This window comes from Stenotrophomonas sp. YJH_SMC_27, assembly GCF_059369815.1.
In genome coordinates, this window is sequence record NZ_JCAFTA010000006.1 from 114,819 (window position 1) to 229,351 (window position 114,533).

Consider the following 114,533-nt stretch of genomic DNA (forward strand, 5'->3'; position numbering starts at 1 on the left):
CGACAGCTTCGATGTGTTCAAGGGTGAAATCGATGGACGCCTGCGCCACATGGACCGCCGCATCGACCGCCAGGGTGCGATGAGTGCGGCGATGCTCAACATGGCCACCAGTGCCGCCGGTATCCGCACCCAGAACCGGGTCGGCGTCGGCATCGGTTTCCAGGGCGGCGAGTCGGCGTTGTCGCTGGGCTACCAGCGTGCGATCAGCGATCGCGCCACGGTTACCTTCGGCGGTGCCTTCAGCAGTGACGACAGCTCGGTTGGCGTCGGTGCCGGCTTCGGCTGGTAAGCCAAACCACTGCGCCGGCGGCCACCCACGCCGGCGCCAAACCTGCAAACAGGGCCTGGGGGGAGGTCACGGCAATCCCGGCTGGGCCGGCCGGGAGTCGTCAAGGAATGATGGCCGCAGTGTTGGTTCGATCCATGACCCAGAAGAGGAATTCGACGTGATCAAGAAGCAGAACCTTCGCATCAATGTGCTTGCCGCCGCCGTGCTGTCGATGACCGCCGTCGGTGCCGTCCACGCCGCCGGGTTGCCGACCCGTGAACCGGTGCGCCAGGCCAGCACCGCCGAGCCGGGCACCCAGCGCATCATCGTCAAGTACCGTGCCGGCACCGCTGCGGCGGGCGACCGGTCGGCCAAGCTGTCCACCGTGCAGTCCGCGCTGACCCGCGCCAGCCTGTCCGGTGGCACTACCCGCGCCAGCGCGCTCGGCCCGCAGGTCGTGCGCAGGCTGGGCGTCGGTGCCGACCTGATCCGCCTGCAGGGGCGCCTGGCGCCTGCCGAACTGCAGCGCGTGCTGAAGGAACTGAAGGCCGATCCGTCTGTGCAGTACGCCGAGGCCGATGTGAAGCTGCGCCGTACCGAGCTGCGTGCCGGTGACGTGCAGCCGGCGCTGGCGCCGAATGATCCCTACTACCAGCAGTACCAGTGGCACCTGCACAACGCCACCGGCGGCATCAACGCACCGTCGGCGTGGGATGTATCGCAGGGCGAAGGCGTGGTGGTGGCGGTACTCGACACCGGCATCCTGCCGCAGCACCCGGACCTGGTCGGCAACCTGCTGGAAGGCTACGACTTCATCAGCGATGCCGAGACGTCGCGCCGTGCCACCAACGATCGCGTGCCGGGCGCGCAGGACTATGGCGACTGGGTCGAGAACGACAACGAGTGCTACACCGGCTCCGTCGCCGAGGACAGTTCCTGGCACGGTACCCATGTGGCCGGTACCGTGGCCGAGCAGACCAACAACGGCGTCGGCATGGCCGGTGTCGCGCACAAGGCCAAGGTGCTGCCGGTCCGCGTGCTCGGCAAGTGCGGTGGCTACCTTTCCGATATAGCCGACGCCATCACCTGGGCCTCCGGCGGCACGGTGGCCGGCGTACCCGCCAATGCCAACCCGGCCGAAGTCATCAACATGAGCCTCGGCGGCAGCGGCAGCTGCGACGGGACCTACCAGGAAGCGATCAATGGCGCGATCTCGCGTGGCACCACGGTGGTCGTGGCGGCCGGCAACGAGACCGACAACGCCTCCAAATACCGTCCAGCCAGTTGCGACGGCGTGGTGACCGTCGGCGCCACCCGCATTACCGGCGGCATCACCTACTACTCCAACTACGGCACCCGCGTGGACCTGTCCGGTCCGGGTGGTGGTGGCAGCGTCGACGGCAATCCCGGCGGCTACGTCTGGCAGTCCGGTTCCGATGCGGCCACCACGCCGGAGTCGGGCAGCTACAGCTACATGGGCATGGGCGGCACGTCGATGGCCTCGCCGCACGTGGCTGCCGTCGCTGCACTGGTGCAGAGCGCGCTGATCGCCAAGGGCAAGGATCCGCTGGCCCCCGCCGCGATGCGCACCCTGCTGAAGGAAACCGCGCGTCCGTTCCCGGTCAGCATCCCGACCGCCACTCCGATCGGCACCGGCATCGTCGATGCCAAGGCGGCGCTGGCAAAGGCGCTGGAAGAGCCGTGCACCGAGAACTGTGGACCGGTGGCGACGCCGCTGACCAACAAGGCCGCCGTGGGGGGGCTGAACGGCACGGCCGGCAGCAGCCGCCTGTACAGCTTCGAGGCAGCCGCTGGCAAGCAGCTCAGCGTGATCACCTACGGTGGCACCGGCAACGTGTCCGTCTACATCGCCCAGGGTCGCGAGCCGAGCGCCAGCGACAACGATGGCAAGTCGACCCGTCCCGGCACGTCCGAAACGGTACGGGTGAACAAGCCGGTGGCAGGCACCTACTACATCAAGGTAGTGGGCGAAGCGGCCTACAACGGCGTGAGCATCCTCGCCACGCAGTAAGCCTGACGTGTCGTAGTTGAACGGCCGAGGCCCGTCATCCTGTGTGACGGGCTTCGTCTTTTTGCGAAAGCTGGCCGCAGGGCGGCGGAAATCATGGCTTAACTGCTAAAGTCGGTCCGATTGACAGGAGAGTCACGTGAACGCGCTCGCTGCAACCGTTACCGACGATGCCGAAGGCCGCATCCTGGATGCGCTGCTGGCACGCGGCCGGCTCAAGGAAGGAGACCTGGCGCGCGCGCGGCCGTTGCACGCCGAGGCCGGCGGCAGCCTGCTGGGCCTGCTGGTGCGCCTGGGCCTGGTGTCTGAACGCGACCAGGCACAGACCAGCGCGGAGGTGCTGGGCCTGCCGCTGCTGGAGGGCAGGCAGGTGCCGGAGGCCCCGCCACAGGCACTGGCCGAGGGCATGCCACTGTCGCTGCGCTTCCTGAAGCAGTTCCATGTGTGCCCGCTGGAGTTGAATGAACACGGGGTGCGTCTGTGGCTGGCCGATGCCCACGATGCCTATCCGCAGCAGGCCGTGCAGTTGGCGCTGGGGGTTCCGGTGACACCGGTGCTGGGCATGCGTGCGGAGATCGATGACCTGGTCGAGCGCTGGTTCGGCCAGGGCCGCAGCGCGATGGGCGCGATCGTCGAAACCGCCGATGGCGAGGGCGGTGCGGTCGATGACATCGAGCACCTGCGCGACCTGGCCTCGGAAGCGCCGGTGATCCGCCTGGTCAACTTGGTGATCCAGCGTGCGGTGGAACTGCGCGCGTCGGACATCCATGTCGAACCGTTCGAGAGCCGCCTGAAGGTCCGCTACCGTGTCGATGGCGTGCTGGTGGAGGGCGAAAGCCCGCCGGCCAACCTCACCGCAGCGGTGATCAGCCGCATCAAGATCATGGCCCGGCTCAACATTGCCGAGCGCCGCCTGCCGCAGGACGGCCGCATCATGCTGCGCGTGCAGGGCAAGGAGCTGGACCTGCGCGTGAGCACCGTGCCGACCGCGCACGGCGAAAGCGTGGTGATGCGCCTGCTCGACCGCGAGACAGTGGTGTTTGATTTCCACCGGCTGGGGTTCACCGATGCGTTCCTGCCGCAGTTCCGCAAGGTGCTGGAACAGCCGCACGGCATCCTGCTGGTGACCGGCCCGACCGGCTCGGGCAAGACCACCACGCTGTACACCGCGCTGAGCCAGCTCAATACCGCCGACGTCAAGATCATCACGGTCGAGGACCCGGTCGAGTACCAGATCGAGGGCATCAACCAGATCCAGGCCAAGCCGCAGATCGGCCTGGACTTCGCCAACGCGCTGCGCAGCATCGTGCGCCAGGATCCGGACATCATCATGATCGGCGAAATGCGCGATCTGGAAACCGCGCGCATCGCGATCCAGTCGGCACTGACCGGCCATCTGGTGCTGTCCACCCTGCACACCAACAATGCCGCCGGTGGTATCACCCGCCTGCTCGACATGGGCGTGGAAGACTACCTGCTCACCTCCACCATCAACGGGATTCTGGCCCAGCGCCTGGTGCGCCGGCTGGAACCGACCCACGCCGAGCGCTACGAGGCTTCGCCGGAGGAAATCAAACGCTTCGAGCTGCGCCGCCTGCAGCCGGAAGGGCCGATCCATCTGTTCCGCCCCAGGCCCTCGGCGCTGGCGCCGACCGGTTACCTCGGTCGTACCACCATCATGGAATTCCTGGTGATGAACGATGCGCTGCGGCGTTCGGTGATGCGCCGCGACGGCATGGGCGAGATCGAACGCATTGCCCGCGAAGCCGGCATGCGCACGATGTACGAAGACGGCCTGTCCAAGGCCCTCAGTGGGCAGACGACCATCGAGGAAGTCCTGCGTGTCACCGAGGAAAGCTGATGCGCGCAGGACGACGGGGCTGACATGCCGACCTACCGTTACAAGGCACTGAATCCGCACGGCGAGATCTTCGACGGGCAGATGGAAGCGGCCAGCGAGGCCGAGCTGGTCGCGCGCCTGCAGGACCAGGGCCATCTGCCGATGGAGACACAGCTGGCCGATGGCGGTGCGATCGGTGGCGGTACCTGGCGCAACCTGTTCCGCCAACGGCCGCTGCAGGGCGCGGCATTGCTGCAGTTCACCCAGCAGCTGGCGACACTGCTCGGTGCGGGCCAGCCGCTGGACCGCGCGCTGTCGATCCTGCTCGGGTTGCCCGAAGACGATCGTTCGCGTCGCGCGATCGCCGACATCCGCGATGTGGTGCGCGGTGGCGCGCCGCTGTCGACCGCACTGGAACGCCAGCACGGGTTGTTCTCGCGCCTGTACGTGAACATGGTGCGTGCCGGTGAGGCCGGCGGCAGCCTGCACGAAACCCTGCAGCGCCTGGCCGACTACCTCGAACGCAGCCGGGCCCTGCAAGGCAAGGTGATCAACGCGCTGGTGTACCCGGCCATCCTGCTGGTGGTGGTGGGTGGTGCGCTGCTGTTCCTGCTTGGCTACGTGGTGCCGCAGTTCGCGCAGATGTACGAGAGCCTGGATGTGGCGCTGCCGTGGTTCACCAACGCAGTGCTGCAGCTGGGCCTGTTCGTGCGTGACTGGTGGGTGCTGCTGCTGGTGGTGCCGGCGCTGGTGGCGCTGTTCTTCGAACGCAAGGCGCGGCAGCCGGCCTTCCGGTTGGCGCTGGATGGTTGGCTGCTGCAGCGTCGCGGCATCGGCCGCCTGCTGGGTGAACTGGAGACTGCCCGGCTGGCGCGCACGCTGGGTACCCTGCTGCGCAATGGCGTACCGCTGCTGGGTGCCCTGGGCATCGCCCGCAACGTGCTGGGCAACCGCGCGCTGGCTGCCGATGTGGAAACCGCCGCCGATGAAGTGAAGAACGGTGCCGGCCTGTCGCTGGCGCTTTCGCGAGGCAGGCGTTTCCCGCGCCTGGCCCTGCAGATGATCCAGGTTGGCGAGGAGTCCGGCGCACTCGATACCATGCTGTTGAAAGCGGCTGACACCTTCGAACAGGACAGCGCCCGCCGCATCGACCGCCTGTTGGCGGCGATGGTGCCAGCGATCACCCTGGTGCTGGCCTCGGTGGTGGGTGCGGTGATCGTTGCCGTGCTGGTGCCGCTGTACGACCTGACCAATGCCATCGGTTGACGATGGATCCCTACGCAACCCCGACACTCCGCAACTGAAAGGACCGACCATGATTGCTTCCCGTCGACCGATCCGCCTTTCCTTCACCGCAGCGCGCAACCAGTCGGGCATGAGCCTGCTGGAGATCATCATCGTCATCGTGCTGATCGGCGCGGTGCTGACCCTGGTCGCCAGCCGCGTGCTGGGTGGCGCCGACCGCGGCAAGGCCAACATTGCCAAGGCACAGGTGCAGACCGTCGCATCCAAGGTCGACAACTACCAGATCGATACCGGCAAGCTGCCCGGCTCGCTCAATGATCTGGTGACTGCGCCGGCTGGCGTGGCTGGCTGGCTGGGGCCCTATGCCAAGCCGGCCGATCTGAACGATCCGTGGGGCCATGCGCTGGAATACCGCACGCCGGGCGAGGGCCAGCCGTATGAGCTGATCAGCCTGGGCAAGGACGGCAAGGCCGGTGGCAGCAGTGTCGACGCCGACATCCGCTACCAGCCGTAACCGGGCATGTCGCGTTTCCTGCCGCGCCGGTTGCAACGCCCGCGCCTGCCCGGCAGGCGCGCAGCGGGCCTGTCGCTGCTGGAAATGCTGCTGGTGATCGCGCTGATCGCCGCGATCGGCCTGATCACCGCTGCCGGCCTGTCACGCGGTTTCGCTGGCATGCAGCTGCGCAGCGCCGGCAAGGACATCGCCAACCAGCTGCGCATGGTGCGCGCGCAGGCGATCACCCGCGGCGAGCCGCAGCGCTTTGTCATCGAGCCGGCCAAGCGGCGCTGGGAAGGCGCCAACCAGCGCCACGGTGACGTGCCGGCACAGCTGCAGGTGCAGTTCGAAGGCGCCGCGCAGCTGGCCACCGCGCCGGGGCAGGGCGTGATCGAGTTCCACCCCGATGGCGGCTCCAGCGGTGGCCGCATCCGGCTGCAGCGTGACGACGCCGAGTGGCGCATCGACGTGGGCTGGCTGACCGGTGAGGTCCGCTCTGGCCCTTGGCGGGCGCAATGAAGCGGCGCGCCCGCGGCTTCACCCTGCTGGAAGTGATCATCGCCTTCGCCCTGCTGGGCCTGGCGCTGACGCTGCTGCTGGGCAGCCTGTCCGGCGGCGCAAAACAGGTGCGCGATGCCGAGCTGCGCACGCGCGCGGTGCTGCATGCGCAGTCGCTGCTGGCCGAAACCGGCGTCGCCTCGCCGCTGCAGGCAGGCAGGCAGCAGGGAGACTGGGAGCAGGGGCGCTACCACTGGGAATTGCAGGTCCAGCCGTGGGCGGAGCCGCGCGCAGGCAATGTCGCGCAGGCAACGTCACCGGGAACCCCCTGGCTGGCCGAACTGCAGCTGCAGGTGCGCTGGGGTGACAGCGAGCGCGAACAGCTGCGCTGGCGCAGCCTGCGCCTGTTGCCGCCCGACCTGGAGAATGCGCGGTGAAGCGCCGTGCCGCAGGGTTCACCCTGGTCGAAGTAATGCTGGCCACCGTGCTGCTGGCCGGCGGCCTGGCATTGGCCTTTGCCAGCGTGCGCTCGGCGATGGCGGTCAGCCAGCGCGGCGAACAGATCGCCGCCGAAAGTGAACGCATGCGGGCGGTCGAGTCTCTGCTGCGCAGGCAGCTGGCCGGCGCACTGCGCACCCCGCTGGAGGTCCCGGACCCCACCCGCGAACCGGTGTTCTTCCAGGGCGAAGAACAGCGCATGCTGTTCGCCGCCGACCTGCCCGGCTACCTCGGCCGTGGCGGCTCCTACCTGCACGCGCTGCAGGTGGACGGACGCGAGGGGCAACAGCGCCTGCTGCTGGACCTGGTGTTGCTGCAGGAAGGCGAGCGCATCGCCGAGAATCCGCCACGCCCGCCGGAGGTGTTGGTTGAGAACCTGAAGTCGGTGCAGCTGCGCTATCGCGGCATCGATGCGGGCACCGGTCAGATGAGTGACTGGATGCCGCGCTGGGACGATACCCGGCGGCTGCCGATGCTGGTGGAGATCAGGATTGTGCCCGCCAAGGGCGCGCCCTGGCCACTGCTGGTGGTGGCACCGCGCGCCGGTGGCAGTGGAGGTGCGCGATGAACCGGCAACACGGTGCGGCGCTGGTGCTGGTGCTGTGGCTGATCGCATTGATGACCGCGCTGGTCGGTGCGTTCGCGCTGAGCGCACGGGTCGAGCATCTGCAGCAGCGGGTACTGGATGACGATGCACGCGGGCAGGAACGTGCGCGCGCCGGCCTGGAGTACGCGCTGCTGCGCCTGTCCGCTGATCCGCTGCGGGCGCCCTGGCGTGCCGATGGCCGCACCTACCGCTGGCAGTTCGATGACGCCAGCATCGAGATCAAGGTGCTGGACGAGAATGGCAAGATCAACCTCAACCTGGCCGACGTGACCCTGCTGACGGCGTTCCTCAAGGCACTCGGTGAAGACGAAGGCGCTGCCCGGCAGATGGCCGGCGCCATTGTTGACTGGCGTGATGAAGACAGCCTGCTGCAGCCCGGTGGCGGTGCCGAAGCGCCGGACTACGCGGCGGCCGGGTTGCCGTATGGCCCGCGCAACAAGCGCTTTGAGACACTCGGCGAACTGCAGCGGGTGCTGGGCATGCGCGGCCCGCTGTACAAGGCCATGCTGCCCCACCTGACCCTGTACAGCCGCCAGGCGCGCCCGGATCCCCAGTTCGCCAGCGCGCCGGTGCTGACCGCACTGGGGCTGGATGCGGATACCGTGCTGGCGCAGCGCGCCCAGCAGGAGCGTGACGCAGATACCGCTGGCGGTGCGACAACGCTTGCCAGCAGCAGCGGCACCTATAGTATCGAGTCCCGTGCAACCGACAGCAGTGGACGCCGGTCGGTGTTGCAGGCAGTGGTACGCAATGGCTCGGGCGGGGTTCCCGGGCGGTCCTACACAGTGCTTCGCTGGGAGCAGGGAATGACAGCAAGATGACGGCATGGCAGGACAGTGTGCGGCAGGTGCAGGGCCGGATCGGCCCGGGCGCCGGTCGTTTCCTGCGCTGGTGGCGGCAATCGCTGCTGGCGTGGGTGCCGGCCCGTTGGCAGTGGGCGCTGGGCTGGGCACAGGCGCGCCTGCTGCTGCAGCGCCAGGGTGACCAGCTGCAGGTCTGGCGTGAGGCCGGTGAACGCCGCGAAGCGGTTGCCAGCGTGCCATGGCCGCTGTCGCCGGTGGAACTGGACCGCGTGCTGGAACCGCGGCTGCGCAGCCTGCCACGGGTGTGGCTGCTGCCGGCCAGCGAGGTACTGCGTCGTCATCTGCGCTTGCCCGCGGCTGCGGCCGACCGCCTGCGCGCCGTGGTCGGTTTCGAGATCGACCGCCAGACGCCGTTCGAATCGAGCCAGGTCAGCTTTGACGTGCGTGAGCTGGGGGGCGCAGCCGAGGGCCAGCTGCAGGTCGAACTGATCGCCTGGCCGCTGCGCCAGCTGGAAGCGTGGCGGGCCAGCGTGGGCGAGTGGGCCGATGCACTGGCCGGTGTCGATGCCATCGACAGCGAGGGTGAGCCTCTGCAGGTGAACCTGCTGCCACCGGCGCAGCGCCAGTTGCGCGCGGATCCCATGCGGCGCTGGAACGTGCTGTTGGCCGTGGCCGCGCTGGTGATGCTGGTGCTGGCCGCCGTGCAGCTGCTCGACAACCGCCGTGACGCTGCCGATGCGCTGCGTGCGCAGGTCGAGCGCAGTGCACGCAGTGCGCGTGGTGTCGCCAGCGAACGCGCGCAGCTGCAGGCGCTGATCGATGGTGCCGCATTCCTGGAAAAGCAGCGCAGCCAGCGTGCCGGAACGGTGGAAATCTGGAATGAACTGACCCGGCGCCTGCCGGAGGGCACCTATCTGGAAAAGCTGGCCATCGAGAACAACAACCTGCAGCTGATCGGCCTGAGCCGCGAGGCGTCGCAGCTGGTGCAGCTGCTGCAGGACGCACCGCAGTGGCGCAAGGTCAATCTGACCGGCGTACTGCAGGCCGATGGTGCTGCCAGCGGCCGTGACCGTTTCACCATGACTGCCGAACTGCAGCCGTTGCCGGCTGCAGCCCCGGCCCGGGAGGCGGCCGATGCCGATGCCAAGCGCACGCCGTGACCGCTGGCTGGCACTGGCGCTGCTGCTGGCAGTGCTGGGCCTGGCCTACCTGCTGCTGGTGCACCCCTGGTTCACCCGGCCACTGCGTGAAATCGACGCCGACGTGGCCGCCCTGCGCGAGCGCGAACAGCGCGTGCAGGCGCAGCTGCAGCAGCAGCCGCAGATCGAACAACGCCTGCGCGCCACCCGCGAGGCACTGCAGCAGCGGCCGGGCTTCCTGCGTGAAGCCACCGCCGAAGCTGCAGCCGCTGCGCTCGGCGCGAAGCTGCAGGATGCGGTGGCGATGGCCAGCCCGGGCAACCGCAGCTGCACCATCAGCAACCGCACGCCACTGGCCGACAACCGTCGTGACGCCGAGTTCGTGCGCGTGGCCATGCAGGTGCGCCTGCGTTGCGGTGTGGCCGAACTGGCCACGGTGCTGCACAGCCTGGAAACCGGCAGCCCGCGCCTGTTCGTCGACAACCTCAACCTGATCGCGCAGCGCTTCCAGCAGTCGCCGAATGAATCCGGGCTCGGCTTGGACGTGTCGTTCGAACTGGCCGGTTACCTGCTGCCCGGTGCCGCTGCCGATGGCGCTGCGGCGGCACCGGCAGCCGAGCCGGGCGCGGCGCCGCAACCGCCTTCGGCTGCACCGGCACCCTCACCGGCTGCGCCGGAAGAGGGGCAGGAGGTGGCCGATGAAGCTTGAGCAGATCAGCCTGCGCACCGGTTTCCTGCTGGCACTGGCCGGCTGGGCGGCAGCGGTCTGGCTGGCCACCGGCTTCGGGCTGGGCAGCCAGCTGCCAGCTGCCGGCGGCAATGCCGACGCGGTGCCCTCGTTGCCGGTGCTGCCGCCGTTGGCTGCAGAACGCATGCCCAGCGCCGACAGCTACAGCGCAATCAGCGAGCGGCCGCTGTTCGCCGAGGACCGCAGGCCCAAGCCCTACCTGCTCGGTGGCAGCGAGCCCGCCGCCAGTGCCGCGCTGCGCCTGACCGGCGTGCTGCTGACCGGCAACTTCGGGATGGCCACTTTCACCACCGAGCAGAACCGCTCGCTGCGCCTGCGCCTCAACGGTGAAGCTGTCGACGGCTGGCAGCTGGTGGCGCTGCAGCCGCGCCAGGCCACCGTGATCGGCCCCGGTGGCAACCAGGTGCTGGAACTGGCGGTATTCAACGGGCAGGGCGGTGAACCGCCGACCGTACTGCGCGGCGCCAATGGTGTGCCGCCGGCAGGTGCGATCGTTGTGCCGCCCCCGGCAGGCGCTCCGCCGGCACCGCCGCCGGTTGCGGCAACCCCATCGCCGTCGCCTGCTGGCAGTGCGCCAGCGCCCTCGGCTGCGGCATCCGCCCCTGCCACCAACAACGGCCCCAGCGAAGCGCAGATGCAGGCCATCCGCGAACGCATCCAGGCCCGTCGCCGCCAGCTGCAGCAACAACAGCAGCAACAACAGCAGCAACAACCGTCGCCGCCCCCGGGCGATGGCACCAACCGATAGAGTGAATGCATGAGCCTGCGTTTCCTTCCCTGGTCCTTTGCCCTCGCGCTGCTGGTCGGCTGCAGCACCGTGTCCGCGCCGCACGTGCAGCGTAAGGGCAATCTGTCGCCCACCTCCGAGGCTGGCCGGGCGGCCGATGTCACCGCTGACGCCGCCCGTGACGCCCAGGGCGCGCCGCAGGCGGTGATCCGCCGTGGCACCGGCACCATGATCAACCGCGAAGCAGCCCGCGCACCGGCACCGGCGCTGCATGGCGCCAGCACCGGCGAGGCTACCTTCAACTTCGAAGGCGAATCGTTGCATGCGGTGGTCAAGGCCATCCTCGGCGACATGCTGGGCCAGAACTACGTGATCGCACCGGGGGTGCAGGGCACGGTCACCCTGGCCACCCCCAAGCCGGTGTCGCCGGCACAGGCGCTGAACCTGCTGGAGATGGTGCTGGGCTGGAACAACGCACGCATGGTCTACAGCGGTGGGCGCTACAACATCGTTGCCGCCGACCAGGCGCTGGCCGGTACGGTTGCGCCGAGCACGGCGCCAGCCGCCAGCGCGCGTGGCTTCGAGGTCCGCGTGGTCCCGCTGCAGTTCATCTCCGCCACCGAGATGAAGAAGGTGCTGGAGCCTTATGCGCGGCCCAATGCGATCGTCAACGTCGACAGCGGCCGCAACGTGATCACCCTGGGCGGTACCCGCGCAGAGCTGGAAAACTACATGCGCACCGTCGAGATCTTCGACGTCGACTGGCTGTCGGGCATGTCGGTGGGCGTGTTCCCGATCCAGTCGGGCAAGGCCGAGCAGGTGGCTGCCGACCTGGAGAAAGTATTCGGCGAGGAGAGCAAGACGCCCAGTGCCGGCATGTTCCGCTTCCTGCCGCTGGAAAACGCCAACGCGGTGCTGGTGATCACCCCGCAGGTGCGTTACCTGGACCAGATCCAGCAGTGGCTGGACCGCATCGATACCGCCGGTGGCAGTGCCCGCCTGTTTTCCTACGAGCTGCGCTACATCAAGGCGCGTGACCTGGCCGAACGGCTCAGTGAAGCATTTGCCAGCAGTGGCAACCGCGGCGGTTCCAGTCCGGCCTCGCTGGCCCCGGGGGCGATGCCGTCGCAGCTGGGCAGCGACTCCGATCGTGGCATGGACAGCACCAACAACAGCAGCAGCTTCGGCTCGGTCCCGGGCAGCAGCTCCAGTGGCGGTGGCAACGGCAGCATGAACCTGCCGCAGCGCCAGTCCGGCAACGTCAGTGTCAGCCTGGAAGTGGAAGGCGACCGCGTGGGCGTGTCGGCGGTGGAGGAGACCAACACCCTGCTGGTGCGTTCGACCCCGCAGGCCTGGCGGTCGATCCGCGAGGTGATCGAGAAGCTGGATGTGATGCCCCTGCAGGTGCACATCGAAGCCCAGGTGGCCGAGGTCTCGCTCGATGGCGACCTGAAGTACGGCGTGAACTGGTTCTTCGACAACGCCGTGGCCGGGCGTGCCCTGACGGGCGCATTGGGCGGCGTGACCCTGCCGGCGGCAGCGGGTGGCTCGTGGAGCAGCTTCGCCGGTGCCGCAACGGGCGGCGAAGGTCTGGGCTGGGCATTCACCGGCCACAATGGCGCGGCGGTGGTGAGTGCGCTGGACAAGGTCACGGATGTACGCCTGCTGCAGACGCCTTCGGTGTTCGTGCGCAACAACGCCGAGGCCACGCTCAACGTCGGTGACAAGGTGCCGATCAACACCACCACGGTGAATACCGGCATCGGCACCAGCAGCTACAGCTCGGTGCAGTACATCGACACCGGCGTGATCCTGAAGGTGCGCCCGCGCGTGACCCGCGACGGCACGGTGTTCCTCGACATCGTGCAGGAAGTGAGCAGCGCCTCGAACGTGCCCGACAACTGCAATCCGACCGAGCGCAACTGCAACCCGCGCATTTCCACAAAGAAGCTGTCGACCGAAGCGGCGGTGCAGAGCGGCGACACCATCATGCTGGCCGGCCTGATCACCGATTCGGGCACCGATGGCAGCAGCGGCATTCCCGGCCTGAGCCGGATTCCGGTGGTTGGCGCGCTGTTCGGGCAGAAGAGCCGCTCCAGCCGCCGTTCCGAAGTGATCGTGCTGCTGACCCCGAGCATCGTGCGCAACAGCCTGGAAGCGCGGAATCTGACCGACGAGTACAGCCAGCGTTTCCGCGCGATGGAGCCACTGAACCAGCCGCGCGCAAAGAAGTAAGGGGTTTGCGGCCGGGCTGCGCCCGGCACCCGCCGAGGCCGGAGCAACAGCAACAGCGGGTTTACTGAGGGATGGCGGGGCACTGTGGGTTTGCGGGGACGCCGTGAATACGTCCATGTAGGCTTGTCGCCGCATCCATGCGGCTCACACCCCGCAAACCCGCAGTGCCCCGCCTTCGACAGTTTCCTGCTTGCTGTTGGTAGGTGTCGACCTTGGTCGACACGATCCACGCCATGCGTGGATGACTCTCCATCGAAATCGAATATTTCGATATCTGTGAGATCTGAGCCGAGCACGGCTCGGCTCTACAGAAGAGCAGGCAGGTCGCGGAAAACTGTCGACGGTGGGGTGGGTCCGGTTGTGGGGGCGTGAGCCGCATGGATGCGGCGACCGACCTACATGGACGTACTTGCAGCGTCCCCCGCAACCGGACCCACCCCGCCAACCCCAGGAACCCAGCTCTTGCTTCGGCTGTTGCTGTTGCCCTGGCCTGAAGCGGGTGCCGGGAGCAACCCGGCCGATACCCTCCCGGTGCTAGGCTGTGGCCACCGACAACCACGGAGGCGGGATGGGGGCGATCGTGTTGTTGCCGCTGTGCGTGGACGATGCCGCGCTCGACCGCTGCCTGGCCGCACTGGATGCGGGCACCGCGCCGGGCACCGCAGTCTGGCTGGCCGACGATGCGCAGACCGGGCCGCGTGCGCAGGCGGTGGTGGAACACTGGCTGGCACATACGCCACTACAGGCCGAGTACACCCGGCGCGCGCGGCCACTGGGCGAGGTCGCCCATCTGGACGAGATGCTGCGCGCCTGCGATGGCCTGGACGTGGCCGTGCTGGCACCGGACAGCGTGCCTGCGCCGGGTTGGCTGCAACAATTGCAGGACGCCTTCGCCCGCGATGCCGCCATCGCGACCGCAACCCCGTGGTGCAATGCCGGCGAAACCGCAGCGTGGCCACGGTTGGGCGAGATCAATCCCGAGCCCGAGGATGCGGCGCTGCTGGCACAGACCTGCGCCGCCTTGCCGGCGCTGCACCCGGAACTGCCATCGGCGGTCACCCATGCGGTTCTGGTGCGTGGCAATGCGCGCCGCCGCGCCGGTGGCCTGGATGTGGACAGCTACGCTGGCTGGAACGCGGCCCTGGTCGACCTCAGCCTGCGCATGGCCGGCCTGGGCTGGCGCAACGTACTGTGCGAGACCGCCTTTGTGAGCCGGGCGGGCGAGGCGGCCAGCCGCGATGGCGACCTTGAGGCGCTGGCTGCGCGTTGGCCTGGCTGGGTGCCGCGCCTGGCCGATTTCCTGATGCACGATCCATTGCACGGGCTGCGCGCCGACCTGCAGCAGCGCATGCGGCAGGCGATAATGCCGAAGGAACAGGGCGACCTGTTCGTTCCTTCCGCGCCGGAGTCACTCGCTTGAATGTTGCCATCGCCGCCATCGTCGTGACCTACCAGAGTGCCAGCACCATCGATGCCTGCCTCTCGCGCCTTCGCCAGGCGCAGGACGTGGCCGAGATCCGGGTGATCGACAATGGCTCGATGGATGGCACGCTGGACATCGTGCAGCGCCATGCCAGCCACGATCCGCGCGTGCGTTTCGTCGGCAACCCGGACAATCCCGGCTTCGCCGCTGCCAACAACCAGGGCGTGGCCGATTCGCGCAGCCCCTGGTTGGCCTTCATCAACCCGGACCTGATGGTCGAGCCGGAGACGTTGGCCGCACTGCGCAGCCGGGCGGAAGCACTGGGCGATTGCCTGCTCGGTGTCGAGCAGGTGGACGAGCAGGGCCATGCCGACGAAGCCGTGCGCCGCCGCGACCCGGATTTCCTGATGATGCTGCGCTCGCCGGGAAAGGGCTCGAAGCTGGCGCTGCCGCGTGACCCGCAGCAGGTGCTGCAGCGGGTGCCGGCACTGTCTGGCGCACTGCTGATGATGCCGCGTGCATTGTTCGACCGGATCGGAGGCTGGGACGCCGGGTATCGTCTGCACGCCGAAGACCTGGACCTGTGCCGGCGTGCACGCGAAGCCGGGGCCGTGGTGGCGATTGCAAACGACCTGCAGGTCACCCATGTACGTGGCGTCTCGAGCCGATCGCGGCCGTTCTTCGTTGAATGGCACAAGCACAGGGGCCTGTGGCGCTACTTTCAGAAGTTCGAGGCCAGGCAGCGTTCGCTGCCGGTGCGCGTGGCGGTGTGGGCCGCGATCTGGGGGCACGCCCTGATGCTGGTACCGCGCCTGTTGCGCAGGTCGTTGTAGGGCCGAACCTGCATCCACGCATGGCGCGGATCTACCCACGCGGAGAGCCGAGCGTGCCCGCGGCCACCCCGGTTCACCCGTCCGGGCGCATAATCCGCCTCATGCCTATCATCCAGTCCCTGCTCGACACCGACCTGTACAAGTTCACCATGATGCAGGCGGTGCTCCACCAGCACCCCGGTGCCCAGGTGCAGTACCGGTTCAAGTGCCGCACGCCCGGCATCGACCTGGCCCATTACATCGACCAGATCGACGAAGAGATCGACCACCTGTGCAGCCTGCGTTTCAGCGACGCGGAACTGGACTACATGCGCGGCCTGCGCTTCGTGAAGCCCGACTTTGCCGATTTCCTCGGCCTGTTCCATCTGGACCGCAAGTACATCCAGCTGCGCGCGTCGACGGCCGTGCCCGGCGAAATCGAACTGGACATCACTGGCCCGTGGCTGCATACCATCCTCTTCGAAGTCCCGCTGCTGGCGATCATCAACGAAGTCTGGTTCCGCAACACCACCACCGCCGACTTTGCCGAGGGCGAGCGTCGGCTGCAGGCCAAGGCCGCGCTGCTGCGTGATACTCCCGGTTTCGAACAGTGCCGCATTGCCGACTACGGCAGCCGCCGCCGTTATTCGCGTGACTGGCATGCGCGCCTGCTGCCGCTGCTGCGCGATGCGCTCGGCCCGCAACTGGTCGGCACCAGCAACGTGCACTTCGCCCGCCTGTACGGCATGACCCCGCACGGCACCATGGCCCATGAGTACCTGCAGGCATTCCAGGCACTTGGCCCGCGCCTGCGTGATTCGCAGGTGGCGGCACTGGAATCGTGGGCACGCGAGTACCGCGGCGACCTCGGCATCGCGCTGTCCGACGTGGTCGGCCTGGATGCGTTCCTGCGCGATTTCGACATGTATTTCTGCAAGCTGTTCGACGGTGTCCGCCACGACTCGGGCGATCCGTTCGACTGGGGCGACCGCATGCTGGCGCATTTCCAGCAGCGCCGGGTGGATCCGCGCACCAAGGTGCTGGTGTTCAGCGATGGGCTCGACATCGCCAAGGTGATGCGCCTGTACGACTACTTCCGTGGTCGCTGCCAGGTCGCCTTCGGCGTCGGCACCCACCTGACCAATGATCTGGGGCCAACGCCGCTCAACATCGTCATCAAGATGGTCCGCTGCAATGGCCAGCCGGTGGCCAAGCTCAGCGATTCGCCAGGCAAGAGCATGTGCGACGACCCGGGCTACCTGGCCTACCTGCGCCAGGTGTTCGAGCTGCCGCCGGCGTAAGCGTGCCGGCTTACAGGTAGTCGACCACCACCAGGTAGGCGCCCTGCAGCGGCTGCTGCGTCGACGCCTGCACCCTGTAACGCTCGGAGAAGGCGATATCGCCGGCGCGCAGCGCGCTGGCCGACACCGACAGCTTCTGGCCCTGGCGCTTGCCGTTGCGCAGCGTCGCGGCCGGGCCGTCGGCCAGCGCCGTCACTTCCACCGTCGAGCCCTTGGCCGACGGCGGGCAGGCGGCCAGGCTCAGCTCGCCCTGGGACAGATTCGTCGTGCAGCCCGGCTCGGCGATGCGGCCACTGAAACGGATGCTGCCGCTGCTGGCCTGGGCCAGCGCACTGACGGACATCAGGGCCACGCACAGCAGAATGGAATTCCTCATGACACGTTCTCTGGTTCGGTGTGTCCTAGTTAGCGACACCTTCGATCAGCCTTTAATAGGACGATTTCGAATCTGCTAGGGACATCACCAAGAAAGAGTGATGCGCATCAAAGAAGCCGATTTCCGCCGGGAAAAGGTTTGTTTCCGTGCATGCCGAACGCGCCACCCGAAGCGTCATCCAGGGTCGCTTCTGACCTGATCCGGCGACCGTCGGGTTCCCGAACCCCCGTGGGTCCTGATTTCGGCTATCACGTCACATTTCCAGCGTCAATGAATTGGCGTTCAGAAAAATAATGAGACTTTCATCACACTTGTACCTATACTTGCGTCACGGATTCAGGGAAAGCTACGTCCGAGTCCGGCCACAGGTGAGACGCAAGGATGGGTCTTGTTAGCCCGGCAGTGCTCCTTGCTTCCTCCTCTACTTCTCATCTCTTCAGTAGGGTTAGGTAAAAGCGAATGCACAAGATCAATATCATCGCCGCTCTGATGCTGGCCGCCGCTCCGCTGGCCGCCAACGCCGCCGACGGCACCATCACCTTCAATGGCAAGGTGACCGACAAGACCTGCACCATCTCGACCCCGGGCGGCAAGGACTTCGCCGTGACGCTGCCGACCGTGTCCAAGAACACCCTGGCCACCGCCGGCGCCGTTGCGGGCCGCACCCCGTTCGCCATCAACCTGACCAAGTGCAGCGCCGGCAACGTCGCCACCTACTTCGAGCCGGGTTCGACCGTCGACTTCAACAGTGGCCGCCTGGTCAACCAGGCCTCGGCCAACGCTGCCACCAACGTGCAGCTGCAGCTGCTGGGCTCGAACAACCAGTTCCTGCCGATCAAGGCGGCTGGTGCTGGCCTGGCCCAGACCAACTCGCAGTGGGTCACCGTCGGCACCGACGGCTCGGCCGACCTGAACTACTACGCTGAGTACTACGCCACTGCCGCCGCCACCCCGGGCGACGTCACCAGCAGCGTCAAGTACACGATCATCTACAACTGATCGCAGTCATGCCCCCACTGGCCGGCGTTCGCGCCGGCCGGTGTTCCGCGGCCGCTGGCCACACCCCTCGAGCGTAGTACTTCCGATGAAAGCATTCTTTCCCCGGGCGCTGCTGCTGGCAGCGTTCACGCTGCCCTTCTGCCAGAACGCACTGGCCGGCGTGGTGGTCAATGGCACGCGAGTGATCTATCCGGCGCAGGCGCGCGAAGTCACCGTGCAGGTCGACAACGTGGGCGATTCGCCGGCGCTGGTGCAGGCCTGGATCGACAGCGGCGACGCCAACCAGACCGCCGATACCAGCGATGCCCCGTTCGTGCTTACACCGCCGATCGCGCGTGTCGAGCCGGGCCGCAGCCAGGCGCTGCGACTGATCTTCTCCGGCGCGCAGCTGCCGACCGACCGTGAGTCGGTGTTCTGGCTCAACGTGCTGGATGTGCCGCCGTCCCCGGACAACGCCGAAAGCGGCGAACAGAATTACCTGCAGGTCGCGTTCCGTTCGCGCCTGAAGCTTTTCTACCGGCCGCAGGGCCTGAAGGGCGTCGCCAACGACGCGCCGGCAGCGCTGCGCTGGACCCGCAATGGCGACCGCCTGCGGGTGGAAAACCCGAGCCCCTTCCACGTCACTCTGGCCGAAGTACATGCTGTAACCGGCAGCAGTGAAAAGGCCGTCGAGGACAAGGGCGCGATGGTCGCGCCGAAGCAGAGCCTGGAGTTCGCCGCACCGGCGGGCACCGACGAGGTCCGCTTCATCACCATCAACGACTACGGCGGCCGGGTGGAACACACCATCCGCCTCGGCAGCACCGGGGGCTGAACGCGCCGCGCCGGCCCCTGGCCTGCGCATCCCGCCACCGCCGCTGTGCGGCGAATTGAAGGAATGTCAGTGTGATCGGAAACAGATTGACATTGTCGATCCATCAGGCGCTTTGCCTGTTGGTTGCTGGTGTGGCCTGCCCAGGATGGGCGCTGGCTGCCCCGGCCAATCTCGGCGAACAGGCGCTGATGGCGCAGAGTGGTGCGGCCAATGCGCGTGCACCGGAATCGGCCCAGTTCAACTCCAGCTTCCTGTCTGGCCAGGCCAAGCAGGTCGACCTGGCGGCCTTCAGCAACGGCAATCCGATGGTGGCCGGCAACTATCGTGTCGACGTCTACGTCAACGGTGCCTGGCAGGGCCGTCGCGATCTGCAGTTCAAGGCCGATGCGCAGGGCCGTGTCGACGCCTGCCTGCCGCTGCCGATGCTGGAAGAAATGGGCGTGGACAGCGAGGCCGTGCTGCTGCAGCAGGATCCGTCCGTGCCCACCGACAAGACCAGCTGCGTGCCGGTCCAGCAGCGCATGGCCAATGCCTATGGTGTCTATGACAGCGGCAACCTGCGCTACGACCTCAGCATCCCGCAGGTGTTCCTGCGCCGTGAGGCGCGCGGCTACGTCAACCCGGCGCTGTGGGACCGTGGCATCAATGCCGGCTTCGTCGGCTACAGCTTCAACGCCATCGACAGCAACAGCCGTGTGGAAGGTGGCCAGCGCAACCGCAGCGCCTACCTCGGCCTCAACGCCGGCCTGAACCTGGGCGGCTGGCAGTTCCGCCATGATTCCAACCTGACCTGGTCCGAGGGTGACGGCCGCCATTGGCAGAGCATCGCCACCTACGCACAACGCGGCATCCCGCAGGTGCGCGGCATGCTCACCATCGGCGAGGCCTACACCACCGGCGAACTGTTCGATTCGATCGGCTACCGTGGTGCCAGCCTGGCCAGCGACGACCGCATGCTGCCGGACTCGCTGCGCGGTTACGCGCCGGTGGTGCGCGGCATCGCCGAGACCAATGCGCGCATCGAAGTGCGCCAGAACCAGCAGCTGATCTACTCCTCCACCGTCTCGCCGGGCAGCTTCGTCATCGACGACCTGTACCCGACCGGCTACGGCGGTGACCTGGAAGTGAGCGTGATCGAGGCCGATGGCCGCCGCCGCGAATTCAAGGTGCCGTTCGGCTCGGTGCCGCAGATGCTGCGCGAAGGCGTGTCGCGCTACTCGCTGACCGCCGGCCAGGTGCGCAACAAGCTGCTGGCCGACGAACCCTGGCTGGTGCAGGGGACCTACCAGCGTGGCATCGGCAACCAGCTGACCCTGTACGGGGGCACTGCGCTGAGCGACGGCTACCTGTCGCTGCTGTATGGCGTCGGCCTGTCCACGCCGGTCGGTGCGTTCGCTGCCGACGTCACCCATGCGCGTACCTCGTTCGACCACTACGGCAGCCACACCGGCGCCAGCGTGCGGCTGAGCTACAGCAACATGATCGGCGAGACCGGCACCAATCTGACCCTGGCCGCCTACCGCTATTCGACCGAAGGCTTCTACAGCCTGCAGGATGCGCTGTATGGCCGTGATTCGGACACGCGCGGCATCGATCCGACCACCCGTGGCCGTCAGCGCAGCCAGTTCCAGATAACGCTGAACCAGCCGCTGGGACGTCGCGGCGGCGCGCTGTACGTGACCGGCTCGGTGCGCGACTTCTATGATCGTTCGGGCACCTCCAAGCAGTACCAGGTGGGCTACAACAACGCCTGGCGCTCGGTGAACTACGGCTTCTCGGCGCTGCGCACCGAAGAGGGCGTGCTCGGCCGTTCCGACACCCAGTACCTGCTGTCGATGAGCGTGCCGCTGGGCCGTGGCACTCACCCGGTATCGTTCAGCGCCGACCTGGGCATGCGCGATCGCGGTGGCTACGACAACAGCCGCGTCGGCATCACCGGGTCGGCCGGCGTCGACAACAACTTCAGCTACGGCGTGGCGCTGTCCGATTTCCGCGAGGGTGGCACCACGGCGGTCGGCAACGCTGAGTACCGCAGCCGCTACTCCGCGTTGAACGCGACCTACAGCCACTCGCGTGATTTCCGCCAGGCCTCGGTCGGTGCCAACGGCAGCGTGGTCGTGCATCCGGGCGGCTTCACCTTCACTCCGCAGCGGGGCGACACCATGGTGCTGGTGGAAGCGCCGGGTGCGCGCGATGCGATCGTCAGCAACGCCCCGGGCCTGCGCGTCGATGGCCGCGGCTACGCGGTGGTCCCGTACGTGTCGCCGTACCGCCTCAACACCGTCACCCTCGACCCGCAGGGCATGGCCCATGACGTCGAGCTGGAAAGCACCAGCCAGTCGATCGCGCCGTTCGCCGGTGCCATCAGCTACCTGCGCTTCGATACCCGCAAAGGCAATGCGCTGCTGATCCAGGTACGCAATGCCGATGGCCGCAGCATGCCGTTCGGTGCGCAGGTCAAGGATGAGCAGGGCCAGCCGGTGGGCATGGTCAGCCAGGGCGGCCGCCTGTACGTGCGCAGTGAAAAGAGCCAGGGCCGCCTGCTGGTGGAGTGGGGCGCCGGTGCAGACCAGCGCTGCACCATCGATTACCAGGTTCCGGCGGGCGCCGATGCGTCCAAGACCGGCTTCATCCCGCTGGAGGCAGCATGCCGATGATTTCTTCCCGCAGCCGCACGCTGCTTGCCGCCATGGCCGTGATGGGGGGTATCGCCGTGGCCAGCCCGGCGTTGGCGACCTGCTATATCACCCAGCAGGGCTTTGTCGCGCAGGACGTGCAGATGGACATGGGGCAGATCGTGATCCTGCCCAGCCTGCCCGTCGGTGGTGTGATCAAGGAGTTGATCGTGCCGATCAACCAGCGCGACAGCATCGGTTACTGCGATCGTTGGGGCGGTAGTGCCAACGGGCGTTTCGTCAACGCCGCACAGCAAAACGCAGTCCCGGGTTTCAGCAACGTCTATGCGACCGATGTAGCGGGAGTGGGTATCCGTGTCTATCGTGATTCGGGCACCATCCAGACCTACTACCCGCACACGCTGCAATTGGGGGGCAACCGGACGTTGACCCTCAATGGTGGCCGCTTCCGCGTGGAGCTGATCAAGACCGCCGCGCAGACGGGCTCGGGCATCATCGCGCCCAACGGCCGCTTCACCACCTACTATCTCGACGGCGACGGTCCTGGCCGTCCGGAGCTGACCTCGACGTTCAAGGGCTCGGGTACCACCGTGGTCAGCCCCACCTGCGAAGTGCAGGCCGGCAGCCGCAACATCGCCGTCGATTTCGGCAGCGTGCCCAACACCACCTTCACCGGTGTCGGCTCCAAGGCCGCTGATCGCGATTTCGAGATCCGCCTGAACTGCCAGGGCAGCAACGTGGCCGCCTACCAGAGCAAGATCGGCATCCGCCTCGACGCCGACCAGGACAGCTCGAACATGCCGGGCGTGCTCAAGCTCAGCGCGGCCAGCAACAGCGCCACGCGCATCGGCATCCAGATGGTCCAGCGCGACGGCAGCACCGAGCGAGAAGTGCGCTTCGGCCAGACCATCAACGTCGGCACTACGGCGCCGGGTACCAGCGTCATGGCGCTGCCGTTGCGCGCGCGCTATGTGCAGACCCAGGCAGGTACCGTCGGTGCGGGCACCGCCAACGGTCGGGCGACGTTCACCATCCAGTACGAGTAGCGCAGGTCTCCCATTGCTGAGTTTGGAGCCTCCCCCCCCCCCCGCTCCGCGGGGGGGGCGTTGACTGCGTCTTGATCCCGCAGACGTGAAGATCAGGGCTATCATTGCCGTACAGACACATGAATGTGATGTGCGTCATGGAAATGATCCCCTCTCCACTGCAGCGCCCCCGCTGCCGGGCCGTCGGCCTGGGTGAGGGGCAATGAAAGGATCCGGCGTGCCAGCAACACACCTTGCCATTGCCGGACTGCCCACCGAACTGGTGGAGATGCGCAGCGGGGGCCTGTATTGGGTCGTTGCCGCGGGCAGCGCGCCGACGGATCTGCTCGGTGCCGGTGTGCTGGCCACGGCCGACGCACTGGATGAGGCCGTGCTGGTCACGCTGGGGCGGGGGCCCGAATCGATGCTGACGCTGCTGCCGGCCGATCAGGGGCCGGCCCGCCTGCGGCTGTTCCAGCGGTCGCATCACGGCATGCAGCAGGCGCTGCGCGGGCTGACCGCCGATCTGCCGCGCACCGCCTCGGTGCGCACCCGGCTCAGCGTGGTGCAGTTCCCGGTGGCGGCGCTGGACGGCTGGGATGATGCCCGGCTGGCGCGCTGGTGCCAGCAGCTGCAGGACTGGGCCGGGCAGGCGCAGCAGGTGCTGCTGTTGCTGTGCCATGGCGAAGTGGCGACCCTGGCCCCGCGCCTGTTGTCATTGAACCGGAGCTGCGCCGGTGTGGCCCAGTTGCATCCGCATCGTGGTGCCCTGCAGCTGCTGCTGCACTACTGGTCCAACAGCCATGGCGTGGTGGCCCAGCGATCGTTCGGCGTCGAGCAGGAAAGCCGCGGGCTGCGCCATCTGGCCGAGGACGATGCCGCCGGGACTGGGGTCGATGCCACCAGTGGCAGTGATCGCGATGTCTTCCTGGCCCAGACCGAAGTACTGGACGGTGCGCCGCCACTGTCGGCAGCCTGGCACCTGTATGACGGCTGGGCTGGATTGTTGCCGGCCGCGCTGCAGGCGCGCGAGGCCACCGTAGTGCTGGCCATCGACGAGAACGCCAAGGTGGATGCACTGGCCCGACTGCTGCACCGCCTGCGCCGGGAACGTGGCAATGCACTGAAACTGGTGGTGCGCGAGCTGCAGCCCTGCCTGCGCTACGCTGATGAGCGGCTGCTGATGCAGTGCGGCTGCAGCCTGGTAGTGCCGTCAGCCACGCCGTTGCCGCGCCTGCTGACCCTGCTGGAAACCGTGCAGCGTCAGCGTTGGCAGGGCCAGCTGGCTGACGATCCGGAGCCGCTGATCCGTGCGCATCGGCCGCCACCGGTAAGCGGCCTGGTCAACGCCGCACGCTTCCGCCAGATCGCTGGCGAACGCATCGACCAGGACGGCAGCGCGGTGGAAAGCGCCGTGCTGGCGTTGCAGCCGGTGGCCGGCCTGCGCGCCGAGCAGACGTTGCAGCAGCTGCGCATCCGCCGCCAGGGCGATCTGGCCTGTGTCTACCGCGGGCAGGTGCGCCTGTTCCTGTTCGGGTGCCGGCGTGATGCGGTCGAACAGGCCCTGGGCAATCTGTTCCGCCTGCCCTGGCGGGAGCTGTTCGATGGCTACCAGCGTCTGGCCGAATACGACATTGCAGCGATGAACGCCGGCAGCAGCGATCCGGAGGCCGAGGTCCTGCCCGAAGCCCCCGCCGTCCTGCCGCCGGTGGCCCCGGCGCTGGAGGCGCCTGTTTTCACTGTCCCGAAGCCGCTGCGACTGGGAGATCGCGCATGACCACCGACCAGCAACTCTGGACCCTGATCGTCGCCTGTGCGCTCGTGATGATTCCCTTCGGTGCCATGCTCGGTACGCTGTGGCGTGCGCTGGGCCGCCATTCCGGCGCCTGTTGGTGCAACCTGGCGTGCTGGACTTCTCGGCGGATTACTGGCTCGAGCTGGCCCAGCGCTTCATCAACTGGCAGATGGTGGCGGTACTGGCGATGCTGGTGCTGGCCTACGTACTGCTCAAGCCGTGGCTGCGCATCACCACTCTGAGCGTGCTGGGCATGCTTGGCCTGGCTGTGATGGCGATACCGATGCCGGCGGGTTGGAACTGGGGGCAGGGTACCGCCACCGCGGCCACCACCAGCGTCGCAGGCACTTCAGGTGGCGGCCTGCCGCCGGCCAACAACGAGACGCTCAACGCATGGCTGGCAGGCTTCTACCAGCAGCAGGCCAGCCTCAAGACCAGCTTCCCGGCACCGGGCAGCGGCGCGCCGTTCGACGTCATCATCCTCAACATCTGCTCGCTGGCATGGAGCGATCTGGATGAAGTGGGGCTGCGCCAGAACAATCTGCTCGACCACATGGACGTGGTGTTCGACGACTTCAACTCGGCAACCGCCTACAGCGGCCCGGCGGCGATCCGCCTGCTGCGCGCCAGCTGTGGCCAGACCTCGCATACCGGGCTGTTCGATCCGGTGCCGGCCGAGTGCCAGCTGTTCTCGAACCTGCAGCGTCTGGGCTTCCAGAGCGAGCTGGCGATGAACCACGACGGTCACTTCGACGACTTCATCGGTGAACTGCACCAGTACGGCGGGCTGCAGGCACAGCCGATGGATATCAGCGCGTTTCCTAAAGCGCTGGTGGCGTTCGACAAGTCGCCGCTGCGCCGCGATGGCGATGTGCTGATGGCGTGGTGGAAACAGCGGCTGGCCGGGTCCAGCCAGCAGGTGGCGCTGTTCTACAACACGATTTCGCTGCACGATGGCAACCGCATCGTCGGCGCCGATGGCCGTTCGAACGCCGCCGACTACAAGGCACGTGCGGAAATGGTGTTGGGCGACATGGCCGGTTTCGTCGATGCGGTGGAGAAGAGTGGCCGCCGCGCAATGATCGTGGTGGTACCCGAGCATGGCGCGGCCCTGCATGGCGACCGCATGCAGATTCCGGGCATGCGCGAGATTCCCAGCCCGTCGATCACCCACGTGCCGGTGGGCGTGAAGCTGATCGGCATGGGCGCGCCGGCGGCCGGCGGCCCGCGTCATGTCCCCGAACCGAGCAGCTACCTGGCCGTGTCCGAGCTGGTTTCGCGCGTGTACGCGCTCAACGCCCAGTCGCCGCCGAGCGAGCGCAACTGGGACAGCCTGCTGAAGGGGCTGCCGCAGACACCGTCGGTGTCGGAAAACGAAGGCGCCAAGGTCATCGAGTACGCCGGCAAGCCCTGGCTGCAGCTGCAGGGCAGCCAGGCCTGGAGCCCCTACCCCGAGGAGGCACGCTGATGCCTGCCGACATCCTTGCCGTACCGGTCACGCTGTCCGTGGAAGAGGACGATATCGACCTGCTGCGCCGCAGCCTGGGCATGCCGGGGCTGCCCTACGTGGACTTCTCTGCCCAGCATGAGCGTGCCCAGGCGCTGGCGCGCTGGCCGTTGCTGGCCGAACTGGAGCCGCGCCGATGAGCACCGTGCTGTCGCTGCAGGGCATCCATGGCGGAACCGGTGTCACCACGGTGCTGGCCGCACTCGGCCAGGGCTTGCACGCGCAGGGCCAGCGCGTCCTGCTGGTCGAATGCAGTCCGGACCAGATGCTCGGCCTGCACCTGGGGCTGCCTGCCGACGTGGACAACGGTTGGGGGCGCGCGCAGCTGGACGGCACGGACTGGCGTGATGCCGCCTACGCCGTTGCAGCAGGACTTGCGGTGCTGCCCTATGGTCGCGTCGATAGCGAGGCCGCAATGCGCATCGAACAGCAGCTGCAAGAGGCACCGGGCACCTGGGCCGAACGCATTCCGCTGCTGGAGACCCAGTTCGACTGGATCCTGTTCGACCTGCCGCAGCGCCTGCCGGCGCATGCAGCGGCCATCAACCAGCACGTGCGCTGCACGCTGCCGCTGCGCCTGGCCTGTGTCGATCCGGTCAGCCACGTGTTCCTGCAGCGGCAGCCGGAGGACACACGCCTCTTGCTGGCCAACCGCTATGACCCGGTCATCCCGGTGCAGCGTGATCTGATGCAGCTGTGGCTTCACGCGCACGGCCCGCGGCTGGTGCCGCAGCCGCTGCACGAGGATGCGCGGGTGCCCTCCGCGCTGGCCAGCAAGCAGCCACTGGGGCGCTATGCGACCGATTCGCTGGCCGCTGCCGATGTCGATGGCCTGGTGCTGTGGTGCCTGGCCGAGGCCGCACGGCGCCAGCCCGTTGCGGGGACACGCTGATGGGCGCCCGCGTCTACTACCTGGACTGGGGGCGCCTGCGCGAACGCGTGCATGCGCCTTGGCCAACCCGCTCGCTGCTGTGGCTGCTGCAGTGCGTGGGCTGGGCGTTCCTGCGCCTGGAAGGGCCGGCATGGCAGGCACAGGCCCCGCGCCTGCGCAACGCCTTCCCGCAGATCCAGGGTGACCGCCGCTGGCGCCCGGGCGATCCACTGCGGTTGTTGATCCAGGCCATGTGGCTGTCGGTGGTGCGGTTGGTACCGCAGCCCTCGCTGAGGCGGCAACGGTTGGCCCGGGCCCGTCGCGAACGCATTGCCGAACTGCGCGGTGCGGCCGGTCGCGGCCGCCTGCGCTACCTGCGCGCCATGCGCGATGCACCCAGTGAATTCTGGAACAGCCGCGTGGCGGCGTGGTTCGGCCGGAAGATGGGCAGCCTGTCGCCGCGTTCGCGGCACCTGCTGACCCTGCTGGTCGGGTTGGCCACGCTGGGGCTGGCGGCGCTGTGCATCACCCAGCCGTTCACCTATCTGGCGCAGTTCGTGTTCGTGGTGCTGCTGTGGGCCATCGCGCTGCTGGTGCGGCGCATGCAGGGGCGCTATGCGACGCTGGTACTGGTCGTGCTGTCGATCACCGTGTCCTGCCGGTACCTGTGGTGGCGCTATACGGCCACGTTGAACTGGAACAGCACCTTCGACCTGGTCTGTGGCGTGGTGCTGCTGGCGGCGGAAACCTACTCGTGGCTCGTACTGATGCTCGGTTACGTGCAGGTGGCCTGGCCGCTGCGGCGCCGCCCGGCGCCGTTGCCGGCCGATATCCGCCAGTGGCCGACGGTGGATGTGCTGATCCCCACCTACAACGAAGACCTGGCGCTGGTGCGGCACACCGTGTACGCGGCGATGGGCCTGGACTGGCCGGCCGACAAGCTGCGCCTCCACATCCTTGATGATGGCAAGCGCGAAGAATTCCGCGCATTCGCCGAGCGCACCGGGGTCAACTACATCACCCGTGCCGACAACCGCCATGCCAAGGCCGGCAACCTCAACCATGCGTTGACCCTGATCGATGGCGAGCTGGTGGCCATCTTCGACAGCGACCACCTGCCGGTGCGGTCGTTCCTGCAGATCACCTGCGGCTGGTTCCTGCGCGATCCCAAACTGGCGCTGGTGCAGACCCCGCACCACTTCTTCTCGGCCGATCCATTCGAACGCAACCTGCAGGTGTTCCGCAGCGATCCCAACGAAGGCGAGCTGTTCTACGGCCTGGTGCAGGACGGCAACGACCTGTGGAACGCGGCGTTCTTCTGCGGCTCCTGCGCGGTGCTGCGGCGCGAAGCCATCGATGCCATCGGCGGGTTTGCCACCGAGACCGTCACCGAGGATGCGCACACCGCGCTGCGGCTGCACCGCAAGGGCTGGAACTCGGCCTACCTGCGCATTCCGCAGGCGGCCGGCCTGGCCACCGACAGCCTCGGCGCGCACGTCAACCAGCGCATCCGCTGGGCGCGTGGCATGGTGCAGATCTTTCGCATCGACAACCCGTTGCTGGGCAAGGGCCTGAGCCTGTTCCAGCGCTTCTGCTATGCCAACGCGATGCTGCATTTCCTGGCTGGCATTCCGCGCCTGGTGTTCCTCACTGCGCCGCTGGCGTTCCTGCTGCTGCATGTGTACATCATCTACGCACCAGCGCTGGCCATCCTGTTGTTCGTGGTACCGCACATGGCCCACGCCAGCCTGACCAACGCACGCATCCAGGGCAAGTACCGGCGTCCGTTCTGGGGTGAGGTGTACGAGACGGTGCTGGCCTGGTACATCGCACGGCCCACCACCGTGGCGCTGTTCAGTCCGGGCCGCGGCAAGTTCAACGTCACCGACAAGGGCGGTACCCAGGCCGGCGATCGTTTCGACTGGCGCGTGGCGCAGCCCTACCTGGTGCTGGCGCTGCTGAACGTGCTGGGCCTGTGCTTTGCCGTGTGGCGCTTCGTGCACGGCCCACTTGACGAGCGTGGCACGGTGATCGTGAGTTCGCTGTGGGTGCTGTACAACCTGCTGATCATCGGCGGTGCGCTGGCGGTGGCGGCCGAAGTGCAGCAGGTGCGACGCACGCATCGCGTCACCACCCGTCTGCCGATGGCGCTGCAGGTGCCCGATGGCCGCCGCCTGCGCGGCGTGCTGCAGGATTACTCCAACGATGGCGTGGGCGTCGAACTCGGCGAAGACGCACAGCTGGCCGAAGGCCAGCGCGTGCAGGTGCTGCTGGGGCGGGGTCGCCGCGAGTTCGCATTCCCGGCGCGCGTGCAACGCACGGTCGGCCAGCGACTGGGCCTGCTGCTGCTGTTCGAGGACGAGCGCCAGCGCGTCGAGTTCGCCCAATGCACCTTCGCCCGCGCCGATGCCTGGCTTGACTGGCACGCCGGTTACCAGCCCAAGAGCCTGCCGCGCAGCCTGTGGAGCGTGCTGGTCCTGGGCTGGCGCGGCTACCGGCGGATGGGTGATTTCGCACCGTTCGACCTCGACCGCCCCGCACATTGGAACCGTCGCCTGCTGCGATGGCTGGCCAGTTTTGCTCCGCAACGTCCGCTTCCTTCCCACCCGGCTGACCCAGCCGCTGATCCAGGGCTTCGTCCATGACCCGTCCGTCCTCTCTGCGTTGGCTGCTGCTGCCCCTGCTGGCCCTGCCCGTGGCGTCAGGCAACAGCGCGCCTGCCCCGGCGCCGGTTGTCCCTCCCACTACCGCGCCTGCCGCTCCGCCGGCGCCGGGGGTGCCGGCCGCGCCAGCCACCACGCCTGCCACCGGTACCGAGCCCGCGCTGGCGCAGACCTGGGCGGGCAGCGCCTGGCCCTGGCAGCGGCAGAACACCTTCGCGCAGCTGGGGCGCCGCCAGGACACGCTGCTGTCGGGCGTGCGCAATGCCACCACCTTCGAGTTCCAGGTCCGCCGTGACCGCCTGGTCCGCGATGCCGAGCTGGATCTGAGCTTCACGCCTTCACCGTCGCTGCTGCCGACCCTGTCGCACCTGCGGGTCTATCTCAACGACGCGATGATGGGCGTGGTGCCGATCAGCAACGAGCAGCTGGGCCGCCCGGTGCAGGCCAAGCTACCGCTGGACGCGCGCCTGATTGCTGATTTCAACCAGGTCCGCCTGGAGTTCGTCGGCCACTACACCGACATCTGCGAAGAGCCGACGCACAGCTCGCTGTGGGTCAATCTCTCGAGCAACAGCACGCTGCGCCTGGGCGGCCAGCCGCTGGCGATGCAGGACGACCTGGCCAACTTCCCGCTGCCGTTCTTCGATCCGCGTGATACAGCACGGCTGGAACTGCCAGTGGTGTTCGCCGCTGCGCCGAGCCTGGCACAGCAGCGGGCGGCGGCGGTGATGTCCTCGTACTTCGGCAGCCTGTCCGGCTGGTGGCGCCAGGCACGTTTCCCGGTCAGCTTCGGCACGTTGCCGGACAAGGGCCACGCGGTGGTGCTGGCGGTCAACGGCAGGTTCCCGCCGGTGATCGCCAACCATGCTCCGGTGAAGGGCCCGATGATCGAACTGATGTCGCTGCCGGAGGATCCGCAGCGAAAGCTGCTGCTGGTGCTGGGCCGCAACGATGACGACCTGCAGAAGGCCGTGGCTGCGATGGCGGCCGGCAACGTGCTGTTCCGCGGCCGCCAGGTCAGTGTCGATGAGGTCAAGCCACTGGCCCCGCGCAAGCCGTACGACGCACCGAACTGGGTGCGCACCGACCGCGCCGTCCGCTTGGCTGAACTGCTCGACTATCCGCAACAACTGCACGCCAACGGCGTGTCGCCGCAGCCGATCACGGTCAACCTCAACCTGCCGCCGGATCTGTTCATCTGGCGCAACCAGGGTATTCCGCTGAACCTGCGCTACCGCTACACGCCGCCGTTTGGCAGCGATGAGTCGCGGCTGGGCGTGGCGATCAACGACCAGTTCATCTCCAGCTTCCCGCTGGTGCGCCGCAACGGCAAGCAGGGCCTGGAGGAAATCCGCCTGCCGGTGCTGGCTGGCGATGCCGGTGCCGATGACGGTCGCCTGCTGATTCCGGCGCTCAAACTGGGCGACCGCAACCAGCTGCGTTTCGATTTCAACTTTGCCAGCGTGATGGGCAGTGCGCAGCGCGATCATTGCCAGACCGTGCTGCCGCCCAACCTGCAGGCAGCGATCGAAGACGACTCGACCATCGACTTCTCCGGATTCCATCACTACATGGGCCTGCCGGACCTGTCCGCGTTCGCGCTCAGTGGATTCCCCTTCACCCGCATGGCCGATCTGTCGGAGACTGTCGTGCTGGTGCCGCCCCAAGCCAACGAGGCACAGGTCAGCCTGCTGCTGAACCTGATCGGTGGGCTGGGCGTGCAGAGCGGCTATCCGGCCTATGGGCTGCGCCTGTCCGATGACTGGAAGCAGGCCAGCGCGCTGGATGCGGACCTGCTGATGCTGGGCGCCCTGCCGGCCGAACTGCGCGGTAGCCAGCAGCTGTCGCTGCTGATCGACGACCAGCGCACGCGCCTGCTCAATGGCCAGTCGCCATCGCCGCAGCAGGCGATGGAACAGGCCCGCCGTGGCAGCCGCGATGGCGATCCAGCGGTGACCGAAGTGGCAGTGAGCGCGCAGGCACCATTTGCCGCGATCATCGGCATGCAGTCACCGACGCATGCGCAGCGCAGCATCGTTTCGCTGGCCGCCAGCAATGCCGCCGACTACGGCCTGCTCCACGATGCACTCAGCGATACCGGCAAGCGCGAAGCCATCGCCGGCTCGGTGGCGATCCTGCGTACCTCGGGCATTCACAGCCAGTTCGTCGGTGATCACTACTACGTTGGCGCGCTGCCGTGGTGGCTGCTGCTGTGGTACCACCTGGCCGACCACCCGGCGCTGCTGGCGGTGCTGGCCACGCTGGTGGTGCTGATGGTCGCCTTCCTGCTGTGGCGCGCGCTGCGCTGGGTCGCGGCCAAGCGCCTGGACCCGGGGCACTGATGGCACGTACGCGGCATCCGCTGGTCACCGCGTCCGGCCTCGTCCTGTTGGGACTGGCCGGTGCCGGGCCCTGCGCGGCGCAGGCCTTGCCCGATACGCCGGGCGGAACCGTCGCCGAGCAGCGCCAGTGGCTGTTGCAGCAGGTGCGCATCGGTGAGGCCACCGGTCGCCAGAGTCTGATCGAAGACGCCCTGGCGCGGCTGCGCATGCTGGCACCGGATGATCGCGGCACCTTGGTGGCGATCCTGGAAGTGCAGCTCTCGCAACAGAAGCTGCAGGATGCCGAGGCGACCCTGAAGCGCCTGCGCGAGATCGGTACAGGTACCCGTGAACTGGCCGCCGGCGAACGCCTCTGGAGGGCCTACCGCGGTGATCTGCAGCAGGATCTGCAGCAGGCGCGCCTGTTCGCTGCCGGTGGTCGCAGCGCCGAAGCGCTGGCGATCTACCGCCGCCTGTTCAACGATGATCCACCCGGCCTGCAGCTGGGCCTGGAGTACTGGCGCCTGCGCGGCGGCCAGCCGGATGGGCGTGCACAGGCGATCCGTGCGCTGGGCGAACTGGACCGCAGTTATCCGGGCAATGTGCCATTGTTGCAGGCGCTGTCGCAGATGCTGTTCGCTGCCGGCCGCGATGCAGAGGCGCTCGCCGCGCTGCAGCGCATGGGGCGTAATCCGGAGGCCCGCGGCATGGCGGCGGACGCCGAATGGGCCTACCTGAAGGATCAGCCGGCCGACGACCGCAGCGTGCGCCGGCTGCAGGACTTCATCACCCGCAACCCAGCGTTTGCCGACATCGCGTTGGTGCGCGAGCGCTACACCGACCAGCACAAGCGGGTCAGCGACCCGGCGTGGCGCGCCGGCCTGCGCGGCCAGCAGCTGCTCGACGCAGGCCGCAATGCAGAGGCCGAGCGCGCTTTCCTGCAGGCGTTGCGCGGCTATCCGCGCGAGCCCGACCTGTTGGGGGGGCTGGGCATGGCGCTGATGCGCCAGGGCCGCCGCGAGCAGGCCATCAGCTATTTCCAGCGTGCGGTGCAGGCCACCCCGGCCGGCGACAGCAACGACAAGTGGCGCGACCTGATCGCCAGCACCCGCTACTGGCTGCAGCTGGACCAGGCCGATGCGGCGCTGGCGGCCGGCCGGCTGGACGAGGCCGAGCGCCTCTATGCGCAGGCGCATCGCCAGCAGCCCCGCGACGTCAATGCTGCACTGGGCCTGGTCGACGTGGCCGTGGCCCGCGGTGACGACGCCGCAGCCGAACGCCAGCTGCAGGTTGCGCGGCGGATGGCGCCCAACGATGCCAACGTGATCCGCAAGCTGGTGCAGCTGTACGGCCGCACCGACCCGCAGCGGCTGGAAGCCTTCATCAACGCACTGCCCGCTGCGCAACGCAGGTTGTATGCCGAAGACCTGCGCCAGCTCCAGATCAGCCACCTGCGTGAGCGTCGCGAGCAGGCGCTGGCTGCCGGTGATGCGACCACCGCGATCATGCTGGGACAGAAGCTGCGCGGCGAACTGCCGGGCGATGCATGGCTGGCCTACGCGCTGGCCAACGAGCTGCGCGCCGCTGGCCGGCAGGACGAGGCCGACGCGGCGGTGGCCGACATGGCCACGCATAACGACAGCGCCGAAGCGCGCTACGCGCAGGCGCTCTACCTGTCGGCATCCGATCGGCTGCCGCAAGCGCTGGCGGTACTCGACGCGCTGCCGCAGGCGAAGTGGAACGATGACATCCGCGCGCTGTCGGCGCGCCTGCAGCGGCAGCAGCTGGTCGATCATCTGTGGGATCTGCGTGCGCAGGGCAGGGAGGCCGAAGCCATCGCGCTGCTGCAGCAGCAACCGCCCAGCACCGACAATGATCTGCTGATGGCCGAGTGGGCGCGCCTGCGCGGCGATCACGTGCAGGCGCTGCACTACTACCAGCGCGTGCTTGCCGCACAGCCGGACAATGTGGATGCGCAGCTGGGCCAGGTCCAGGCCTGGATTGGCACCGGCGATCTGGCCAGCGCACGCCGCCAGATGCACGACGCACCGCCGGCAGTGGACGATGACGAGATCGGCCAGCAGCGTCAGCTCGCCACCATCTGGACCGACCTGCGCGAGGACACGAAGGCCCTGGCGATCCTGCGCGCGTTGCTTGCGCGCAAGGCCGGGCCCGACGCACAGTCCTGGCGTGATGCGGCACGGCTGGTGCGCCGCGATGATCCTCAGCAGGCGCTGGACATGTACGCGCAGGCGATGGCCGACAACGGCCTGTTGGCTCCCGGCCAGGTCACGCCGCGCGACAACCGCGCGTTGACCCTGGCCAGCCGCGAGACAGCCGGCGATGACTGGTTGCGGCGCAGCCTGCGCAGCGATGTGGAAACCCTGTACCAGCAGGAGAATCCCACCCTGACGGTGATGCAGGACACCGGTCGCCGCAGCGATGGCACGCCGGGCATTTCGCGGCTGTCGCGCGATACCCGCATCGCGCATCTGGACGCGCCATTCGCCGGTGGCCTGGGCTGGGCGCGCATCGAGCAGGTCAGCTTCGATGCGGGCCGCTTCCAGACCGATGAGAGCGGCGCCTACGACGAGGATTTCGGCAGCTGTGACCTGGATCTGCTGCAGGCCGACGACAGCCGCCTGCGCGCACCGGGCTGCACCCGCTTCGTGCACCAGCGGCGCACCTCCGGTGCCGGCTTCGCCGTCGGCTGGCGCACCCTGGATGACCGCTGGAACGTCGATATCGGCCACACCCCGTCCAACTACGTGGTCGGCAACTGGCTTGGCGGTGTCACCCTCAATGGCGACCTCGGGCGCTTCGGCTGGGGCGCCACGCTGTCGCGGCGGCCGATGACCAATTCGCTGCTGTCGCAGGCCGGTGCGGTTGATCCGCGCAGCGGCATCAGCTGGGGCGGCGTCACCGCCAACGGCGTGACCTTCAGCCTCGGCTACGACCAGGGCGGCCGCGATGGCGTGTGGTCGAACTGGAGCTGGCATCGGCTGACCGGGCACAACGTGGTCGACAACACCCGCGCACGCGCGATGGTGGGCTGGTACCACAAGCTGATCCAGCGCCCCGACATGCGGCTGGATGTGGGTACCACCGCGATGTACTGGCGCTACCAGAAGGACCTGGGCGGCTACTCGCTGGGCCAGGGCGGCTACTACAGCCCGCAGCGCTATGCATCGCTGAGCCTGCCGGTCAGCTTTGCCTGGCGCAACGACGTGTGGTCGGTGCGCCTGGATGGCTCGGTCAGTGTGTCCAGTGCGCGTACCTCGTCGATCAGCCGTTTCCCCGACCAGGCCTTGATCGAGCGCGTGATTGCACAGCTTGAGCCGCAGTACGGCCCGCTGCGGCTGGACGAGGCCGGCCTGTACACCGGTGACAGCAGCAGCACGGGCACCGGGTACCGCCTGTACGGCGCGGTGGAGCGCCGCCTCGGCGACCACTTCGTGCTGGGCGCTGCCGGCACCCTCCAGCGCAGCCGCGATTTCTCGCCGAATTCGTTCCAGCTCTACCTGCGCTACACCTTCAAGCCCTGGCAGGGAAACCTGCCGCTGCCCGTATCACCACTGGTGCCGTATGGCGAATTCCGCTGACCTGCGGCGACGGCGCCTGCTGCAGGCGGTCGCCACGCTGCCGCTGCTCGGCGTGTGCCGTGTGCAGGCCGCGCCCGACGCGCGCTGGCCGGCGTGGCAGGTACTGCTCGACAGCAGCCTGAGCCGCGACGGGCGCATGATCGATCGCAGCCAGGACGATCAGCGCAGCACCTCCGAAGGCCAGTCCTATGCCTTGTTCTTCGCCCTGGTCGACAACGACCAGGCGCTGTTCGACCGCATCCTGGGCTGGACCCAGGACAACCTTGCCGGTGGCGACATGGGCAAGCGCCTGCCGGCCTGGCTGTGGGGACGCGATGACGCCGGCGCCTGGCGGGTGCTGGACGACAACCCGGCCTCGGACTCCGATCTCTGGCTGGCCTACGCGCTGCTGGAAGGCGCGCGGCTGTGGCGCCGTCCGGCGCTGAATGCCATCGCGGAGGGCATGCTGGTGCAGGTGCGGGCGCGCGAGATCGTGGATCTGCCCGGGCTCGGCCCAATGCTGTTGCCAGGCCCACAGGGGTTCATTGAAGGGGACGCCACGCGGGTCAACCCCAGCTATCTGCCACTGCCGCTGCTGCGCCGCTTTGCGGCGGAGGATCGCAGCGGGCCGTGGCAGGCGCTGGCGCGCAACAGCGTGCAGTTGCTGCAGCAGAGCAGCCCGCACGGGTTCGCACCGGACTGGGCGGCGTGGAAAGGCGATCGCTTCGTCGTCGATCCGGTGCGCGGTGCGGTCGGCGGCTACGACGCCATCCGCTGCTACACCTGGGCAGGCATGACCGCATCGCGCGATCCGTTGTTCCGCGCGCAGCTGGCGGCGCTGTCCGGACCGCTGCAGCGCCTGCGCAGTGGTGCACCGATGTGGGAAAAGATCGACACCCGCAGTGGCCAGGGGCAGGGCGAAGGCAACTACGGATTCCGCGCGGCCCTGCTGCCCTATCTGATCGCGCAGGGCGAAGCGGAGCGCGCGCAGTCGCTGCGGGCCAGCCTGCCCAGCGCCGAGCAGCAACGCGCCGATGCACCGGCCTATTACTCGCAGATGCTGGCCCTGTTCGGCGTGGGTTGGGCCGAAGGACGCTGGCGCTTCGCCACCGACGGCCGCCTACAGCCGCGCTGGTAGCTGCAGCGCTGCGGGGTCAGGTACCCACGCAGCGCAGTGGGCTCCGACCGACCCTCAGCCAGGCATCATTCCAGCGCGTAGCGCAGGGTGAACAGCACCGCCACCAGCCACACCGCCGGATGCACTTCGCGCCAGCGGCCGGTGCCCGCCTTCAGCGCGGCATAGGCGATGAAGCCGAAGGCCAGGCCGTTGGCAATGGAGTAGGTGAACGGCATTGCCAGCGCACACAGCGCGGCCGGCACCGATTCGGTCAGGTCGCTCCAGTCCACCTCCACCAGTTCGCGCAGCATCAGGCCGGCCACGAACAGCAGCGCCGGTGCGGTGGCATAGCTGGGCACCATCGACGCCAGCGGCGAGAACAGCAGCGCGGCCAGGAACAGTGCCGACACCACCAATGCGGTCAGGCCGGTGCGGCCGCCCACCTGCACGCCCGAGGCGCTTTCGGCAAAGGCCGTGGTGCTGCTGGTGCCGAGCACCGAACCGGCCACGATGGCGGTGCTGTCGGCCAGCAGCGCGCGGCCGAAACGCTTCTGCGCGCCGGGCAGCTTCAGCAGGCCGGCGCGACCGACCACGCCGTACAACGTGCCGGTGGCATCGAACACTTCCACCAGCACGAACACCAGCACCACCTGCAGCAATACGGCGATCGGCGCACCACCGTCGTGGTGCAGCAGGCCCGGCAGGTCCAGCTGCAGGAAGGTCGGCGCCAGGCTCGGCGGCAGCGAAACCAGGCCCTGGTACTGCACATCGCCCAATGCCCAGCCGGCGCCGGTCACCGCCAGGATGCCGATCAGGATCGCACCACGCACGCGGCGCGCTTCCAGCACCGCGATCAGCAGGAAGCCGGCCAGTGCCAGCAGCGGCGGCGCCGTGTTCAACGGTCCCAGTGCCACCAGCGTATCTTCATTGCCGACAATCACGCCGGATTTCTGCAGCGCGATGATCGCCAGGAACAGGCCGATGCCGGCCACGATGGCCGAGCGCAGCGACGAAGGAATGCCCGATACCAGCCATGCCCGAACGCCGGTCAGTGACAGCACCAGGAACACCAGGCCGGAGATGAACACCGCCGCCAGCGCCTGCTGCCACGGCAGGCCGGCAGCACCAACCACGGTGAAGGCGAAGAACGCGTTCAGGCCCATGCCCGGTGCCATGCCGACCGGGAAGTTGGCGGCCAGCGCCATCACCGCCGAACCCAGTGCAGCAGCCAGGCAGGTGGCCACGAACACCGCGCCGGCGTCCATGCCGGTGGTGCCGAGGATCTCGGGGTTCACGAAGACGATGTAGGACATCGTCAGGAAGGTGGTGACACCGGCCAGCAGCTCGGTGCGCACGGTGGTGCCGTGCTGCTGCAGCTGGAACAGGCGCTCGAACAGGGACATGGGGAATCTCGACCCGTTGGTGGTGGGTACCGACCGTTGGTCGGTACGCCTTGAAGCGTCACCACCAACGGTGGTGACCTACCGAAAGGAGAAAGGCCGCGCGAGCGCGGCCTTTCCGGTTGCCTTACTTCAGCGCCTTGAAGCGCAGGCGCTTCGGCGCAGCGTCGTCGCCCATGCGGCGCTTCTTGTCTTCCTCGTACTCGCGGTAGTTGCCCTGGAAGAACTCCACGTGCGAGTCGCCTTCGAAAGCGATGATGTGCGTGGCGATGCGGTCCAGGAACCAGCGGTCGTGCGAAATCACGAAGGTGTTGCCCGGGAACTCCAGCAGCGCATCTTCCAGCGCACGCAGCGTTTCGATGTCCAGGTCGTTGGACGGTTCGTCCAGCAGCAGCACATTGCCACCCTGCAGCAGGGTCTTGGCCATGTGCAGGCGGCCACGCTCACCACCAGACAGCGAACCGACCATCTTCTGCTGGTCCTGGCCCTTGAAGTTGAAGCGGCCGATGTAGGCGCGCGACTGGATCTCGATGCCGTTGATGTTGAGGATGTCCAGGCCGCCGGCGATTTCCTGGAAGACGTTGTGGTTGCCTTCCAGCTTGTCGCGGCTCTGGTCCACGTAGGACAGCTGCACGGTCGGGCCGATCACGATCTCGCCCGAATCCGGCTTTTCCTGGCCGGTGATCATCTTGAACAGGGTCGACTTGCCGGCGCCGTTCGGGCCGATGATGCCGACGATCGCGCCCGGCGGAATCAGCATCGAGAGGTTGTCGATCAGCAGGCGGTCGCCGAACTTCTTGGAGACGTTCTTGAACTCCATCACCATGTTGCCCAGGCGCTCGCCCGGCGGAATGAAGATTTCGTTGGTCTCGTTGCGCTTCTGGTAATCCTGCGACTGCAGCTCTTCCAGGCGGGCCAGACGGGCCTTGCCCTTGGAACGGCCGCCCTTGGCGTTCTGGCGCGACCACTCCAGTTCCTTCTGGATCGCCTTCTGGCGGGCCTTTTCCTGGTTTTCTTCCTGCTTCAGGCGCTCATCCTTCTGCACCAGCCATTCGGTGTAGTTGCCCTTCCACGGAATGCCGCGGCCGCGGTCCAGTTCCAGGATCCACTCGGCGGCGTTGTCCAGGAAGTAGCGATCGTGGGTAACGGCCACCACGGTGCCGGTGTAGCGCGCCAGGAACTGTTCCAGCCATTCCACCGACTCGGCGTCGAGGTGGTTGGTCGGTTCGTCCAGCAGCAGCATGTCCGGCTTCTGCAGCAGCAGGCGGCACAGCGCCACGCGGCGCTTTTCACCACCGGACAGGTTGGCGATCTTGGCATCCCACGGCGGCAGGCGGAGCGCATCGGCGGCCACGTCCAGCTGGTTTTCCAGGGTATGCGCATCACCGGCGGCCAGGATCGCCTCCAGGCGCTCCTGCTCCTTGGCCAGCGCGTCGAAGTCGGCACCTTCCTCGGCGTAGGCGGCATACACCGCTTCCAGCGCAGCCTGCGCCTGCAGCACTTCGCCCACGCCTTCCTCGACCGACTCGCGCACGGTCTTGTTCGGGTCCAGTTCCGGTTCCTGCGCCAGGTAGCCGACCTTGATGCCCGGCTGCGGGCGGGCCTCGCCCTCGAAATCGGTGTCCACGCCGGCCATGATCTTCAGCACGGTGGACTTGCCGGCGCCGTTCAGGCCCAGCAGGCCGATCTTGGCACCCGGGAAGAAGGACAGCGAGATGTCCTTGATGATCTGCCGCTTGGGCGGGACCACCTTGGACACGCGGTTCATGGTGTAGATGTATTGCGACGACATGAGGTCTCCGTAGGCGCGGCCCTGCACCCGACCCGTCACGGGAACATCCCGTTGCGGCAGCGGGCACAGACTGGAATGGAATACCGCCAATTATAGCCGGAACCGGTTCCGGGCCGCGCCCGGCGCAGGGGCGCCGGCTGGCCGTGGCCTGAATACTGCGTCACAGTCCTGCAGCGGGAAGCGTTTCCAGCCGGAAACGGTTCAGATCGGTTGCGCAATATGGGCTCACCACCACCCAAACAGAGGTCTGACATGCGCATCAATCGAGTAATGGCCAGCGCCGTGGCCTCTGTGCTGGCGCTCGGTGCCGTGGCTCCCGCCTTCGCCGACAACGACCACCGCCGCGGCCACGACCGCCGCGAGTGGCGCGAGGACCGCCGCGAGTGGCGACAGGACCGCCGTGACTGGGAACGCGACCGCCGCGAGGCCCGGCGCGACTGGGAACGCGACCGCCGCGACTGGCACCGCGACCATGACCGCTACTACCGCCCGGCACCGCCGCCGCGCGTGGTCTATCGACCGGCCTATGGCCCGGGCTACGGCTGGAAGGTCGGCCACCGCTACCGCGACTACTACCGTGGCCCGATCTACGTGGTGAACGACTACCCGCGCTACCACCTGCGCCGCCCGCCGCATGGGCACCACTGGATCCGCGACGACCGCGGCAACATGCTGCTGGTGGCGGTGGCAACCGGCATCATCGCCGACTACATCATCAACAGCCGCTGAGCCGGCGGCCACGTCCACGCATGGCGTGGATCCACTGGCATGCACGGGGCCGGATTCCTTCGGAAGTGCCGGCCCCGTCCTTTTCGGCCCCGGCGGGCCGGTGCGGGGCTACAATCAGGGGCTGAGCCGTACCCCTTTCCCTGCCTGCTGGAGTACCCGATGTTCCCGCGTGACGTCCGCATCGAATCCTACGATCCCGAACTGGCCAAGGCCATCGCCGCTGAAACCCAGCGCCAGGAAGACCACGTCGAGCTGATCGCCAGCGAGAACTACACCAGCCCGGCGGTGATGGAAGCCCAGGGCAGCCAGCTGACCAACAAGTACGCCGAAGGCTACCCGGGCAAGCGCTACTACGGCGGCTGCGAATACGTGGACATTGCCGAGCAGCTGGCGATCGACCGCCTCAAGCAGCTGTTTGGTGCCGACTACGCCAACGTGCAGCCGCACAGCGGCTCGCAGGCCAACCAGGCCGTGTACTTCGCCCTGCTGCAGCCGGGTGACACCATCCTCGGCATGAGCCTGGCCCACGGCGGCCACCTCACCCACGGTGCCAAGGTGAATGCCTCGGGCAAGCTGTTCAACGCCGTGCAGTACGGCGTGAACGACCAGGGCCTGATCGATTACGACGAAGTCGAGCGCCTGGCCCTGGAGCACAAGCCGAAGATGGTCGTTGCCGGCTTCTCGGCCTATTCGCAGGTGATCGACTGGGCGCGCTTCCGCGCCATCGCCGACAAGGTCGGTGCCTACCTGTTCGTCGACATGGCCCACGTGGCCGGCCTGGTCGCCGCTGGCGTCTACCCGAGCCCGCTGGAACACGCCCACGTGGTGACCTCCACCACCCACAAGACCCTGCGCGGCCCGCGTGGCGGCATCATCATCGCCAAGGGCGCCGACGAAGACCTGGTCAAGAAGCTGCAGTCGATCGTGTTCCCGGGCATCCAGGGCGGTCCGCTCATGCACGTCATCGCCGGCAAGGCCGTGGCCTTCAAGGAAGCGCTGGAACCGGCCTTCAGGACCTACCAGCAGCAGGTGGTGAAGAACGCCCAGGCGATGGCCAACACGCTCATCGCGCGCGGCTACAAGATCGTCTCCGGCGGCACCCAGAACCACCTCATGCTGGTGGACATGATCGGCAAGGACGTGTCCGGCAAGGACGCGGAAGCCGCGCTGGGCAAGGCCCACATCACCGTCAACAAGAACTCGGTGCCGAACGACCCGCGTTCGCCGTTCGTGACCTCGGGCCTGCGCCTGGGTACCCCGGCGGTGACCACCCGTGGTTACGTCGAACAGGACTGCGTGGACCTGGCCAACTGGATTGCCGACGTGCTCGATGCACCGAACGACGACGCTGTCATTGCCCGCGTGCGCGACGCCGTCAGCGCGCAGTGCCGCAAGTACCCGGTCTACGGCTGATCGAAACAGGGGTCGGATCCCTTCCCGCAGGGCAGGGCTCTGACCCCGGCATTGCAGCGATCGCGCATGGATGAGCGCCGCCTCAAGTACCTGTACGCCACCCTGGCCGTGCTGTTCGGCCTGCCCAGCCTGGTGGCCGGCGGCTTTGCCGCACTGATGCTGCTGCTGACGGGGCTGGGCCAGTTCGGCCATGGCACGCTGGCTGCGGTGACCGTGATGCCGCTGTGGGGCCTGGCCGGCATTGCCGGCTGCCTGGCTTGGTTGTGGCTCAGCGCCGGGTATCTGCTGCAGGGGCGTGCCGGGCTGCAGGTGCATCGCCTCTGGTGGTGGATGCTGCTGGCCGGCGGTCTTGCCGCCGTGCCCCCGCTGGGGCTGGCGCTGTGGTGGAGCAGCACCGTCCACGCCGAAGGCATCGCCCTGCTGCTGTTGGGCCCGTCGATGCTGGTGCCGGCTGCGATGCTGGTGTGGATCAAGCGCCGGGCATGACGTGGCCCATGGAAGGACATCGAACGCATGGATGAGCGCCTGCACAAGCGCTGGATGGCGATCGCCGGCCTGCTGGTGGGCCTGCCCACCGTGGCGGCAGGCGGCACGGGTGCCGTGCTGGGGCTGATGGCCGTATGGGACGGCAAGTACCTGACGGGCGACGAGTACACGCTGTTGCTGCTGTGGTCGTCGGCCGGCATCATCGGCCTGCTGTCGTGGCTGTGGCTGAGCGGGCTGTTCCTGTGGCGCGGTGTTGCCGGCCTTCGCCAATCACCGGTCATGGCCTGGGTCGGCCTGGCGTTGGGTGGCTTGGCCGCGTCGGGCGTGGTCGTCGCCACGCTGTACTCCACGATCAGCAATGGCGAGATCTCGACATTGGGCTTCCTCGGGTTTGGCCCGCCGCTACTGGTGATGTCCGGGCACTTGGCGTGGCTGCGCTGGGCACGCATGGCATCGCCGCCACCCGGACCCGGTTGAGCCGGGCATCCGAACTCGCCGGACACGCCGGGTAGCCAGAATGCAGGCGCTTCCGCGCGGGCAGCATTTGCTGCGGCGCCCTTTCTCAGGTACCTTTGCGACGCTGCCATGACCATGGCAATTGCTCCCTGAGCCAGGCGTTCCATGCATTGCCCCTTCTGCCAACATGCCGATACCCGGGTCATCGACTCGCGCGTCTCTGAAGACGGCGCGACGATTCGCCGTCGGCGGGAATGCGAAGCCTGCGGCGAGCGCTTCAGCACTCTGGAAACGGTCGAGCTGAAGCTGCCGGCCATCGTCAAGAGCGATGGCACCCGTGAAGCGTTCGACCAGCGCAAGGTCCGCGCGGGGTTCGATCGCGCGCTGCAGAAGCGCGCGGTGCCCGAAGAAAAGATCGAAGCAGCGGTACGTGCGGTGGTGCACCAGCTGCGTATCAGCGGCGAGCGCGAAGTGCCCTCGATCAAGGTTGGCGAGTTCGTCATGAACGAACTGCGCAAGCTCGACCACGTGGGCTACGTGCGCTTCGCTTCGGTGTACCGCAGCTTCGAGGACGTGGCCGATTTCCGCGAGGAGATCGAGAAGCTCGAGCGCGAGCTGCCGGCCAGTACCGAACAGCTGCAGCTGCTGGGCGATGTGATTGCCCTGACCAAGAAAAAGAAAGGCTGACTGCCTCTGCCTTGGGGGTGCCAACCTTGGTGGGCACCGGTGGCCGCATTCACTGGTGGGTGCCAACCGTTGGTTGGCACTGACGGCTTGGATCCACACCGGCGGCGTTACCATGGCCGCATGACCACCCCGTTCTCCGTCCTCGACCACCTGCACATGGCCAACGCACTTCGCTTGGCCGAGCGTGCCGCCTACACCACCCGTCCCAATCCGATGGTCGGCTGCGTGATCGCCCATGGCGAACGCGTGGTCGGGCAGGGCTGGCACCAGCGCGCCGGTGGCCCGCATGCTGAAGTGTTCGCGCTGCGCGAGGCCGGCAGCGACGCCCGTGGCGCCACCGCCTACGTCACCCTGGAGCCCTGCGCGCACTACGGGCGCACGCCACCGTGTGCGCTGGCACTGATCGAAGCGGGCGTGTCGCGTGTGGTCGCGGCGATGCGCGATCCGTTCCCCAAGGTCGATGGCGGTGGCTTCGATCTGCTGCGCAATGCAGGCATCGACGTCGCCGAAGGGCTGATGGCGGCACAGGCGCGCGAGCTCAACAAGGGTTACCTGTCGCGCGTGGAGCGCAATCGCCCGTGGCTGCGGGTGAAGCTGGCCGCCAGCCTGGATGGCCGTACCGCGATGGCCGATGGCAGCTCCAAGTGGATTACCGGCCCGGCCGCGCGCGAAGACGTGCAGCACTGGCGCGCACGTGCGGGTGCGATCCTGACCGGCGCCGACACCGTGCTGGCCGACGACCCGATGCTGACCGTGCGCCTGGCCGATATTGAGGTGATGCCACCGCTGCGCGTGGTGCTCGATTCACGCCTGCGCTCGCTGGAATGCAGCCGCGTGCGCGAAGGCGGGGCCCCGACGCTGTACCTGCACGATGCGGCGGTGAGCGCGCCGGATGCGGCCGACGCCGAATTCGCCAGCGTGCCCAGCGCAGAGGGACGGTTGGATCTGGGCGCGGTGCTGGCCCTGCTGGCCGAACGCGGCATCAACGAAGTGCATACCGAAGCCGGCGCGACGCTGGCCGGTGCCTTGCTGCGCGGCGGCTGGGTGGACGAGCTGCTGCTGTACCAGGCCCCCACACTGCTGGGCGACGGCGGACGCCCGTTGCTGACCGGCCTCGGCATCGATGCCATGGACCAGCAGCGCCGCCTGCGGGTGGTTGACCAGCGCCAAGTCGGCGAGGACATCAGGCTGCTGCTGCGGCCGTGAGGGAATGGCGGTATCTCCGGCGTCGTCAGGTGCCCTTGTCCTCGTCCTCGTCTTCGTAGGCGGGGCACTGTTCTTTCCACTGCTGCTTCCACAGCACGTGCAGGTCGCGGCAGTAGGCACTGAGCGCTTCCCCCGCCAGCTCTGTCGACTTCGACCGTAGTCTGCGGCGGCTGATGCCGTCGTCGTACTCGTCCGGCAGGACCGTCGGTGCACATCGATCGTGGTACTGCAGGAACGCGCGGCAGTCGTCGTTCTCGCTCAGCTGTGCATCAATGTCCCTGTCACGTAGCTGGTTCGACTCGAAGGCAACCGATGGGCGGATGATGAAGGTCTTGGGCCTGTACGCTTCGGCCTGCCCACACACCATCAGCGCCAGCAGCATGACAGTAGTCGACGTCGTACGATGTTTCATGCGGTTGCCCCGGTGGAAGAGGGCAACAGCATTGACCATGCAGGCCGCGCAAGGCCATGCAACGGTTCTGAAAGTGCGCTCGCCGTTGCCGCAGGTAACGATGAGCCGAGCGTGGGCTCGGCTCTATACGTGGCTTACGCGCACTCGTCGGTCCACATCATTTCGGCGATCGGGCGCAGCGCCTTGCACTCCTGCGTCATCTCCTCGGCCGATTGCACCTGCGCCTTGGCCTTCAGTTCCTCGGCCATCGCATCCACGCCGCTGATCTGGTCCGGCGCGATCTTCGCTACGCAGGCGCGGTGCTGCTGCAGCAGCAGGTCGCAGCCCGGTACGCCGGTTACTTTCGGCGCGCTGGCGGCCTGTGCATCCTGCATCCAGTCCTCGAACGGCGCCAGCGCACCGGCTACGGTTCCCACCAGATCGTCAAAATTACCGCTGTACCAGTAGCCGTTGTCCTTGGCCGGGTACAGGGTGAAGGTGCCGTTGACCGGCACGCGCATGCCACTCAGCAGTGCCTGGGTATAGGCATCGGTGAACTGCTTGCGCGCGGCCGGGCTGGCGTCAGACGCGAGGCTGGCGGCAAACAGCGGGCGGACCTTGCCCAGGTCGGGCAGCTGGCAGTTGTAGGTGATCCGCGCCAGTTTCTGGTCTTCAACGTACTCGTTGTCTTCGATCACGCTCTTGGTCGCGCGGCACTTCGAATCACGCAGCGCCTTGGCATACAGCGCTTCGGTGGCCGCAGCGTCGACCTTGGCGCCGGTGCTGGCCAGTACCGTCTGCCAGGGTTCGGCCAAGGCCTTGGCCAGCGCACCCGGGTTGGGGGTCACGGCATCCTGGCCCTCGAACGCCGGCTTCAGTGCGTCGTTGAGCGTGCGCGTGGCGGCCGCGTCGTCCTCCAGCAGCACGCGTGCATACAGGTCGAAGGCCTGCTCGGGCGTCAGTTGGGCCGGTGCCGCGCTGGCAATCAGCGGGGCGCACAGCAGCACGCTGGCCAGAAGGGTACGGGTGGGGGTCTTCATGACGGTGTTTTCCTGTTCCAGAGGCGCGCAAGCCTAGCGCATCCAGCACTACTTTCGATGGCGGCCAGAGGTCACATGGCGGTGTACCCCGGCCAAAAAAACGGGCCCCTTGCGGGGCCCGTTCGATCGCACGACGAGGAGCGATCGTTGGATCAGAAGCTGGCGCGGACGCCGGCCGAGTACTGGGTGACGTCGCGGTAGCCGGAGATCTCGCCCACCAGACCCCAGGTCCTGGTGAAGTTGATCTGGCCGCCGACGGTGCCGACCCAGGTGCCCTTGAAGTTGTTGCCGCCGTCCATGTAACCGGCCTTGACCCAACCTTCGGTCATGCGCGACGGCTTGCCACGGATACCCAGGGTGACGCGGCCCAGGTTGGTGTGATCCTTCTGGCTGAAACGCAGGCCGTCGTAGCGGACGGTGGCTTCGGCGTTCTGGCGCACCCATGCGGCATCGGCGGTGAAGTCCAGGCGGTCGGTCCACGGCATGTGGTAGCCGATGCCGAGCTCCGGCTGGTTCAGTTCCAGCTTCAGCGAATCATTGCCGTAGTGATTGGTCTTGCTGGTGCGCGACCAGCCACCGAACACGTAGACCTGTTCGGCGATCGCCACGGAACCACGCAGGTAGCCGCCGTCGACCTTGGGGTCGTCCAGTGCGTTGTCGTCAACCTTGACCTGCGTCCAACCGCCTTCGACGTAGGTGTAGCTCAGGGCGTCGGCCGAAGCCGAGAGCGGGGCGGCGGCCAGCAGGGCGGCCACGATCAGCATCTTGCGCATGGGAATTCCTGTGAATTTCAGTCCATTGGCGGGCCAGCCCTCTCGGCTACCCGTGGGCGACCTCATGTCGTCCGCTGCGAATTTTAATGAAAGTTTTACAAATTGCGAGCGACGGCCGTCACAGCTGTGGCATCCAGCCCCGTTCAGCCCGGGCTGGTACACTGGCCACGCCGGTTCGCCGGTACACAAACGTCTTCAGGGCGGGGTGCAACTCCCCACCGGCGGTAGGTGCGCAAGCACGAGCCCGCGAGCGCTCCGGCCCACGGCCGGGGGTCAGCAGATCCGGTCCAATGCCGGAGCCGACGGTCATAGTCCGGATGAAAGAAGACGGTGCCACAGGGCCTTCGCGGCCCTGCGCCCGCCTGTTTGCCTTGCGGCGTTTTTCGCTCACTTTTCGCGGAGAACGTTTCTTGTTTACTGGAATCATCGAAGGCGTCGGCCATCTGGCCGCACGCGAATCCATCGGCGGCGATGTCCGCTTCACCTTCAATGTCGGGAATCTGCCGTTCGACAACGTGCAGATGGGCGAGAGCATTGCCATCAACGGCGTCTGCCTCACCGTCATCGCATTCGACGCCAGCAGCTTCCAGGCCGATGCCTCCACCGAGACCCTGGGCCTGACCACGCTGGGCCAGCTCGGCGAGGGTGCGGTCATCAACCTCGAACGCGCCATGCGCCCGACCGATCGTCTCGGCGGCCATCTGGTCAGCGGCCACGTCGATGGTCTCGGCCAGGTGCTGTCCGTCCACGAAGACGCGCGTGCCCAGCGCTGGCGCTTCGCCGCGCCGGCCTCGCTGCGCCGCTACATCGCCAAGAAGGGCTCGATCTGCGTGGATGGGGTCAGCCTGACCGTCAACGAAGTGGACGATGAAGGCTTCGAAGTCGCCCTCATCCCGCATACCGTGGCCAACACCGCGTTCTCCGCCGCTGGTGTGGGCAGCGCGGTCAATCTTGAAATCGATCTGGTCGCCCGCTATGTCGAGCGCCTGATCAGCGTGCCGGCCAACGGTCAGCACCCGCAAGGAGATGCAGCATGAATTTCGCCCCTATTCCGGAAATCCTGGAAGACATCCGCCTGGGCCGCATGGTGGTCATCGTCGATGACGAGGACCGCGAGAACGAAGGCGACCTGATCATGGCCGCCGAGCTGGTCAAGGCCAGCGACATCAACTTCATGGTCACCCACGGGCGTGGCCTGGTGTGCCTGCCGCTGAACCGTACCCGCGCCGCCGATCTGGGCCTGGCGCCGATGGTGCAGGCCAATACCGCGCAGTTCCAGACCAACTTCACGGTCAGCATCGAGGCCGCCGAGGGCGTCACCACCGGCATTTCGGCACACGACCGCGCCCATACCATCCGTACCGCGGTGAAGCCCAACGCCAAGCCGTCGGACCTGCACCAGCCGGGCCACATCTTCCCGCTGATTGCCCAGCCGGGCGGCGTGCTGACCCGCGCCGGCCACACCGAAGCCGCGGTGGACATGGCCATGCTGGCTGGGCTGGAGCCGGCCGGCGTGCTGGTGGAGATCCTGAACCCGGATGGCAGCATGGCGCGCCGCCCGGAGCTGGAAGTGTTCGCCCGCGAGCACGGCCTGAAGATGGGCTCCATCGCCGACCTGATCGCCTACCGCCTGGCCACCGAAAAGACCGTCGAGCGCGTGGATGAGCGCGAGATCGACACCGAGTTCGGCCCGTTCAAGCTGGTGACCTACCGCGACCGCATCGCCCACGACCTGCATTTCGCCCTGGTCCGCGGCACCCCGGATGCGGACACCCCGACCCTGGTGCGCGTGCAGGTGGAAAACCCGCTGGCCGACCTGCTGCATTGGCGCCGGGATGATTTCGGCGTGGCCGCCACCGACGCCCTGCGCGCGATCGACGCCGAGGGCGCGGGCGTGATGGTGGTGCTGCAGGCCCCGCGCGACGGTGAAGCCCTGCTGGCCCGCCTGCGCCAGCAGCCGGCGCCGGTGGTGCCGGGCAAGGACAAGGACGTGAGCCAGTGGCGCCGCAATGGTGCCGGCGCCCAGATCCTGTCGGACCTGGGCCTGGGCAAGCTGCGCGTGCTGGGCACCCCGCGCCGCCAGATCGGCCTGGCCGGGTACGGCCTGGAAGTGGTGGAGACGGTCACTCTGTAATGGGTAGTGCCGGCCGCTGGCCGGCAACCGCATTCCCTGGGATTGCCGGCCAGCGGCCGGCACTACCGGTGGGTGCCGACCATGCCCTACCTCGGGTGGGTGCCGACCGTCGGTCGGCACAGCCCTGGGCCTCCGCCAGCCACGGCCGGGGCCCATCCACGCTAGAATTACCCCCTTATCGAGTCCCCAAGCCGCATATGAGCCACTTCGAAGGCGATCTTCGCACTCCCGAATCGGCGCGCTTCGCCATCCTGGCCAGCCGCTGGAATGCCCGCATCACCGACACGCTGGTCGCTGGCGCCCGCCAGAGCCTGGCCGGCAACGGCATCACCGAAGCCAACATCGACGTGATCCGCGTGCCGGGTGCCTGGGAGCTGCCGCTGGTGGCCGCGCGCCTGGCCGCCGCCCACGAACACGCAGCCATCCTCACCCTGGGTTGCGTGATCCGTGGCGATACCCGTCATTACGAACACGTGGCCGACCGCTGCGCCGAGGGCCTGATGCGCGTGCAGCTGGATTTCGGCGTGCCGGTGCTGAACGGCGTGCTGGCGGTGGAACGCGTTGAAGACGCCGAGGCCCGCGCAGGCGGCAGCCACGGCAACAAGGGCGAGGAAGTCGCACTCGCCGCATTGGAAATGGTCAATCTTCTGGAGCAGCTGCCATGAACAAGAACACCCAGGGCAAGCCCTCCGGTAAACCCGTCCGTCGCGATGGCGTCGATCCGGTGCTGCGCTCGCGCGCCCGCCGTCGTGCCGTGCAGGCCATCTACGCCTGGCAGATCTCCGGCGGCAACGCACAGTCGCTGATCGCCCAGTTCGCCCACGAGCAGGCCCGCGAAATTGCCGACCTGGCCTACTTCGAGGCGCTGCTGCACGGGGTGCTCGACAACCGTCGCGACATCGACGAAGCGCTCGGCCCGTACTTGGACCGTGGCATCGAAGAAGTGGACGCGATCGAACGCGCCGTGCTGCGCCTGGCCGCCTACGAGCTGCGCTACCGCCTGGACGTGCCGTACCGCGTGGTGATCAACGAAGCCATCGAATCGGCCAAGCGTTTCGGTTCCGAACATGGCCACACCTACGTCAACGGCGTGCTGGATCGTGCCGCCGTGGAATGGCGCAAGGTCGAATCGGGTCACTGACCCGCCTGTGGTAGTGCCGGCCGCTGGCCGGCAGCTGCAGGGATCCTGAGGTTGCCGGCCAGCGGCCGGCACTACCGCCCACCGCGCGATGCGCGGCACGAACAACAGCGGGAACGCCCCATGTCCCTGGCCGAATTCGCCCTCATCGACCGCATCCGCGCCCGTACCCTCGAGCGCGACGACATCCTGCTCGGCATCGGTGACGACGCCGCGCTGCTGCAGCCGCGCGCCAACGAACAACTGGTGGTCACCGCCGACACGCTCAACAGCGGCGTGCACTTCCCGGTGGAAACCCCGGCCTTCGACATCGGCTGGAAGACCCTGGCGGTCAACCTGTCGGACCTGGCCGCGATGGGCGCGCGGCCGGCGTGGTGCACGCTGGCGTTGTCGCTGCCGGAAGCGTCTGAAGACTGGATCGAGGCCTTCGCCGATGGCTTCTTTGCCCTGGCCGACCAGCACGACATCGCGCTGATCGGCGGCGACACCACGCGCGGTCCGCTGTCGCTGTCGGTGACTGCGATGGGCCAGGTCGGGCGTGGCCAGGCGCTGCGCCGCGACCGCGCACAGGTGGGCGATGACATATGGGTGAGCGGCACGCTGGGTGATGCCGCCGGCGCGCTGCGCCTGTGGCAGCAGGGTGCGCTGAACGTGGCCACCGCGACCCTGCTGGCCGACTACGAACGCCTGCGCCTGCGCCTGCTGCGGCCGACGCCGCGAGTCACCCTCGGCCTGCGCCTGCGTGCCTTCGCGCATGCAGCGGTGGATGTCTCCGATGGCCTGCTGGCCGATCTGGGCCACATCACCACGCGCAGCAACCTGGCCGCACACGTCGATGCCGATTCGCTGCCGATCTCGCACGCGCTGCGCGATCTGCTCGGCCGCGACGGTGCGCGTGACTGCGCATTGCGCGGTGGCGATGACTACGAGCTGTGTTTCACCGCCGCCGCCGATCAGCGCGACGCCCTGCACTACCTGGCCGAATCGCTGGACGTGCCGCTCACCCGCATCGGCCGCATTGCCGAAGGGCAGGGCGTGCACGTGGATGGCGAAGCCGCCGACGGCGGTTACCAGCACTTCGCCTGAGCGAAGACGCCGGGCATGGCCCGGCGCTACCGCGCTGCTGTGGTAGATGCCAACCTTGGTTGGCGTTTCTCCGTATCGACCAAGGTCGACACCTAACAAGGCGGGGCCGTGGCGAACGGGAACGCAGGGCATTGCCCGGCGCCCCCCTTAAACGTGCGGAACGGGCTTACCAAACCGGTTGTCGCCCGGCGTGCTGGGCAGCAGCATGAACACCAGCACGGCCAGGCCGGCAATCGGCACGAGCCCAAGCAACAACCACCAGCCCGAACGATCGGTATCGTGCAGCCGGCGAATGGTCACCGCGATCAGTGGCAGCGCCAGCGCCAGCCAAACCACCAACATCAGCCCGGACGAAACCAGCGCCAGCGATGTGGAGTTGGTGTACCCGGCGATGAAGCCCAGCACGTTCAACGGAATGGTGAACATCATCATGAACAACTGGAACCACCAGTACTCGCTGCGGCTGGCGCGTCCACTGAACTGCGTATAGCGCTTCAGCGGAACCATCATCTTGTGCATCGGTACACTCCCTGAGAAGAAGTGCGAACTATCCGCGCCAGCGCGATAGGTCGGCCATCAGATTTGTTGTAATCGCGAACCGTGCAATACGGAACTGAGCGCTCTTCCGCAGTTCAGAACGCGCGCTGCTCAAGTCGCGTGCAACTGCACATCCACATACTCGGCCAACCCGCGGCAGGCCAGCAGCAGCCCTTCGCGCACGTCGTCACCCACCTGCTGATCTTCATCGCCATCCACGCGCACGCGTTCGGTCGCGTGCAGCAGTTCCAATAGCAACGTCAGCCCGGTATTGGCGCGGTTGGCGCGGGCCATGGCCATGCGCTGTCCGGATGTGCGGCCCTTCTCTGGCCAGGGCTGGCCGTCGGCGGCATCCACTTGGCGGATGCGCTGCAGGCACGCCAATAACGAGGTGCTGGCCGGCACAGTGTTGCCGTGCGTGGCGCTCAGCGTGGTCTCCAACGCGCGCGCGACGGCTTCGGGAAGCACGTTGGCGGCCTCGCCGAGGGTGGCGAACAGGAACGGGTAGTGTGTGGCAGTCATGGCGGCTTCCTTGTGCATGTGACGAAGGAGCCACCCCGCTTAACAGCGAGGGTGGCGGACGGTGCATGGTTCCAATACCGGTGGCTAACGTTGTCAAACGCCGGCGGGCACGAGGCCCCCACGCACCGTCCGCCATAGATGCACGGACAGATTGCCTGCTGACGCCACCCAACAAGGAAAGGGCGACGCCGGCAGGCAAGCGTAAACAACATTTACCAAACGGGATTGGAAGCCCGTGCCACCCGTTGTCGGTGGCGGTCCATCATTTGCACGCAGCGCCAATACTGCCAATGAGAAAAGTTGGAAAGTAGAAAAAATACGAATGTTTGCGACGACGCGGCGAAAGCCGTCAATGCGTGCAGACCGCGACATCACCTGTAGAACCGAGCCTATGCTCGGCTCGTCACGTGCAGCCGAGCGTGTACCCGGCTCTACAAAATACGAAAACGGATCTAGCGTGGCGCTGGTCCATAAAGGTTATCGCCCTCCTGACCAGGGCGAAGCATTTGAAGCAGTACAAAGGCGGGCCCGACTGCAGGGATCATTAACGTAAGGCACATCCACCCAGATTGTCCGAGATCCCGAAATCTGCGCGCGACAAGCGCGTAGAACGGGACGAGGCTGAACACGATGTAGCCAAACCAAACGTATGCAAGCAGATCGTTCAATCGCATGCCTTCTCCCAGGGTGCCAGGCGGAAATCGGCGGGAGCTGTATGCGGCGATGCCGATGATCGACAGGCTAACCATGACCTGAAGAAGAAAGAAGAACCAGAACTCGCGTCGTGATGATCGCCCTTTGAAACAGGCGAAAAGACGAAAGGGGCGTAGTGCAAGACTGATCATATTGAAGATGGATGATGGGCCGGTCGCCGAGCGTATCGACCCTGTATTGAGCATGCGATACAACAAGTTGCATATTGACCCGTCTTCAACGCCGTCGGGCCGATTGGTGAATCGGTCCTAGCGACGGGTGGGATCGCTTGTCGTGAGCTGGATCTTCTCTGACTTGGCAAAGGCGTCTTGGGCGTCACTCAGCTTCTGAAGGTTTGTATCCATGCGCTCGATGGCGGGTTCCAAGCGAGCCAGAATCGATGTGGATTGCTCGGTGGTGTAGCCTTCTGGCAGCTCTGCCATGGTCACCATGATCGAGAACATGTCTTCGACACTCTGCAGTGATGTGAGTAGATGCTGGTGCAGATCCGCTGCCTCGGAGCGATGTGTCATGCGTTCTGCAGCGGTTCGCCTCTCAATGGCGTCCTTGTGTGCATTCTGAAGTCGAAAGCGAAACTTGGAGAGATCATCCCCGTTATCGATTGCTTCATAGAACTCTTCCGCCCATGGGCCGTCGTTCCACGTGTTCACCGTGCCGACCGTGCTGTTCCACGTCGCTACGTTTTCCTCCAGATAGCGGTCATTTGGATAAACGTAGCCGCGCGTATGCGGGCGGGCATCGCATGCCGTAAGAAGGCCAATGGATAGAAGCAGGAAGAGGCTGGTCGCGCATTTCATGTGAGGTACCAGTGGCTAGGGAAGATGACTGAAGCCTGGCGTGGTTAGATGGGCCAAGAAGTGCTGCGATGCACGACTCCGCGCTCGGGGATCCAGTGGGCCGCGAGTCTATGAGCGGAGACGTGCGGCGCTCAAGGTCAGAAGCGACAGTGGGTTGTTGTCGCGGTTGAATCGTGGGCATCCCCAGAGGCGGGCTATGAGTCATGGCCTCTCTCACGCGTAGGGGGGGGGCGCTTCAGGCGAAACGTTGACGTCGTGTGATCACTGAGGAAAGTGTGGCTACCCGTCGGCAGGAGATGGCCTGAGGGCCTTTCAATCCAAGTCCGGTGACGAAATACAAGAACGGCGCCGGAATCATCCGGCGCCGTGCATGTTTCTCCATTACCAGCGGTACGACATGCTCAGATTGGCCGTCGCTTCGCGATACCCATGGTCACCGCGCATCACGCCGAAGCCACCCCACGCACTCAGCCCGGAACGGAAGTCCACGCGCGCGCCGGCATTCAATTCGTAGCGGTTGCGCGGCACGCTGGCCTTCAGTGCTTCATCATCAAACGCCATGCCGTTGCTGGCGCCGTCGCGGTACCAGTTGGCCACCACATATGGGCTGACCGACGCCCCGGCGGCACTGCGGCCTTCGCCCTGCAGGCGCAGGCCCGCGCGGCCGGACAGGCCGCTGTCGCCCAGGCTGCGCACCACGGTGCCGTTGGTTTCCTCGTGGCGGTCAGTATTGGCGTCGGTGTAGACCAGCTGCAGTTCCGGCTGCAGGCTCAGCGCGGTGCTGCCGATCTGGCCGATACCGAAGCGGTAGCCAGCTTCCAGCGACGACTGCCAGATGTCCGAGTCGTAGCGTTCCTCGGCCAGGCCTTCGCCCTGCACGCGGTTGCGGAACTGGCCGCGCTGCACGTTGGCATCCACATACAGCGCATCGTTGCTCCAGTTGCCGTACACGCCCAGCGCGCCACCGTTGACCTTGCCACGTGCGCTGTAGCCGGTCAGCTGCGAACGCGAGGTGGCGTCGGACTTGGCCAGCGTACCCATCACGCCCACGCGGCCCTGGCCGTTGTCGAACACGCCGATGTCCGCACCCAGCTGCAGGCGCGAGCGGTCCACGCGCAGGTCCAGCTGCTCTTCCACCGCCGACAGCTTGCTCTGGGTTGCATCCACACGTGCCCAGCCACGCACGCCATCAACGGCGGAGGTGTTGCCGCCCTGGCGGTCGCGCCAGCCGTGGCGCAGCATCTGGTCCATCGCGAACTGGTTGGCCAGGTAGGCGCCGGCTTCCGGGCGCAGCACTGGCGTGGGGTCAACCGGATCGACCGGGTCCACCGGATCGACCGGCGTGCACTCCGGCAGTGTGGGATCCACCACGCACGGGTCCGGCGTGCCGGCCAGCTCCGAGCGCAGGTACCAGCCGCCGTTGGTCGCGTCCTTGAACAGGAAGTACTCGTACTGCCCGCCCACCGCACGGCCCTGCAGGTCGAACTGCGCATTGGACGCACCGCCCACGCGGATCAGCTCGATGCCCTTGTCGGTCTTTGCGCCGGCACCACCGGCATTGAGCACACGCACGTTGGCCTGGCCGTTGGCATCGCCCTTGATGATCAGCTTGTCGGTGGCCGAGCTGTCGTCACCCAGCTGGGTGTTGAACAGCAGGGTGCCGCCGGCGCCGTCGAAGGAATCCACGGTGAGCGTATTGAACGTGCCGCCATTGCCGAGTGCCACCGTGCCGGTGCTACCCAGCGCCAGGTGGCCGACATTGCTGTCGCCGGTCATCAGCCAGGTGCTGTCGCTGTCGATGCTGGCCGAAGTGACGTTGATGAACCGGCCGTCGATCTGCGCCTTGTTGCGAAGCGCCACGTTCAGTGTCCCGAGCGTGGTGGCGGTATCGAAGTTGACGTTGCCGGCCAGCCGGGAATCATCAACGGTGAAGTTGACGTCGGTGCGCGCAGCGACAGGGCCGAATTCACTCCTGACCAGCAGCAGGTTGCCATCGGCGCCCGACAGCTTGGCGTTGTTGCGGATCGTGATGTTGTAGTCGTTGTCTTCCAGCGGCATGACCTGGATGGCCGCACCGCGCTGGGACACCAGCGTGGAATCGTCAACGTTGAGCGTCACCGCACCGGCCGGATTGAGCTCGCCCCACAGCATCGCGCCCACGTTGGCACCGGTCACATGGGAGCCGTTGAGGATATCCATCGTGCCGAACTGCAGGCGAACGCCCAGGCCGCTGTTGTAGGGCGCAGCCGTGCCAGGATTGTCCTCTACGCGGATCTGCATGGCATCAAGCACGGCAAGGGGGTTGCGGTTCCCTGAGCCGCTGGCCGCGCTGCGCAGGTCGACACCGACGGCCAGGCTCTGGGGCGTTAGATCGGCAGCGGCCACGATGATGGAGCCTCCCGTCAGGCGAGCCACAGTGTCGCCGCCATTCAGCCCAATGCCACCACCGCGAAAATGAGTGCCGACCGCCGTCAACGTGGCGTTGCCCGCGAGCGTCGCTGCACCAGACCTGCTCATCGACGTCACGGTGCCGCCCTCGAGTGTGATGGTCGACGTATCCTCGGCGGAGATCTCGTTCATCGCCGCATCGCGACCGATCAGCGTCGAGCCATTCTTCAGTGTCCAGGATTCCACCGGATCACCTGCGACGACCTCGGCGTTCTGACCGTCCAGATCGCCCGCCAGTGCGGCACCTGCCGACAGCGAGGCGAGCGCCAGCAGCAGGCCCCGGGCCAAGGGGCGAAGCAACAGGGGGCGGGTGGAATGAAGGTTCATGGTCTTGTCCTTTGCAGAGAGAAACGGGCGAGACACTGCACGACAACCGGAAACCCCTGTTCAGCGGGGTGACGTATACGCCTGCGACTTGTGAAGAAAATGTGAGGCGGGCAGTCGTTTGCGAATGCACGTGTCTGGAATGGGCTAAAAGTGTCCGGTCCGGGGAGAGGTGTTCCCATTCAATTAGTTGCAAAGCGTGCTTTGCTGGTGGCCCATGGCCAGCAGCGGTTAAGTTCCGCGTGCAATTCGTCCTTCAGCGCGATGCGCCGCACCGGTGCGTCACCACCTGTACCCCAGACTCAGATTGGCCGTCGCTTCGCGATACCCTTGGTCACCACGCATCACACCAAATCCACCACAGGCTCTCAGCCCGGAACGGAAATCCACGCGCGCGCCGGCATTCAACTCGTAGCGGTTGCGCGGCACGCTGGCCTTCAGTGCTTCATCATCAAACGCCATGCCGTTGCTGGCGCCGTCGCGGTACCAGTTGGCCACCACATACGGGCTGACCGATGCCCCGGCGGCACTGCGGCCTTCGCCCTGCAGGCGCAGTCCCATGCGGCCGGACAGGCCGCTGTCGCCCAGGCTGCGCACCACGGTGCCGTTGGCTTCGGTGTGGCGGTCGATGCTGGCATCGGTGTAGACCAGCTGCAGTTCCGGCTGCAGGCTCAGCACGGTATTGCCGATCTGGCCGATGCCGATGCGGTAACCGGCTTCCAGCGAGCTCTGCCAGATATCTGAGTCGTAGCGCTCTTCGCCCAGGCCTTCGCCCTGCACGCGGTTGCGGAACTGGCCGCGCTGCACGTTGGCATCCACATACAGCGCATCGTTGCTCCAGTTGCCGTACACGCCCAGCGCACCGCCGTTGACCTTGCCACGTGCGCTGTAGCCGGTCAGCTGCGAACGCGAGGTGGCATCGGACTTGGCCAGCGCACCCATCACGCCCACGCGGCCCTGGCCGTTGTCGAACACGCCGATGTCCGCACCCAGCTGCAGGCGCGAGCGGTCCACGCGCAGGCCCAGCTGCTCTTCCACCGCCGACAGCTTGCTCTGGGTTGCATCCACACGTGCCCAGCCACGCACGCCATCAACGGCGGAGGTGTTGCCGCCCTGGCGGTCGCGCCAGCCGTGGCGCAACATCTGGTCCATCGCAAACTGGTTGGCCAGGTACGCGCCGGCTTCCGGGCGCAGCACCGGGATGGGAGTGCCCGGGTCGATTGGATCAATCGGATCCACGGGATCAACCGGATCAATGGGATCAACCGGTTGGCACTGCGGCAGTGTGGGGTCGGTATCACACGGATCTGGACCGACGGGAACCTCCGAACGCAGGTACCAGCCGCCATCGGTCGCGTCCTTGAACAGGAAGTACTCGTACTGTCCGCCCACCGCACGGCCCTGCAGGTCGAACTGCGCATTGGACGCACCGCCCACGCGGATCAGTTCGATGCCCTTGTCGGTCTTCGCGCCCGCACCACCGGCATTGAGCACACGCACGTTGGCCTGGCCGTTGGCATCGCCCTTGATGATCAGTCTGTCGGTGGCCGAGCTATCGTCACCCAACTGGGTGTTGAACAGCAGGGTGCCGCCGGCGCCGTCGAAGGTGTCCACGGTGAGGTCGTTGAACGTGCTGCCATTGCCCAGCGCCACGGTGCCAGTGCCGCCCAGCATGAAATGGCCCACATTGCTGTCGCCGGTCATCGACCACGTACTGCCACTGTCGATGTCGGCCGAGGTGACGTTGACGAAGCGGCCATATAGCCGAGCCCTGTTGCGCAGGATCACGTTCAACGTGCCGTTGGTGACGGTGGAGGGATCGAGCGTGATATTGCCGGCCACGCGCGAATCATCAATGGTGAAGTTGACGTCGGTGCGGGCGCTGCTGGCCGCGCCCTGGCTGGCCACCAGCAGGAGGTTCCCATCACCGCCGGCCAGGGTGGAACCGTTGGATACGGTGATGTCGTAGGTATTGGCGAACTGCGGCAGCACACGGATGGCCGCACCCCGCCGCGCACGGATTTCAGAGTCGTCGATGCGCAGGCGGATAGGGGTGGTCGTGCCATCAGCCCCCCACAGCATCGCCCCAACGTTGGCCGCCTCGATGGACGACCCATCAAGGATGTCCATGTTGCCAAGCATCAAGCGCACCCCCAGGCCACTGCTGGCATCCGTGCCGCCGGGCACATCTTCTACGAGGATGTACATCGTCTCGATGACGGCGGAGGGCGCATCGGTACCGGCACCTGTGGCTCCGCTGGCAAGATCGACGCCGATGGAGCGGTCTGTCGCTGCGGTCAGGTGGCTGGCATCGATGACGATCGAGGCCTGCGCGAGCTGCGCACTGGCTGCCCCCTGCAGCGCAATGCCGCCACCCTTGAAATGCGTTGCGCGTGTGCTCAGCCGTGCCGCGTCCGTCAGCGCGACCGCCGCCGTCACACCGCTGCCGGCAGCAACGCCGACGGCACCACCGAGCAGGTCGATTCCGGAGGTGTCAGCGGCGGAAATCTGATGCATCACCGCGTTCTGGCCGACCAGCTTGGAGCCATTCTTCAGTGTCCACGCTTCCACCGGATCACCTGCACGAACGTGGGCCGTCTGGCCATCGAGATCGCCTGCCAGGGCGGTGCCCGTCGACAGCGCGGAAAGCGCCAGCAGCAGACTGCGGGCCAGCGGGCATAGCGATGGGGAGCAAGTGGAATGAGGGTTCATGGTCGCGTCCCTGGCAGGCGTGGAATGGGGCTGATTACGAATGCGTGTGTCTGGAATGGCCTCAAGTGTCCGTTCTGGGTAGAGGTGTTCCCATGCAATTAGTTGCAAAGCGTTCCTGGCTGCCCGCTCCCTGAGGGACGCCGTTAAGGAACCGGCGGTGGATGCGTGTCCTCCGTCATCGGGACGCGGGCGCAGTTGCAATGGATTCGATGGCGAGGCGTTGGCGGTGCCGGGAGCATGTGGCCTCCCTCAAGGAGACCTCGCATGCGCTTTGCTTTCCCTTCCCATCATCCCCTCGCGATCGCCCTGGCGGGTGCGCTGTGCGTCTCACCCGGCGCCGAGGCTCAGCAGGTAGTGGCCGATGGCACCAGTGAAACCCCCGCTGGCGGCAGCTATTCCACCACCGCTGGCGACGAGCACGCCTTCCATGTTCTCAATGGCGGCCGCATCACTGCCAATGACGCGGTGGTGCTGGCCACCGAGGGAAATGCGGCTGCTGGCATCCGCGTGGAAGGCACTGGCAGCAGCCTGTACGTTGCCGATGCCACCATCACCACCCGTGGCGACAATGCAGCAGGCGCGTCCATTTCAGGCACTGACGGTGCGATCCAGATCGCCAAGGTCAGCATCGAGACACAGGGTTCAGCCAGCCACGGCCTGAGCGTTGCAGGTGCTACTGCCAGCGTTGGCCATGCAGACGTTCTTACCCGCGGCAACGGTTCGCACGGTGTGACGGTCGGTGGCGGCGGTACTGTGGAGCTGAGTGGCGGTACCGTCACCACGGAAGGAAGCAATGCCAATGCGGTGCTTGCCAGTGGTGCGGGCAGCACGGCACGGATCGCAGGCAGTACGCTGGTCAACCGCAGCGCAGGCACCTACGTCGCATTGGCCAATTCGGGTGCCGCCCTGCATCTGCAGGACGCACACGTTAGCCATGAAGGGGCGACGGGATTTGGCGTCGCCATCCACGCAGGCAGTACCGGTGAGCTGCGCAATGTGCACATCACGATGCAGGGACTGGGCACCGGGTTGGCAGGTGGCGGTGACGTCGCGATGCTGGGTGGTTCCGTTGTCGCGGCTGCAGCAGGGAGCACGGCTGTGGTTGCCCGTGGCGGGAGCATGCGGCTGGAATCGGTGGACGTTCGTGGTGATTACGGCATCAGCGCCAGCGGCGGAGCGCGGCTGGAACTGGTGGGCAGTCGCGTGCGTGCGGCGAACGGGGTGTTGCAGATATCAGGGCTGGGGACGACTGCACATGTGCAGGGATCCGAGCTGCTGGGTGACGGAGGAGCGGCCACGATTGCAGTCCATGACTCGGCCGTGCTGGATCTCCTGCACAGTGTTGTCCGCAGCGAAGGTGCCAATCGGGTTGGCATCGACAATCGCGGCGGCGCGGTGACGCTGGAGGGCGCGCAGGTCCATACCACCGGCGTGTCCAGCCACGCGCTGTACGCGGAGGCCAGTGGTCCGGTGCGCCCTCGCATCGATGCCGGTGAAACCTTGCTCAGCACGACCGGCGACAACGCCATCGGGGCTGTTGCACGGAAGGGGGGCAGCATCCATCTGGTGGACAGTGTCGTGCTGACCACCGGAGATGGCGCCCACGGCGTGCTGTCCGGGGGTGTCGGCGAAATGACGCTGAACAACACCCATGTCCGCACCGAAGACGAGCGCGCGTGGGCAGCGGTGATCAATGACAACGGGCGGATGCGCATCGACGGCGGTTCGCTGGTGAGTGCCCAGCATGGCGGTGTGTGGCTGCGTAGCAGCCGCGATGCAGGCCTGACTCTGTCCAATGGCACGTTGGTATCGGGCGGCAACGGCATCGCGCTGGCACTGGATGCCGCAGTGGCCGGACGTTTCGATGTTGCACTGGGCGGAGGCTCGCAGATGGTGGGCGACATCGTCATCACCCCGGAGGATGAGGATGCGGGCCTGCCACCACAGTCGGATGTGCATGTGCGGCTGGCGGATGGGTCGCTGTGGCAGGGCAGTTCTGACCTGGTGCAGACGATGGCGATCGAGAGCGGCAGCCAGTGGACACTGAGCGGTGATGCCACGGTAGGCGAGCTTCAGGTGCTCAACAGTGGCGTGGCACTGTCTGACGGCAGTGGTCGCTTCAATACGCTCACCGTGGACGGCGACCTGCACAGCGAAGGGGCCACGTTCCTGTTCCAGGGCGCGCTGGCCGGCGATGACAGCGCGATGGATCGCCTGCACGTGCGCGGCGATACCTCCGGCGATGCGCTGATCGCGGTGAAGAACATCGGTGGGGTGGGTGCGCAGACAAAGGATGGCATCCAACTGATCGAGATCGACGGCGCATCACTGGCGAGCTACGCACTGAGCGGCCGCGCGGTGGGCGGATCGTACGAGTACTTCCTGTTCCAGGGCGGCCTGGCGGATCCTACCGATGGCAACTGGTACCTGCGTTCTCAGTGGTTCGATGTCTGCAAGGACAACCCGGCTGCGCCGGGATGCGTGGTCGATCCGGGCCCGGATCCGATCGACCCGACGGATCCCGTCGATCCGGTGGATCCAATCAATCCGATTCTGCCTCCGCCGGTACTGCGCCCGGAAGCCGGTGCCTATCTGGCAAACCAATCGGCAGCTATCAACATGTTTTCCCATCGTATGAACGACCGCATCGGGGCCGTCTCGCTGGATGAAGGCCGTGCCGCGTGGGCGCGCGTGGGCCGGCAGCAGGCGGACTTCAGCGCGGTCGGCGGTCAGCTGTCGATCGACGGCAACACCTCGGTGCTGCAGATCGGCAGTGACCTGGTTCGCCGAGGCAATGCAGCGTTCGGCGTGATGTTGGGCACGGGGCGTGCTGACAGCAGTGCAGTGTCCGATCTGACCGGCTACAGCGCCAAGGGGCGGGTGCGTGGCAGCGCGGTGGGTGTGTACGGCACCTGGTTGCAGGCGGCTGACGGCACGCAGGGCGCGTACATGGATGCGAACCTGCAGTACGGCCGCTTCGATAACCGGGTGCAGGGCATCGGCCTGGCGCCGGAGCACTACGATTCGCGCATGGCCAGTGCGTCGCTGGAGGCCGGCTACACCTTCAACGTGTGGCAGGGCAGCGCCAGCGCACTGTATGTGCAGCCGCAGCTGCAGCTGAGCCATGTCGATTTCCGCGCTGATCGCCACGTGGAGAGCAACGGCACGGTGATCGACCATGCCGACGCCGGTGGCCTGAGCGGGCGCCTGGGCGTGCGTGTGTTTGGCCATGGCACTGCGGCCGACAATGCCCTGCAGCCGTACCTGGGCGTGAACTGGCTGCGTGGCAGCGGCACCAGCACGTTGCAGTTCAACGGTGACATGCTGGGCGCGGACGTGCCACGCAACCGTTACGAGGTGCAGGCCGGTGCCGAGCTGAAGCTGGGCCAGCGCTGGGGTGCGTGGGGTGGCCTGACCGTGCAGCGCGGCGACCACGGTTACCGCAACGTGGGCGGCCAGCTGGGCCTGCGCAAGGCCTGGTAATCGGGCGTGCAGCGGGGTCAGAGCCCATTGCCCAGGTAATGGGATCCGACCCCGCTGCTGCTGTAGAGCTGAGCCCATGCTCGGCTCAACGCGATCTGGACGAAGGGCAGCCGAGCAGGGCTCTGCCCTGCAGTGGCCCACAGGCTGCATCGAACCTAAACACACACCCGCCCTGTCGCGATCGTCCATTGAATGACTGCGCAAACGGTGGCGATGCTCCCGGATCGCTCGCTGCTGGTCACCCGCATGTCCCCTCCCGAACGTTCCCACAATGCGGCCATTGACGGCCTGCGCGCATTGGCGGTGCTGGCCGTCATCCTGTTCCACACCAATGCGGCATGGTTGCCCGGTGGCTTCACCGGCGTGGACCTGTTCTTCGTGGTGTCCGGCTTCGTGATCAGCCAGTCGTTGGCGTCACGCACCAACGCATCACTCGGCGCACTGCTGCTCGACTTCTACCGTCGACGCGTGCTGCGCCTGTTGCCGGCGCTGCTGGTAATGCTGATGGCCACCTTCGTGCTGTCGGCGCTGTTCATTCCCCGCGCGTGGCGCAACGAGCAGTTCGACCAGACCGGCTGGGCCGCGCTGGTCGGCTTCAGCAACATCGTGCTGGCTGGGCAGCAGGACGACTATTTCTCACCTGGCGCCGAACTCAACCCGTTCCTGCACACGTGGACGCTGGGTGTGGAGGAGCAGTTCTACCTGGTCTTCCCGCTGCTGTTCTTCGTCTGGCTGCGCGGGCGTGAGCGCTGGCCGTGGTCGCGTTGGCTGTTGCCGGTGCTCACCGCGCTGTCGCTGGTGTGGGCAGGTTGGCAGGCGCAATCGGCACCGGCGGCAGCGTTCTATCTGCTGCCGGCGCGGTTCTGGGAGCTGGCCGCAGGCGCGCTGCTGTACCAGTGGATGCGTACGCGTACGCCGGGCCCGAACGGTGACACGGTTGCAGCGGCCGGCCTGGCGCTGCTGGCCGCAGGTGCGCTGATCGCACCGCAGTTGGCGATGCCGGTTCCAGGCGTGCTGGCCACCGTGGCCGGTACCCTGCTGCTGTTGGCAAGCGTGTCGACGCCTGGGACATCGCGCATCGCCCGCGCGCTGGGCTGCGCACTGCTCGCCTACCTGGGGCGCTTGTCCTATTCGCTGTACCTGTGGCATTGGCCGTTGCTGGTGCTGCTGCGCTGGACCTACGGTCTGCAGGGAGCGGCACTGTGGCTGTACCCGGTGCTGCTGTTGGCGGTATCCGCTGCGTCCTACCACTTCATCGAACGTCCGCTGCGCCGTGCAGCACCCCTGCTGCGGCTGGCACCGGCCAAGGTGCTGGCGATGGCGTTGCCGGTGGTGGCGCTGTGTGGCGCGGGTGCCTGGGCCACCGTGGAGTACCACGAGCAGGTCTCGCTGAGCGTTACCCGTGACGGCTATGCATGGCAGGCGCGGCGCTACCCGGCATGGCGTCCGCTGGAGCCGGTGAGCGCGCCGGCGCTCGAAGGGCGGCGGCTGTTCGTGGTGGGGGATTCGCATGCGGCGGCCTATCGCACGATGACCAGCATGGTGGCGCGCCAGACCGGCATGGAGGTGCGTCAGGATGATCGTGGCGGCTGCAGCTTCGTCAATCTGCTGCGGGCCAGCCCGTCCGACTGCCAGGCATTCATCGAGCACGCGCTGTCGACCATCGAGCGCGAGGCGCGCCCCGGTGACTTCGTGCTGCTGGCGGCATTGCGCATGCCGGAGCTGCGTGGATTCGACTGGCAGCGGCAGGATGCACAGGAAATCTATCGTCAACTGCTTGCCGAGCGCACCCCGACCAATGCGCAGGCCGCGCGTGATGAGGCTGATCGTGTTCTTGGACGTCTGCAGAAGCTGGGCGTGCATGTGGTTTTGGATGCACCACTGCCGTTGTTCAAGGCCGGTGCGTACCGCTGTTCGGACTGGTTCAACCGCCGCAACCCGGCTTGTGCCGGGGGCCTGAGCATGCGGCGCGCCGACCTGGACAGGCTGCGAGCGCCGCAGATGGCGTTGCTGTCCGAACTGGCAGCGCGCTATCCATCGCTGACGGTGTGGGATCCACTGCCGCTGCTGTGTGGGCCGCAGACCTGTTCGGCCGTGGAAGAGGGCGGACCGTTGTTCTTCGACAACGATCATCTGAGTGGGCACGGTAATCGCGTGCTGCTGCCCAGTTTCCGGCAGACCCTGAGCGATATTGCAGGCGACAAGCTCTTGTAGAGCCGAGCCCACGCTCGGCTGCTCTTCGTTCCGCAGGCGGGAAGTCCGCGCTGCGCGCGGTGAGCCGAGCATGGCTCGGCTCTACAGCAGTGCGCGCGATCTATGCCGGCGGCAGCACCTTGCCCGGGTTGAGAATCCCATCCGGGTCCAGCGCGGCCTTGATCGCACGCATCGTCACCAAGGTAGCCGGGGTGAAGGCCTGCGCCATGAAATCGCGCTTGGCCAGGCCGATGCCGTGCTCGCCCGACAGCGTGCCGCCCAGTGCCAGGGTCAGCTCGAAGATCTTCGGCAGCGCGGCATGCGCGCGCGCGTTTTCGTCGGCATCCTCCGGATGGTAGAGGATGTTGACGTGCAGGTTGCCGTTGCCGGCATGGCCGAAGGTGACGATGGTGAGTCTGTAGTCACGCGCCAATGCCTGCACGCCAGCCACAAGCTCTGGAATGCGCGACACCGGCACCACCACGTCTTCATTGATCTTGCCGGGCGCGACGGTGCGCAGTGCCGGCGACAGTGCCTTGCGCGCGGCCCACAGCTGGTCGCGTGCACGGCCTTCCATCGCCACGTCCAGTTCGATCATGCCGTCGCCTTCAGCGGCGCTGGCCAGTGCCTGCAGCAGATAGGGCAGGGTGTCGTGGTCACCATCGGCTTCCACCAGCAGCATCGCACCGGCCTCCGGCACGTCCGCACCGTTGAGACGCAGCAGCTCAAGGCTGCGCGCGTCCATGAATTCCAGGCGCGTGGGTACCACCGGCTGCGACATCAGGCGTGACACTGCGGCGGCGGCCGCATCGGCGTCGCGGTACAGCACGCGCAGTCCGGCCTGGCTGACCGGCAGCGGGGTGAGCTTGAGGGTGGCTTCCACGATCAGCGCCAGCGTGCCTTCGCTGCCCACCAGCAGGTGGGTGAGGTCGTAGCCGGTGGAATCCTTGGTGTAGGCACCACCGCAGCGGATCACCTCGCCGGTGCCGGTCACCGCCACTAGACCCAGCACGTTGTCGCGGCTGGTGCCGTACTTCACCGCGCGTGGGCCACCGGCATTGCAGGCCAGGTTGCCACCCACGCTGCAGATCTCCGCGCTGGACGGGTCCGGCGCCCAGAACAGGCCATGCGGGGCCAGCGCCTGCTGCAGGGTTCCATTGAGCACGCCCGGCTGCACCACGGCGCAGCGATCACCGGCGCGGATCGCCACGATGCGGTCCATGCGGGTGAACGACAGCACGATGCTGCCCGGCAACGGCACGGCCGCGCCGGTGGTGCCGGTGCCCGCGCCGCGCGCGACCAGTGCCACGCCATGCGCACGGCAGGCACGCACCAGCGCCTGCACCTGTTCGATGCTGGCGGGCAGCGCGACGGCGGCAGGGCGCTGGTGGCGCCACGAGTTGTCCTGTGCGTTCGCCTCCAGCGCGTTGTCATCCATGCGCCAGCCATCGGCACCCAGCAGGGCGGACAGTTCGGCAACCAACGCGGCGGGCAGGACAGTACTCATGATGGATCTCGCGGGACAGCAGGGGCGGGTTGGATCAGTTTCCATGCAACAACGGCGCCGGCCAGCGGCAGCCACACCCAGCGCAGTTCAGAGAGCAGGGTGGCGATGCCGCGCGCGCTGAAGAACTGGGGCGCGAACGGTGACACGCGGATGGGGCGCCACGGCGCGAAGAAGCGGTGTTCACTCCACGGCCAAGCCAGCGCGACGCCGAGGCCGCCGGAGGTCATCGCATCCAGCAGCGGATGGCTGGCGGCGCAGACGAAGACGAATACAGCGGCTTGTACGGTAGATGCCAACCTTGGTTGGCACACATCCGCCGACCAAGGCCGGCGACTACCAAAGAACGCCCACACCGCGGCCAGCACCGCCAACACCCCGGCAAACAACAACGAATGGCTGGCACCGCGATGGCCGAACGCATCGGCATAGGGAATGTGCAGGGCAAAGGCCAGTACATCGGCATCGGGCAGCATCGCCGCGACCACACCCGCAGCGAGCAACCACGCAGGAATGCGGCCACGATCCGCGGCGCACCACAGCGCCAACGGCACAGCGGCATGGGTGATGATCGAAGGCATCAGTCACGTACCATGGTAGTGCCGGCCGTGGGCCGGCTGCAGGTCCGACGGGTAGTGCCGGCCGCTGGCCGGCAAAGAGTAGCCATCAGGAGTCATCCAATCGGAACGCATCGCGCAGCCAGTGCAGCTGCGGCGGCTCGCCGGTGGCTTCCACCACATCGAAACGGCACGGCGCATCGGCCAGCGCGGGATTGTCCTGCAGGTACAACAATGCGGCATGTGCCAGGCGCCGACACTTGCGCACATCCACCGAGGCCGCGCCGCCACCGAAATCGGATCGCGCGCGATAGCGCACTTCCACGAACACCACGGTGCCGGCATCGTCCATCACCAGGTCCAGTTCACCGCCGCGATAACGCACGTTGCGCGCACGCGGCCGCAGTCCGGCCTGTTGCAGATGCTGCTCGGCGGCGGCTTCCACCGCCGAGCCACGTTGGCTGCGCTCAGCGACCACCGACGATCGGCATCGGCCGGCCGCCATTGAAGGTCGACCAGGCCGGCTGGCGCAGGATGTTGCCATTGCTGTCCAGGAACAGGGTGCCGGTGGCACCGTCCAGGCCGCCTTCGTTGGACAGCTTGTCCAGGTAGGCGGTGATCTTCCAGGCATCGGCGCCGAAGGCGAACAGGCGGCCGGCCGCACCGCGTGCGCTGGGCAGGGTGCTGGCGACCTGGCTGGCCGAGGGCAGGCCGGACACGCTGCGCACGTTCCAGGCTTCGTTCGGGTAGACGATGCCGTCCAGCGCCACGTCTTCTTCCACCTTGCCGCTGCCGACGGTTAGCTGCGAAGTGCCAACGCGGGTGGCGCCACCGGCACCGGCCAGCGCCAGCTGCGGCGCCAGCAGGCGGGCCTGCGGCGCGCGCACGGCGAGGAACACGGCATCGACCTGGCCGGCATTGCGCACCTGCGCACCGACATCGCCAACCGCGTCGCTGACGCCGACGGTAGCCACCACCTGGCCACCACGCTGGGCGAAGCGCTGGGCGAAGGCGGCGGCGGCACGGCGGCCGGTATCGTCGGCGCTGTTGATCACCAACGCCTTGCCGCGCTCGCGGCCGCGCAGATATTCGGCAGCGACGATGCCGTCGTCTTCCGGTGCCAGCGAGAAGCCGGCGCTGCCGGCCGGCGGCGCGTCCTTGCCACGGTTCAGGGCCAGCACCGGCACCTGCAGCTGCTGGCGGCCATAGACCGCATCCACTTCGTCGCGGCCCAGCGGGCCGACCACGAAGTCGGCGCCGGAGGCGACGGCCTTGTCATAGGCGGCCAGCGCACCGGCCGGGGTACCGGCGGTGTCGATGAAGTTGATGTCCGGGCGGCGGCGGGTCTCGCCGTAGTACGCGGCCAGCAGGCCATCACGCACCGGCTGCGCGGCGGTGGCCAGGCGGCCGCTGAGCGGCAGCAGCACGGCCAGCTTGGCCGGCGGGCGGTAACCGTCGCTCATCGCCGGCGGGCGCTTGCTGGTGTCGAACTGGGCGGCGCCATCGCGGTCGAACGGGCGCGGCAGCGGCAGGCCGCGCGCGATCAGTGCGCGGCCGGCGAAGTTGTACAGCGGGTCGTTGGCCGGCAGGGCAGCGGCACGGCTGCGCAGGGTGGCATCGTCAAGCGTACCGAGCAGACCGGCGATGGCGGCCTGGTTCTCGCTGCGCGCGCTGCCGGTCAGGCTGGCGTGGGCGCGGGCGCGCTCGGTGGCGGCACCGAAGGCATCGCCGGTGCCCTGCAGCGCGTTGGCGCGGGCTACGTGCCAGCGCGTGCGCAGCGCGGGGAAGACGTTGTCGCCCTGTTCCTTCAGCAGGGCCAGGGCCTGCGCCGGCTGCTTGTCGGCCAGTGCCAGCTCGGCGCCGGTCAGCTGGTAGCGCTGCAGGCTGGCGCCGGACAGCTGGCGGGCGGTGAGCTGGCCAAGCAGGCTGCGCGCGCGGGCACTGTCGCCGGCCAGGTGCCAGGCCCAGGCGGCATCGGCCAGGGCGTTGCTGCGGGCGCCACCTTTCAGGGTTGCGGCCAGCGCTTCCAGCTGCAGGGCGGCGTCGCGCGGTTTGCCTTGTTCGATCAGCGCCAGCGCCTGGCTCTGGGCCGGCGATTCGGGCGCGCTGGTCAGGCTGGTGGTGGCACAGCCGGCCAGCAGCATCAGCGACAACGACAGGGCGGAGATCCGTGCGGCGGGCTTGTTCATGATCGGGTCCATGCGATGAGGGCAGCGGCCTTGGCCGGGTACACGCTACGATTCTACCCTTGCCCCGTGAGTACCGCTGAAATGAGTGTTCCAACCCTGTACGTCGTCGCAACCCCGATCGGCAACCTGGCCGATCTGAGCCCGCGCGCGCAGGAGGTGCTGCGTTCGGTGGCGGCCATCTGTGCCGAGGACACCCGCCGCAGCGGCCAGCTGCTGTCCCATTTCGGCATCCAGCAACCGCTGGTGGCCCTGCACGAACACAATGAAGAGGCCCTGGCGCAGCGCCTGGTTTCGCGATTGCAGGCCGGCGAGTCGCTGGCGCTGGTCAGCGATGCCGGTACCCCGCTGGTCAGCGACCCCGGTTTCCGCTTGGTGCGTGCCGCGCGCGCGGCGGGTATCAAGGTCAGCCCGGTGCCCGGTGCCTGCGCCGCCATCGCCGCGCTGAGCGTGGCCGGCCTGCCCAGCGACCGTTTCAGCTTCGAGGGTTTCCTGCCGGCCAAGGCCAGCGGCCGCCGCGACCGCCTGCAGGCGCTGGCCGGCGAAGTGCGCACGATGGTGTTCTACGAATCCTCGCACCGTATCGCCGAGTCGCTGGCCGACATGGCGGCGATCTTCGGCGGCGAGCGCCCGGCGGTGCTGGCCCGCGAGCTGACCAAGCTGTTCGAGACCGTGCTCGACGGTGACCTGGCGGGGCTGCTGGCCCAGGTCGAGGCGGACGACAACCAGCGCAAGGGGGAGTTCGTGGTGATGGTGCAGGGTGCTGGTGACGACGAGGAAGCGCAGCTGGCGCATGGTCGCCGTGTCTACGCGAAGCTGAGCGAGCACCTGCCGCCGTCGACCGCTGCCAAGCTGGCTGCTGAGTTGACCGGCGCACCGCGCAAGGCGCTGTACGGGAGTTGATCGCTCGCTCCGGGCCATGCCTGGGCAGCGCGCGGCGCGAAATGCGAAACGGTTCAGATCCGCCGGAGGGTCGCCGATCTCTGGCGAGTGAATGTGCTCACGTGCGCAGCTGAGGGGCGAATCAGGGGCTAGGGAATGTCGTGATGAGCATCAAATGATCGACCCACTGACGATCGTACGAACCCAGCAGCCTTTGGCATGACGGGACGTCCTGCAGAGCGACATTGAGATCAGTCGAGCCCGTGCGGATACTCCCGATGCGGAAGGGTGTCCGTAGTGTGACCCCATTTCCGAGGCCTCTGACGCGTGAGGACCGGTGCTCGGGAGGTCTTCAAACGCCTGGCTTGGGCGAAGACGCTCCGGCACACGCCTCTTCATCCCCCACTTGGGAGTAATTGTTCGAGATGGCATTGACAGCCTACCTTCAAGCTCATTTCCTGCCAAAGGATGCGTTCGCCGCATTCTGCAATGTGTCAGAAGAAAGACTCAGTCGCCTGATTGCAGTGGGCGCGGTGCCGCAGCCCACCTACACCTGCGAGGAAGGCACCATCCGATCTGCAGTGTTCGGCTCCATTCCCATCAGCGAAGACCTTGTGGGAGAGTACTTCCGTACCGATTGCGCACGCTGGACACGCATCGCCGATCATGCACCACCGGGCAGTGAACGGGCGGCTGTGGTCGACGTTCTGCTGCAGGAGCTCGAGGGCTACATGGCAGGCGTGCTTGGGGATGCCAACGCTGCGCACGACAAGGCGCAACTGCTGCTCCCGCACTTCTTCAACGGGACCTTCGGTCTGTGTATCGCAGATCCGTCCACCGGCGCCGGCATCGCAACAAAGGAGCTACTCCAGGAACAACTGGTCGCACTCGCCAGTGACACCCACACGCCTCTCGACGCGCGTGTCGACAGGCAGGCGCTGCTGGCATTGATCGACGATTATGCGCGTGCGTCGATGCCGTTTTCGCCGGCCGAGTATGACCGTAGCAGCAGAAAGCGACTGGTCGACGATCTCCGCCGGGAGCTGGACGAAAAGTCCTGAAAGGCGTGCAGACCTGCATGGCTCATTCACAGACTGGGACGCTGGAACACGGCAGCGGCCGAATTCCGGGGGACGAAGGGGCGAAGCTCTCAGATTTCCTCCAGGGAGGAAAGACAAATGCTTGAAAAGGGTCTGTTCCTGCTGTTCGCTCTGGCCGATGCGCCAGCTCCTGCAGCTGCAGCGCCGCCGCCCGTAGCCATTACCGAAGCCGACCTGGGCCCGGACTATGTCGGCTACCTGTTGTTCGATCCGGGGTTGGTCGAATTCAATCGGCTGCAGTCGGTTCGCGATTACGGCAATTACCTGACCTACCGCGCGGCACGTGACGCGTTGGAGAGCTACGAGGCATGTCTGCAAGTGGGGGCCGACAACCACGCACAGATCGAGGCGGCCTACCAGCAGTTGGTGAACAGCCAGCAGCGGTACGTCAGCGCGGCGCAATGGCACGACCTGCGGCAGGCCCTGCGTGCGGGGCGCGAGCCGGTGCCCGAGCGCGCGTCGTGGCAATGCGCCGCATTCGTGGACAACGCGCCCTATTTCGATGCGGGGTTGGACGATGCACTGCTGGGCGCCACCGAATTGGCGCGCGAACAGGCCGGGGAAGGGGATTCGCGTAGCGATGCGCTGCGCCCGGTCCTCGGCGTTCAAATGGGGGGCGCGACCGTGATCGAATCCGAGCCTGACGAGGGTCCGGCCCATCGCGCCGGCCTGCGCAAGGGGGATGAGGTGCTGGCCGTGGCGGGTACCCGAGTGAAGACCGTCTTCGGTGTCGGCCAAGCGTTGAAAGCCCACGCGCCTGGCGATCGCGTGGACGTGCGCGTTCGCCGCATTGAATGGGACGGTTCGCAACCGCAGGTGCGGGAATTGATCGTAGGTGTGGTGCTGGAGTCGCGGGCGGCGGTGATGGCGAGGGCGAAGGGCCGCTAGAGCCACGCCACGCGTGGATGAACCGGATGCCGCGATCGGCACGGCAGGAAGGGCGTGCGTAGGCTAGAATGTGCGCTGGCGGAGCCGGCCAGACAGTCGCGTCATCCCTTCGGGGGTGCCGAGGAAAGTCCGGGCTCCATAGGGCAAGGTGCCAGGTAACGCCTGGGCGGCGCAAGCCGACGGAAAGTGCAACAGAAAGATACCGCCTACGTCTTCTTCGGAAGGCCGGTAAGGGTGAAATGGTGCGGTAAGAGCGCACCGCGAGTCTGGCAACAGACCGGCACGGCAAACCCCACCTGGAGCAAGACCAAATAGGGATCCTTTGGCGCGGCCCGCGTTGGATCCGGGTAGGTTGCTTGAGCGTTGCGGTGACGTAACGCCTAGAGGAATGACTGTCCACGACAGAACCCGGCTTATCGGCCGGCTCCGCCTCTTTCTTCCATAGGCATGGACCGCGCATCGGTGCCGCCGGCCAGCGGCCGGCACTACCTTGATGTCGCGCGGTCCTCAGCCCGGCGTACGGTACTGCCCGGCGGAAATGAACTGCGAGAAGCGCTCGCACCACACCACGACGGTGGTGTAGTCGTCCACGTCCACGTTCGCGGGCACCTCGACCAGGAAGCGGTTGAAGGTCTTCACTTCGCCGATGCGCTGGGCCTGCGCCTTGATCTTCAGGAAGTCGGCCTTGTTGTCGACGAAGTCGCGCACCAGGTACACCTTGTAATCCGGGCCCGGTCCCATCTTCCCGTCGAAGGCGACCTGGGTGGCGCTGACGCTGACCTTGCCTTCGGCCCAATGCACCGCATCACTGCCCTTGAGGTCGCGGCGAAAGGTGGTGCGGTAGGGGGCGTCTTTCATGGCCGCCTGCACCTGCGCAACCGGCGGGTCATCGGGGGCGATCAGGATCGGCAGGAGATAGACGCCCAGGCCGAAGCCCAGGCCGAGGGTGAGCAGGTGGGTGGCGAGCAGGATGAGGATGCGGCGCATGGGGCCTCCTTGTGGTTGCGATCGATCGCGCGGCGAAGTGCCGGGCCTGACCACCCTGGGAGGTCAGGGCCGACATTTATAGGCACAGGGCCGATTGCGAAAAGGGCACAGTCGGGTGGCTGCGATGCTGAAAGCCCTCTGGCGAGGGCGGATCGCGGTCGCGGCTGGAAGCTGAATGACGTATCAGGCGCGCTGCGCTGACGGCTGCCGGCGCGTGGATCGCGACAGCGCGCTGTGGGTAGTGCCGGCCGCTGGCCGGCAGCTTCATGGCGAATCCGAGCATCCAAAGGTTGCCGGCCAGCGGCCGGCACTACCCCGCTGGCAAGAGAATCCGCCCAGTGGCCGGGACGGCCGGGTCAGAAAATGACGTGGCTTTGTCCGCTCGGTGCACCCTGCGGGCCGAAACGGCGTTCGTGGATCTCGCCGTGGCCGTCGGCGTCGATCAGCAGCACCGTGCTGGCGCGGGTGCCATAGTCGTCGCCGCGGATGAAGGCCGGGCTCAGCCAGCGCTCGCGTTCCAATCCGATGCCGGTGTCGGGCAGGTCGCTGTCGGCGGGGCGATGTTCGTCCGCCAGGGCGGCCCAGAGCGGGGTCAGGTCCTCATCGCCGGCCTCGAACCAGGCTTCAAGCGCAGCCATCAGCCGCCGGGTCTTCGGCCAGGGCGCGTCCAGCGCGCCGTTGGACATGCCATGTACGCCCGGGCCCAGGCGCTGGCGCTCGGCGGGGTGGTTGCCCAGGTACTCCAGGCTGTCGCCATCGGCCAGCAACAGGTTGAATGGGGCGTAGGCGCCGGCCACCGTTGCCAGTCGGTCGATATGCACGGCGGCGGGGTCGCGGCCGCGCAGGAAGTCGGCCACCAGCGCACCCCGTGAAGGACCGGTCTGTGCGGCCAGCGGGTCGCGGACATTGGTGACCACGGCCATGCGTCCGCCGGCGCCGACGCCGGCCCAGCCGCCGCCGGAGCGCAGGTCGCGCCCTCCGATGACGGAGGTCTCATCTTGCCAGGGGGCCAGCGCCGCTGTCGGGCGGGCGTGGAACTCATCACGGTTGCCGGTCATCACCAGCCGCCAGCGCGGGTGGTGCATCCAGCCAAGAGCGAGCAGGCACATGGCCTCATTGTGCACGGTTTGCGCAGTCTGGCGCCGCTTCCTGCCCGTCCCGGATGAATGCGCGAGCGATGTTTCACGCTCTGTCCACACCCCTGAACTTCCGTTCAATCTCAAAAATTGAGACGGATCAGCAACTTGTGGATAAGCCTTGAACAATTCTCTAAAGGTTGTTGCAAGCCATTGATGCGGCTGGCGATTTCCCCGCTGAAAAGTTGTTGACAACCCTTCGGCCGCTGCTAAGGTGGGCATCAGAGGGAAATCCGGGTGTTTTGTGGGTTTTCGTGGTTCAATGTTTCACCGGGCGAAGGATAGGTGCACGCGTCGTGTTCCAGGGCGAGACGGCCATCACAGTTGACGATAAAGGGCGCATGGCGGTTCCCACCGCTTACCGCGACCTCGTCGCGCGCGCCAGCAACAACCGTCTCGTGCTGACCTACAACCCGTTCGAAGCCGGCTGCCTGTGGCTGTATGCAGAGTCGGAGTGGGAGCGGGTCCGCGACGACGTCATGTCCAAGCCCAACACCCAGCGCGTCGTGCGCCTGTTGCAGCAGAAGCTGGTCGGCTCGGCCGCCCATCTGGAACTGGACGGCAACGGTCGCATCAGCATCCCCGCCAGCCACCGCGGTGCGGTGGGCATTGAAAAGAAGGCGGTATTGCTCGGTATGGGCGACAAGTTCGAATTGTGGAGCGAGCAGGCGCATCGGGCCCTGATCCAGCAGACGTTGTCTGACGAGGATCTGGGTGATGGGTTGCTCGACCTGAAGTTGTGAGCCGGGGTGCCCGGATGCGCCCAGAAGCGCAGACCGGTCACCTTCCGGTGTCGCAGTCGCCGGCGGTGCACCTGCCGGTCCTGTACACCCAGGTCCTTGAAGGCCTGAGGGTGATCGAAAACGGACGTTATCTGGATGGCACGTTCGGTCGTGGCGGTCATGCACGTGGCGTGCTCACCCAGCTCGGTCCCGAGGGGCGCCTGCTGGTCATGGACAAGGATCCGGAAGCCATCGCCGTTGCCGAGCGCGATTTCGCGCCGGACCCGCGCGTGTCCATCTTCCGTGGCAGCTTCGCCCAGCTGCTGCAGTGGGATGCGACGGCCGAAGGCCTGGACGGCGTGCTGTTCGACCTCGGCGTGTCGTCGCCGCAGCTGGACGTGGCCGAACGTGGCTTCAGCTTTGGCAAGGACGGCCCGCTGGACATGCGCATGGATCCGGACAGTGGTGAAAGCGCCGCGCAGTGGATCAACCGCGTGGAAGAGCGCGAGATCGCCGATGTGCTGTGGACCTACGGCGAAGAGCGCCAGAGCCGCCGCATCGCCCGTGCCATCGTGGCCCGCCGTGAGAAGCAGCCCTTCTCCCGCACCGCCGAACTGGCCGAGCTGATCGCCTCGGTGATGCCGCGTGGAAAAGACAAGATCCACCCGGCCACGCGCAGCTTCCAGGCCATCCGCATCCACATCAACCGCGAGCTGGCCGATCTGGAGGCCGGGTTGGATGCCGCCGTCGAACGGCTCAAGCCCGGTGGCCGCCTGGCGGTGATCAGCTTCCATTCGCTGGAAGACCGCATCGTCAAGCAGTACATGAACCGCCTGGCCAAGGCGCCGCCGGCCAACCGCCGCCTGCCCGAGGCGGTCGCGTTCGTGCCGACGCTGGACCTGATCGGCGGTGCCATCAAGGCCACCGACGAAGAGCTGGCCGCCAACCCGCGTGCCCGCAGCGCCGTGCTGCGCGTGGCGCAGAAGCGGGAGGCCGACGCATGAGCCGGTTGCTGCTGATCATCCTGCTGGCTTCCACCGTGGCCTCGGCGATCGGCGTCGTGTTCGTGCGTCATCGTCACCGGCAGACGTTCATCGAACTGTCGCGCGCCGAGCGCAAGCGCGATGACATCAACCTGGAGTTCGGTCGCCTGCAGCTGGAACAGGCCACCCTGGCCGAAGCCAACCGTGTCGATCGCATCGCCCGCGAGAAGCTCGGCATGAAGTTCCCCGAGGCCGCCGACATCGTGGTGGTGCGGCCATGAGCAAGACCGGCCGCAACCGCCCGCGCAACGCCTTCAACCTGCGCCAGCGCCTGCGCTGGGTCGCGCTGGCGCTCGGCCTGTGCTCGGTGTCGCTGGTCGGTCGTGCCGCCTACGTGCAGATCATCAACAGCGACTTCTACCAGCGCCAGGGCGAGGCCCGTTACCTGCGCGAGCTGCCGATCAAGACCTCGCGCGGCATGATCACCGACCGCAACGGCGAGCCGCTGGCGGTGTCCACCCCCGTCGCCTCGATCTGGGTCAATCCGCAGGACCTGCTGCGTTCGCCCGAGCGCATTCCGGAGCTGGCCCAGGCGGTCGGCATGTCTGTGGATGAGCTGAGCAGCCGCCTGTCGCAGAAGTCGGACAAGGAATTCATGTACCTGCGTCGCCGGATCAATCCGGACGAGGCAGAAAAGGTGGTCGCGCTGAAGATTCCGGGCGTGGCCGCGCAGCGCGAGTTCCGCCGCTTCTACCCGCAGGGTGAGGCGATGGCGCACGTGCTGGGCTTCACCAACATCGACGACCGCGGCCAGGAAGGCCTGGAGCTGGCGTTCGACGAATGGCTGCGCGGCAAGGCCGGTGCCAAGCGGGTGATCCGCAACCGCAAGGGCGAGACCGTCGAAAGCGATCTGCTGCGCGCCGCCGAACCGGGCAAGGACCTGACGCTCAGCATCGACCGCCGCATCCAGTACCTGGCGTTCAAGGAACTGCGCAACGCGCTGGTGGCCAACAAAGCGGCCGGCGGTTCGATGGTGATCATGGACGTGAACACCGGCGAGATCCTGGCCATGGTCAACCTGCCCACCTACAACCCGAATTCGCTGACCGGCGCGCTGCCCGATGCGCGCCGCAACCGTGCGGTGACCGACCTGGTCGAGCCGGGTTCGACGATGAAGCCGTTGACGATTGCCACGGCGCTGCAGGCTGGTGCGGTGACCAAGGACACCATCATCGATACCAACCCGGGTTACATGCAGGTGGCCCGCTTCACCATCCGCGACGTGCCGCGCAACAACGGCGTGCTGAACGTGACCGGCGTGATCACCCGCAGTTCCAACATCGGCGCGGCCAAGGTCGCGGCAAAGATGCCGGACCAGGTGTTCTATGACGGCGTGCGCCGTTTCGGCTACGGCTCGGTGCCGCACAGCGGGTTCCCGGGTGAATCCGGTGGCGTGGTGCGGCGCCCGGCCAACTGGGACGGTGCCACCAAGACCACCATGTCCTACGGCTACGGCCTGAACGTGACACCGCTGCAGATCGCCACCGCCTACTCGGCGCTGGCCAATGGCGGCAAGTTGATCGCGCCGACCTTCGTCAAGGGCCAGCGCAACGAAGCGCATCAGATCATCGACGAGAGCGTCGCCAGGCAGGTGGTGGCGATGATGGAAACGGTGGTCACCCAGGGCGGCGCCAAGCAGGCAGCAGTGCTGGGTTACCGCGTAGCCGGCAAGACCGGTACCGCGCGCAAGACCGGCCCGGGTGGTTACGAGCGTGGCCATTACAACGCGCTGTTTGCCGGTGTGGTGCCGGCCACCAACCCGCGCTTCGCCACCGTCATCGTCATCAACGATCCGCAGGCCGGCAAGTTCTACGGCGGCCTCGTGTCGGCGCCGGTCTATCACAACGTGATGGAAGGCACACTGCGCCTGATGGACGTGCCGCTGGATGACCTGCAGTCGTGGCTGGCCGCACAACAGTCGGGCAAGGTCGGCCACTCGGCCTCGATCCTGCCCGCACCGCCGGCCGAGACCGCGCTGCCGGTGGATGCCGCCGCTGAATTCGATGCTGCGCTGCCGAGCGCGCACGCCCAGACGCCCCCCGTTACGGGAGGCACGCAATGAGTCCTTCGATGTTGCTTTCGCAGTTGCTTCCCGACGTGGCCCTGGCGGGCCATGATCCCGTTCTGACCGGGCTGGCGCTGGACAGCCGCGCCGTGCGTCCCGGCAATGCCTTCGTCGCCATCGCCGGTTTCGGCGCGCATGGCCTGAACTTTGTCGAGCAGGCCCGCGCGGCCGGTGCCAGCGCCATCCTGTTCGAGCCCCCGGCACCGGCCGAACTGCCGGCGCCAGCCGATGCGATCGCCGTGCCGGGCCTGCGCGCACGCATGGGTGCGATGGCCGACCAGTTCCATGGCGCGCCGTCGCGGGCGATGGCGATGGTGGGCGTGACCGGCACCAACGGCAAGACTTCCACCGTGCAGCTGCTGGCCCAGGCCTGGCACCTGCTCGGCACGCCCAGTGGCAGTATCGGCACGTTGGGCGCCGGACTTTATGGTGCGGTCGAGCCGACCGGTTTCACCACGCCGCTGGTGCTGCAGATGCATGCGCTGCTGGCACAGCTGCGCGACGCCGGTGCGCGCGCGGTGGCGATGGAGGTCAGCTCGCACGCACTGGACCAGGGCCGCGTCGATGCCGTGCACTACGACGTGGCGGTGTTCACCAACCTCACCCGCGATCACCTGGATTACCACGGCGACATGGCCAGCTACGGCGCGGCCAAGGCGCGGCTGTTCCATCGCCCGGGCCTGAAGGCAGCGGTGATCAATCTGGACGACGCCTTCGGTCGCCAGCTGTTCGCCGTCCTGCCGGTGGGCGTGCAGCCGATCGGCCTGAGTTCGCGTGGTGCCAGCGATGCCAGCGTGCGCGCCGAAGCGTTGCAGCTGGATGGTCGTGGCATTGCGTTTGAACTGGTCATCGACGGCCAGCGCGCGGCCGTGCATTCGCCGCTGCTGGGCCGCTTCAATGTGGACAACCTGCTGGCGGTGGCCGGTACCCTGCATGCGCAGGGCCAGCCGCTGCCGCGCATCGCCGAGGTGCTGTCGGCGCTGCAGCCGATCCGCGGCCGCATGAACCGCCTCGGCGGCGAGAATGGCCTGCCGACCGTGGTGGTCGACTATGCACATACCCCGGACGCGCTGGAACAAGCGCTGGGCAGCCTGCATGGTCACCTGCAGGGTACGCTGTTCTGCGTGTTCGGCTGCGGCGGCGAGCGTGACACCGGCAAGCGTCCGCAGATGGCCGCGATCGCCGAGCGCCTGGCCAACCAGGTCATCGTCACCGACGACAATCCGCGTGGCGAAGACGGTGACGTGATCGTCGCCGACATCCTGGCCGGCTTCCAGAATGCCGATGCCGTGACCGTGCAGCGCAGTCGCGCGCGTGCGATCGGCTTGGCGGTGAAGCGTGCCGGTGCCGGCGACATCATCCTGATTGCTGGCAAGGGCCACGAGCCGTACCAGGAAGTGAACGGTGTGCGCCATGACTTCGACGACACCGAGGTGGCTGCCGCTGCACTGGCGGCCAAGGCCGGTGTACTAGAGGCGCAGGCCGGGGAGGGTGCCGCGTGAAGCGCACTCTGCTTTCGCTGATCGCCCACTGGGCCGGCGGTGAGATCCACGGCGACGACGTGGCCATCGACGCGGTCAGCAATGACACCCGCAGCCTCGGTCCTGGCAGCCTGTATGTGGCGCTGCGCGGCGAGCGCTTCGACGGCCATGACTTTGCCGCCGACGCACAGGTGCGCGGTGCCAGCGCGCTGCTGGTCGAGCGCCTGCTGCCGGTCGAGCTGCCGCAGGTGCTGGTGGCCGACAGCGAGCTTGCACTGGCGAAGATCGCCACCGGCATGCAGCGTGACCGGGACACCGAGGTGTTCGCGATCACCGGCAGCAACGGCAAGACCAGCGTGAAGAGCCTGCTGCTGTCGATCCTTCAGCAGGTGGCCCAGCACGCCCACAAGGTGGTCTACGCCAACCCGGGCAACCGCAACAACGAGATCGGCCTGCCGCTGGCGGTGATCGATGCGCCGGAAGATGCCGACTACGCCGTCTACGAGATGGGCGCCGGCAAGCCGGGTGATATCGCCTACCTGACCGAAATCGCCCGCCCGCGCTATGCCCTGGTCAACAACATCGCCCCGGCGCACCTGGAACGCATGGGCAGCCTGCTTGGCGTGGCCGTGACCAAGGGCGCAATCTATGCCGCACTGCCGGCCGATGGCGTGGCGGTGATCAACGCCGACGATGCCTACGGCCGCTGGTTCGAACAGCATTTCGTCGGTACCCCGGCACGCTGCCGCGTGCTGCGCTACGGTCTGGAACATACTGCTGATGTGACCGCGCGCGACATCCGCGCAGGTGCGCAGGGCAGCCAGTTCACCCTGGTCTCGCCGGCCGGCGAGGCTCGCGTGGTGCTCGGCCTGCCGGGTCGCCACAACGTCAGCAATGCGCTGGCTGCCGCCAGCCTGGCGCTGTCCGCCGGTGTCGGTCTGTCGCTGATCGCGGCTGGCCTGGCCGAGGCGCAGCCGGTACCGGGCCGCCAGATTGCCCATCTGCTGCGCAATGGCGCGGTGCTGGTGGACGACAGCTACAACGCCAATCCCGGTTCGCTGGCCGCGGCCATCGACGCCCTGGCCGCCGCGCCGGAAGAGGGCTGGCTGGTGCTGGGCGACATGCGTGAGCTGGGTCCGGACGCCGGAGCGCTGCACGCGCAGGCCGGGCTCCGCGCGCGGTCGGCCGGCCTCAAGCGCCTGTATGCGCTGGGCCCGCTCAGCGCCGCTGCCGCTACCGCTTTCGGCGAAGGCGGCCGTCATTTCGCTACCCATGACGCGCTGTCGAAGGCGCTGAAGGACGAGCTGCACGCCGGCGTGCGCTGCCTGGTCAAGGGTTCCCGTGGCAGCGCCATGGACACGATTGTCAAAGCGCTGCTGGCGCAAGGAGAGGAATCCCCGCATGTTGTATGAACTGGCTCGATGGTTGCAGCAGTTGGAGAGCCTGTTCGGGCTGTTCAACTACCAGACGTTCCGCGCCATCCTTGCCGCGCTGACGGCCCTGTTCCTGTCGCTGTGGCTCGGCCCGGCGATGATCCGCAAGCTTGCCCAGTTCAAGGGCGGCCAGCCGATCCGCAAGGACGGCCCGCAGACCCATTTCTCCAAGGCCGGTACGCCGACCATGGGTGGCTCGCTGATCCTGCTGACCGTCACCCTGTCGGTGCTGATGTGGGCCGACCTGCGCAACCGCTACGTGTGGCTGGTGCTGGCAGTGATGCTGTGCTTCGGTGCCATCGGCTGGTATGACGACTGGATCAAGATCGTCCGCCGCGACCCGAACGGGCTGAAGTCGCGCTGGAAGTACCTGTTGCAGTCGATCTTCGGCCTGGCTGCTGGCCTGTTCCTGTTCCATACAGCCGACGTGCCGGCAGCGCTGACCTTCTACATCCCGATGTTCAAGTCGGTGGCGCTGCCGCTGGCCGGCATCGGCTTCGTGGCGATCGCCTACTTCTGGATCGTCGGCTTCTCCAATGCGGTGAACCTGACCGACGGCCTGGATGGGCTGGCGATCATGCCGACCGTGCTGGTGGCCTGCGCGCTGGGCGTGTTCGCCTACGCCTCGGGCAACGTAGTGTTCGCCAACTACCTGCAGATCCCGCAGATCCCGGGGGCCGGCGAACTGGTCATCATCTGCGCGGCCATCGCCGGCGCGGGCCTGGGCTTCCTGTGGTTCAACACCTATCCGGCCATGGTGTTCATGGGCGACATCGGCGCGCTGGCGCTGGGTGCGGTGCTGGGCACCATCGCGGTGATCACCCGCCAGGAGCTGGTGCTGGTGATCATGGGCGGAGTGTTCGTCATCGAGACGCTGTCGGTGATGATCCAGGTGGCCTCGTTCAAGCTGACCGGCAAGCGCGTGTTCCGCATGGCGCCGATCCACCACCATTTCGAACTGAAGGGCTGGCCGGAGCCGCGCGTGATCGTGCGCTTCTGGATCATCTCCGTCGTGCTCGTGCTGATCGGCCTGGCCACGTTGAAGGTGCGCTGAGATGAACGACCTGTCCCGCCAGGCAACACGCCTTGAAGCCATCGAAGGCAGCTACGACAAGTGGCTGCTGGGCGCGATCATCGCGCTCACCGGCATTGGCGTGGTGATGGTGGCGTCCAGCTCGATCGCGCTGATGAGCAGCCCGTTCTACTACCTCAACCGCCACCTGATCTTCCTGGCGGTGGGTATCGTGCTGGCGGTGCTTGCCGCCCGTACCGAGCTGAAGTCCATCGAGCAGTACAACCAGATGCTGCTGCTGGGCTGCTTCGTGCTGCTGCTGGCGGTGTTCGCGCCGGGCCTGGGCAGTACGGTCAACGGTGCGCGCCGCTGGATCAACCTGGGCATCTCCAAGTTCCAGACGGTCGAGGCGGTGAAAGTGCTCTACATCGTCTGGCTGTCCAGCTACCTGGTGCGCTTCCGCGACGAGGTCAACGCGACCTGGCCGGCGATGCTCAAGCCGCTGGGCGTGGCCGGTGCGCTGGTGGTGCTGTTGCTGCTGCAGCCGGACTTCGGCTCCTCCACCCTGCTGCTGGCGATCACCGCCGGCATGCTGGTATTGGGCGGGGTGAACATGCCGCGCATGTCGATGCCGGTGATCATCGGCCTGGTCGGCATGAGCGCGCTGGCGATCATCGAGCCGTACCGCATGCGCCGCATCACCTCCTTCCTGGACCCGTGGGCCGACCAGCAGGGCGACGGCTACCAGCTGTCCAACGCGCTGATGGCGGTGGGCCGTGGCGAGTGGACCGGCGTCGGCCTGGGCAACTCGGTGCAGAAGCTGTACTACCTGCCCGAAGCGCATACCGACTTCATCTTCTCGGTCACCGCCGAGGAATTCGGCTTCCTGGGCACCTGCGTGATCGTGGCCCTGTACGCGCTGCTGGTCGGCCGGACCTTCTGGCTGGGCATGCGCTGCGTGGAAATGAAGCGCCACTTCTCTGGCTACATCGCCTTCGGCATCGGCCTGTGGATCAGCATGCAGACCTTCGTCTCGATCGGCGTGAACCTGGGCATCCTGCCGACCAAGGGACTGACTCTGCCGCTGATTTCCTCCGGCGGTTCGTCGGTGCTGATGACCTGCGTTGCGATGGGCCTGTTGCTGCGCGTGTCCTATGAACTCAAGCGTGCCGAGCGCCGCCAGGCCGTGCGCATCGGTGGTGCCGAAGACGCATCTGCTGAGCCGGTGGGCGAGCCAGCCGTGCAGGTGGCCGCCAGCGCGCCGATCAGCGCCGGGGCGACGGCCGCAGCTCCAGCTCCAGCAAACGCCGCGCGCGGCACCAGCCGCCTTCAGTCGCGTATCGAACCGACCTTCGGGAGGCTGTCATGAGCGCGGCCACCGATAGCGTGCGCCCGGTGATGATCCTGGCCGGTGGCACCGGCGGTCACATCTTTCCCGGCCTGGCTGTGGCCCGCGTGCTGCGCGAGCGCGGCGTGCCGGTGACCTGGATGGGCGCCGACGGCGCGATGGAAACGCGACTGGTGCCGCAGCACGGCATTCCAATCGACACGCTGGCCATCACCGGCCTGCGCGGCAAGGGCAAGCTGGCCCTGCTGGGCGCGCCGTGGCGGCTGATGCGCGCGCTGCGCGCTGCCGGCATGATCATCCGCAAGCGCCAGCCGCGTGCGGTGGTCGCCTTCGGTGGCTTTGCCTCCGGCCCCGGTGGCATGGCCACCCGCCTGCACGGCCTCCCGCTGCTGGTGCACGAACAGAATCGCGCGCCCGGCATGACCAACCGCATCCTGTCGCGCTATGCGCGCCGCCTCCTCACCGGCTTCCCGGGTACCTTCGCCGAGCGTGAGGAGTTCGTCGGCAATCCGGTGCGCGCAGAGATCGCCGCCACCGCACCGCCGGAACAGCGCTTCGCCGACCGCCACGGACCGCTGCGCGTGCTGGTGGTTGGCGGCAGCCAGGGCGCGCGTGCACTGAACACCGGCGTGCCGCAGGCGATCGCCGCACTCGGCCCCGGCATTCCGGTACAGGTGCGCCACCAGAGTGGCGAGAAAATGCACGCCGAAGCGGTGGAGGCGTATGCAAAGGCCGGCGTGCTGGCCGACATCACGCCGTTCATCGCCGACATGGCCGAGGCCTTCGCCTGGGCCGACCTGGTGGTGTGCCGCGCGGGCGCTTCGACGCTGGCCGAGCTGTGCGCGGTCGGTGTCGGCAGTGTGCTGGTGCCATTCCCCGCTGCCGTCGACGATCACCAGACCCGCAATGCGGAGTATCTGGTCGAGCGCGGTGCTGCGGTTTTGCTGAAGCAGGACGGAACGCTGGCCGACGGCATTGCCGCACTGCTGCGCGATCTGTCCGAAAATCCCGCCCGCCGCATGCAGATGGCGCAAGCCGCGCGTGCCCTGGCCAAGGTCGATGCCGCCGAGCGCATCGCCGATATCATTCTTGAGGAAGCTGTATGAAGAAGGCATGCCACCGCGCCTGCCCTGCGCGAGGCCGCGCATGATCCGTCGCCTGCACGACACCAACGACCTGGTGCGCGCGTTCCCGCGCGTGCATTTCGTCGGCATCGGCGGCACCGGCATGAGCGGTATCGCCGAAGTGATGCTGACGCTGGGCTATGAGGTGTCCGGCTCGGACAACGCCGACAACGTGGCAACCCGTCGGCTGGCCAGCCTGGGTGCGCGCATCATGCGCGGCCACTCGGCAGCCAACGTACTGGGCACCGACTGCGTGGTGGTCTCCAGTGCCATCCGCGAAGACAACCCGGAACTGATGGAAGCGCGCAGCCAGCGCATTCCGATGATGCCGCGTGCGGCGATGCTGGCCGAGCTGATGCGCTTCCGCCGCGGCATCGCCGTGGCCGGTACCCATGGCAAGACCACCACCACCAGCCTGACTGCTGCGGTGCTGAGCGAAGGTGGCCTGGACCCGACGTTCGTGATCGGTGGCCAGCTGCTGGCGGCCGGTGCCAACGCCAAGCTGGGCGGAGGCCAGTGGCTGGTGGCCGAGGCCGACGAAAGCGATGGCAGCTTCCTGCGCCTGAACCCGCTGATGTCGATCATCACCAACATTGATGCCGACCATCTGGAAAACTACGGCAACGACTTTGCCCGCGTGCAGGCGGCGTTCGCCGAATTCCTGCAGCGCCTGCCGTTCTACGGCCTGGCCGTGCTGTGCATTGATGACCCGGAAGTGGCCGCGCTGGCCGCCAAAACCCCGCGTCACGTGATGAGCTACGGCATGAGCCCGCAGGCCGACGTGCGCGCCGAGAACGTGGTGCAGGAAGGGCCGCGCATGCGCTTCACCCTGCGCCTGCCGCAGGGCACCAGCCAGGAAGTGGTGCTGGCGCTGCCGGGCAGGCACAACGTGCTCAACGCGCTGGCCGCCGCCGCAGTGGGCTGGCAGCTGGGCGTGGCGCCGGATGCCATCGCGCGTGCGTTGGAAAGCTTCGCCGGTGTCGGCCGTCGCTTCAACGATCTGGGCGAAGTGACCACCGCCAGTGGTGCCAAGGTCCGTATCATCGATGACTACGGCCATCACCCGAGCGAGCTGGAGGCCGTGTTCGCCGCGGCCCGCGGTGGCTGGGCTGACAAGCGCCTGGTGGTGGCCTTCCAGCCGCACCGCTACAGCCGCACCCGTGACCAGTTCGACAAGTTCGCTGCGGTGCTGTCCAGCGTCGACGCACTGGTACTGAGCGAGGTCTACCCGGCCGGTGAGGAACCGATTGCCGGTGCCGACTCGCATGCGCTGGCCCGCGCCATCCGCGCCCGCGGTCGCAGCGAGCCGGTGGTGGTGGGCAAGGCTGCCGAACTGGCCAGCGTGCTGCCGGACGTGCTGCAGGACGGTGACCTGCTGCTGATGATGGGGGCGGGCGATATTGGCGCCGTGGCCACCCACATCGCGGTGGAAGGCTTCAAGGGGGAGGGCGAGGCGTGAGCACGCTGACCTTCCCGCCGCTGCGCGTGACCGACCCGGCTGTGTTCGGTCGCGTCGCCGTGCTGCTCGGTGGCACTTCCAGCGAACGCGAGGTGTCGCTGGATTCCGGCCGCAACGTACTGGAAGCACTGCAGTCGCGCGGTGTCGATGCGTTCGCGGTGGACGGCATTCCGGCGCTGGCCAAGGCGCTGGCTGCCGGCGGCATCGACCGTGTGTTCAACATCCTGCACGGCCACAACGGTGGTGGTGAGGACGGCATCGTGCAGGGCCTGATGGACGCCTTCGGCGTGCCGTACACCGGCTCGGACGTGCTGGGCTCTGCGCTGAGCATGGACAAGATCCGTACCAAGCAGGTGTGGTTGTCGCTGGGCCTGCCGACCCCGCAATACCGCAAGGTCGACGCATCGAACGTGCATGCACTGGCGGCCGAGCTGGGCCTGCCGGTGGTGGTCAAGCCGGCCAACGAAGGCTCCAGCGTGGGCATCAGCCGGGTCACCGACGAGGCTGGCCTGGACGAGGCCGTGACCCTGGCCGCGCGCTACGACGGCCAGTTGCTGATGGAGCAGATGGTGGTGGGCGATGAGCTGACCGTGGCCATCCTCGGCGACGTTGCCCTGCCGTCGATCCGCATCGTGCCCAAGGGCCAGTGGTACGACTACAACGCCAAGTACATCGCCGAGGACACCCAGTACCTCTGCCCGGGCCTGGAGGGTGGCGACGAAGCGGAAATCCGCCGCATCGCGCTGGCCGCGTTCCGCGCGGCCGGTTGCCGTGGTTGGGGCCGCGTGGACGTGATGCGCGACCGCAGCAGCGGCCGCTTCTTCCTGCTGGAAGTGAATACCGCGCCGGGCATGACCAGCCATTCGCTGGTACCCAAGGCGGCCCGCCAAGCCGGCATCGGTTTCGAGGAACTGGTGTGGCGCGTGCTGGAACAGACCCTGGAGGCTTCGCACGCATGAACGCGGTGCTGCGCATCTTCGTCTGGCTGTTGGCGCTGTCGGTGGTTGCACTGCCGGTGGTGGCCGTGGTCAATGGCTGGGTCGGCGCCGAGCGCTGGCCGCTGGCGAAGCTGCGCGTGCATGGCGAGTTCAAGCGGGTACCGGCCGAGCAGCTGCAGCAGGTGCTGCTGCCGTATGCGCGCGCCGGCTTCTTCGCGGTCAAGCTGCAGGACGCGCAGGACGCACTGGAAAAACTGCCGTGGGTGGAAAGCGCGCGGGTGCGCAAGCAGTGGCCGGACGTGCTGGAAGTGACCCTGGTCGAGCACAAGCCGTTCGCGCGCTGGGGCAACGACCGCCTGGTTTCCGAGCAGGGCAAGTTGTTCCCCACGCCGAAGAAGCTGGCCGACCTGGCGTTGCCCGAACTGGACGGCCCGGACAGCCAGACCGAAGAAGTGATGAAGCTGTACAGCGACTCGCGTGCATTGTTCGCACCGGCCGGCGTCGATGTGCGCCGGGTAACGATGGATGCACGCGGCAGCTGGTCGCTGGTGCTGAGCAACGGCACCGAAGTGGTGGTCGGCCGTGACGATGCGCGCTCGCGCCTGCAGCGCTTCGTCAAGGTACTGCCACAGCTCAACCGCCAGGACGCGCCGATCGAGCGCGCCGACCTCCGCTACACCAATGGTTTCACGCTGAGCTGGGGTACCCCGGCCACGCCGGCGAAAACGCCGGCGACCCCAGCCAGCAGGACGCAGGAAAGGACATGAATCGCAAGGGTGACAAATCGCTGATCGTTGGCCTGGACATCGGCACCTCCAAGGTGGTGGCGCTGGTGGGCGAGTATTCGCCGGGCAACCCGATCGAAGTGATCGGCATCGGCTCGCACGAATCGCGCGGGTTGAAGCGCGGCGTGGTGGTGGACATCGAATCGACCGTGCAGTCGATCCAGCGCGCGGTGGAAGAAGCCGAGCTGATGGCCGGCTGCGAGATCCGCTCGGTGTACGCCTCGATCTCCGGCAACCACGTGCAGTGCAAGAACTCGCCCGGCATCGTGCCGATCCGTGACGGGGAAGTGACCTGGGGCGACCTGGATCGCGTGCTCGATGCGGCCAAGGCGGTGGCGATTCCGGCCGACCAGAAGATCCTGCACGCGATCCCGCGCGAGTACGTGCTGGACGATTCGCAGGAAGGCATCCGCAACCCGGTCGGCATGACCGGCGTGCGCCTGGAGGTGCATGCGCACCTGGTGGTGTGCGCGCAGTCGGCCGCAGCCAACATCAGCAAGTGCGTACAGCGCTGTGGCCTGCAGGTGGACGACCTGGTGCTGTCCTCGCTGGCCTCCAGCGTTGCGGTGCTGACCGCTGACGAACGCGAGCTGGGCGTGGTGCTGGTCGACATGGGCGCCGGCACCACCGACATCGCGGTGTTCGTGCAGGGCGCGATCTGCCACACGGCCTCGCTGCCGATCGCCGGCGACCACGTCACCAACGATATCGCGCACATGCTGCGCACGCCCACCCCGGAAGCCGAGCAGATCAAGGTGCGCTACGCCTGCGCCCTGGCCCAGCTGGCCACCGCCGAGGAAAGCATCCAGGTGCCGTCGGTGGGCGACCGTCCACCGCGCCGCATGCCGCGCCATTCGCTGGCGCAGGCGGTGCAGGGCCGCTACGAGGAGATCTTCGAGATGGTGCAGGCCGAACTGCGCCGCTCCGGCTTCGAGGAACTGGTGCGCGCTGGCATGGTGCTGACCGGTGGCGCTTCGAAGATGGAGGGCGTGGTCGAACTGGCCGAGGAAATGCTGCAGATGCCGGTGCGTGTGGGCATCCCGCAGCACGTCACCGGCCTGGGCGAAGTGGTGGGCAACCCGGTGCACGCCACCGGCGTGGGCCTGCTGCTGATGGGCAGCCAGATCGAGCACCCGCGGCGGCCATCGCTGCCGACCGGGCGCGCTGGAAGCATGTTCAAGAAGCTCAAGACCTGGTTCCGCGGCGAGTTCTGACGCGGAACCCGCAACTCCGGGCCCGGCCCGGCGCAACACCCGCAGTACCCGCATCACAACGCAACAACGCAACAACGCAATACACAACCCACACAGCCGCAACGGCAACATGACACGCGAAGGCAGGAGGCCCGACCGTCCATGCCACCGACAAGCGGATACAACGAGGACACGGACATGGCGCATTTTGAACTGATCGAAAAGATGGCACCCAATGCGGTGATCAAGGTGGTTGGCGTGGGCGGCGGCGGCGGCAATGCCGTGGCGCACATGGTCAACTCGGCGGTGGACGGCGTGGAATTCATCACCGCCAACACCGACTCGCAGGCCATCAAGAATTGTGGTGCCAAGCTGCAGCTGCAGCTGGGTACCAACGTGACCAAGGGCCTGGGCGCAGGCGCGAACCCGGAAGTCGGCCGCCAGGCCGCGCTGGAAGACCGTGAGCGCATCATGGACGCGCTGCAGGGCGCGGACATGGTGTTCATCACCGCCGGCATGGGCGGCGGCACCGGCACCGGCGCTGCGCCGGTGGTGGCACAGTTGGCCAAGGAAATGGGCATCCTGACCGTGGCCGTTGTCACCAAGCCGTTCCCGTTCGAAGGCCGTCGCCGCATGCAGGTGGCGCTGAAGGGCATCGAGGAACTGAGCCAGCACTGCGACTCGCTGATCACCATCCCGAACGAGAAGCTGATCACCGTGCTGGGTCGCAACGCGACCATGATCCAGGCCTTCCGCGCCGCCAACGACGTGCTGCAGGGCGCCGTGCAGGGCATCGCCGACCTGATCGTGCGTCCGGGCCTGATCAACGTCGACTTCGCCGACGTGCGTACCGTCATGTCCGAAATGGGCCTGGCGATGATGGGCACCGGCACCGCCCGTGGCGATGACCGCGCCCAGGCCGCCGCCGAAGCCGCCATCCAGAACCCGCTGCTGGATGATGTGAACCTGGCCGGTGCCAACGGCATCCTGGTCAACATCACCGCCGGCGCCGACTTCACCATGGCCGAGTTCGACGAGATCGGCCGCACCATCGATGGCTTCGCTTCCGAAGACGCCACCGTGGTGGTCGGTACTGTGCTGGATCCGGACATGCAGGACGAAGTGCGCGTGACCGTGGTCGCTACCGGCCTGAACCGCGTTTCGGCCAGCAAGACCCAGCGTCCGGGCGAGCGTGCGCCGATCAAGCTGGTCCGCAATGCCACGACCGGCCAGCCGGAGTTCGGCGACTTCGACAACGGTGGCGACGCTGTGTCCAAGGCCGTCGGCGGCATGGGCCTGGGCCTGCGTCGCGCCAGCAGCGATACCGCGGCCGCTTCGGCCCCGTCGGCGCCGTCCTCCTCGGCCCCGGCTGCGGCGGAACTGCCGAACGACTACCTGGACATCCCGGCGTTCCTGCGCCGCCAGGCGGACTGAGCGGGGCGGCCCGGGGTTGTCCTCCCCGGGTAGCGCCACCATGTCCTGAAAACGCGGGCGCCGGGCCAGGATGGGCCCGGCCGCCCTGCTTCACGCGCGTCCTGCCGGCGTTTCAGCCGGGGTAGGGGAGCGTGCGTGTTAATCTAATGTGTCACTTCCGGTCCATCCCCCATGATCCAGCAACGCACCCTCAAGAACACGATCCGCGCCACCGGCGTTGGCCTGCACAGCGGCGACAAGGTCTACATGACCCTGCGCCCGGCACCGGTCAACCATGGCATCGTGTTCCGCCGCGTGGACCTGGACCCGGTGGTGGAAGTGCCGGCCAAGGCCGAGCTGGTCACCGAAGTGACCCTGTGCACCGGCCTGACCTGCAACGACGCCAAGATCCAGACCGTCGAACACCTGATGTCGGCGCTGGCTGGCCTGGGTGTGGACAACATCATCGTCGAACTGTCCTCGGCCGAGCTGCCGATCATGGACGGTTCGGCCGGCCCGTTCGTGTTCCTGCTGCAGTCGGCAGGCATCGTGGAACAGGATGCGCCCAAGCGCTTCATCCGCGTGCTGAAGACCGTGGAAGTGACCGAGGGCGACAAGGTGGCCCGCTTCACCCCGTACGAGGGTTACAAGCTGGGCTTCACCATCCAGTTCGACCACCCGATGATCCCGGCCAAGCAGTCGCGCCAGGAAATCGAGTTCTCGACGCTGGCCTACACCAAGGAAATCTCCCGCGCGCGCACCTTCGGTTTCATGCGCGACCTGGAATACATGCGCGAGCGCAACCTGGGCCTGGGCGGTTCGATGGACAACGCCATCGTGCTGGACGAGTTCCGCGTGCTCAACGAAGACGGCCTGCGCTACGCCGACGAATTCGTGCGCCACAAGATCCTCGATGCGATCGGCGACCTCTACCTGGCCGGTGGCCAGGTGCTGGGCGCTTACGAGGGCTTCAAATCCGGCCACGCGCTCAACAACAAGCTGGTGCGGGCGCTGATGGCCGACGCCACTGCCTGGGAATGGGTCAGCTTCGACTCGCCTGCCACCCCGGGTCCGGTCGAATACGCCACTCCGGCCTATGCCTGATTCCGTAGGTCGTTGAATTTGAAGATAAAAACGCCGCCACCCAAGGCGGCGTTGTTGTTTCCGGCGAAGACGACGCATTCAGTGTGCTTGAAAAGGCATCAAGGCCGGTTCGAGGTCACGGTTTTGTGAACCTGTTGGATCCGAAGCCTGAATTTAACGCCGTTTTAACAACAATCTAACGACAGGCCCCTGGATGGCCGCTAGGATGCGACCCGGCCCCCGAAATGTTTCACGCCGTGGTGACACGCGCGACGGGGAGCGGAGCCGGATGCTCCGTTGCCATCATGACCGTTTCTTCGGTTTGGAAGGAACGTCCTGCAGGCAAGCCAAGGCGTCGCGTAGCCCTTTGTGCGTGGCGGCTGAAACTGCGTGGGGTCCATTCCGGTTGTCGAGCGCTGGGGAGCGCGTGGGAGTGGGAGACGCAGTCTTGATGGTCACCTTGGTGGCCTTCAGCCCGATGGAACGGGCCGCGTCGAGCAACTGGGCTTCGGCAAGCCGCAACTTGGCATGCCAGACCGGGGATTCGACGAGAAAAACGAGGTGTTCCCCGTCCACATTGGCCAGCCGGCAGCGGCTGCGCAGAGGTGGCGGCAACTGGGGGCGCAACTGTCGGTCCAGCGCGTCGAGCCACAGGGCACGCCGCAGCGGGTTCCCGCTTTTGTCCGCCATTACCGCATCCAGCGCCGGTTTCGGTGCCGACGCGGGGCGAACGCTGGATTTCGGCTCAGACATGAAAACTCACTGATGGCATTCAAAAAGATCGTAATCAAAACGCGTGAAGGACAGGCCAAATCGTCGCCGATCACGCGTTTGCGGTTCTATTTCGAGGACCGCCCCCGCGCCCTGCTGGGCAGCGTGCTCGGGGTAGGCTGCATTATCGGCCTTGCTGGCGGCATTGGCGTCAGCGCGCTGAATGATTCCCGGCTGCAGGCCAAGGTCGAGCGCCAGGATGCGGAGCTGGCCAAGGTCAAGCGCGATGCGCAGACCCAGGTCAACGCGCTGGCGGCCCGTCTCGGCGAGCTGCAGGCCCAGGCCACCCGCCTCAACGCGCTCGGCGAACGGCTGACCCAGATGGGCAAGCTGGAGGATGGCGAGTTCGACTTCAACGAGACCCCCGGTCTCGGTGACGGTGACGCAGGCGGTCCGACCAGCGACATCCCGGTCAAGGACGTCAACGCCGACTTACAGGTGCTGGAGCAGCGCTTCGCTGCTTCAGGCCGCCAGTTGTCGGTGATGGAGTCGCTGATGTTCGACCACCAGCTGCAGCAGAACGCCGTGCCTTCGCGCATGCCGATCCGCAACAGCTACGTGACCTCCGGCTTCGGCACCCGTGCCGACCCGTTCGGCCGAGGCGCCGCCACCCACAAGGGCATGGACTTCCACGCCAAGGTCGGTGACCCGGTGATGGCCGTGGCCGAAGGCGTGGTCAGCTTCGCCGGCGTGAAGGGGGGCTACGGCAACGTGGTCGACGTCGACCACGGAAATGGCTACGTCACCCGCTACGCGCACAATTCCCGCCTGGTGGTGAAGGCCGGCGACCTGGTCCGTGCCGGCCAGGAAGTGGCCAAGGCCGGTTCCACCGGTCGTTCGACCGGCGCCCACGTGCACTTCGAGGTGTGGGAGAACGGCAACGTGGTCAACCCGCGCAAATTCCTCGGCGACGGCGGCAACACGCCGGTCGGCCGCGTCAGCCGCGGCTGATCCCGGGTCGGATCCCTTCCGCGCCGCGGGAGGGCTCTGACCCGATGCGGTTGACCTGGTAGTGCCGGCCGCTGGCCGGCAACCTCATGATCTTCGGCAGCATCGCGGATCACCGGCCAGCGGCCGGCACTACCCCATCGGGGTTGAAACCTCAGCCGCCCGTCCCAAGCTACAATGGGTGTTGCCATCGACAGGGCGCCAGGCGCCCTGTTTCGTTTGCGGCGGACGGATCCCCAGGGGGAGGCCGGGCGTCGTGTCCATCCAACCCGGTTCCTTCAATGATCAACAGCCTGCTTACCCGCGTATTTGGCAGTCGTAACGAACGACAGCTGCGCCAGCTCAACCGCATCGTCGCCAAGATCAATGCGCTGGAGCCGGAGATCGAGAAGCTTTCCGACGAGCAGCTTCAGGCCAAGACGCCGGAGTTCAAGCAGCGCATTGCCGGTGGTGAAGCCCTGGACAAGGTGCTGCCGGAAGCCTTCGCGGTCTGCCGTGAAGCCGGCCGCCGCGTGCTGGGCATGCGCCACTACGACGTGCAGCTGATCGGCGGCATGGTGCTTCACCTGGGCAAGATCGCAGAAATGCGCACCGGTGAAGGCAAGACCCTGGTGGCGACCCTGCCGGTGTACCTCAACGCGCTGGAAGGCAAGGGCGTGCACGTGGTCACCGTGAACGACTACCTGGCCCGCCGCGACGCCGCGCAGATGGGCAAGCTGTACAACTGGCTGGGCCTGAGCGTGGGCGTGGTCTACCCGGGCATGCCGCACAGCGACAAGCGCGAAGCCTACGCCGCCGACATCACCTACGGCACCAACAACGAATTCGGTTTCGATTACCTGCGCGACAACATGGCGCTGTCCAAGGCCGACCGCTACCAGCGCGGCCTGCACTACGCCATCGTCGACGAAGTCGACTCCATCCTGATCGACGAAGCGCGTACCCCGCTGATCATCTCCGGCCCGGCCGATGATTCCCCGGAGCTGTACATCCGTGTCAACCGCGTCGTGCCGCACCTGGTCAAGCAGGAAGCGGAAGACGGCGAAGGCGACTTCTGGGTCGACGAGAAGGGCAAGCAGGTGCACCTGTCCGAAGCGGGCATGGAGCACGCCGAGCAGCTGCTGGTTGAAGCCGGCATCCTCAACGGCGAAACCGAAGGCCTGTACGCGGCGCAGAACCTGACCGTGGTCCACCATCTCAACGCCGCCCTGCGCGCGCACGCGATCTACCAGCGCGACGTTGACTACATCGTGCGCGACGGCGAAGTGGTCATCGTCGACGAGTTCACCGGTCGTACCCTGGCCGGCCGCCGCTGGTCCGATGGCCTGCACCAGGCGGTGGAAGCGAAGGAAGGCGTGCCGGTCCAGCGCGAGAACCAGACGCTGGCGAGCATCACCTTCCAGAACCTGTTCCGCATGTACAAGAAGCTGTCCGGCATGACCGGCACGGCCGATACCGAAGCCTTCGAGTTCCAGAGCATCTACGGCCTGGAAGTGGTGGTGATCCCGACCAACCGCCCGACCATCCGCAAGGACAGCCCGGACCAGGTGTTCCTCAACCGTAAGGGCAAGTTCAATGCGGTGCTGGCCGACATTGAAGAGTGCGCCAAGCGCGGCCAGCCGGTGCTGGTCGGTACCACCTCGATTGAAACTTCGGAAATGCTGTCCGAGCACCTGAGCAAGGCCGGTGTGAAGCACGAAGTGCTCAATGCCAAGCAGCACGACCGCGAAGCGACCATCGTCGCCAACGCCGGCCGTCCGGGCGCGGTGACCATCGCCACCAACATGGCCGGCCGTGGTACCGACATCGTGCTGGGCGGTTCGCTGGAAGCAGAGCTCCACGCGCTGGGCGAGGACGCGACCGACGAGCAGAAAGCCGCGGTCAAGGCCGACTGGCAGAAGCGCCACGAGGCAGTGAAGGCGGCGGGCGGCCTGCACATCGTCGGCACCGAGCGCCATGAGTCGCGCCGTATCGACAACCAGCTGCGTGGCCGTTCCGGCCGCCAGGGTGACCCGGGTTCGTCCCGCTTCTACCTGTCGCTGGAAGACAACCTGATGCGCATCTTCGCCTCCGACTGGGTGCAGAAGGCCATGCGCATGATGGGCATGAAGGAAGACGACGTCATCGAGGACCGCCTGGTCAGCCGCCAGATCGAAAAGGCGCAGCGCAAGGTCGAGGCCCACAACTTCGACATCCGCAAGAACCTGCTGGACTTCGACGACGTCAACAACGACCAGCGCAAGGTGATCTACGCCCAGCGCGACGAGCTGCTGGACGCCGAATCGGTGAAGGACAACGTCGACGGCATCCGCGACGACGTGATCTTCGACGTGGTGGCCCGCTTCGTGCCGCCGAACTCGATCGACGAGCAGTGGGACCTGCGTGGCCTGGAAGCGACCCTCGAGTCGGACTTCGGCCTGCAGATGTCGCTGACCGACCTGGTCAAGGAACACGAGGAGCTGGACGCCGAGGCGATTGCCGCCAAGGTTCAGGAACGCGTCAACCAGCACTTCGCCGAGAAGGAAGCCGGCGTGGGCGAAGAGACCATGCGCGCGCTGGAGAAGCACGTGATGCTGACCGTTCTGGACCAGAGCTGGAAGGAGCACCTGGCGCGCATGGATTACCTGCGCCAGGGCATCTACCTGCGTGGTTACGCGCAGAAGCAGCCGAAGCAGGAATACAAGAAGGAAGCCTTCGAGCTGTTCTCGGACATGCTGGAAAACGTCAAGCGCGAAGTGGTGACCCTGCTGTCGCGCGTGCGCATCCGCAGCGACGAGGAAGTGCAGGCGCTGGAAGCGGCCGAACGCCAGCAGGCCGAAGCCCGCCTGAGCCAGTCGCAGTTCCAGCACCAGGACGTGGGCGGCTACAGCGCCGACGAGGAAGCCGCGCAGGTGCAGGCTGCCCAGCAGGGCGTGGCGCAGATGCAGCGCGACGAGCCGAAGATCGGCCGCAACGATCCGTGCCCGTGCGGCAGTGGCAAGAAGTACAAGCACTGCCACGGCCAGCTGAGCTGATGCCGAAGAGCCCCGCGAAAGCGGGGCTTTTCGTTTGTGGCAGGGGAGTTGCAGCGGATCCGTGATTGCGCCGGCCGCCCTGTTCTGGGCATGCTTCCCCCCATGCCTTCCCCCACCCGATCGATCCACGTTGTGGCCGCCGTCATCACCGACGCCCGTGGCCGCGTGCTGCTCAACCGCCGTACCGAGAACCGCGACATGGCCGGCCTGTGGGAGTTTCCCGGCGGCAAACGCGAATCCGGCGAGACCTCCGAACAGGCGCTGGTGCGCGAGCTGCGCGAGGAACTGGGCATCGAGGCCGATGTCGGCGAGTGGCTGATGGATGTGCCGCAGCGCTATCCGGACAAGCACCTGACCCTGGAGGTGCGCCACGTGCGCAGCTGGAAGGGGACACCGCGTGGGCGGGAGGGCCAGGCGATCACCTGGGTGGCGCCCGACAAGCTGGGCCGCTATTCAATGCCGCCGGCAGACCTGCCGGTGGTGGCCGCCCTGCGCCAGCCCGACAGCTACCTGATCACCCCGCCGCCGGCCGATGATGAGGGCGGCGTGCGGCATTGGCATGAACAGCTGCAGCGCGTGGTGGCTGCGGGCCAGCAGCGCATCCAACTGCGGTTGCCGACGGCCCATCCGCAGCGGCAGGCGATGGTCGAGCAGGTCGTGCGTGCGCATCGCCGCAGCGGCGTGCAGTGGCTGCTCAACCGCGATATCGAGCTGGCACGCGCACTGGGCGTGGGCGTGCATCTGGGCAGCGAACAGCTGCTGGAGCTGTCGCAGCGTCCGCTGCCCGAAGGCCAGCTGGTGGCCGCGTCCTGCCATGACCTGCAGCAGCTGCAGGCCGCACAGCAGTTGGGCTGCGACTTCGCCGTGCTGGGTCCGGTGCAGGCCACGGCCAGCCATCCCGATGCCGTGCCGCTGGGCTGGGATGCCTTCGCCGAGCTGCGTGCGCAGGTGTCACTGCCGATCTACGCGCTGGGTGGCATGGGCAGTGGCCACATCAGTGAGGCGCGTCGCCATGGTGGGCAGGGCATCGCCGCCATTCGCGGGCTGTGGCTGGCGTAAAGCCGCGTCGGTCGCCGGGCATCGCCCGGCGCTACCCTGTGGAATGGAAGCAGTAGATCCACGCCATGCGTGGATGGATGCCCGCGATCACAACGTGATCCAGAAACACCCGTACTGCCGCCGTAATCCCACCACCGTCGAGGCACGCGCCACGCTGCCTGGCAGGGTCTGCTCCAGGCGCAGGCCGACCGGATGGCGAACAGCCGTCGGCTCAGGGGCGGATCCCTGCGCAGCAGGGCCCTGGCCCTCGTCAGTCACTGCGTCCTGGCCCTGTCCTGGATAAACCGGCACGACGTCCACCAGCGGCCGCCGCACCAGCGATTCCAGTTGGCCGAGGATGCGCTGCGCACCCGCATCAGAGACCGCGCCCCACAGGTACAGCGAGGACAGCCGGTTCACATCATTGCTGACGATGCCGTTGCGCAATGCGTCCACCAGTTCACTCAGCCGCCGCGGGCAGCGTGCCCCCAGGGTATCGCGCTGCAGGATGTTGCCGCTGGGCGCAGGCGGTGGCACCCGCGACCGCGCACCCACACTGTCGCAGGGTCGGTCGGTATACACGCTTTGGCCCTGCGCATCGGTACAGCGGTTCAGGCGCATGGACTGTGCGTGGGCGACGCTCGACAGCACGCACAGCGGCAGCAGCAACAGCAGGAAGGAAAGCCGGATCATGCCCGCAGGGTAACGCCGATCATGCTCGCGCGGCGTGCTTTCAGCCCTGGAGCAGCTTCAGCACCGAGGTGGTCGGCTTGGCCAGGTTCAGCGTGTAGAAGTGCAGGCCGGGCGCGCCGCCTTCGATCAGGCGCTGGCACAGCCGGGCCACCACTTCCGTGCCGAATGCACGCACCGACTCCGCATCATCGCCATAGGCCTGCATCTTGCGACTGATCCAGCGCGGAATCTCCGCACCACACTGTTCGGAGAAGCGGCGCAGCTGGCTGAAGTTGGCGATCGGCATGATGCCCGGCGTGATCGGCACCTGCACGCCCAGCCGCCGCACTTCATCGACGAAATGGAAGTACGCGTCCGGATTGAAGAAATACTGGGTGATGGCCGCATCGGCACCGGCATCGATCTTGGCCTTGAAGTGCTTCAGGTCAGCCAGTGAATCGGAGGCCTGCGGATGCGTCTCCGGATACGCGCCCACTTCGATGTGGAACGCATCGCCGTGTTCGGCGCGGATGAAGGCGATCAGTTCGGCGGCATAGCGCATGTCGCCGGGAAAGCCCATGCCCGAGGGCAGGTCGCCACGCAGCGCGACCAGGCGGCGGCAGCCGATGGCGCGGTACAGCTTGAGCAGCTCGCGGATTTCCTGGCGGGTGCCGCCCACGCACGACAGGTGCGGCGCGGCATCGAAACCGTGGTGCTGGTTGAGATGGCGCACGGTTTCGGAGGTGTAGCTCAGGGTCGAGCCACCGGCGCCGAAGGTACACGACACGTACTCGGGGGCGTAGTCCTTCAGCTTGGCCGCAGCACGGTCCAGCTGGCCGCGCTGTTCGTTGGTCTTGGGCGGATAGAACTCGAAGCTGATGGCGGTCATGGCGCGGGCGGCGGCGGCAGGTGCGAAGCAGTATATCGCTTCATCAAGATGGATGTTTGAAGATTGCGTGAGGGCCAACCGTCCCCAACCCGCGACCGTTCGCCCCGCCGTGCGGCCGCTGCTCCGAAATCGCAACCGGCATGCGTCGGCCGGGCCCACGCTGCTCCCATCCCGGCAGCACCCACCCGATGAAGGAGCAGACGATGAAGATCTTCCTGGCACTCTGGTACGCAATGAAGGCGCTGGCCCGGCTGGCGATGATCGGCATGGCGATGGCCGTGCTCGGTTCCGGCTCGGCGCATGCCGCCACTGTCGGCGCCCCGGGTGCGGGCAAGGTGCAGGTCGAGGTGGTCGGCAAGGGCCGTCCGCTGCTGATGATCCCCGGCCTGAACAGCAGCGCCGAGGTCTGGCGCGAGACTTGCCTGGCGCTGAAGGACGTGCAGTGCCATCTGGTGCAGCTGCCGGGCTTTGCCGGCGCTGCGCCTGCCGACCCGCGCCCGGCCGAATTCCTGACGGCGATGCGCGGGCAGCTGCTGGCCTACCTGCACGACCAACAGCTGGGCCCGGTGGTGGTGATCGGCCACAGTCTTGGCGGCCTGCTGGGGCTGCAGGTGGCGCAGGCCGAGCCGAAGGCGGTCAGCGCACTGGTGGTGGTCGATGCATTGCCGTTCCTGCCGGCGGCGCGTGACCCGAACGCCACCGCAGACAGCGTGCGGCCGATGGCCGACCAGCTGCGCAAGGGCATGCTCGCCGCCGATGCCGCGCAGTGGCAGGCGCAGCTGAAAGCCGGCCTGCCGGGCATGACACGCGATCCGCAGCGGCAGGCCGAACTGGGGCGCTGGGGCGAAGCCAGCGACCGCCAGACCACCGCTGACGCCATGCATGCGGTGATGACCACCGACCTGCGTGACAGCATCGCCTCGATCACCGCACCGACGCTGGTGCTGGGTAGCTGGGCCGGCTACCAGCCGATGGGCGGCACCGAGGACAGCACGCGCGCGGTGTTCCAGGCGCAGTACGCGAAACTGCAGGGCGTGCAGATCGCGATGAGCGCGCAGGGGTTCCACTTCCTGATGTGGGATGATCCGCGCTGGCTGCGCGGTCAGGTGCAGGCCTTCCTCGACCACCACCACTGAGTTTCAACACGCCTCGGAATGGACATGCCGGATTCCTCCTCGACGGTACGCTTCTGGCTGCTCAATGCGCTGGTGTGGGCGCTCTATGGCGTTGCCGGAATCGGCCTGCGCCAGGCCTATTTCAGCGATGCCGGAAGCGCAGGCGTGTTGATCACGCTGGGCCTGGCGTTGGCCCTGTTCGGGTGCAGCGGTGCCATCCGTGCGCTGGCGCTGCGTGCCGACTGGTGGGCGCGCGGCACGGCCGGGCTGTTGCTGCGGCTGGCGCTGTCGGTGGCATTGGGCGCGGCAGTGGCGCAGCTGCTGGTGAACATCGCGCTGCACTCGGCGCTGGCCTGGAACTGGGTGAGCCTGGGGCGGAAGACGGCCGACTTCAGCCCCAAGGCGCTGCTGCTCTACTGGTACACCACTGCGGTGATGCTGGCCCTGTGGGCAGCGCTCTGGGCAGGCCTGCACAGCCTGCGCCGGATACGCAGTGCGGACCTGGCGCGCCTGCGTGCCGAGGCCGAGCGCAGCGCGCTGGAGCGCGATGCACTGCGTGCACGGCTCAACCCGCATTTCATGTTCAATGCGCTGAACAACCTGCGTGCGCTGATCCTGGAAGATCCTGAGCGTGCGCGCGACATGGTCACCCGCCTGTCGCGCACGCTGCGCCAGGCGCTGGCACACAACCGCAGCGAGCAGGTCACGCTGGCGGAGGAACTGGCGGTCGTGGACGACTACCTGGCCATCGAGGCAGTCCACTTCGAACAGCGCCTGCAGGTGAACCGGCAGATCGATGCCGACGCCCTGCAGGCACAGCTGCCGGCGATGGCGCTGCAGCTGCTGGTGGAAAACGCGATCAAGCATGGCATCGCCAGCCGCCCGGGCGGCGGCGGGATAGAGATCCGGGCCACGCTGGACAATGACGTACTGCGCCTGCAGGTGGACAATCCGCTGGGCGGCGCCAACGAGCCCACCCATGGCCATGGCGTCGGCCTTGCCTACCTGCGTGCGCAGCTTGGCACGCAGGGGAGTTTCATGTTGCAGCCGGTCGGCGACCGCATGCAGGCCCTGCTGGAGATTCCGCAATGAGTGGCGTGCTGCGTGTGTTGATCGTTGATGATGCACGGCTGGCGCGGCAGGAGCTGCGCACGCTGTTGTCGGCGCTGCCATGGGTGCAGTGCGTGGGCGAGGCCGACGATGTGCCCGCTGCACGCGAGGCGATCGCCACACTGGCGCCGGACCTGGTGCTGCTGGATGTGCAGATGCCCTCCGGCAGCGGCTTCGATGTGCTGGATGGGCTGGAGACGGTGCCGGCGGTGGTCTTCGTTACCGCCTACGACACCTATGCGGTGCGCGCCTTCCAGGCCAACGCGCTGGACTATCTGGTGAAGCCGGTCGAGGCGCCGCGCTTGCTGGAAGCGTTGCAGCGGGCGCGCCAGCGCGAGGTGGTGGCGGGCGAAACGCCGGAGCCGCGCAGCACGCTGGGCGCGCAGGACCAGGTGTTCGTGCGCGAGGGCGAACGCTGCTGGTTCGTCGCGGTCTCGGAGATCCGTCTGCTGCTGGTGGATGGCAACTACACACGGCTATGGTTCCGCGACCAGAACGCCCTGCTGACCCGCAGCCTGAGCGCGCTGGAAGCTCGCCTGCCGCCGGAGTTGTTCTTCCGCGCCAACCGCAACACGCTGGTCAACCTGCGCCGCATTCGTGGCGTGACGCCCAGCATTGCAGATGGCTACGACCTGACGCTGGACGACGGCAGCGAGGTGGAGGTATCGCGGCGGCAGGCACGTGAACTGCGCGAGCGGATGGCGTTGTAGGGGCTGCCAGCAGTTACCCTGTGCAGCAGAACTCCTGATCACACCTGCGCCATGTCCATCGTCCTCACCGATTTCGCCCGTCCCCGCCTGTTCCCGCGCGTGCCGCGCGGCAACACCATCCAGGACTGCACTGCCGAGCAGTTCGAGGCACACCTCAATGCGCAGGCGCCGCTGAAGGTGCTCGACGGCTACGCCCCGTTCTGCAAGCTGTTCGTCTACGAGAACTGGACCAGCACGCGCTGCCTGACGGTGCCGGTCACCGAGGCCAACCGCCACCTGCTGCGCAGTGGTTATGAAGCGCGCAACCGCGAGGAATTGCCGGTGCTGGTGCGTTGGTTCGAGGGCGTGGAATCGCCGCGTGCGAACTACCTGGTGGTGATCCTGTACAGCGCCGAGCAGCTGGCCAGGGAAGGTTCGCCGATCGAGGCCGACTGGGGCATCGTCGGCTGCATCTACACCGCCGAACCGGAAGAGGTGCCAATGGCGCCGATCACGATGATGCGCAATGCGCTGGGCGTGGAGGAGGGCGGCTCCGGCGTGCCGCTGGACCGTGAGGCGTACCGGCGTTCTGTCGAGTTCTGGGAGAACAACGCGAACTGGCGGCCGTGAGCAATATTTGCCATCCACGCATCGCGTGAATGTGCGGGCCGCAGTAGAGCCACGCCATGCGTGGCTGCTTGGCCTTCAGGCAGCTTTCCATTCCCACCACGGGTAATGGTACTCGCGGTCGATGGCCTGCCAATGCTGGCCGCATTGCGTGCAGGCAACGGTGTGGCAATCGCCCCAACCCTCCTCGGCCTCCTGCAACGAGAGCAGCTGCATCTGCCCTTGTTCGATCAGGCGACGCGGATCGAAGAACGGGTAGCCGGGGTTGAGCGCACACAGGCATCCCTTACGCGCCTGCCAGTAGCGTAGCCGTTGCAGGCCCGCCTTGAGGTGTGCCTGGTTGCTTATCAGCATGCCGCCCAGGGCGATGCCCTCGCAGCTGCGTTCGATCAGGTCGACATGTGTGGCCAACGCGTCCAACGATGAGGCACTGAACAGCCGTGCGACGCTACGTGCGGCATCGGTGATGCGCGTTGCGTCGCGCGACAGCAGGTCCTGCAGCAGCACATCGGCCTGTGCATCGTCGAGACGGGGTATCCGCGCTGCAGACCAGGGCCAGCGCATCAGCGAGACTTGCCGATGGCAGCGTAGTGGCCGGCGGTGAGGCGCAGCAGGTCAGCCGGCGCCAGTTCCACTTCCAGGCCGCGGCGACCGGCGCTGACATGCAGCGCGGGCAATGCCTGAGCGCTGGCATCCAGGAAGGTGCGCAGGCGCTTCTTCTGCCCAAGCGGGCTGATGCCACCGACCAGGTAACCCGTCGCGCGCTGTGCGGCGTCGGCGGCGGCCATCTCGCATTTCTTGCAGCCGGCCGCTTCGGCCAGAGCCTTCAGGTCCAGCTGGCCGGCCACCGGCACGATCGCCACCAGCAGTTCGTGTGCCTCGGTGCTGGCCAGCAGGGTCTTGAACACCTGGGCCGGATCGAGGCCAAGCTTGTCGACGGCTTCGCCGCCGTACGATTCGGCGTGGGCGTCGTGCACGTAGCTGCGCACCGTGTGGGCGATCTTCTCGCGCTTGAGCAGGTTGATGGCCGGGGTCATGGCTGCATCGTAGCGCGCGCTGGGCGCGTTGCCTTGACCGAGGCTACTGCGGGTGGATGCGCGGCGGTGGCGCGCCAACGCAGAACGGGCGCCCGAAGGCGCCCGTCCGTGTCGCATGCACCGGTAGTGCCGGCCGCTGTCCGGCACCCTGAAGGCATCAGTAGCGGTAGTGGTCCGGCTTGAACGGGCCTTCCACCGGCACGCCGATGTAGTCGGCCTGTTCCTGGGTCAGGGTGGTGAGCTTCACGCCGATCTTTTCCAGGTGCAGGCGCGCCACTTCCTCGTCCAGCTTCTTCGGCAGCAGGTACACCTTCTTCTCGTAGCTGTCCTTGTTCGCCCACAGGTCGATCTGTGCCAGGGTCTGGTTGGCGAAGCTGTTGGACATCACGAAGCTCGGGTGGCCGGTGGCGCAGCCCAGGTTCACCAGGCGGCCTTCGGCCAGCAGGAAGATCGCGTTGCCGTTCGGGAAGATGTACTTGTCCACCTGCGGCTTGATGTTGACGTGCTTGATGCCCGGGTAGGACACCAGTGCGTCGACCTGAATCTCGTTGTCGAAGTGGCCGATGTTGCAGACGATGGCCTGGTCCTTCATCGCGCTCAGGTGCTCGATGCGGATGATGTCGCGGTTGCCGGTGGTGGTGACGTACAGGTCGGCACGGCCCAGGGTCGATTCGATGGTGTTGACTTCATAGCCTTCCATCGCCGCCTGCAGGGCGCAGATCGGGTCGATCTCGGTGACGATCACGCGCGCACCGTAGGCACGCAGCGAGGCCGCGCAGCCCTTGCCGACGTCGCCGTAGCCGCAGACCACGGCCACCTTGCCGGCCAGCATCACGTCCATCGCGCGCTTCAGGCCGTCGGCCAGCGACTCGCGGCAGCCGTACAGGTTGTCGAACTTGCTCTTGGTGACCGAGTCGTTGACGTTGATCGCCGGGATCAGCAGGGTGCCGGCCTGGGCCAGCTGGTACAGGCGGTGCACGCCGGTGGTGGTCTCCTCGGAGACACCCTTCCAGTCCTTGACCACGCGGCCCCAGTAACCGGGGCGCTCCTTGGCCACGCGCTTGAGCAGGTTCTTGATGACCTGTTCTTCGTGCGAGGCAGAGGCGGTGTTGACCCAGTCGCTGCCGTTTTCCAGTTCGTAGCCCTTGTGGATCAGCAGGGTCACGTCACCGCCGTCGTCCACCACCAGCTCCGGGCCGGTCAGGGTGCCGTCGGCCAGGGTGAAGGTCAGCGCGTCCAGGGTGCAGTCCCAGTACTCTTCCAGAGTCTCGCCCTTCCAGGCAAACACCGGGGTGCCGGTGGCGGCAATGGCGGCGGCCGCGTGGTCCTGGGTCGAGAAGATGTTGCACGAGGCCCAGCGCACGTCGGCGCCGATGTCCTTCAGGGTCTCGATCAGCACCGCGGTCTGGATGGTCATGTGCAGCGACCCGGTCACGCGCACGCCCTTCAGCGGCAGCTCGGCCTGGTACTTGCGGCGGATCGACATCAGGCCCGGCATTTCGTGCTCGGCGATGTCCAGTTCCTTGCGGCCCCAGTCGGCCAGCGTGATATCGCGGATCTTGTAGTCACCTTCGGTGGAGAAGGTCTTGGCAACAGCGTTCATTCGTGTGCTCCGGTTGTGGGCGAGCGGATGCTCGCATCTAGCCGGGCGCCGTTGTTACAAAGCCACCTTACCGAGCCTGGCCGGGCCTCGTGGGATCCGGTCGCAGCGCCCCTCGGCAGGGGAGAACCCCCATTATATCGCGGCCCCGGCGTGACATCCGGATGACCCAACCATCGGCAGATGGGGCCGCGTGCACGGCCTGTTAAGGTCGGTGTTTTCACGCATCACACAGGTGGAACGATGAGCATGCACGCGCGCCGTACGCGGCGGTGGACCGGCCTGGTCCTGTCGATGGGGCTGCTGGCGGTGGCCCCGCTGGCCTGGGCGGCCGCCTCGCAGCCAGCTCCGGCGCAGGCGCAGGGCGTCAATGGCTACGAACTGCCATCGGCCGCACTGCAGGCAGTGGTCGACGCCCCGCGCGCGCCGTCGCTGTTCCTGTCGCCGCGCCGCGACGTGGCCGCGATGATGCAGATGCCGTCGCTGCCGTCGATCCAGGTGGTGGCGCAGCCGGAACTGAAGCTGGCTGGCCTGCGCATCAACCCGCGCACGTTCTCCGACAGCCGCTTCAGCTTCGGCGAGAAGCTGTGGCTGATGAACGTGGCCGACGGCAAGGAGCGGCAGATCAGCGGCCTGCCGGCCAAGCTGTCGATCGCCAGTGTGATGTGGTCGCCGGACCAGAAGTGGCTTGCCTTCAACCAGGTCGACGCTGCCAGTGGCGCCAATGAACTGTGGCTGGTGGACGTGGCCGGCGGCAGTGCCCGCCGCCTGGTTGCCGGCCTGAACACGGTGATCGGCAGCGGCTACCAGTGGCTGCCGGACAGCCGCGGCCTGGTGGTGTTCACCCGCCCGGCCAACCTCGGTGCGGCCCCGCCCGCCGATGGCATTCCGACCGGCCCGGCCGTGCAGCAGACCAGCCAGGGCGGCGGCGTGGTGTCGATCCGTACCTACCAGGACCTGCTGAAGAACGAGGCCGACGCACGCCAGTTCGACTACTACGCCACTACCCAGCCAATGGAAGTCGGCCTGGATGGCAGCACCCGCGCGATCGGCGCGGCCGGCATCTTCATGGGCTTCTCGGTGTCGCCGGATGGCCGCTTCGTGCTGCGCCAGCCGGTGCAGCGCCCGTACTCCTACGTGGTGCCGGTGAGCAGTTTCCCGCGCCGCATTGAAGTGATCGACCGTGCCAGCGGCAAGCTGGTGCACACCGTCGCCGTTCGCCCGCTGGTGGAAGGGCTGCCGACCGGCAACGATGCCGAAGTGACCGGCGTGCGCGACATCAGCTGGCGCGGTGATGCCGACGCCACCCTCGTCTGGGCCGAAGCGCAGGACGGCGGCGACCCGAACAGGGACGCCAAGGTGCGCGATGCGGTGCTGATGCAGGCCGCGCCGTTCGACAAACCGCCGGTCACCCTGGCCCAGCTTGGCAGCCGCCTGGCCGGCATCAGCTGGGGCCGCGGTGACCTGGCCCTGCTGACCGAATCGTGGTGGAAGACCCGCAGGACCAAGACCTGGCTGATCGCCCCGGACAACGCCGGTGCCGAGCCGCGCCTGCTGTGGGATCGTGACGCGCAGGACCGCTATGCCGATCCGGGCCGGCCGCTGCTGGCCAGTGACGAGCGGGGTCGTTCGCTGCTGCAGACCAGCCCCGATGGCAGCAGCCTGTACCTGGCCGGTGCCGGTGCTTCGCCGGAAGGCGACCGTCCGTTCGTGGACCGCTTCGACATCGCCACGGGCAAGGCAACGCGCCTGTTCCACTCGCAGGCGCCGAGCTATTCGCTGCCGGTGGCGTTGCTGGATGACCAGGCCAGCTCGCTGCTGCTGAGCCGCGAGAGCCCGGATGAGCCGGCCAACTTCTACGTGCAGTCGCTGGCCGATGCCGGTGCGGCACCGCGCGCGCTGACCCATTTCGCGCACCCGCTGCCGCAGTTGAAGGGCGTGCAGAAGGAGCAGATCCGCTACAAGCGCAAGGATGGGGTCGACCTGACCGCGACCCTGCTGCTGCCGCCGGGCTACGACCCCAAGCGGGACGGCCCACGGCCGCTGCTGATGTGGGCCTACCCGGGTGAGTTCAAGAGCGCGGCTGCGGCCAGCCAGGTGACCGATTCGCCGTACCGCTTCAACGCGGTCAGCTACTGGGGCCCGCAGGCGTTCCTGGCCAAGGGCTATGTGGTGCTGGCCAGCCCGTCGATGCCGATCATCGGTGAGGGCGACAAGGAGCCGAACGACACCTACATCGAACAGCTGGTGGCCAACGCGCAGGCAGCGGTGGATGAGGTGGTGCGCCGTGGCGTGACCGATCGCGATCACATCGCCATCGGCGGCCATTCCTACGGTGCGTTCATGACCGCCAACCTGCTGGCACACACCCGCCTGTTCAAGGCCGGCATCGCCCGCAGCGGCGCCTACAACCGCACGCTCACTCCGTTCGGCTTCCAGGCCGAGGAACGCAACTACTGGCAGGCACAGGAGGTCTACCAGAAAATGGCGCCTTTCAACTACGCCGACAGGATCAAGGATCCGATTCTCTTCATCCACGGCGTGGACGACAACAACTCCGGCACCTTCCCGATCCAGAGCGAGCGCATGTTCGCCGCGGTGAAGGGCCTGGGCGGCACCGCGCGGCTGGTGATGCTGCCCAACGAATCGCATGCCTACCGCGCACGCGAATCGATCATGACCATGCTGGCCGAGAGCGAGCGCTGGCTGGAGCAGACCATTGGCCCGGCCGAGCAGGGCAAGGCGAAGAAGAAGCGCTGATACGTGCATGAGGGTGGCCGCTGCAACAGCGGCCGCCTGTGCGGCTGCGCCGCCGCCCGAGCATGGGCTCGGGCGCTACACGGTGTCACGCGCCATGACGCTTGTAGAGCCGAGCCCATGCTCGGCTGCGTCCGCCATGGATACGTGCAGATGAAACCATTTTTGCATCGCAGCACGCTGCCCGTTCTGGTTTAGGCTTGGGACCTGAATCCGTTGACCGAGGCCTGTGCGTCGCCGATGAACGAGTACCGCAGCAGCATCGAGTTTGCTTCTCCCGATCTTCCGCTTCGCGATGACGTGCGCCGGCTCGGCGCGCTGGTCGGCGACCTGCTGGTTGAACAGGTCTCCGCCGCGTTTCTCGACGATGTCGAAGACGTGCGCACCCGCGCCATCGCCCGCCGCGAGAACCAGGCGGCGTTGTCCGAGCTGGCCGAAGGGCTGGCCGGGCGCACGCCGCAGCAGGCCGAGACCATGGTGCGGGCGTTCAGCACCTATTTCCAGGTGGTCAACATCGCCGAGCGCGTGCATCGCATCCGCCGCCGCCGTGACTACCAGCGTGCCGGTACCGCAGGGGCGCAGCCCGATGGCCTGCAGGATGCGCTGCAGCACCTGAAGGCGCAGGGCGTGACGCTGGACGAGCTGGCGCAATGGCTGCCGCGCATCGACATCGAACCGGTGTTTACCGCGCACCCGACCGAAGCGGTGCGCCGCGCGCTGCTGGAGAAAGAGCAGCTGATGGTGGCCAGCCTGGTCGACAACCTTGATGGCCAGCGCACGCCGGGGGAAGCGGCCGCCGATGCCGCGCGCTTCCGCATGGCGCTGACCGCTTCGTGGCAGACCACCGATTCCTCGCCGGTGCGGCCCACCGTGGACGACGAGCGCGAGCACGTCGGCTTTTATCTGGTACAGGTGCTGTACCGGGTGATCCCGGTGCTGTACGAATCGCTGCAGCAGGCGCTGCGCGATACCTTCGGCGAAGAACTGCCGCTGCCGCGCCTGCTGCGCTTCGGCACCTGGGTGGGCGGCGACATGGACGGCAACCCGAACGTGGATGCCACCACCATCCGCAACACGCTGGATGCACAGCGGCGGGCAGTGCTGGGGCGCTACCAGAAGGAACTGCTGCAGCTGGCCAGCCTGCTCAGCCAGTCTACCGAGCGAGTGGGCGTTAGTGATGCGTTGCAGGCACGCGTGGCGCAGTACCAGCAGCTGCTGCCGCAGGTGCAGTCGCGCCCGCGCCATGCCGACATGCCGTACCGCCTGCTCAACGACCGCATGCGCGCACGCCTGCAGGCCACGCTGGATGATGGCAGCGGCGCCTACGCCGGCCCCGCCGAACTGATCGACGATCTGCAGCTGATCCTCGACAGCCTGCGTGCCAATCGCGGCGAACATGCCGGCGGCTTTGCCGTGCAGCGTCTGCTGTGGCGGGTGAAGACCTTCGGCTTCCATCTGGCACGGCTGGACGTACGCCAGGAATCGAGCGTGCATGCGCGCGCGCTGGCCGCAGTGCTGGGCGGCGACGCAGCGTGGGAGGGTCTGGATGCCTTGGGCCGCGCGCGCCTGCTGGCCCCGCATGCCAGCGGTGAGGCCCCGTTGCCGAAGGGCGACGACGAAGGCAACCGGCGCCTGGACGCCGTGTTCGCCGCGCTGGCTGATGCACGCGCACGCCATGGCGGCGATGCACTGGGCAGTTACATCATTTCGATGGCGCACGACCGCAGCGACGTGCTGGCGGTACTGGCGCTGGCGCGGCGTGGTGGCCTGGTCGACGCCGATGACACGGTGCCGCTGGACATCGCGCCGCTGTTTGAAACCGTGGATGACCTCAAGCGCGGCACCGCCACGCTGCGCGACCTGCTGGACGACCCGGTGTACCGCACCCATCTGCGCGCGCGCGGCGACGTGCAGATGGTGATGCTCGGCTACTCGGACAGCAGCAAGGACGGTGGCATCGCCGCCTCGCGCTGGGGCCTGCAGCGCGCGCAGGTGGAACTGCTGGAGGTGGCGGCCGAGGCGGGCATCCGCCTGACCTTCTTCCATGGCCGTGGCGGCTCGATCAGCCGTGGCGGTGGGAAGACCACGCACGCGGTGGATGCTTCACCGCGCGGCAGCATCGATGGCCGCCTGCGGGTGACCGAGCAGGGCGAAGTGATCCATCGCAAATATGGCATCCGCGCGCTGGCCCTGCGCTCGCTGGAACAGGCCGCCGGTGCGGTGCTGCGCGCCAGCCTGCGCCCGCGTGCCGCCGAGCCGCGCGAGGATGCGTGGCGGCCGGTGATGGACGCGGTGTCATCGGCCAGCAGCGAGGTGTATCGCGCCTTTGTTGGCCAGGCCTGCTTCATGGACTACTTCCGTACCGCCACACCCATCGACGTGATCGAGCGGATGACGCTGGGCTCGCGTCCTTCGCGCCGGCTCGGCCAGGATGCGGCACTGGGCAACCTGCGTGCGATTCCCTGGGTGTTTGCCTGGAGCCAGGCGCGTGCCGTCATTCCCGGCTGGTACGGCGTGGGCAGCGGCCTGCAGGCGGCGGTGGACGCTGGCCATGAAGAGACCCTGCGCGAAATGGCGCGTGACTGGCCGTTCTTCCGCACCTTCCTGGACGACATCGCGATGGTGCTGTCCAAGGGCGATATCACCATCGCCGAGCAGTTCTCGCTGTTGTCTGGCGACCTGCACGGGCGCTTCTTCCCGCAGGTACAGCGCGAACTGGAACTTACCCGGCACTGGCTGCTGGCGCTGATGGACCAGAAGACGCTGCTGGACCATGATGCGCGGCTGGCGCTGTCGATCCGCCTGCGCAATCCCTACGTCGATCCGATCAGCGTGCTGCAGGTGGATCTGCTGCAGCGCTGGCGGGCCAGCGGGCGCGAGGATGACGAGCTGCTGCGCGCGCTGGTGGCGTGCGTGAACGGTGTTTCGCAGGGGGTGCAGAACACGGGTTGATGCGTATCCGCCGGGCATGGCCCGGCGCTACCTGCCTCGGTGGGTGCGGGGCGTGCCCCGCACGCCCTCACTCCTCCGGCGACGGAGGATTCGATGCCAGCAGTTCCAGGTGGCGCTGTTCCATTTCCTGGCGCAGCTGGCGGCGGATCAGCGCTGCGGCCTGGCGGCGCTTCTCGTCCGAGGTGACCGGCCGCAATGTTGGCACCGGCGTCGGCCGGCCTTCCTCATCCACGGCCACCATCGTGAAGAAACAGCTGTTGGCGTGGCGCACGCTGCGCTTGAGGATGTCTTCGGCCACCACCTTGATGCCGATCTCCATCGACGAGGTGCCGGTATGGTTCACCGAGGCCAGGAAGGTGACCAGCTCGCCCACCGCGATGGGCTGGCGGAACATCACCTGGTCCACCGACAGGGTGACCACATAGCTGCCGGCGTAGCGGCTGGCACAGGCATAGGCGACCTGGTCGAGCAGCCTCAGGATCGCGCCACCGTGGACCTTGCCGGAGAAATTGGCCATGTCCGGCGACATCAGCACGGTCATGGACAGCTGGTGGGTTTTCAGTTCGGTCGACATGGGCCGATTGTATCGGCGTGGCGTAGCTCTTGTAGAGCCGAGCCCATGCTCGGCTGCTCTTGTCGCAAGAAAAAGAAAGCCGAGCATGGGCTCGGCTCTACAGAAAGCAGAAGGGCCGCGTGAGCGGCCCTTCGTGTTTCTTACTTCAGCTTCGCATCGGCGCGCAGGGCGGCGGCGCGGTCGGTCTTCTCCCAGGAGAAGGCCGTGGCGTTGACGGTCTCGCCTTCGCCGTTGAGGTAGCTGAACTCCTTCGGCTTGCGGCCGAAGTGGCCGTAGGCCGCAGTCTGCTGGTACATCGGGTGGATCAGGTCCAGCATCTTGATGATGCCGTACGGGCGCAGGTCGAAGTGCTTGCGGATCAGCTTCTCGATCTTGTCATCGCTGATCTTGCCGGTGCCGAAGGTGGTGACCGAGATCGAGGTCGGCTCGGCCACGCCGATGGCGTAGGAGACCTGCACTTCGCAGCGGTCGGCCAGGCCGGCAGCAACCACGTTCTTGGCGACGTAGCGGGCCGCGTAGGCAGCCGAACGGTCGACCTTGGACGGGTCCTTGCCGGAGAACGCGCCACCACCGTGACGGGCCCAGCCGCCGTAGGTGTCGACGATGATCTTGCGGCCGGTCAGGCCACAGTCGCCCACCGGGCCGCCGATCTCGAACTTGCCGGTCGGGTTGATGTGGAACTTGGTGCCCTTGTGCAGCCACTTGGCCGGCAGCACCGGCTTGATGATTTCTTCGCGGACGGCCTCGATGAGGTCCTTCTGCTTGATGCCCGGGGCGTGCTGGGTCGACAGGACCACGGCGTCGATGGCCGAGACCACGCCGTTTTCATAGCGCAGGGTGACCTGGCTCTTGGCGTCCGGGCGCAGCCACGACAGCGGCGAGTTCTTCTTCTTGCGGATCTTGGCCTGCTGCTCGACCAGGCGGTGCGACAGGTGGATCGCGGCCGGCATGTAGCTGTCGGTCTCGTTGGTGGCATAGCCGAACATCAGGCCCTGGTCGCCAGCGCCCATTTCTTCCGGCTTCTTGCGGTCCACGCCCTGGGCGATGTGCGGCGACTGCTTGCCGATCAGGTTCAGCACGCCGCAGGTGGCGCCGTCGAAGCCGACGTCGGAGCTGTCGTAGCCGATGTCCGTGATGACCTTGCGGGTCAGCGCTTCCAGGTCGATCCAGGCGCTGGTGGTGATTTCACCGGCCACGATGGCAACGCCGGTCTTGACCATGGTCTCGCAGGCCACGCGGGCACGCTGGTCCTGGGTCAGGATCGCGTCCAGCACCGCATCGGAGATCTGGTCGGCAACCTTGTCCGGATGGCCTTCAGAGACCGACTCGGAGGTGAAGAGATAGCTGGACATCAGGCGTAATATCCCTTGATTCGGATGGAAAGATGGGCGCGCATGATACACGGGGTGCGCCGCCTGTGCATTGTGGACCGGTACCGGTTGCCGGTGGTTAAGCCCGCGTAGGCCTGGCAGGGGCCGTCGTGACGGGATTGGGGCCCGGCCTCGAGGCCCAGTGTTCCACCAGCGTGACGACGGACGGGGCTGTCCAACCCCGGACCGCGCAGGCCGCGACCCTGCCGGACCGGCCGTCATCGTTCTGCCCCGAAACCGCCATCTGGCTGCCGCCTGCCGGGCGCAGGCTGTCGGCCAATCCGGCCGCCGGGCATGAGTGGATCCGCCATGCAGGAACTCGAACAGCGTCTCCAGCAACGCTTCCCCGATTGGTTCCATGGCCGTCGTGGCCAGCTGGCACGGCCGCTGCTGCGCAGCGTCGGTCGCTGGTCGCGGTTGGACCAGATCGAGGCCTTCCTGAAGCGCAGTGCAGGGTTGCGCGGATTCGGCTTCGTCGCCGCCGCCCTGGAATTCGTCGATGGCCAGTACCAGGTGGATCCGGCCGCGCTGGCGAAGATCCCGGCCACCGGCCGCCTGCTGATTGCTGCCAATCATCCGTCCGGGGCGCTGGACGCGCTGGCGCTGCTGGACGCGGTCGGCCGCATCCGCCGTGACGTGCGGATCGTGGCGAACGATCTGTTGGGGGCTATCGCGCCACTGCAGGATCTGCTGTTGCCGGTGCGCATCCTTGGCGGCAAGGCCCAGCGCGGCAGTCTGCACGCGGTGGAGGAGGCGCTGGCCGCCGAGCAGTGCGTGATCGTGTTCCCGGCCGGCGAGGTCTCGCGCCTCTCGCTGCGAGGCATCCGCGATGGTCGCTGGCAGCGCGGGTTCGTGCGCTTTGCCCGCGCCGCCGGGGCGCCGGTGCTGCCAGTGCGGGTGGAAGCGCGCAACTCGGCGCTGTTCTACGGCGCATCAACCCTGTTCAAGCCGGCCGGCACCGCCCTGCTGGCACGCGAGATGTTCACCCGTCGTGGCCGCCCGCTGCGGCTGAGCATCGGCGAGCCGATGCGGCTGGGCGATGGCGGTGACCCGGGCGCACAGCTGCTGGCGGTACGTCGCGCGCTGTATGCGCTGGGCCGCAATGGCGCGGCCGGCAATGCCGCTGCCTGCGCAGGCCCTGAGCCGCTGGCCGCCCCGGTGCCCCCTTCGCAGGTTGCCGCAGGGATTGCCGCAGCGACCCAGCTGGGCCAGACCGCCGATGGCAAGCAGATTCTGCTGGCCGCCTGTACTGCCGATTCGCCGCTGCTGCTGGAGCTGGGCCGCCTGCGCGAACTGACCTTCCGCCAGGTGGGCGAGGGCACCGGGCGCAGCCGTGACCTCGACAACTACGACCCGCAGTACGAGCACATCGTGATCTGGGACGCCGCCGCGCAGCGCATCGCCGGCGCGTACCGGATCATGCGCGGCGCCCACGCACTGGCCCGGCACGGCCTGTCCGGGCTCTACAGCGCGTCGCTGTTCCGCTATTCCGACGATGCCATCACCCACATCGCCGAGGGCCTGGAACTGGGCCGCAGCTTCGTGGTGCCCGACTACTGGGGCAGCCGCAGCCTGGACTATCTGTGGCAGGGCATCGGCGCCTACCTGCAGTGCCGGCCGGGCATCCGCTACCTGTTCGGCGCCGTGTCGATCAGCGCGGCGCTACCGCGTGAAGCGCGCGAGCAGCTGGTGGCGTACTACCAGCGCTATTACAGCGGTACCGCTGGCATGGCCGAATCGAACCGCCCGTTCCAGTACTTCGCCGCACCGCCCAGTTTCGGTGAGCTGGATGCAGGCGCCGCGTTCGAGGTGCTCAAGGCCAACCTGGCTGCGCTCGGTACCGGCGTACCCACGCTGTACCGCCAGTACACCGATCTGTGTGAACCCGGTGGTGCCCGCTTCCTCGCCTTCGGTGTCGACCCGGACTTCAGCGATTCGATCGACGGCCTGATCGAAGTGGACCTGTGTGCGATCCGGCCGAACAAGCGCAAACGCTACCTGCGCGACGCAGGGACGCCGGCATGAGCGCGCTGGCGAACCTGTCGCCGCACCGGCGCGCAGTGTTCGTCTCCGATGTGCATCTGGGTTCACGTCATTGCCATGCCACCGAGCTGGCACGGTTCCTCTTGCAGCTGCGTTGCGAACGGTTGTACCTGGTCGGCGACATCATCGACCTGTGGTGGATGGCGCATCGCC

The 114,533-nt window shown here is 67.1% G+C and carries 95 protein-coding genes, 1 other RNA gene, 1 pseudogene and 2 riboswitches (2 of these 99 cut by a window edge); of the genes and pseudogenes, 71 read left to right on the top strand and 26 right to left on the bottom strand.

Annotation, left to right across the window (positions count from 1 at the left end; translation table 11 throughout):
• The 16 genes from AC5P7R_RS11015 to pncB all read left to right on the top strand — a co-directional run.
• A protein-coding gene (locus AC5P7R_RS11015; protein ID WP_494540198.1) for an ESPR-type extended signal peptide-containing protein crosses the window boundary here: on the top strand, positions 1-289 show its 3' portion. It extends 7,235 nt beyond the left edge of the window; 289 of the gene's 7,524 nt are visible here — the last part of the coding sequence; the start codon falls outside the window, past its left edge; the stop codon is at positions 287-289.
• Between the two features lie 157 nt (positions 290-446).
• Positions 447-2,300 (top strand): S8 family peptidase, encoded by a 1,854-nt coding sequence (locus tag AC5P7R_RS11020; RefSeq protein ID WP_021203162.1) that lies wholly within the window; start codon positions 447-449, stop codon positions 2,298-2,300.
• 136 nt (positions 2,301-2,436) lie between these two features.
• Positions 2,437-4,158 (top strand): type II secretion system ATPase GspE, encoded by a 1,722-nt coding sequence (gspE, locus tag AC5P7R_RS11025; protein ID WP_227853659.1) that lies wholly within the window; start codon positions 2,437-2,439, stop codon positions 4,156-4,158.
• 24 nt (positions 4,159-4,182) lie between these two features.
• Positions 4,183-5,403: a type II secretion system protein XpsF gene (xpsF, locus tag AC5P7R_RS11030; protein WP_019661003.1), complete on the top strand. Its 1,221-nt coding sequence runs from the start codon at positions 4,183-4,185 to the stop codon at positions 5,401-5,403.
• Positions 5,404-5,452: 49 nt separating this feature from the next.
• The gene (gene gspG / locus AC5P7R_RS11035; protein ID WP_021203164.1) at positions 5,453-5,896 is read left to right on the top strand and encodes a type II secretion system major pseudopilin GspG; all 444 of its coding nucleotides are present in this window, start codon (positions 5,453-5,455) and stop codon (positions 5,894-5,896) included.
• 6 nt (positions 5,897-5,902) lie between these two features.
• Positions 5,903-6,397, top strand: a complete 495-nt coding sequence (gene xpsH / locus AC5P7R_RS11040; protein ID WP_019661005.1) for a type II secretion system protein XpsH — start codon at positions 5,903-5,905, stop codon at positions 6,395-6,397.
• Entirely contained in the window at positions 6,394-6,813 is a 420-nt protein-coding gene (xpsI, locus tag AC5P7R_RS11045; protein ID WP_019661006.1) for a type II secretion system protein XpsI, read from the top strand. Before xpsH ends, xpsI begins: the two co-directional genes overlap by 4 nt.
• Positions 6,810-7,442 carry a type II secretion system protein J gene (locus tag AC5P7R_RS11050; protein WP_019661007.1) on the top strand — a complete coding sequence of 211 codons (633 nt, stop codon included), beginning with the start codon at positions 6,810-6,812 and terminating at the stop codon, positions 7,440-7,442. The genes xpsI and AC5P7R_RS11050 overlap by 4 nt, the downstream gene beginning before the upstream one ends.
• A complete protein-coding gene (locus AC5P7R_RS11055; protein WP_019661008.1) occupies positions 7,439-8,302 on the top strand; it encodes a type II secretion system minor pseudopilin in 864 nt (287 codons plus the stop codon). The genes AC5P7R_RS11050 and AC5P7R_RS11055 overlap by 4 nt, the downstream gene beginning before the upstream one ends.
• The gene (locus AC5P7R_RS11060) at positions 8,299-9,444 is read left to right on the top strand and encodes a PilN domain-containing protein (protein WP_021203165.1); all 1,146 of its coding nucleotides are present in this window, start codon (positions 8,299-8,301) and stop codon (positions 9,442-9,444) included. Before AC5P7R_RS11055 ends, AC5P7R_RS11060 begins: the two co-directional genes overlap by 4 nt.
• The gene (gspM, locus tag AC5P7R_RS11065; protein WP_238558844.1) at positions 9,425-10,132 is read left to right on the top strand and encodes a type II secretion system protein GspM; all 708 of its coding nucleotides are present in this window, start codon (positions 9,425-9,427) and stop codon (positions 10,130-10,132) included. Before AC5P7R_RS11060 ends, gspM begins: the two co-directional genes overlap by 20 nt.
• A complete protein-coding gene (locus AC5P7R_RS11070) occupies positions 10,122-10,919 on the top strand; it encodes a type II secretion system protein, XpsN-like (protein ID WP_021203167.1) in 798 nt (265 codons plus the stop codon). Before gspM ends, AC5P7R_RS11070 begins: the two co-directional genes overlap by 11 nt.
• Positions 10,920-10,928: 9 nt before the next feature.
• Complete coding sequence (gspD, locus tag AC5P7R_RS11075) at positions 10,929-13,133, top strand: type II secretion system secretin GspD (protein ID WP_021203168.1); 2,205 nt, start codon at positions 10,929-10,931, stop codon at positions 13,131-13,133.
• Positions 13,134-13,701: 568 nt separating this feature from the next.
• Positions 13,702-14,553, top strand: a complete 852-nt coding sequence (locus tag AC5P7R_RS11080; protein WP_021203169.1) for a glycosyltransferase family 2 protein — start codon at positions 13,702-13,704, stop codon at positions 14,551-14,553.
• Positions 14,550-15,389, top strand: a complete 840-nt coding sequence (locus AC5P7R_RS11085) for a glycosyltransferase family 2 protein (RefSeq protein ID WP_019661014.1) — start codon at positions 14,550-14,552, stop codon at positions 15,387-15,389. The genes AC5P7R_RS11080 and AC5P7R_RS11085 overlap by 4 nt, the downstream gene beginning before the upstream one ends.
• Before the next feature lie 101 nt (positions 15,390-15,490).
• Positions 15,491-16,669, top strand: a complete 1,179-nt coding sequence (gene pncB, locus AC5P7R_RS11090; RefSeq protein WP_021203170.1) for a nicotinate phosphoribosyltransferase — start codon at positions 15,491-15,493, stop codon at positions 16,667-16,669.
• 10 nt (positions 16,670-16,679) lie between these two features.
• On the opposite strand, the gene AC5P7R_RS11095 is transcribed toward pncB, so the two are convergent.
• On the bottom strand, positions 16,680-17,045 hold the full coding sequence (locus tag AC5P7R_RS11095; protein ID WP_021203171.1) for a hypothetical protein: 366 nt from the start codon (positions 17,043-17,045) through the stop codon (positions 16,680-16,682).
• Between the two features lie 459 nt (positions 17,046-17,504).
• Here AC5P7R_RS11095 and AC5P7R_RS11100 point away from each other — a divergent pair, with 459 nt between their 5' ends.
• The 12 genes from AC5P7R_RS11100 to bcsZ all read left to right on the top strand — a co-directional run bounded on the left by AC5P7R_RS11100 (position 17,505) and on the right by bcsZ (position 36,395).
• The gene (locus AC5P7R_RS11100; protein ID WP_019661017.1) at positions 17,505-18,044 is read left to right on the top strand and encodes a fimbrial protein; all 540 of its coding nucleotides are present in this window, start codon (positions 17,505-17,507) and stop codon (positions 18,042-18,044) included.
• An 85-nt stretch (positions 18,045-18,129) separates the two neighbouring features.
• Positions 18,130-18,858 (top strand): fimbrial biogenesis chaperone, encoded by a 729-nt coding sequence (locus AC5P7R_RS11105; RefSeq protein ID WP_021203172.1) that lies wholly within the window; start codon positions 18,130-18,132, stop codon positions 18,856-18,858.
• A 92-nt stretch (positions 18,859-18,950) separates the two neighbouring features.
• Positions 18,951-21,515: a fimbria/pilus outer membrane usher protein gene (locus tag AC5P7R_RS11110; RefSeq protein ID WP_495213861.1), complete on the top strand. Its 2,565-nt coding sequence runs from the start codon at positions 18,951-18,953 to the stop codon at positions 21,513-21,515.
• The gene (locus tag AC5P7R_RS11115; RefSeq protein WP_478405647.1) at positions 21,506-22,540 is read left to right on the top strand and encodes a fimbrial protein; all 1,035 of its coding nucleotides are present in this window, start codon (positions 21,506-21,508) and stop codon (positions 22,538-22,540) included. Before AC5P7R_RS11110 ends, AC5P7R_RS11115 begins: the two co-directional genes overlap by 10 nt.
• 217 nt (positions 22,541-22,757) lie before the next feature.
• A complete protein-coding gene (locus AC5P7R_RS11120; protein WP_167692779.1) occupies positions 22,758-24,296 on the top strand; it encodes a BcsE family c-di-GMP-binding protein in 1,539 nt (512 codons plus the stop codon).
• A 79-nt stretch (positions 24,297-24,375) separates the two neighbouring features.
• Complete coding sequence (bcsG, locus tag AC5P7R_RS11125; protein WP_495213852.1) at positions 24,376-25,782, top strand: cellulose biosynthesis protein BcsG; 1,407 nt, start codon at positions 24,376-24,378, stop codon at positions 25,780-25,782.
• Complete coding sequence (gene bcsR / locus AC5P7R_RS11130) at positions 25,782-25,961, top strand: cellulose biosynthesis protein BcsR (protein WP_021204328.1); 180 nt, start codon at positions 25,782-25,784, stop codon at positions 25,959-25,961. The genes bcsG and bcsR overlap by 1 nt, the downstream gene beginning before the upstream one ends.
• The gene (gene bcsQ / locus AC5P7R_RS11135) at positions 25,958-26,713 is read left to right on the top strand and encodes a cellulose biosynthesis protein BcsQ (RefSeq protein ID WP_329842815.1); all 756 of its coding nucleotides are present in this window, start codon (positions 25,958-25,960) and stop codon (positions 26,711-26,713) included. The genes bcsR and bcsQ overlap by 4 nt, the downstream gene beginning before the upstream one ends.
• A complete protein-coding gene (gene bcsA, locus AC5P7R_RS11140) occupies positions 26,713-29,337 on the top strand; it encodes a UDP-forming cellulose synthase catalytic subunit (protein ID WP_021204330.1) in 2,625 nt (874 codons plus the stop codon). Before bcsQ ends, bcsA begins: the two co-directional genes overlap by 1 nt.
• Positions 29,334-31,697, top strand: coding sequence for a cellulose biosynthesis cyclic di-GMP-binding regulatory protein BcsB (gene bcsB, locus AC5P7R_RS11145; protein WP_026347130.1), 2,364 nt, complete (start codon positions 29,334-29,336; stop codon positions 31,695-31,697). Before bcsA ends, bcsB begins: the two co-directional genes overlap by 4 nt.
• Positions 31,697-35,278 (top strand): cellulose synthase complex outer membrane protein BcsC, encoded by a 3,582-nt coding sequence (bcsC, locus tag AC5P7R_RS11150; RefSeq protein WP_478436200.1) that lies wholly within the window; start codon positions 31,697-31,699, stop codon positions 35,276-35,278. Before bcsB ends, bcsC begins: the two co-directional genes overlap by 1 nt.
• A complete protein-coding gene (gene bcsZ / locus AC5P7R_RS11155) occupies positions 35,262-36,395 on the top strand; it encodes a cellulose synthase complex periplasmic endoglucanase BcsZ (protein ID WP_478436201.1) in 1,134 nt (377 codons plus the stop codon). Before bcsC ends, bcsZ begins: the two co-directional genes overlap by 17 nt.
• Before the next feature lie 65 nt (positions 36,396-36,460).
• On the opposite strand, the gene AC5P7R_RS11160 is transcribed toward bcsZ, so the two are convergent.
• The gene (locus AC5P7R_RS11160) at positions 36,461-37,777 is read right to left on the bottom strand and encodes an NCS2 family permease (protein ID WP_019661030.1); all 1,317 of its coding nucleotides are present in this window, start codon (positions 37,775-37,777) and stop codon (positions 36,461-36,463) included.
• 124 nt (positions 37,778-37,901) lie between these two features.
• The gene (ettA, locus tag AC5P7R_RS11165; RefSeq protein WP_005415249.1) at positions 37,902-39,566 is read right to left on the bottom strand and encodes an energy-dependent translational throttle protein EttA; all 1,665 of its coding nucleotides are present in this window, start codon (positions 39,564-39,566) and stop codon (positions 37,902-37,904) included.
• Between the two features lie 252 nt (positions 39,567-39,818).
• Here ettA and AC5P7R_RS11170 point away from each other — a divergent pair, with 252 nt between their 5' ends.
• The 6 genes from AC5P7R_RS11170 (at position 39,819) to ribD (ending at position 44,543) form a co-directional block, all read left to right on the top strand.
• Positions 39,819-40,295, top strand: a complete 477-nt coding sequence (locus AC5P7R_RS11170; protein WP_019661032.1) for an RcnB family protein — start codon at positions 39,819-39,821, stop codon at positions 40,293-40,295.
• A 159-nt stretch (positions 40,296-40,454) separates the two neighbouring features.
• Positions 40,455-41,708, top strand: a complete 1,254-nt coding sequence (gene glyA / locus AC5P7R_RS11175) for a serine hydroxymethyltransferase (RefSeq protein WP_019661033.1) — start codon at positions 40,455-40,457, stop codon at positions 41,706-41,708.
• A 66-nt stretch (positions 41,709-41,774) separates the two neighbouring features.
• On the top strand, positions 41,775-42,194 hold the full coding sequence (locus tag AC5P7R_RS11180) for a hypothetical protein (protein WP_111096753.1): 420 nt from the start codon (positions 41,775-41,777) through the stop codon (positions 42,192-42,194).
• 27 nt (positions 42,195-42,221) lie between these two features.
• Positions 42,222-42,671: a hypothetical protein gene (locus AC5P7R_RS11185; RefSeq protein ID WP_111098849.1), complete on the top strand. Its 450-nt coding sequence runs from the start codon at positions 42,222-42,224 to the stop codon at positions 42,669-42,671.
• A gap of 144 nt (positions 42,672-42,815) precedes the next feature.
• A complete protein-coding gene (nrdR, locus tag AC5P7R_RS11190; RefSeq protein WP_019661036.1) occupies positions 42,816-43,337 on the top strand; it encodes a transcriptional regulator NrdR in 522 nt (173 codons plus the stop codon).
• A gap of 120 nt (positions 43,338-43,457) precedes the next feature.
• Complete coding sequence (gene ribD, locus AC5P7R_RS11195; protein WP_188250043.1) at positions 43,458-44,543, top strand: bifunctional diaminohydroxyphosphoribosylaminopyrimidine deaminase/5-amino-6-(5-phosphoribosylamino)uracil reductase RibD; 1,086 nt, start codon at positions 43,458-43,460, stop codon at positions 44,541-44,543.
• 25 nt (positions 44,544-44,568) lie between these two features.
• On the opposite strand, the gene AC5P7R_RS11200 is transcribed toward ribD, so the two are convergent.
• The 3 genes from AC5P7R_RS11200 to AC5P7R_RS11210 form a co-directional block, all read right to left on the bottom strand.
• Positions 44,569-44,955, bottom strand: a complete 387-nt coding sequence (locus tag AC5P7R_RS11200) for a hypothetical protein (RefSeq protein WP_031270790.1) — start codon at positions 44,953-44,955, stop codon at positions 44,569-44,571.
• Positions 44,956-45,089: 134 nt separating this feature from the next.
• A complete protein-coding gene (locus AC5P7R_RS11205; RefSeq protein WP_021204339.1) occupies positions 45,090-45,974 on the bottom strand; it encodes a hypothetical protein in 885 nt (294 codons plus the stop codon).
• Positions 45,975-46,126: 152 nt separating this feature from the next.
• Positions 46,127-46,747, bottom strand: a complete 621-nt coding sequence (locus AC5P7R_RS11210) for an outer membrane beta-barrel protein (RefSeq protein WP_021204340.1) — start codon at positions 46,745-46,747, stop codon at positions 46,127-46,129.
• Between the two features lie 187 nt (positions 46,748-46,934).
• Positions 46,935-47,080, top strand: a riboswitch (FMN riboswitch).
• A 77-nt stretch (positions 47,081-47,157) separates the two neighbouring features.
• Between AC5P7R_RS11210 and AC5P7R_RS11215 the strand changes: the two genes are divergently transcribed.
• The 5 genes from AC5P7R_RS11215 to thiL all read left to right on the top strand — a co-directional run bounded on the left by AC5P7R_RS11215 (position 47,158) and on the right by thiL (position 51,105).
• Complete coding sequence (locus AC5P7R_RS11215; RefSeq protein ID WP_109815043.1) at positions 47,158-47,784, top strand: riboflavin synthase; 627 nt, start codon at positions 47,158-47,160, stop codon at positions 47,782-47,784.
• Complete coding sequence (ribB, locus tag AC5P7R_RS11220; protein WP_478436202.1) at positions 47,781-48,881, top strand: 3,4-dihydroxy-2-butanone-4-phosphate synthase; 1,101 nt, start codon at positions 47,781-47,783, stop codon at positions 48,879-48,881. The genes AC5P7R_RS11215 and ribB overlap by 4 nt, the downstream gene beginning before the upstream one ends.
• Positions 48,882-49,078: 197 nt before the next feature.
• Positions 49,079-49,546 carry a 6,7-dimethyl-8-ribityllumazine synthase gene (ribH, locus tag AC5P7R_RS11225; RefSeq protein ID WP_005408061.1) on the top strand — a complete coding sequence of 156 codons (468 nt, stop codon included), beginning with the start codon at positions 49,079-49,081 and terminating at the stop codon, positions 49,544-49,546.
• Positions 49,543-50,022 carry a transcription antitermination factor NusB gene (nusB, locus tag AC5P7R_RS11230; RefSeq protein WP_005408062.1) on the top strand — a complete coding sequence of 160 codons (480 nt, stop codon included), beginning with the start codon at positions 49,543-49,545 and terminating at the stop codon, positions 50,020-50,022. Before ribH ends, nusB begins: the two co-directional genes overlap by 4 nt.
• A gap of 120 nt (positions 50,023-50,142) precedes the next feature.
• Complete coding sequence (gene thiL, locus AC5P7R_RS11235) at positions 50,143-51,105, top strand: thiamine-phosphate kinase (protein WP_109815041.1); 963 nt, start codon at positions 50,143-50,145, stop codon at positions 51,103-51,105.
• Positions 51,106-51,252: 147 nt separating this feature from the next.
• On the opposite strand, the gene AC5P7R_RS11240 is transcribed toward thiL, so the two are convergent.
• From AC5P7R_RS11240 to AC5P7R_RS11265, 6 genes are all read right to left on the bottom strand, one after another.
• A complete protein-coding gene (locus AC5P7R_RS11240) occupies positions 51,253-51,624 on the bottom strand; it encodes a DUF805 domain-containing protein (protein ID WP_021204583.1) in 372 nt (123 codons plus the stop codon).
• 129 nt (positions 51,625-51,753) lie between these two features.
• Positions 51,754-52,164: a hypothetical protein gene (locus tag AC5P7R_RS11245; RefSeq protein ID WP_109815040.1), complete on the bottom strand. Its 411-nt coding sequence runs from the start codon at positions 52,162-52,164 to the stop codon at positions 51,754-51,756.
• Between the two features lie 452 nt (positions 52,165-52,616).
• Complete coding sequence (locus AC5P7R_RS11250) at positions 52,617-53,063, bottom strand: DUF805 domain-containing protein (RefSeq protein ID WP_109815039.1); 447 nt, start codon at positions 53,061-53,063, stop codon at positions 52,617-52,619.
• A 63-nt stretch (positions 53,064-53,126) separates the two neighbouring features.
• Positions 53,127-53,675, bottom strand: coding sequence for a hypothetical protein (locus tag AC5P7R_RS11255; protein WP_109815038.1), 549 nt, complete (start codon positions 53,673-53,675; stop codon positions 53,127-53,129).
• Positions 53,676-54,056: 381 nt separating this feature from the next.
• Positions 54,057-56,450: an autotransporter family protein gene (locus AC5P7R_RS11260; protein ID WP_329761515.1), complete on the bottom strand. Its 2,394-nt coding sequence runs from the start codon at positions 56,448-56,450 to the stop codon at positions 54,057-54,059.
• A gap of 279 nt (positions 56,451-56,729) precedes the next feature.
• Entirely contained in the window at positions 56,730-59,159 is a 2,430-nt protein-coding gene (locus AC5P7R_RS11265; RefSeq protein WP_478436203.1) for an autotransporter family protein, read from the bottom strand.
• Positions 59,160-59,423: 264 nt separating this feature from the next.
• Between AC5P7R_RS11265 and AC5P7R_RS11270 the strand changes: the two genes are divergently transcribed.
• Both AC5P7R_RS11270 and AC5P7R_RS11275 read left to right on the top strand, forming a co-directional pair.
• Complete coding sequence (locus AC5P7R_RS11270; protein WP_478436204.1) at positions 59,424-62,642, top strand: autotransporter family protein; 3,219 nt, start codon at positions 59,424-59,426, stop codon at positions 62,640-62,642.
• 192 nt (positions 62,643-62,834) lie between these two features.
• Complete coding sequence (locus AC5P7R_RS11275; RefSeq protein WP_495213856.1) at positions 62,835-64,856, top strand: acyltransferase family protein; 2,022 nt, start codon at positions 62,835-62,837, stop codon at positions 64,854-64,856.
• Between the two features lie 100 nt (positions 64,857-64,956).
• On the opposite strand, the gene AC5P7R_RS11280 is transcribed toward AC5P7R_RS11275, so the two are convergent.
• From AC5P7R_RS11280 to AC5P7R_RS11295, 4 genes are all read right to left on the bottom strand, one after another.
• Positions 64,957-66,342: an FAD-binding oxidoreductase gene (locus AC5P7R_RS11280; protein ID WP_478436206.1), complete on the bottom strand. Its 1,386-nt coding sequence runs from the start codon at positions 66,340-66,342 to the stop codon at positions 64,957-64,959.
• Positions 66,339-66,920 carry a metal-dependent hydrolase gene (locus AC5P7R_RS11285; RefSeq protein ID WP_021204563.1) on the bottom strand — a complete coding sequence of 194 codons (582 nt, stop codon included), beginning with the start codon at positions 66,918-66,920 and terminating at the stop codon, positions 66,339-66,341. The genes AC5P7R_RS11280 and AC5P7R_RS11285 overlap by 4 nt, the downstream gene beginning before the upstream one ends.
• 85 nt (positions 66,921-67,005) lie before the next feature.
• Positions 67,006-67,374 (bottom strand): YraN family protein, encoded by a 369-nt coding sequence (locus AC5P7R_RS11290; RefSeq protein ID WP_031270824.1) that lies wholly within the window; start codon positions 67,372-67,374, stop codon positions 67,006-67,008.
• The gene (locus AC5P7R_RS11295) at positions 67,364-69,085 is read right to left on the bottom strand and encodes a penicillin-binding protein activator (protein WP_019661062.1); all 1,722 of its coding nucleotides are present in this window, start codon (positions 69,083-69,085) and stop codon (positions 67,364-67,366) included. The genes AC5P7R_RS11290 and AC5P7R_RS11295 overlap by 11 nt, the downstream gene beginning before the upstream one ends.
• 81 nt (positions 69,086-69,166) lie before the next feature.
• On the opposite strand from AC5P7R_RS11295, the gene rsmI reads away from it, so the two are divergent.
• From rsmI to rnpB, 4 genes are all read left to right on the top strand, one after another.
• Positions 69,167-69,985, top strand: coding sequence for a 16S rRNA (cytidine(1402)-2'-O)-methyltransferase (gene rsmI, locus AC5P7R_RS11300; protein WP_065178763.1), 819 nt, complete (start codon positions 69,167-69,169; stop codon positions 69,983-69,985).
• Positions 69,986-70,389: 404 nt separating this feature from the next.
• Complete coding sequence (locus AC5P7R_RS11305; RefSeq protein ID WP_157803430.1) at positions 70,390-71,025, top strand: DUF6058 family natural product biosynthesis protein; 636 nt, start codon at positions 70,390-70,392, stop codon at positions 71,023-71,025.
• 117 nt (positions 71,026-71,142) lie between these two features.
• On the top strand, positions 71,143-71,952 hold the full coding sequence (locus tag AC5P7R_RS11310) for a PDZ domain-containing protein (RefSeq protein ID WP_346483920.1): 810 nt from the start codon (positions 71,143-71,145) through the stop codon (positions 71,950-71,952).
• A gap of 80 nt (positions 71,953-72,032) precedes the next feature.
• Positions 72,033-72,384: RNase P RNA component class A (rnpB, locus tag AC5P7R_RS11315), an RNA gene on the top strand.
• Positions 72,385-72,459: 75 nt separating this feature from the next.
• Here rnpB and AC5P7R_RS11320 read toward each other — a convergent pair.
• Together AC5P7R_RS11320 and AC5P7R_RS11325 are read right to left on the bottom strand one after the other, a co-directional pair.
• Complete coding sequence (locus tag AC5P7R_RS11320) at positions 72,460-72,939, bottom strand: DM13 domain-containing protein (RefSeq protein ID WP_021203423.1); 480 nt, start codon at positions 72,937-72,939, stop codon at positions 72,460-72,462.
• Positions 72,940-73,295: 356 nt separating this feature from the next.
• Positions 73,296-74,048, bottom strand: coding sequence for an NRDE family protein (locus AC5P7R_RS11325; protein WP_111098018.1), 753 nt, complete (start codon positions 74,046-74,048; stop codon positions 73,296-73,298).
• A gap of 323 nt (positions 74,049-74,371) precedes the next feature.
• Here AC5P7R_RS11325 and mraZ point away from each other — a divergent pair, with 323 nt between their 5' ends.
• From mraZ to lpxC, 15 genes and pseudogenes are all read left to right on the top strand, one after another.
• Positions 74,372-74,818, top strand: a complete 447-nt coding sequence (mraZ, locus tag AC5P7R_RS11330) for a division/cell wall cluster transcriptional repressor MraZ (protein WP_004143635.1) — start codon at positions 74,372-74,374, stop codon at positions 74,816-74,818.
• A gap of 14 nt (positions 74,819-74,832) precedes the next feature.
• Positions 74,833-75,801, top strand: coding sequence for a 16S rRNA (cytosine(1402)-N(4))-methyltransferase RsmH (gene rsmH / locus AC5P7R_RS11335; protein WP_012479154.1), 969 nt, complete (start codon positions 74,833-74,835; stop codon positions 75,799-75,801).
• Positions 75,798-76,061 carry a cell division protein FtsL gene (gene ftsL, locus AC5P7R_RS11340; RefSeq protein ID WP_005412242.1) on the top strand — a complete coding sequence of 88 codons (264 nt, stop codon included), beginning with the start codon at positions 75,798-75,800 and terminating at the stop codon, positions 76,059-76,061. Before rsmH ends, ftsL begins: the two co-directional genes overlap by 4 nt.
• On the top strand, positions 76,058-77,902 hold the full coding sequence (locus tag AC5P7R_RS11345) for a peptidoglycan D,D-transpeptidase FtsI family protein (protein WP_019661067.1): 1,845 nt from the start codon (positions 76,058-76,060) through the stop codon (positions 77,900-77,902). Before ftsL ends, AC5P7R_RS11345 begins: the two co-directional genes overlap by 4 nt.
• The gene (locus tag AC5P7R_RS11350; protein ID WP_021203427.1) at positions 77,899-79,407 is read left to right on the top strand and encodes a UDP-N-acetylmuramoyl-L-alanyl-D-glutamate--2,6-diaminopimelate ligase; all 1,509 of its coding nucleotides are present in this window, start codon (positions 77,899-77,901) and stop codon (positions 79,405-79,407) included. The genes AC5P7R_RS11345 and AC5P7R_RS11350 overlap by 4 nt, the downstream gene beginning before the upstream one ends.
• On the top strand, positions 79,404-80,798 hold the full coding sequence (locus tag AC5P7R_RS11355; RefSeq protein ID WP_021203428.1) for a UDP-N-acetylmuramoyl-tripeptide--D-alanyl-D-alanine ligase: 1,395 nt from the start codon (positions 79,404-79,406) through the stop codon (positions 80,796-80,798). The genes AC5P7R_RS11350 and AC5P7R_RS11355 overlap by 4 nt, the downstream gene beginning before the upstream one ends.
• On the top strand, positions 80,788-81,873 hold the full coding sequence (gene mraY, locus AC5P7R_RS11360; protein WP_019661070.1) for a phospho-N-acetylmuramoyl-pentapeptide-transferase: 1,086 nt from the start codon (positions 80,788-80,790) through the stop codon (positions 81,871-81,873). Before AC5P7R_RS11355 ends, mraY begins: the two co-directional genes overlap by 11 nt.
• Position 81,874: 1 nt before the next feature.
• Entirely contained in the window at positions 81,875-83,200 is a 1,326-nt protein-coding gene (gene ftsW, locus AC5P7R_RS11365; RefSeq protein WP_021203429.1) for a putative lipid II flippase FtsW, read from the top strand.
• On the top strand, positions 83,197-84,285 hold the full coding sequence (murG, locus tag AC5P7R_RS11370; protein ID WP_111098015.1) for an undecaprenyldiphospho-muramoylpentapeptide beta-N-acetylglucosaminyltransferase: 1,089 nt from the start codon (positions 83,197-83,199) through the stop codon (positions 84,283-84,285). The genes ftsW and murG overlap by 4 nt, the downstream gene beginning before the upstream one ends.
• Positions 84,286-84,325: 40 nt before the next feature.
• Positions 84,326-85,762 (top strand): UDP-N-acetylmuramate--L-alanine ligase, encoded by a 1,437-nt coding sequence (gene murC, locus AC5P7R_RS11375; protein WP_495213857.1) that lies wholly within the window; start codon positions 84,326-84,328, stop codon positions 85,760-85,762.
• Positions 85,759-86,721: a D-alanine--D-alanine ligase gene (locus AC5P7R_RS11380; protein ID WP_021203431.1), complete on the top strand. Its 963-nt coding sequence runs from the start codon at positions 85,759-85,761 to the stop codon at positions 86,719-86,721. The genes murC and AC5P7R_RS11380 overlap by 4 nt, the downstream gene beginning before the upstream one ends.
• Positions 86,718-87,395, top strand: a pseudogene (locus AC5P7R_RS11385) (cell division protein FtsQ/DivIB); the annotation flags it as partial. The gene AC5P7R_RS11380 and the pseudogene AC5P7R_RS11385, both read left to right, overlap by 4 nt.
• 68 nt (positions 87,396-87,463) lie before the next feature.
• On the top strand, positions 87,464-88,699 hold the full coding sequence (gene ftsA, locus AC5P7R_RS11390; protein ID WP_005408083.1) for a cell division protein FtsA: 1,236 nt from the start codon (positions 87,464-87,466) through the stop codon (positions 88,697-88,699).
• A gap of 177 nt (positions 88,700-88,876) precedes the next feature.
• Entirely contained in the window at positions 88,877-90,112 is a 1,236-nt protein-coding gene (ftsZ, locus tag AC5P7R_RS11395; protein ID WP_058980418.1) for a cell division protein FtsZ, read from the top strand.
• A gap of 171 nt (positions 90,113-90,283) precedes the next feature.
• Entirely contained in the window at positions 90,284-91,195 is a 912-nt protein-coding gene (gene lpxC / locus AC5P7R_RS11400) for a UDP-3-O-acyl-N-acetylglucosamine deacetylase (RefSeq protein ID WP_019661076.1), read from the top strand.
• Positions 91,196-91,477: 282 nt separating this feature from the next.
• On the opposite strand, the gene AC5P7R_RS11405 is transcribed toward lpxC, so the two are convergent.
• The gene (locus AC5P7R_RS11405; RefSeq protein WP_026347140.1) at positions 91,478-91,927 is read right to left on the bottom strand and encodes a DciA family protein; all 450 of its coding nucleotides are present in this window, start codon (positions 91,925-91,927) and stop codon (positions 91,478-91,480) included.
• Between the two features lie 12 nt (positions 91,928-91,939).
• On the opposite strand from AC5P7R_RS11405, the gene AC5P7R_RS11410 reads away from it, so the two are divergent.
• The 3 genes from AC5P7R_RS11410 (at position 91,940) to AC5P7R_RS11420 (ending at position 96,966) form a co-directional block, all read left to right on the top strand.
• Entirely contained in the window at positions 91,940-92,896 is a 957-nt protein-coding gene (locus AC5P7R_RS11410) for a M23 family metallopeptidase (protein WP_019661077.1), read from the top strand.
• A 278-nt stretch (positions 92,897-93,174) separates the two neighbouring features.
• Positions 93,175-95,907: a preprotein translocase subunit SecA gene (secA, locus tag AC5P7R_RS11415; protein WP_111098014.1), complete on the top strand. Its 2,733-nt coding sequence runs from the start codon at positions 93,175-93,177 to the stop codon at positions 95,905-95,907.
• A gap of 102 nt (positions 95,908-96,009) precedes the next feature.
• Positions 96,010-96,966: a Nudix family hydrolase gene (locus tag AC5P7R_RS11420; protein WP_227852444.1), complete on the top strand. Its 957-nt coding sequence runs from the start codon at positions 96,010-96,012 to the stop codon at positions 96,964-96,966.
• An 87-nt stretch (positions 96,967-97,053) separates the two neighbouring features.
• On the opposite strand, the gene AC5P7R_RS11425 is transcribed toward AC5P7R_RS11420, so the two are convergent.
• Together AC5P7R_RS11425 and metF are read right to left on the bottom strand one after the other, a co-directional pair.
• Positions 97,054-97,638 (bottom strand): DUF4124 domain-containing protein, encoded by a 585-nt coding sequence (locus AC5P7R_RS11425; RefSeq protein ID WP_478436207.1) that lies wholly within the window; start codon positions 97,636-97,638, stop codon positions 97,054-97,056.
• Positions 97,639-97,678: 40 nt separating this feature from the next.
• Positions 97,679-98,506: a methylenetetrahydrofolate reductase [NAD(P)H] gene (gene metF / locus AC5P7R_RS11430; RefSeq protein WP_478436208.1), complete on the bottom strand. Its 828-nt coding sequence runs from the start codon at positions 98,504-98,506 to the stop codon at positions 97,679-97,681.
• 203 nt (positions 98,507-98,709) lie between these two features.
• Here metF and AC5P7R_RS11435 point away from each other — a divergent pair, with 203 nt between their 5' ends.
• The 4 genes from AC5P7R_RS11435 to AC5P7R_RS11450 are packed head-to-tail and all read left to right on the top strand — an operon-like array spanning position 98,710 to position 102,050.
• Positions 98,710-99,642: an alpha/beta fold hydrolase gene (locus AC5P7R_RS11435; protein WP_478436209.1), complete on the top strand. Its 933-nt coding sequence runs from the start codon at positions 98,710-98,712 to the stop codon at positions 99,640-99,642.
• A gap of 24 nt (positions 99,643-99,666) precedes the next feature.
• Entirely contained in the window at positions 99,667-100,713 is a 1,047-nt protein-coding gene (locus AC5P7R_RS11440; protein WP_031270244.1) for a sensor histidine kinase, read from the top strand.
• Positions 100,710-101,441, top strand: a complete 732-nt coding sequence (locus tag AC5P7R_RS11445; RefSeq protein WP_111098010.1) for a LytR/AlgR family response regulator transcription factor — start codon at positions 100,710-100,712, stop codon at positions 101,439-101,441. The genes AC5P7R_RS11440 and AC5P7R_RS11445 overlap by 4 nt, the downstream gene beginning before the upstream one ends.
• A gap of 51 nt (positions 101,442-101,492) precedes the next feature.
• Positions 101,493-102,050 (top strand): DUF3228 family protein, encoded by a 558-nt coding sequence (locus tag AC5P7R_RS11450; protein WP_010481895.1) that lies wholly within the window; start codon positions 101,493-101,495, stop codon positions 102,048-102,050.
• A 75-nt stretch (positions 102,051-102,125) separates the two neighbouring features.
• Here AC5P7R_RS11450 and AC5P7R_RS11455 read toward each other — a convergent pair whose 3' ends face one another.
• The 3 genes from AC5P7R_RS11455 to ahcY form a co-directional block, all read right to left on the bottom strand.
• Complete coding sequence (locus AC5P7R_RS11455; RefSeq protein WP_111098009.1) at positions 102,126-102,611, bottom strand: hypothetical protein; 486 nt, start codon at positions 102,609-102,611, stop codon at positions 102,126-102,128.
• Positions 102,611-103,084, bottom strand: coding sequence for a Cys-tRNA(Pro) deacylase (gene ybaK / locus AC5P7R_RS11460; protein ID WP_019338083.1), 474 nt, complete (start codon positions 103,082-103,084; stop codon positions 102,611-102,613). Before ybaK ends, AC5P7R_RS11455 begins: the two co-directional genes overlap by 1 nt.
• Before the next feature lie 157 nt (positions 103,085-103,241).
• Positions 103,242-104,687: an adenosylhomocysteinase gene (ahcY, locus tag AC5P7R_RS11465; RefSeq protein ID WP_019661087.1), complete on the bottom strand. Its 1,446-nt coding sequence runs from the start codon at positions 104,685-104,687 to the stop codon at positions 103,242-103,244.
• Between the two features lie 36 nt (positions 104,688-104,723).
• A riboswitch (S-adenosyl-L-homocysteine riboswitch) is annotated at positions 104,724-104,807 on the bottom strand.
• 120 nt (positions 104,808-104,927) lie between these two features.
• On the opposite strand from ahcY, the gene AC5P7R_RS11470 reads away from it, so the two are divergent.
• Together AC5P7R_RS11470 and ppc are read left to right on the top strand one after the other, a co-directional pair.
• Complete coding sequence (locus AC5P7R_RS11470; protein WP_134731250.1) at positions 104,928-107,444, top strand: S9 family peptidase; 2,517 nt, start codon at positions 104,928-104,930, stop codon at positions 107,442-107,444.
• 237 nt (positions 107,445-107,681) lie between these two features.
• Positions 107,682-110,393, top strand: a complete 2,712-nt coding sequence (gene ppc, locus AC5P7R_RS11475; RefSeq protein ID WP_021203442.1) for a phosphoenolpyruvate carboxylase — start codon at positions 107,682-107,684, stop codon at positions 110,391-110,393.
• Between the two features lie 67 nt (positions 110,394-110,460).
• Here ppc and AC5P7R_RS11480 read toward each other — a convergent pair whose 3' ends face one another.
• On the bottom strand, positions 110,461-110,967 hold the full coding sequence (locus AC5P7R_RS11480; RefSeq protein ID WP_021203443.1) for an acyl-CoA thioesterase: 507 nt from the start codon (positions 110,965-110,967) through the stop codon (positions 110,461-110,463).
• Between the two features lie 140 nt (positions 110,968-111,107).
• Positions 111,108-112,319, bottom strand: a complete 1,212-nt coding sequence (gene metK / locus AC5P7R_RS11485) for a methionine adenosyltransferase (protein WP_005408103.1) — start codon at positions 112,317-112,319, stop codon at positions 111,108-111,110.
• A 327-nt stretch (positions 112,320-112,646) separates the two neighbouring features.
• Between metK and olsF the strand changes: the two genes are divergently transcribed.
• Together olsF and AC5P7R_RS11495 are read left to right on the top strand one after the other, a co-directional pair.
• Positions 112,647-114,362 carry a bifunctional ornithine lipid synthase OlsF gene (olsF, locus tag AC5P7R_RS11490; RefSeq protein ID WP_478436210.1) on the top strand — a complete coding sequence of 572 codons (1,716 nt, stop codon included), beginning with the start codon at positions 112,647-112,649 and terminating at the stop codon, positions 114,360-114,362.
• On the top strand, positions 114,359-114,533 hold the 5' portion of the coding sequence (locus AC5P7R_RS11495) for a UDP-2,3-diacylglucosamine diphosphatase (RefSeq protein ID WP_227853644.1). Its footprint extends 626 nt past the window's final position; only the first 175 of its 801 coding nucleotides appear in the window; its start codon is at positions 114,359-114,361; the stop codon falls past the right edge of the window. The genes olsF and AC5P7R_RS11495 overlap by 4 nt, the downstream gene beginning before the upstream one ends.

What these genes read in the sequence shown, in the direction of transcription:
- nusB (WP_005408062.1), top strand. Translation starts at nt 49,543, where the DNA reads ATGAACAAGAACACCCAGGGCAAGCCCTCCGGTAAACCCGTCCGTCGC.
- AC5P7R_RS11345 (WP_019661067.1), top strand. Translation starts at nt 76,058, where the DNA reads ATGAGCAAGACCGGCCGCAACCGCCCGCGCAACGCCTTCAACCTGCGC.
- AC5P7R_RS11240 (WP_021204583.1), bottom strand. Translation starts at nt 51,624, where the DNA reads ATGCACAAGATGATGGTTCCGCTGAAGCGCTATACGCAGTTCAGTGGA.
- ppc (WP_021203442.1), top strand. Translation starts at nt 107,682, where the DNA reads ATGAACGAGTACCGCAGCAGCATCGAGTTTGCTTCTCCCGATCTTCCG.
- AC5P7R_RS11450 (WP_010481895.1), top strand. Translation starts at nt 101,493, where the DNA reads ATGTCCATCGTCCTCACCGATTTCGCCCGTCCCCGCCTGTTCCCGCGC.
- bcsQ (WP_329842815.1), top strand. Translation starts at nt 25,958, where the DNA reads ATGAGCACCGTGCTGTCGCTGCAGGGCATCCATGGCGGAACCGGTGTC.
- mraY (WP_019661070.1), top strand. Translation starts at nt 80,788, where the DNA reads ATGTTGTATGAACTGGCTCGATGGTTGCAGCAGTTGGAGAGCCTGTTC.
- bcsR (WP_021204328.1), top strand. Translation starts at nt 25,782, where the DNA reads ATGCCTGCCGACATCCTTGCCGTACCGGTCACGCTGTCCGTGGAAGAG.
- AC5P7R_RS11480 (WP_021203443.1), bottom strand. Translation starts at nt 110,967, where the DNA reads ATGTCGACCGAACTGAAAACCCACCAGCTGTCCATGACCGTGCTGATG.
- ftsW (WP_021203429.1), top strand. Translation starts at nt 81,875, where the DNA reads ATGAACGACCTGTCCCGCCAGGCAACACGCCTTGAAGCCATCGAAGGC.
- AC5P7R_RS11440 (WP_031270244.1), top strand. Translation starts at nt 99,667, where the DNA reads ATGCCGGATTCCTCCTCGACGGTACGCTTCTGGCTGCTCAATGCGCTG.
- ribD (WP_188250043.1), top strand. Translation starts at nt 43,458, where the DNA reads ATGACCACCCCGTTCTCCGTCCTCGACCACCTGCACATGGCCAACGCA.
- AC5P7R_RS11280 (WP_478436206.1), bottom strand. Translation starts at nt 66,342, where the DNA reads ATGAGTACTGTCCTGCCCGCCGCGTTGGTTGCCGAACTGTCCGCCCTG.
- AC5P7R_RS11265 (WP_478436203.1), bottom strand. Translation starts at nt 59,159, where the DNA reads ATGAACCCTCATTCCACTTGCTCCCCATCGCTATGCCCGCTGGCCCGC.
- AC5P7R_RS11420 (WP_227852444.1), top strand. Translation starts at nt 96,010, where the DNA reads ATGCCTTCCCCCACCCGATCGATCCACGTTGTGGCCGCCGTCATCACC.
- metF (WP_478436208.1), bottom strand. Translation starts at nt 98,506, where the DNA reads ATGACCGCCATCAGCTTCGAGTTCTATCCGCCCAAGACCAACGAACAG.
- AC5P7R_RS11180 (WP_111096753.1), top strand. Translation starts at nt 41,775, where the DNA reads ATGGATGAGCGCCGCCTCAAGTACCTGTACGCCACCCTGGCCGTGCTG.
- AC5P7R_RS11160 (WP_019661030.1), bottom strand. Translation starts at nt 37,777, where the DNA reads ATGTCCCTGTTCGAGCGCCTGTTCCAGCTGCAGCAGCACGGCACCACC.
- bcsB (WP_026347130.1), top strand. Translation starts at nt 29,334, where the DNA reads ATGACCCGTCCGTCCTCTCTGCGTTGGCTGCTGCTGCCCCTGCTGGCC.
- AC5P7R_RS11210 (WP_021204340.1), bottom strand. Translation starts at nt 46,747, where the DNA reads ATGCGCAAGATGCTGATCGTGGCCGCCCTGCTGGCCGCCGCCCCGCTC.
- AC5P7R_RS11260 (WP_329761515.1), bottom strand. Translation starts at nt 56,450, where the DNA reads ATGAACCTTCATTCCACCCGCCCCCTGTTGCTTCGCCCCTTGGCCCGG.
- murG (WP_111098015.1), top strand. Translation starts at nt 83,197, where the DNA reads ATGAGCGCGGCCACCGATAGCGTGCGCCCGGTGATGATCCTGGCCGGT.
- AC5P7R_RS11115 (WP_478405647.1), top strand. Translation starts at nt 21,506, where the DNA reads ATGCCGATGATTTCTTCCCGCAGCCGCACGCTGCTTGCCGCCATGGCC.
- AC5P7R_RS11070 (WP_021203167.1), top strand. Translation starts at nt 10,122, where the DNA reads ATGAAGCTTGAGCAGATCAGCCTGCGCACCGGTTTCCTGCTGGCACTG.
- AC5P7R_RS11410 (WP_019661077.1), top strand. Translation starts at nt 91,940, where the DNA reads ATGGCATTCAAAAAGATCGTAATCAAAACGCGTGAAGGACAGGCCAAA.
- gspD (WP_021203168.1), top strand. Translation starts at nt 10,929, where the DNA reads ATGAGCCTGCGTTTCCTTCCCTGGTCCTTTGCCCTCGCGCTGCTGGTC.
- AC5P7R_RS11470 (WP_134731250.1), top strand. Translation starts at nt 104,928, where the DNA reads ATGAGCATGCACGCGCGCCGTACGCGGCGGTGGACCGGCCTGGTCCTG.
- ettA (WP_005415249.1), bottom strand. Translation starts at nt 39,566, where the DNA reads ATGTCGTCGCAATACATCTACACCATGAACCGCGTGTCCAAGGTGGTC.
- AC5P7R_RS11310 (WP_346483920.1), top strand. Translation starts at nt 71,143, where the DNA reads ATGCTTGAAAAGGGTCTGTTCCTGCTGTTCGCTCTGGCCGATGCGCCA.
- AC5P7R_RS11060 (WP_021203165.1), top strand. Translation starts at nt 8,299, where the DNA reads ATGACGGCATGGCAGGACAGTGTGCGGCAGGTGCAGGGCCGGATCGGC.
- gspG (WP_021203164.1), top strand. Translation starts at nt 5,453, where the DNA reads ATGATTGCTTCCCGTCGACCGATCCGCCTTTCCTTCACCGCAGCGCGC.
- AC5P7R_RS11285 (WP_021204563.1), bottom strand. Translation starts at nt 66,920, where the DNA reads ATGCCTTCGATCATCACCCATGCCGCTGTGCCGTTGGCGCTGTGGTGC.
- AC5P7R_RS11255 (WP_109815038.1), bottom strand. Translation starts at nt 53,675, where the DNA reads ATGAAATGCGCGACCAGCCTCTTCCTGCTTCTATCCATTGGCCTTCTT.
- AC5P7R_RS11055 (WP_019661008.1), top strand. Translation starts at nt 7,439, where the DNA reads ATGAACCGGCAACACGGTGCGGCGCTGGTGCTGGTGCTGTGGCTGATC.
- rsmI (WP_065178763.1), top strand. Translation starts at nt 69,167, where the DNA reads ATGAGTGTTCCAACCCTGTACGTCGTCGCAACCCCGATCGGCAACCTG.
- AC5P7R_RS11185 (WP_111098849.1), top strand. Translation starts at nt 42,222, where the DNA reads ATGGATGAGCGCCTGCACAAGCGCTGGATGGCGATCGCCGGCCTGCTG.
- AC5P7R_RS11170 (WP_019661032.1), top strand. Translation starts at nt 39,819, where the DNA reads ATGCGCATCAATCGAGTAATGGCCAGCGCCGTGGCCTCTGTGCTGGCG.
- ribB (WP_478436202.1), top strand. Translation starts at nt 47,781, where the DNA reads ATGAATTTCGCCCCTATTCCGGAAATCCTGGAAGACATCCGCCTGGGC.
- lpxC (WP_019661076.1), top strand. Translation starts at nt 90,284, where the DNA reads ATGATCCAGCAACGCACCCTCAAGAACACGATCCGCGCCACCGGCGTT.
- AC5P7R_RS11455 (WP_111098009.1), bottom strand. Translation starts at nt 102,611, where the DNA reads ATGCGCTGGCCCTGGTCTGCAGCGCGGATACCCCGTCTCGACGATGCA.
- AC5P7R_RS11100 (WP_019661017.1), top strand. Translation starts at nt 17,505, where the DNA reads ATGCACAAGATCAATATCATCGCCGCTCTGATGCTGGCCGCCGCTCCG.
- xpsF (WP_019661003.1), top strand. Translation starts at nt 4,183, where the DNA reads ATGCCGACCTACCGTTACAAGGCACTGAATCCGCACGGCGAGATCTTC.
- rsmH (WP_012479154.1), top strand. Translation starts at nt 74,833, where the DNA reads ATGCGCCCAGAAGCGCAGACCGGTCACCTTCCGGTGTCGCAGTCGCCG.
- xpsH (WP_019661005.1), top strand. Translation starts at nt 5,903, where the DNA reads ATGTCGCGTTTCCTGCCGCGCCGGTTGCAACGCCCGCGCCTGCCCGGC.
- glyA (WP_019661033.1), top strand. Translation starts at nt 40,455, where the DNA reads ATGTTCCCGCGTGACGTCCGCATCGAATCCTACGATCCCGAACTGGCC.
- AC5P7R_RS11435 (WP_478436209.1), top strand. Translation starts at nt 98,710, where the DNA reads ATGAAGATCTTCCTGGCACTCTGGTACGCAATGAAGGCGCTGGCCCGG.
- gspM (WP_238558844.1), top strand. Translation starts at nt 9,425, where the DNA reads ATGCCAAGCGCACGCCGTGACCGCTGGCTGGCACTGGCGCTGCTGCTG.
- olsF (WP_478436210.1), top strand. Translation starts at nt 112,647, where the DNA reads ATGCAGGAACTCGAACAGCGTCTCCAGCAACGCTTCCCCGATTGGTTC.
- bcsZ (WP_478436201.1), top strand. Translation starts at nt 35,262, where the DNA reads ATGGCGAATTCCGCTGACCTGCGGCGACGGCGCCTGCTGCAGGCGGTC.
- bcsC (WP_478436200.1), top strand. Translation starts at nt 31,697, where the DNA reads ATGGCACGTACGCGGCATCCGCTGGTCACCGCGTCCGGCCTCGTCCTG.
- AC5P7R_RS11200 (WP_031270790.1), bottom strand. Translation starts at nt 44,955, where the DNA reads ATGAAACATCGTACGACGTCGACTACTGTCATGCTGCTGGCGCTGATG.
- ftsZ (WP_058980418.1), top strand. Translation starts at nt 88,877, where the DNA reads ATGGCGCATTTTGAACTGATCGAAAAGATGGCACCCAATGCGGTGATC.
- AC5P7R_RS11405 (WP_026347140.1), bottom strand. Translation starts at nt 91,927, where the DNA reads ATGTCTGAGCCGAAATCCAGCGTTCGCCCCGCGTCGGCACCGAAACCG.
- AC5P7R_RS11275 (WP_495213856.1), top strand. Translation starts at nt 62,835, where the DNA reads ATGACTGCGCAAACGGTGGCGATGCTCCCGGATCGCTCGCTGCTGGTC.
- ftsA (WP_005408083.1), top strand. Translation starts at nt 87,464, where the DNA reads ATGAATCGCAAGGGTGACAAATCGCTGATCGTTGGCCTGGACATCGGC.
- AC5P7R_RS11445 (WP_111098010.1), top strand. Translation starts at nt 100,710, where the DNA reads ATGAGTGGCGTGCTGCGTGTGTTGATCGTTGATGATGCACGGCTGGCG.
- xpsI (WP_019661006.1), top strand. Translation starts at nt 6,394, where the DNA reads ATGAAGCGGCGCGCCCGCGGCTTCACCCTGCTGGAAGTGATCATCGCC.
- AC5P7R_RS11270 (WP_478436204.1), top strand. Translation starts at nt 59,424, where the DNA reads ATGCGCTTTGCTTTCCCTTCCCATCATCCCCTCGCGATCGCCCTGGCG.
- ahcY (WP_019661087.1), bottom strand. Translation starts at nt 104,687, where the DNA reads ATGAACGCTGTTGCCAAGACCTTCTCCACCGAAGGTGACTACAAGATC.
- secA (WP_111098014.1), top strand. Translation starts at nt 93,175, where the DNA reads ATGATCAACAGCCTGCTTACCCGCGTATTTGGCAGTCGTAACGAACGA.
- AC5P7R_RS11105 (WP_021203172.1), top strand. Translation starts at nt 18,130, where the DNA reads ATGAAAGCATTCTTTCCCCGGGCGCTGCTGCTGGCAGCGTTCACGCTG.
- AC5P7R_RS11425 (WP_478436207.1), bottom strand. Translation starts at nt 97,638, where the DNA reads ATGATCCGGCTTTCCTTCCTGCTGTTGCTGCTGCCGCTGTGCGTGCTG.
- nrdR (WP_019661036.1), top strand. Translation starts at nt 42,816, where the DNA reads ATGCATTGCCCCTTCTGCCAACATGCCGATACCCGGGTCATCGACTCG.
- AC5P7R_RS11250 (WP_109815039.1), bottom strand. Translation starts at nt 53,063, where the DNA reads ATGCTCAATACAGGGTCGATACGCTCGGCGACCGGCCCATCATCCATC.
- bcsA (WP_021204330.1), top strand. Translation starts at nt 26,713, where the DNA reads ATGGGCGCCCGCGTCTACTACCTGGACTGGGGGCGCCTGCGCGAACGC.
- ybaK (WP_019338083.1), bottom strand. Translation starts at nt 103,084, where the DNA reads ATGACCCCGGCCATCAACCTGCTCAAGCGCGAGAAGATCGCCCACACG.
- AC5P7R_RS11325 (WP_111098018.1), bottom strand. Translation starts at nt 74,048, where the DNA reads ATGTGCCTGCTCGCTCTTGGCTGGATGCACCACCCGCGCTGGCGGCTG.
- thiL (WP_109815041.1), top strand. Translation starts at nt 50,143, where the DNA reads ATGTCCCTGGCCGAATTCGCCCTCATCGACCGCATCCGCGCCCGTACC.
- AC5P7R_RS11295 (WP_019661062.1), bottom strand. Translation starts at nt 69,085, where the DNA reads ATGAACAAGCCCGCCGCACGGATCTCCGCCCTGTCGTTGTCGCTGATG.
- AC5P7R_RS11350 (WP_021203427.1), top strand. Translation starts at nt 77,899, where the DNA reads ATGAGTCCTTCGATGTTGCTTTCGCAGTTGCTTCCCGACGTGGCCCTG.
- murC (WP_495213857.1), top strand. Translation starts at nt 84,326, where the DNA reads ATGATCCGTCGCCTGCACGACACCAACGACCTGGTGCGCGCGTTCCCG.
- AC5P7R_RS11320 (WP_021203423.1), bottom strand. Translation starts at nt 72,939, where the DNA reads ATGCGCCGCATCCTCATCCTGCTCGCCACCCACCTGCTCACCCTCGGC.
- metK (WP_005408103.1), bottom strand. Translation starts at nt 112,319, where the DNA reads ATGTCCAGCTATCTCTTCACCTCCGAGTCGGTCTCTGAAGGCCATCCG.
- AC5P7R_RS11305 (WP_157803430.1), top strand. Translation starts at nt 70,390, where the DNA reads ATGGCATTGACAGCCTACCTTCAAGCTCATTTCCTGCCAAAGGATGCG.
- ribH (WP_005408061.1), top strand. Translation starts at nt 49,079, where the DNA reads ATGAGCCACTTCGAAGGCGATCTTCGCACTCCCGAATCGGCGCGCTTC.
- AC5P7R_RS11080 (WP_021203169.1), top strand. Translation starts at nt 13,702, where the DNA reads ATGGGGGCGATCGTGTTGTTGCCGCTGTGCGTGGACGATGCCGCGCTC.
- AC5P7R_RS11205 (WP_021204339.1), bottom strand. Translation starts at nt 45,974, where the DNA reads ATGAAGACCCCCACCCGTACCCTTCTGGCCAGCGTGCTGCTGTGCGCC.
- AC5P7R_RS11245 (WP_109815040.1), bottom strand. Translation starts at nt 52,164, where the DNA reads ATGACTGCCACACACTACCCGTTCCTGTTCGCCACCCTCGGCGAGGCC.
- AC5P7R_RS11095 (WP_021203171.1), bottom strand. Translation starts at nt 17,045, where the DNA reads ATGAGGAATTCCATTCTGCTGTGCGTGGCCCTGATGTCCGTCAGTGCG.
- pncB (WP_021203170.1), top strand. Translation starts at nt 15,491, where the DNA reads ATGCCTATCATCCAGTCCCTGCTCGACACCGACCTGTACAAGTTCACC.
- ftsL (WP_005412242.1), top strand. Translation starts at nt 75,798, where the DNA reads ATGAGCCGGTTGCTGCTGATCATCCTGCTGGCTTCCACCGTGGCCTCG.